This window comes from Cerasicoccus arenae, from assembly GCF_014651635.1.
GTDB lineage: Bacteria > Verrucomicrobiota > Verrucomicrobiia > Opitutales > Cerasicoccaceae > Cerasicoccus > Cerasicoccus arenae.
On the sequence record NZ_BMXG01000010.1, the window covers coordinates 1 to 101,940 of the forward strand.

At 52.9% G+C, this 101,940-nt stretch carries 103 protein-coding genes and 1 tRNA gene; 66 read left to right on the top strand and 38 right to left on the bottom strand.

Annotated elements, in window-relative coordinates; translation table 11 throughout:
- The 3 genes from IE065_RS09160 to IE065_RS09170 form a co-directional block, all read right to left on the bottom strand.
- Positions 1-2,512, bottom strand: a 2,512-nt coding sequence (locus tag IE065_RS09160) for a UvrD-helicase domain-containing protein (RefSeq protein ID WP_189514252.1), incomplete at its 3' end; no start/stop codon positions are given.
- A gap of 17 nt (positions 2,513-2,529) precedes the next feature.
- Positions 2,530-3,381, bottom strand: coding sequence for a CDP-diacylglycerol--serine O-phosphatidyltransferase (gene pssA, locus IE065_RS09165; RefSeq protein WP_189514254.1), 852 nt, complete (start codon positions 3,379-3,381; stop codon positions 2,530-2,532).
- Entirely contained in the window at positions 3,374-3,856 is a 483-nt protein-coding gene (locus tag IE065_RS09170; protein ID WP_229792082.1) for a type II toxin-antitoxin system RelE family toxin, read from the bottom strand. Before IE065_RS09170 ends, pssA begins: the two co-directional genes overlap by 8 nt.
- A 67-nt stretch (positions 3,857-3,923) precedes the next feature.
- Here IE065_RS09170 and IE065_RS09175 point away from each other — a divergent pair, with 67 nt between their 5' ends.
- The 5 genes from IE065_RS09175 (at position 3,924) to IE065_RS09195 (ending at position 8,496) form a co-directional block, all read left to right on the top strand.
- The gene (locus tag IE065_RS09175; RefSeq protein WP_189514256.1) at positions 3,924-4,514 is read left to right on the top strand and encodes an EF-hand domain-containing protein; all 591 of its coding nucleotides are present in this window, start codon (positions 3,924-3,926) and stop codon (positions 4,512-4,514) included.
- Between the two features lie 226 nt (positions 4,515-4,740).
- Positions 4,741-5,952: a tyrosine-type recombinase/integrase gene (locus IE065_RS09180; RefSeq protein WP_189514258.1), complete on the top strand. Its 1,212-nt coding sequence runs from the start codon at positions 4,741-4,743 to the stop codon at positions 5,950-5,952.
- 147 nt (positions 5,953-6,099) lie between these two features.
- Positions 6,100-6,564 (top strand): hypothetical protein, encoded by a 465-nt coding sequence (locus IE065_RS09185; RefSeq protein WP_189514260.1) that lies wholly within the window; start codon positions 6,100-6,102, stop codon positions 6,562-6,564.
- 164 nt (positions 6,565-6,728) lie between these two features.
- Entirely contained in the window at positions 6,729-7,040 is a 312-nt protein-coding gene (locus tag IE065_RS09190; RefSeq protein WP_189514262.1) for a hypothetical protein, read from the top strand.
- Between the two features lie 100 nt (positions 7,041-7,140).
- Positions 7,141-8,496 (top strand): KAP family P-loop NTPase fold protein, encoded by a 1,356-nt coding sequence (locus tag IE065_RS09195; RefSeq protein ID WP_189514264.1) that lies wholly within the window; start codon positions 7,141-7,143, stop codon positions 8,494-8,496.
- Between the two features lie 18 nt (positions 8,497-8,514).
- Here the strand turns inward: IE065_RS09195 and bamE are convergent, their stop codons facing one another.
- Together bamE and IE065_RS09205 are read right to left on the bottom strand one after the other, a co-directional pair.
- Positions 8,515-8,853 (bottom strand): outer membrane protein assembly factor BamE domain-containing protein, encoded by a 339-nt coding sequence (bamE, locus tag IE065_RS09200; RefSeq protein WP_189514266.1) that lies wholly within the window; start codon positions 8,851-8,853, stop codon positions 8,515-8,517.
- A 58-nt stretch (positions 8,854-8,911) separates the two neighbouring features.
- Positions 8,912-9,358, bottom strand: coding sequence for a hypothetical protein (locus tag IE065_RS09205; RefSeq protein ID WP_189514268.1), 447 nt, complete (start codon positions 9,356-9,358; stop codon positions 8,912-8,914).
- Positions 9,359-9,434: 76 nt separating this feature from the next.
- Here IE065_RS09205 and IE065_RS09210 point away from each other — a divergent pair, with 76 nt between their 5' ends.
- From IE065_RS09210 to IE065_RS09255, 10 genes are all read left to right on the top strand, one after another.
- A complete protein-coding gene (locus IE065_RS09210; protein WP_189514270.1) occupies positions 9,435-9,698 on the top strand; it encodes a hypothetical protein in 264 nt (87 codons plus the stop codon).
- Positions 9,695-10,078, top strand: a complete 384-nt coding sequence (locus IE065_RS09215) for a hypothetical protein (RefSeq protein WP_189514272.1) — start codon at positions 9,695-9,697, stop codon at positions 10,076-10,078. The genes IE065_RS09210 and IE065_RS09215 overlap by 4 nt, the downstream gene beginning before the upstream one ends.
- Before the next feature lie 23 nt (positions 10,079-10,101).
- A tRNA-Met gene (locus tag IE065_RS09220) sits at positions 10,102-10,180 on the top strand.
- Between the two features lie 8 nt (positions 10,181-10,188).
- The gene (locus IE065_RS09225; protein WP_189514274.1) at positions 10,189-10,569 is read left to right on the top strand and encodes a hypothetical protein; all 381 of its coding nucleotides are present in this window, start codon (positions 10,189-10,191) and stop codon (positions 10,567-10,569) included.
- Positions 10,570-10,583: 14 nt separating this feature from the next.
- Positions 10,584-10,853 (top strand): hypothetical protein, encoded by a 270-nt coding sequence (locus tag IE065_RS09230; RefSeq protein ID WP_189514276.1) that lies wholly within the window; start codon positions 10,584-10,586, stop codon positions 10,851-10,853.
- Positions 10,837-11,181: a hypothetical protein gene (locus tag IE065_RS09235; RefSeq protein WP_189514278.1), complete on the top strand. Its 345-nt coding sequence runs from the start codon at positions 10,837-10,839 to the stop codon at positions 11,179-11,181. Before IE065_RS09230 ends, IE065_RS09235 begins: the two co-directional genes overlap by 17 nt.
- The gene (locus IE065_RS09240) at positions 11,182-11,385 is read left to right on the top strand and encodes a hypothetical protein (protein WP_189514280.1); all 204 of its coding nucleotides are present in this window, start codon (positions 11,182-11,184) and stop codon (positions 11,383-11,385) included. It begins immediately after the preceding gene.
- A complete protein-coding gene (locus tag IE065_RS09245; protein WP_189514281.1) occupies positions 11,382-11,645 on the top strand; it encodes a hypothetical protein in 264 nt (87 codons plus the stop codon). The genes IE065_RS09240 and IE065_RS09245 overlap by 4 nt, the downstream gene beginning before the upstream one ends.
- Positions 11,632-11,922 carry a hypothetical protein gene (locus tag IE065_RS09250; RefSeq protein ID WP_189514284.1) on the top strand — a complete coding sequence of 97 codons (291 nt, stop codon included), beginning with the start codon at positions 11,632-11,634 and terminating at the stop codon, positions 11,920-11,922. The genes IE065_RS09245 and IE065_RS09250 overlap by 14 nt, the downstream gene beginning before the upstream one ends.
- Positions 11,903-12,247 carry a hypothetical protein gene (locus tag IE065_RS09255; RefSeq protein ID WP_189514286.1) on the top strand — a complete coding sequence of 115 codons (345 nt, stop codon included), beginning with the start codon at positions 11,903-11,905 and terminating at the stop codon, positions 12,245-12,247. The genes IE065_RS09250 and IE065_RS09255 overlap by 20 nt, the downstream gene beginning before the upstream one ends.
- 41 nt (positions 12,248-12,288) lie before the next feature.
- Here the strand turns inward: IE065_RS09255 and IE065_RS09260 are convergent, their stop codons facing one another.
- From IE065_RS09260 to IE065_RS09270, 3 genes are all read right to left on the bottom strand, one after another.
- A complete protein-coding gene (locus IE065_RS09260) occupies positions 12,289-12,510 on the bottom strand; it encodes a hypothetical protein (RefSeq protein ID WP_189514287.1) in 222 nt (73 codons plus the stop codon).
- A gap of 63 nt (positions 12,511-12,573) precedes the next feature.
- Positions 12,574-13,098: a hypothetical protein gene (locus IE065_RS09265; protein ID WP_189514289.1), complete on the bottom strand. Its 525-nt coding sequence runs from the start codon at positions 13,096-13,098 to the stop codon at positions 12,574-12,576.
- Positions 13,099-13,100: 2 nt separating this feature from the next.
- On the bottom strand, positions 13,101-13,931 hold the full coding sequence (locus tag IE065_RS09270; RefSeq protein ID WP_189514291.1) for a pentapeptide repeat-containing protein: 831 nt from the start codon (positions 13,929-13,931) through the stop codon (positions 13,101-13,103).
- 635 nt (positions 13,932-14,566) lie between these two features.
- On the opposite strand from IE065_RS09270, the gene IE065_RS09275 reads away from it, so the two are divergent.
- From IE065_RS09275 to IE065_RS09500, 46 genes are all read left to right on the top strand, one after another.
- Positions 14,567-16,762 carry a bifunctional DNA primase/polymerase gene (locus tag IE065_RS09275; RefSeq protein ID WP_189514293.1) on the top strand — a complete coding sequence of 732 codons (2,196 nt, stop codon included), beginning with the start codon at positions 14,567-14,569 and terminating at the stop codon, positions 16,760-16,762.
- Positions 16,763-16,784: 22 nt separating this feature from the next.
- Complete coding sequence (locus IE065_RS09280) at positions 16,785-17,435, top strand: hypothetical protein (protein WP_194500022.1); 651 nt, start codon at positions 16,785-16,787, stop codon at positions 17,433-17,435.
- A 72-nt stretch (positions 17,436-17,507) separates the two neighbouring features.
- Complete coding sequence (locus IE065_RS09285) at positions 17,508-19,139, top strand: hypothetical protein (RefSeq protein ID WP_189514297.1); 1,632 nt, start codon at positions 17,508-17,510, stop codon at positions 19,137-19,139.
- An 81-nt stretch (positions 19,140-19,220) separates the two neighbouring features.
- The gene (locus IE065_RS09290; protein WP_189514299.1) at positions 19,221-20,264 is read left to right on the top strand and encodes a hypothetical protein; all 1,044 of its coding nucleotides are present in this window, start codon (positions 19,221-19,223) and stop codon (positions 20,262-20,264) included.
- On the top strand, positions 20,261-20,803 hold the full coding sequence (locus tag IE065_RS09295; RefSeq protein WP_189514301.1) for a hypothetical protein: 543 nt from the start codon (positions 20,261-20,263) through the stop codon (positions 20,801-20,803). Before IE065_RS09290 ends, IE065_RS09295 begins: the two co-directional genes overlap by 4 nt.
- 102 nt (positions 20,804-20,905) lie before the next feature.
- A complete protein-coding gene (locus IE065_RS09300; protein WP_189514303.1) occupies positions 20,906-21,670 on the top strand; it encodes a hypothetical protein in 765 nt (254 codons plus the stop codon).
- Positions 21,643-23,520: a terminase gpA endonuclease subunit gene (locus IE065_RS09305; RefSeq protein ID WP_189514305.1), complete on the top strand. Its 1,878-nt coding sequence runs from the start codon at positions 21,643-21,645 to the stop codon at positions 23,518-23,520. Before IE065_RS09300 ends, IE065_RS09305 begins: the two co-directional genes overlap by 28 nt.
- Before the next feature lie 27 nt (positions 23,521-23,547).
- Positions 23,548-23,814, top strand: a complete 267-nt coding sequence (locus IE065_RS09310; RefSeq protein ID WP_189514307.1) for a hypothetical protein — start codon at positions 23,548-23,550, stop codon at positions 23,812-23,814.
- Positions 23,814-25,397 carry a phage portal protein gene (locus tag IE065_RS09315; RefSeq protein WP_189514309.1) on the top strand — a complete coding sequence of 528 codons (1,584 nt, stop codon included), beginning with the start codon at positions 23,814-23,816 and terminating at the stop codon, positions 25,395-25,397. The genes IE065_RS09310 and IE065_RS09315 overlap by 1 nt, the downstream gene beginning before the upstream one ends.
- On the top strand, positions 25,366-27,519 hold the full coding sequence (locus IE065_RS09320) for a hypothetical protein (protein ID WP_189514311.1): 2,154 nt from the start codon (positions 25,366-25,368) through the stop codon (positions 27,517-27,519). Before IE065_RS09315 ends, IE065_RS09320 begins: the two co-directional genes overlap by 32 nt.
- A 118-nt stretch (positions 27,520-27,637) precedes the next feature.
- Positions 27,638-27,979: a DUF4349 domain-containing protein gene (locus IE065_RS09325; protein ID WP_189514313.1), complete on the top strand. Its 342-nt coding sequence runs from the start codon at positions 27,638-27,640 to the stop codon at positions 27,977-27,979.
- A gap of 6 nt (positions 27,980-27,985) precedes the next feature.
- Positions 27,986-28,309 carry a hypothetical protein gene (locus IE065_RS09330; RefSeq protein ID WP_189514315.1) on the top strand — a complete coding sequence of 108 codons (324 nt, stop codon included), beginning with the start codon at positions 27,986-27,988 and terminating at the stop codon, positions 28,307-28,309.
- A complete protein-coding gene (locus IE065_RS09335) occupies positions 28,306-29,166 on the top strand; it encodes a hypothetical protein (RefSeq protein WP_189514317.1) in 861 nt (286 codons plus the stop codon). Before IE065_RS09330 ends, IE065_RS09335 begins: the two co-directional genes overlap by 4 nt.
- Positions 29,163-29,654 (top strand): hypothetical protein, encoded by a 492-nt coding sequence (locus IE065_RS09340; protein WP_189514319.1) that lies wholly within the window; start codon positions 29,163-29,165, stop codon positions 29,652-29,654. The genes IE065_RS09335 and IE065_RS09340 overlap by 4 nt, the downstream gene beginning before the upstream one ends.
- 20 nt (positions 29,655-29,674) lie before the next feature.
- Positions 29,675-30,211 carry a hypothetical protein gene (locus tag IE065_RS09345; RefSeq protein WP_189514321.1) on the top strand — a complete coding sequence of 179 codons (537 nt, stop codon included), beginning with the start codon at positions 29,675-29,677 and terminating at the stop codon, positions 30,209-30,211.
- A gap of 23 nt (positions 30,212-30,234) precedes the next feature.
- Positions 30,235-31,302, top strand: a complete 1,068-nt coding sequence (locus IE065_RS09350) for a hypothetical protein (protein ID WP_189514323.1) — start codon at positions 30,235-30,237, stop codon at positions 31,300-31,302.
- 15 nt (positions 31,303-31,317) lie between these two features.
- Positions 31,318-31,662 carry a hypothetical protein gene (locus tag IE065_RS09355; RefSeq protein WP_189514325.1) on the top strand — a complete coding sequence of 115 codons (345 nt, stop codon included), beginning with the start codon at positions 31,318-31,320 and terminating at the stop codon, positions 31,660-31,662.
- A 30-nt stretch (positions 31,663-31,692) separates the two neighbouring features.
- The gene (locus IE065_RS09360) at positions 31,693-33,657 is read left to right on the top strand and encodes a hypothetical protein (protein WP_189514326.1); all 1,965 of its coding nucleotides are present in this window, start codon (positions 31,693-31,695) and stop codon (positions 33,655-33,657) included.
- 12 nt (positions 33,658-33,669) lie between these two features.
- Positions 33,670-33,948, top strand: coding sequence for a hypothetical protein (locus IE065_RS09365; protein ID WP_189514328.1), 279 nt, complete (start codon positions 33,670-33,672; stop codon positions 33,946-33,948).
- Complete coding sequence (locus IE065_RS09370; RefSeq protein ID WP_189514330.1) at positions 33,945-34,394, top strand: hypothetical protein; 450 nt, start codon at positions 33,945-33,947, stop codon at positions 34,392-34,394. The genes IE065_RS09365 and IE065_RS09370 overlap by 4 nt, the downstream gene beginning before the upstream one ends.
- Positions 34,395-34,398: 4 nt before the next feature.
- Positions 34,399-34,653 (top strand): hypothetical protein, encoded by a 255-nt coding sequence (locus IE065_RS09375; RefSeq protein WP_189514332.1) that lies wholly within the window; start codon positions 34,399-34,401, stop codon positions 34,651-34,653.
- Complete coding sequence (locus IE065_RS09380; protein WP_189514334.1) at positions 34,653-35,531, top strand: C1 family peptidase; 879 nt, start codon at positions 34,653-34,655, stop codon at positions 35,529-35,531. The genes IE065_RS09375 and IE065_RS09380 overlap by 1 nt, the downstream gene beginning before the upstream one ends.
- Before the next feature lie 129 nt (positions 35,532-35,660).
- Complete coding sequence (locus tag IE065_RS09385) at positions 35,661-36,068, top strand: hypothetical protein (protein ID WP_189514336.1); 408 nt, start codon at positions 35,661-35,663, stop codon at positions 36,066-36,068.
- Between the two features lie 6 nt (positions 36,069-36,074).
- Positions 36,075-36,563: a hypothetical protein gene (locus tag IE065_RS09390; protein WP_189514338.1), complete on the top strand. Its 489-nt coding sequence runs from the start codon at positions 36,075-36,077 to the stop codon at positions 36,561-36,563.
- 155 nt (positions 36,564-36,718) lie between these two features.
- Complete coding sequence (locus tag IE065_RS09395) at positions 36,719-39,292, top strand: coiled-coil domain-containing protein (RefSeq protein WP_189514340.1); 2,574 nt, start codon at positions 36,719-36,721, stop codon at positions 39,290-39,292.
- Positions 39,289-39,921, top strand: coding sequence for a hypothetical protein (locus tag IE065_RS09400; RefSeq protein WP_189514342.1), 633 nt, complete (start codon positions 39,289-39,291; stop codon positions 39,919-39,921). The genes IE065_RS09395 and IE065_RS09400 overlap by 4 nt, the downstream gene beginning before the upstream one ends.
- Before the next feature lie 2 nt (positions 39,922-39,923).
- The gene (locus IE065_RS09405) at positions 39,924-40,553 is read left to right on the top strand and encodes a hypothetical protein (RefSeq protein WP_189514344.1); all 630 of its coding nucleotides are present in this window, start codon (positions 39,924-39,926) and stop codon (positions 40,551-40,553) included.
- Between the two features lie 3 nt (positions 40,554-40,556).
- Positions 40,557-42,497, top strand: a complete 1,941-nt coding sequence (locus IE065_RS09410) for a phage tail protein (protein ID WP_189514346.1) — start codon at positions 40,557-40,559, stop codon at positions 42,495-42,497.
- Between the two features lie 18 nt (positions 42,498-42,515).
- Positions 42,516-42,803, top strand: coding sequence for a hypothetical protein (locus IE065_RS09415; RefSeq protein ID WP_189514348.1), 288 nt, complete (start codon positions 42,516-42,518; stop codon positions 42,801-42,803).
- Positions 42,804-43,106: 303 nt separating this feature from the next.
- A complete protein-coding gene (locus IE065_RS09420) occupies positions 43,107-43,703 on the top strand; it encodes a hypothetical protein (protein WP_189514350.1) in 597 nt (198 codons plus the stop codon).
- Positions 43,704-43,919: 216 nt separating this feature from the next.
- The gene (locus IE065_RS09425; protein WP_189514353.1) at positions 43,920-44,462 is read left to right on the top strand and encodes a hypothetical protein; all 543 of its coding nucleotides are present in this window, start codon (positions 43,920-43,922) and stop codon (positions 44,460-44,462) included.
- A 656-nt stretch (positions 44,463-45,118) separates the two neighbouring features.
- Positions 45,119-45,880, top strand: coding sequence for a DUF3450 family protein (locus tag IE065_RS09430; RefSeq protein ID WP_189514355.1), 762 nt, complete (start codon positions 45,119-45,121; stop codon positions 45,878-45,880).
- A 21-nt stretch (positions 45,881-45,901) separates the two neighbouring features.
- Positions 45,902-47,311 carry a MotA/TolQ/ExbB proton channel family protein gene (locus tag IE065_RS09435; protein ID WP_189514357.1) on the top strand — a complete coding sequence of 470 codons (1,410 nt, stop codon included), beginning with the start codon at positions 45,902-45,904 and terminating at the stop codon, positions 47,309-47,311.
- A gap of 8 nt (positions 47,312-47,319) precedes the next feature.
- On the top strand, positions 47,320-47,916 hold the full coding sequence (locus tag IE065_RS09440; protein ID WP_189514359.1) for a MotA/TolQ/ExbB proton channel family protein: 597 nt from the start codon (positions 47,320-47,322) through the stop codon (positions 47,914-47,916).
- Positions 47,917-47,920: 4 nt separating this feature from the next.
- On the top strand, positions 47,921-48,328 hold the full coding sequence (locus tag IE065_RS09445; protein ID WP_189514361.1) for an ExbD/TolR family protein: 408 nt from the start codon (positions 47,921-47,923) through the stop codon (positions 48,326-48,328).
- A 28-nt stretch (positions 48,329-48,356) separates the two neighbouring features.
- Positions 48,357-48,743: an ExbD/TolR family protein gene (locus IE065_RS09450; RefSeq protein WP_229792083.1), complete on the top strand. Its 387-nt coding sequence runs from the start codon at positions 48,357-48,359 to the stop codon at positions 48,741-48,743.
- Between the two features lies 1 nt (position 48,744).
- Positions 48,745-49,422 (top strand): energy transducer TonB, encoded by a 678-nt coding sequence (locus IE065_RS09455; protein ID WP_189514365.1) that lies wholly within the window; start codon positions 48,745-48,747, stop codon positions 49,420-49,422.
- A gap of 6 nt (positions 49,423-49,428) precedes the next feature.
- Positions 49,429-50,817, top strand: coding sequence for a tetratricopeptide repeat protein (locus IE065_RS09460; protein ID WP_189514367.1), 1,389 nt, complete (start codon positions 49,429-49,431; stop codon positions 50,815-50,817).
- Positions 50,818-50,832: 15 nt separating this feature from the next.
- Positions 50,833-51,552, top strand: a complete 720-nt coding sequence (locus IE065_RS09465) for a hypothetical protein (protein WP_189514369.1) — start codon at positions 50,833-50,835, stop codon at positions 51,550-51,552.
- On the top strand, positions 51,549-52,307 hold the full coding sequence (locus IE065_RS09470; RefSeq protein WP_189514371.1) for a hypothetical protein: 759 nt from the start codon (positions 51,549-51,551) through the stop codon (positions 52,305-52,307). Before IE065_RS09465 ends, IE065_RS09470 begins: the two co-directional genes overlap by 4 nt.
- Positions 52,308-52,330: 23 nt before the next feature.
- Positions 52,331-55,582: a TonB-dependent receptor gene (locus tag IE065_RS09475; protein WP_189514373.1), complete on the top strand. Its 3,252-nt coding sequence runs from the start codon at positions 52,331-52,333 to the stop codon at positions 55,580-55,582.
- 111 nt (positions 55,583-55,693) lie between these two features.
- Positions 55,694-57,247, top strand: coding sequence for a hypothetical protein (locus tag IE065_RS09480; RefSeq protein WP_189514375.1), 1,554 nt, complete (start codon positions 55,694-55,696; stop codon positions 57,245-57,247).
- A 93-nt stretch (positions 57,248-57,340) separates the two neighbouring features.
- Complete coding sequence (locus IE065_RS09485; RefSeq protein ID WP_189514377.1) at positions 57,341-58,114, top strand: hypothetical protein; 774 nt, start codon at positions 57,341-57,343, stop codon at positions 58,112-58,114.
- A 99-nt stretch (positions 58,115-58,213) separates the two neighbouring features.
- Positions 58,214-58,873 carry a hypothetical protein gene (locus tag IE065_RS09490; RefSeq protein ID WP_189514379.1) on the top strand — a complete coding sequence of 220 codons (660 nt, stop codon included), beginning with the start codon at positions 58,214-58,216 and terminating at the stop codon, positions 58,871-58,873.
- A gap of 80 nt (positions 58,874-58,953) precedes the next feature.
- On the top strand, positions 58,954-60,573 hold the full coding sequence (locus tag IE065_RS09495; protein WP_189514381.1) for a carbon starvation CstA family protein: 1,620 nt from the start codon (positions 58,954-58,956) through the stop codon (positions 60,571-60,573).
- Positions 60,574-60,774: 201 nt separating this feature from the next.
- Positions 60,775-61,815 carry an aldose epimerase family protein gene (locus tag IE065_RS09500; RefSeq protein WP_189514383.1) on the top strand — a complete coding sequence of 347 codons (1,041 nt, stop codon included), beginning with the start codon at positions 60,775-60,777 and terminating at the stop codon, positions 61,813-61,815.
- A 1-nt stretch (position 61,816) separates the two neighbouring features.
- Here the strand turns inward: IE065_RS09500 and thiE are convergent, their stop codons facing one another.
- The 5 genes from thiE to accB all read right to left on the bottom strand — a co-directional run bounded on the left by thiE (position 61,817) and on the right by accB (position 65,754).
- Positions 61,817-62,458: a thiamine phosphate synthase gene (gene thiE, locus IE065_RS09505; RefSeq protein ID WP_189514385.1), complete on the bottom strand. Its 642-nt coding sequence runs from the start codon at positions 62,456-62,458 to the stop codon at positions 61,817-61,819.
- A gap of 8 nt (positions 62,459-62,466) precedes the next feature.
- Positions 62,467-63,267 carry a hypothetical protein gene (locus tag IE065_RS09510; protein WP_189514387.1) on the bottom strand — a complete coding sequence of 267 codons (801 nt, stop codon included), beginning with the start codon at positions 63,265-63,267 and terminating at the stop codon, positions 62,467-62,469.
- Between the two features lie 18 nt (positions 63,268-63,285).
- The gene (locus IE065_RS09515; RefSeq protein ID WP_189514389.1) at positions 63,286-63,744 is read right to left on the bottom strand and encodes an Asp23/Gls24 family envelope stress response protein; all 459 of its coding nucleotides are present in this window, start codon (positions 63,742-63,744) and stop codon (positions 63,286-63,288) included.
- A gap of 104 nt (positions 63,745-63,848) precedes the next feature.
- Entirely contained in the window at positions 63,849-65,228 is a 1,380-nt protein-coding gene (gene accC, locus IE065_RS09520; RefSeq protein WP_189514391.1) for an acetyl-CoA carboxylase biotin carboxylase subunit, read from the bottom strand.
- 61 nt (positions 65,229-65,289) lie between these two features.
- Entirely contained in the window at positions 65,290-65,754 is a 465-nt protein-coding gene (accB, locus tag IE065_RS09525; protein ID WP_189514393.1) for an acetyl-CoA carboxylase biotin carboxyl carrier protein, read from the bottom strand.
- Between the two features lie 254 nt (positions 65,755-66,008).
- Here accB and IE065_RS09530 point away from each other — a divergent pair, with 254 nt between their 5' ends.
- The gene (locus IE065_RS09530; RefSeq protein ID WP_189514395.1) at positions 66,009-66,398 is read left to right on the top strand and encodes a hypothetical protein; all 390 of its coding nucleotides are present in this window, start codon (positions 66,009-66,011) and stop codon (positions 66,396-66,398) included.
- Here the strand turns inward: IE065_RS09530 and IE065_RS09535 are convergent.
- From IE065_RS09535 to hemN, 6 genes are all read right to left on the bottom strand, one after another.
- Complete coding sequence (locus IE065_RS09535; RefSeq protein WP_189514397.1) at positions 66,368-69,232, bottom strand: hypothetical protein; 2,865 nt, start codon at positions 69,230-69,232, stop codon at positions 66,368-66,370. The genes IE065_RS09530 and IE065_RS09535 overlap by 31 nt on opposite strands.
- A 54-nt stretch (positions 69,233-69,286) precedes the next feature.
- The gene (locus IE065_RS09540; RefSeq protein WP_189514399.1) at positions 69,287-71,290 is read right to left on the bottom strand and encodes a DUF4340 domain-containing protein; all 2,004 of its coding nucleotides are present in this window, start codon (positions 71,288-71,290) and stop codon (positions 69,287-69,289) included.
- 4 nt (positions 71,291-71,294) lie between these two features.
- Complete coding sequence (locus IE065_RS09545) at positions 71,295-72,773, bottom strand: GldG family protein (RefSeq protein ID WP_189514401.1); 1,479 nt, start codon at positions 72,771-72,773, stop codon at positions 71,295-71,297.
- Positions 72,770-73,534: an ABC transporter permease gene (locus tag IE065_RS09550; RefSeq protein WP_189514403.1), complete on the bottom strand. Its 765-nt coding sequence runs from the start codon at positions 73,532-73,534 to the stop codon at positions 72,770-72,772. Before IE065_RS09550 ends, IE065_RS09545 begins: the two co-directional genes overlap by 4 nt.
- Before the next feature lie 3 nt (positions 73,535-73,537).
- The gene (locus IE065_RS09555) at positions 73,538-74,575 is read right to left on the bottom strand and encodes an ABC transporter ATP-binding protein (protein ID WP_200163292.1); all 1,038 of its coding nucleotides are present in this window, start codon (positions 74,573-74,575) and stop codon (positions 73,538-73,540) included.
- 191 nt (positions 74,576-74,766) lie between these two features.
- On the bottom strand, positions 74,767-76,128 hold the full coding sequence (hemN, locus tag IE065_RS09560) for an oxygen-independent coproporphyrinogen III oxidase (RefSeq protein WP_189514405.1): 1,362 nt from the start codon (positions 76,126-76,128) through the stop codon (positions 74,767-74,769).
- A 227-nt stretch (positions 76,129-76,355) separates the two neighbouring features.
- On the opposite strand from hemN, the gene IE065_RS09565 reads away from it, so the two are divergent.
- Both IE065_RS09565 and IE065_RS09570 read left to right on the top strand, forming a co-directional pair.
- The gene (locus IE065_RS09565; RefSeq protein ID WP_189514547.1) at positions 76,356-78,542 is read left to right on the top strand and encodes a ribonucleoside triphosphate reductase; all 2,187 of its coding nucleotides are present in this window, start codon (positions 76,356-76,358) and stop codon (positions 78,540-78,542) included.
- A complete protein-coding gene (locus IE065_RS09570) occupies positions 78,539-79,225 on the top strand; it encodes an anaerobic ribonucleoside-triphosphate reductase activating protein (protein ID WP_189514407.1) in 687 nt (228 codons plus the stop codon). Before IE065_RS09565 ends, IE065_RS09570 begins: the two co-directional genes overlap by 4 nt.
- 44 nt (positions 79,226-79,269) lie before the next feature.
- Here IE065_RS09570 and IE065_RS09575 read toward each other — a convergent pair whose 3' ends face one another.
- The 11 genes from IE065_RS09575 to IE065_RS09620 form a co-directional block, all read right to left on the bottom strand.
- Positions 79,270-80,019, bottom strand: a complete 750-nt coding sequence (locus IE065_RS09575; RefSeq protein ID WP_189514409.1) for a type III pantothenate kinase — start codon at positions 80,017-80,019, stop codon at positions 79,270-79,272.
- 2 nt (positions 80,020-80,021) lie between these two features.
- On the bottom strand, positions 80,022-81,032 hold the full coding sequence (locus IE065_RS09580) for a biotin--[acetyl-CoA-carboxylase] ligase (protein ID WP_189514411.1): 1,011 nt from the start codon (positions 81,030-81,032) through the stop codon (positions 80,022-80,024).
- Positions 81,029-81,763 (bottom strand): carboxylating nicotinate-nucleotide diphosphorylase, encoded by a 735-nt coding sequence (gene nadC / locus IE065_RS09585; protein WP_229792084.1) that lies wholly within the window; start codon positions 81,761-81,763, stop codon positions 81,029-81,031. Before nadC ends, IE065_RS09580 begins: the two co-directional genes overlap by 4 nt.
- Complete coding sequence (locus IE065_RS18015; protein ID WP_229792085.1) at positions 81,763-81,960, bottom strand: hypothetical protein; 198 nt, start codon at positions 81,958-81,960, stop codon at positions 81,763-81,765. Before IE065_RS18015 ends, nadC begins: the two co-directional genes overlap by 1 nt.
- A 61-nt stretch (positions 81,961-82,021) precedes the next feature.
- Positions 82,022-82,636, bottom strand: a complete 615-nt coding sequence (locus IE065_RS09590; RefSeq protein WP_200163295.1) for a hypothetical protein — start codon at positions 82,634-82,636, stop codon at positions 82,022-82,024.
- A 186-nt stretch (positions 82,637-82,822) separates the two neighbouring features.
- Positions 82,823-84,223, bottom strand: a complete 1,401-nt coding sequence (dnaA, locus tag IE065_RS09595; protein ID WP_189514413.1) for a chromosomal replication initiator protein DnaA — start codon at positions 84,221-84,223, stop codon at positions 82,823-82,825.
- Positions 84,224-84,780: 557 nt separating this feature from the next.
- Positions 84,781-85,764 (bottom strand): HPr(Ser) kinase/phosphatase, encoded by a 984-nt coding sequence (gene hprK / locus IE065_RS09600; protein WP_189514415.1) that lies wholly within the window; start codon positions 85,762-85,764, stop codon positions 84,781-84,783.
- Between the two features lie 124 nt (positions 85,765-85,888).
- Positions 85,889-86,656 (bottom strand): LPS export ABC transporter ATP-binding protein, encoded by a 768-nt coding sequence (lptB, locus tag IE065_RS09605; RefSeq protein ID WP_189514417.1) that lies wholly within the window; start codon positions 86,654-86,656, stop codon positions 85,889-85,891.
- Positions 86,635-87,252, bottom strand: a complete 618-nt coding sequence (locus IE065_RS09610) for an LptA/OstA family protein (protein ID WP_189514419.1) — start codon at positions 87,250-87,252, stop codon at positions 86,635-86,637. Before IE065_RS09610 ends, lptB begins: the two co-directional genes overlap by 22 nt.
- Positions 87,249-87,689, bottom strand: a complete 441-nt coding sequence (locus IE065_RS09615; RefSeq protein ID WP_194500024.1) for an LptA/OstA family protein — start codon at positions 87,687-87,689, stop codon at positions 87,249-87,251. The genes IE065_RS09610 and IE065_RS09615 overlap by 4 nt, the downstream gene beginning before the upstream one ends.
- A 94-nt stretch (positions 87,690-87,783) precedes the next feature.
- On the bottom strand, positions 87,784-89,073 hold the full coding sequence (locus IE065_RS09620; RefSeq protein WP_189514423.1) for a bifunctional folylpolyglutamate synthase/dihydrofolate synthase: 1,290 nt from the start codon (positions 89,071-89,073) through the stop codon (positions 87,784-87,786).
- 115 nt (positions 89,074-89,188) lie between these two features.
- On the opposite strand from IE065_RS09620, the gene IE065_RS09625 reads away from it, so the two are divergent.
- Positions 89,189-90,154, top strand: coding sequence for a DUF4886 domain-containing protein (locus tag IE065_RS09625; protein ID WP_189514425.1), 966 nt, complete (start codon positions 89,189-89,191; stop codon positions 90,152-90,154).
- A gap of 81 nt (positions 90,155-90,235) precedes the next feature.
- Here IE065_RS09625 and IE065_RS09630 read toward each other — a convergent pair whose 3' ends face one another.
- The 6 genes from IE065_RS09630 to IE065_RS09655 all read right to left on the bottom strand — a co-directional run bounded on the left by IE065_RS09630 (position 90,236) and on the right by IE065_RS09655 (position 99,805).
- The gene (locus IE065_RS09630) at positions 90,236-92,461 is read right to left on the bottom strand and encodes an NADP-dependent isocitrate dehydrogenase (protein ID WP_189514427.1); all 2,226 of its coding nucleotides are present in this window, start codon (positions 92,459-92,461) and stop codon (positions 90,236-90,238) included.
- 217 nt (positions 92,462-92,678) lie between these two features.
- Entirely contained in the window at positions 92,679-93,167 is a 489-nt protein-coding gene (locus IE065_RS09635) for a hypothetical protein (RefSeq protein WP_189514429.1), read from the bottom strand.
- Positions 93,168-93,232: 65 nt separating this feature from the next.
- Positions 93,233-96,421 carry an efflux RND transporter permease subunit gene (locus IE065_RS09640; RefSeq protein WP_189514431.1) on the bottom strand — a complete coding sequence of 1,063 codons (3,189 nt, stop codon included), beginning with the start codon at positions 96,419-96,421 and terminating at the stop codon, positions 93,233-93,235.
- Positions 96,418-97,638: an efflux RND transporter periplasmic adaptor subunit gene (locus IE065_RS09645; protein WP_189514433.1), complete on the bottom strand. Its 1,221-nt coding sequence runs from the start codon at positions 97,636-97,638 to the stop codon at positions 96,418-96,420. The genes IE065_RS09640 and IE065_RS09645 overlap by 4 nt, the downstream gene beginning before the upstream one ends.
- A 5-nt stretch (positions 97,639-97,643) precedes the next feature.
- Complete coding sequence (locus IE065_RS09650) at positions 97,644-99,173, bottom strand: efflux transporter outer membrane subunit (protein WP_189514436.1); 1,530 nt, start codon at positions 99,171-99,173, stop codon at positions 97,644-97,646.
- Positions 99,170-99,805: a TetR/AcrR family transcriptional regulator gene (locus IE065_RS09655; RefSeq protein ID WP_189514438.1), complete on the bottom strand. Its 636-nt coding sequence runs from the start codon at positions 99,803-99,805 to the stop codon at positions 99,170-99,172. Before IE065_RS09655 ends, IE065_RS09650 begins: the two co-directional genes overlap by 4 nt.
- Positions 99,806-99,847: 42 nt before the next feature.
- Between IE065_RS09655 and IE065_RS09660 the strand changes: the two genes are divergently transcribed.
- Positions 99,848-100,315: a hypothetical protein gene (locus IE065_RS09660; RefSeq protein ID WP_189514440.1), complete on the top strand. Its 468-nt coding sequence runs from the start codon at positions 99,848-99,850 to the stop codon at positions 100,313-100,315.
- A gap of 23 nt (positions 100,316-100,338) precedes the next feature.
- Here IE065_RS09660 and IE065_RS09665 read toward each other — a convergent pair whose 3' ends face one another.
- Both IE065_RS09665 and IE065_RS09670 read right to left on the bottom strand, forming a co-directional pair.
- Positions 100,339-101,607: a S1C family serine protease gene (locus IE065_RS09665; protein WP_189514442.1), complete on the bottom strand. Its 1,269-nt coding sequence runs from the start codon at positions 101,605-101,607 to the stop codon at positions 100,339-100,341.
- A gap of 51 nt (positions 101,608-101,658) precedes the next feature.
- On the bottom strand, positions 101,659-101,940 hold a 282-nt coding region (locus IE065_RS09670), incomplete at its 5' end, for a hypothetical protein (protein ID WP_189514444.1).

The following is a 101,940-nucleotide window of genomic DNA, read 5'->3' on the forward strand; positions in this document are numbered from 1 at the left end:
GGGGGGGGGGAGCGGGTTGAGAAGGGGGGGGGAAGAGAGGGGGGAGGGGTTCTGGTGTCGAAATGTCTCTTTTTGGTGACTTGATTTCAGGGAGGATTAATTCTTCGGCTTGGAAATCGGGTAAATTGGCCCAGGCTTGGGCGTTTGCACCGTTGTTGGCGGCGGCCCAGAGCGCGATCCAGTTGCCCTTGGCTTTATCAGTCTTATAATAGGCTTGGCCATCGACCAAGATCAGGCGTTGACGGGCACGCGTCCAGCTAACGTAGGCGAGGCGCTCCAGTTCCTGAGCTTCCAATTGTTGTTTATGCTGCCCACGTTTGGTGCCGCATTGCTTGTCAAAGGCAACCATGGCAGGCTCATCCACCGTTGCACGATAGAGTCGGGGGTAGTTTTGGGGCGCAAAAGTCACTTCTCGGTGAATAAATGGCACGATGACAACGACCCACTGTAATCCCTTGGCTTTGTGGCAGGAGAGGAGCTGGATAAAGCCGGGTTTGGGGTCGTCGCTTTCCTGATTACTTTCGCGGGCCAGGATGAGTTCGCGGGACCACTCGGCGAGGTCCGATCCTTGCTCCTCGGCGCAGAGGGCATTGGCCTGCAAACGCTTTAATCCGGTATCAATGCTGGCGGGGTCCAACTCTGGCAGGGCGGCAAAGCGGTCACGGAGCTTCAAACGCTCTGTTATGAGGCGAAAAGCGTCGCCCAAGGCGAGATCTTGAACCTCTTGACGGAGACAATTGAGCGTATTGAGTGCTTCGCTGATCGTGGACCCGTCGGCTATGTCACTAGGTAGAGATAATGCATGGACGCCAGCGGATGCTTCCGGTGTCCGTTGCTTGACATAGCGTGCAATGACGTCATCAGGCAGGGCGAAGACCTCGCGTAAGACGCCCGCAATTTCAAAGGCGTCTTCGGGAAAGGCTAATACGCGGACTAGCGCGGAAATCCAGGCCCAGAGCGGATCACTGGCTCGGCTTTCGCTGCGGGAATGGGTTTGAACGGGCAAATTTTCGCGTTCCAGAGCATTGGTGAGGGTCTCAATCCAGGCATTGCGCGGGGCAAGGATGCTGATGTCGCTCCAGTCACTGGCTCCAATGCCTTCGCATCCGGTCTCCCGCATCCAGCGCGCGAGGGCACGAGCCTCGGCCTCGGCCCGGTCATCCGAACTTGGCTTTTCGGGCAAGCTTGAATCTGGGGGCAAGTGCAGGCGATCGACTTTGCCGGGGCCGGCAGTGGGGCGGGCGTGCAGGGGGACGAATTCCGCCTGATCGCCTTCTTGGCCTGGCGGACGTAAGATGTTGGGGTAGAACTGATTAACGGCGCTTACGATGGCTTCGTCACAACGCATGGTCACGGTGAAGCTCAGGGCTTCGGCGGCATTCAGAGCAACCAGACTCTCATGGACTTCGCGGTAGGTGGCGAGGTCAGCGCGGCTTCCATAAATGGCTTGTTGTGGGTCGCCCACTTGGCAGAAATGGCCGGCTGGCGGTCCGTTGGCGGCATGAAGCGGCTGATCAGGAGTCCACTGGGCACCAGCGACATTCATTAAAACGACAAATTGTAGACGGTCGGTGTCTTGCGCTTCGTCCAGAATGACGAGCCGATTCTGTTCGCGAATGGCGGGGCCGACTACAGGGTGCTCCAGCAACTGGGCGGCGAGGGCGACCATGTCGTCGTAGTTGATTTGCCCTCGGGACACGCGGAAGTCCCGAAATTCGCGCGCGAGGTTGGCGGCGAGGTAGAGGTAAGCCTCGCCAAGCCATTCTTTGAGCGGCATCCAGGTCTCGGCCCAGAGCAATTTGAAGTCCGCGCTGCCGCCGCCAAAATCCGGCAAGGCGCAGGGGCCATCGTTGTCGTATTCGCTCAGCCACTGGTTCGCAAGGAGTTGCCCTTTTTCGATTCCTTTCAGGCCAACTTTGTTCTTGGGCTTGAAATTAAGGATTGGAGAGACATCCACCGCTGGCGCTGGGCCAAGGGCAGTTGGCTCGGGGATCTGGGCCCCAAATTCTTTGACGAGGCCATAGACTTTGCTGAGGGCCGCATGGCGGGCAAAGCTTTCGCGGGCGTCTTCGGGTAAGGATTGGAGCAGGCTGTCGCTGCCGCGAAGGAATTCCCACCAGATCGCGTCTTCGTTGTTAATCTGCTCGAATTGTGGGGAAAGGCCCGCCAGCGGTCCAAACATACGGAGTAGTTCCAGACAAAAGCTATGGATGGTCCCGAAGAAGGCTTGATGAAAGCGGGCGAAAATCTCTGGCCCAGCGCCAACTTTCTGGAGTTCTTGCGCGGTGCGGCGGCGCATTTCATCGGCGGCCTTCCGCGTATAAGTGACCACTGAGAGACGTGGGAGTGCTGGGTCGGCGCGATTTTGGTCGGACTTTGCTAGTGCAACCACGCGGCTGACGATGGCCGTGGTTTTTCCGACACCTGCTGGTGCCGTGACCGAGAAATTGCGGTCCAGTTCTTGCGTAAAGCGATTGCGATCGGGCTGGTCAGCCAGGGGCGGTCGTGGCATGGACATGAAGCGGTATGCTATGCTTTTTCCGCGGCGGCTTTAGCTTTCTTTTGTTTGCGCAGGTGGCGGCCCACGCCGAAAAAGAGATACGCCATAAAGAGGAGGGCAAAAGAGAACTGCCAAAAGAAGACTAGTAAGGCCACGCCGATGATCAGAGCAATGAAGTGCTGCGTGCGTAGATGGCTCTGCCAGCCAAGATGCTTGAAGCTTGGGTAGCGGACATTGCTGACCATCATCCAGGCAATCAGGAGCATGAGGGGCGGCAGCAGCAGGTAGAACTCCCGGCGGAATTCGAAGTTGATCAAGACCAGAACGATCGAGGAGACCATGCCAGCAGCGGCGGGCGCGGGAAGACCTTGGAAATCCGATGCCCCCTTTTCGCTGCCCGGTATGAATGGGTTGGTGATGACGTTAAATCGCGCCAGACGCACCCCAGCGCAGAGTAAGTAAACAAAGCCAATCAGCCAGCCGATCTTACGGAAAAACTCTAGCCCCTCAGTGGGGTTTAGGATGAGGAAAAACATCATCAGGCAAGGGGCCAGGCCGAAGCTTACCATGTCCGCGATGGAGTCGAACTCCTTGCCAAAGAGCGATTCCCGGCCGCCAAGTCGGGCGACGCGGCCATCGAGCATGTCACACAGGCCAGCCCCGAGGATGAAAAACACCGCCTCGGTGAAGTAGCTGGCGATCTGTGCTTCGGTTGCGTCGTAGCGCCCACGAATGCACCAGATGATGGCCAGGAAGCCAAAAAAGAGATTACCCGCGGTGAATAGATTGGGCAGTATATAGATGCGGGCCGCCTCGTTGACATCGCGGTAGGGCAGGTGCGATGGGGTATCGGGCTTTTTATCGGGCAAATTTTTAGACATGTCCGTTTGGGTCTTGGTGTTCGTCAGGCAGGCGATCAGTCTGAGGCTGGCGGGCGAGGCTTTCGACGTATTGCCAGAAGGACTGATTTTGCTCCACCAGGGTTTCTTCGCGGTATGGGAGTTTGAAGCGAAAGATAAAATCCGCCATGGTGTGCTTGTGCAGGATGTAGTGGCTGAAGAGGCGATTATCGCTGAAAATCTCAAAGTAGATGCGGAAGTCGCCTGCCCGCAAGCGGTAATAAGTCTTACCTCCACGCTCGAACTTGCCCAGCTCATCCGCACCCGTCTTGAGATCCTGATTGGTGAGCCCGCTGAAGCGCTCAATAATCGGCATCTGGACGGTGATGTCTAGGCGGTTGAGCATGGCCATGCTCTGATCGCTAAAGGTGACTTCAAACATCTGGTTGGTATTCAATCGGGGGATAGGCTTCTCTTCAATCTTCGTCTGCGGTGAATTTTCCGCGCAACTTTTCATAGACGGACAGGTTTCCTTCATTAGCTCGGTCGACTAACCGGACCGAATGTTTAACTCAATTAACACCATGAAATCCATTCAATATCTGTTTCTCAGCTTCTTGCTTACCACAGGTCTGGCCTACGCCGAATCCGCCGCTATGGGCGATGGCGAAGGAGACACCAATCAGCAAACTGATGGTCAACGCCCACCGAACGCGGAGGGCCACCGCGCTAAAGGCCCGCCCGCTGATGGCCAACGCCCTAAGGGACCACGGCCCGATAATCGCCCAAGCAAGGAAGAAATCTTGGCCAAATTTGACGTCGATGGCGACGGAAAGCTCAACGAAAGTGAAAAGAAAGCCGCCAAGGAAGCACGCCAAGAGCAGATGGTCCTGCGTCGCTTTGATGCCGATGGAGACGGGCAACTGTCCTCCGAAGAGCGAGCACAAGCTGACGCGTTTCGCGCTGAACGTGAGGCGAAGATGCTCGCCAAGTTTGACACTGATGGCGACGGGATCTTGAGCGATGAAGAACGCCAAGCTGCCCGTCAGAAGATGAGCCGGAAGGTGAAAGATGGTCAAGCCGAACGCCAAGGCCCGAATGATCGCCGCCAAGGTCCACCTCGCAGTGATGAATTGCCAGCAGGCGCACCACCACCACCGCCTCCCGGAGAATAATTTAGTTAGCAGCTAAAGTCAGAAGCAAATCATTGGAAACCCCGGTTAGGAGAGCCGGGGTTTCTTCGTGTCGTGTTTACGGCATGGAGTAGTTGTATTCATGCGGAATTCCTGATGAATAAAGGGGTATAGCGTATCGTTGTAATGGCTTTAATCTTTAGCGTTGATAAGCGCTATGGAGTGTCATTGAGTGCTTTTGGACACAAATTCGGACAACTTTTTTCTCGTGAGTAGATCAAAAGTATCACTTTCAATAAAACCAGTCAGCGGAAAGAACAAGTCGGCTTTTCTTGTAACTGGACGCTGTCATGATGCCGATGCTCAAAAGCGATTTGGTTTCAAAACGGATAAGGTCCGGGTTCGGAAAAACAGCGAATCCGAGGCGATGCAGCTCATTGCTGAAATCGAAAACTTCGTCCTTGCCCGTGAGGTCCGATCACGGTTGCGCTCGACGAGTCTCGATGAGGCGCAACTGCGTGATGCGGAAGTTGCCCTTCAGTTATTGCCCAAGGGGATTAGTCTCACTCAAATTGCGCGAAAGTTCGTGGTCTCTGATCGGGGTGATTTCGATGAGGATCCCATTAACAAATGGATCGATGCCTTTCGCACTGAAAAAGAAGAAATTGAACAGCGTCGCCCTAAAACCGTGAGCAATTTGCTATGGCGCATTAATCAGTTCATCAACTATTCTAACGTTGAAACCTTGGGTGATTTTTCCCGCGAATCAGCCGCTCGATTTTTAACCCGAAGTCATGCAAAAACCGGAAAAAAGCTTAGTGCTCAGACGATGCAAAATGATTGGCTCGCACTACATTCTTTCGGTGGATATTTAGTTAAGGTCAAAGCAGTTGCCAATAATCCGCTGCAAGAGATTGGCCGAGCTCAGGTTGAGTGGAAACCGCCCGCGATTCACAATGCCAGCGAAGTCGCGGCCTTGCTCAAAGCTTCTCTTCAGGATGTATATAGCGCTGGGAAATATACCCCGTATTTCGTTATTTGCTGCTTCTGTGGGGTGCGTCCGGAAGCCGAGGCTCCCTATCTACGGATGAAGGACGTCACTCTGGCCAAGAGTTTAAGCCTGTCTGAATTGCGAGTCACTCGGCAAAAAGTGACGACTGCCAAGCAGCGATCGGTCCCGCTAAATGCAGCTGCCTGGCGCTGGCTTCAGTATTGCCAAAAACAAGAGTGGGAAATCGCGGTTCCAACGAAAAATGCCTATATCCGCATCCGTCTCGCCGCTGGCCTGCTTGGTTCCTGGTCGGGGGACATCATGCGTCACACCTACGCCACGATGACGCTCGCCAACGGCGCCAATAAGCGAGATCTCGCTGAGTGGATGGGGAATAGCCCGCGCCAAATTGAAAACAGCTACATGAACCTTGCGAAATATGAAAAATCAGCCGCCAGGAAGTGGCTCAATATCAAGCCTCCGCAGTAAATAAGTGTTTTGCGAAAACTTTTTCTTGCACGATAGGTGCTTTAGTGTTCACCTGTATATTCATCCTGAAAACGGCATCTAGCTGAAGGGTCACTTTCCCAAGCGATCTGGAAACTAGGTGCGAGTGAGGGCAGGGAGGATGGCTGCTTGCTCACTCTGGGCGCATCAACGGTCGGCGCTAATTTGACCGAGGTTAAATACGGGAAACCCGCCAAGGTTCTTGGCACTTTGTCGTTAGTCAATATGTCCGTCCATCTGTCCAATGCATCCGCCGATGTTATTCGTCGGTTCTCTTTTCGCGCTTGGTATGTGCGCCAAGCCGTGCGCCAAGCCAAAACGCTCGAAGCGCTCCGCAACGTCATTCACGCCGGTTTGCGGGAAATTCGTTGCCTACTCCGCTTCGGTTACGATTGCGGTCTTCCGCAGCGCAATGATCTCGTGCCTATCGGGTTCACTTCCCGGGTCTCGGATCGCGCCAAAAACAACGCCACGCCTCGCGATGTCCTCATGCGCGAAGCCCGCGCCGTCGTCCATTTCTTGGAAAAGGTCGAGTCCTGGCTATTCGAGGAAGAACTCGAACCGCCGATCTTCGCTGTCGGTGGCCTCGTGTAAAACGGTCATCATCAGTTTGGCAAAAAGCGGGATAATGAATTGCCATTATCATGTATTGTTATAATGTGCCTTGACGGTGGGAAGGTGCGGGTGTATCACGATAAGCATTGATAGCTTGATTTGCTATAATCTACGTTGTTAAATAAATACAAATTAATAAAATTATGAGTGAATTCAATCTGGCTCTGAATGCCATCATTAATAAGAAAGAACAGCCAAATCACCTTTATGTCCATGGCTCCGTTATGGTTTTTACCGAGGAGAGTACTGCTAAGTTGACTAAGGCCGAACCCCAAGGGATTAATCCTAATGTTCTGATATTAAATCTGACGATAATTGCCAACCCGGGTAAAATGAAGGGAGTTGCTTACCCTTTGAAATATGATGATAGCGGTGATCATGTTAATGAGTATGAGCAAGTTCAAGTTGTTACAGATCAGGCCGCATATTTATATGACATCGAAATTTTAGGATGATTCATGATATTGGGTGATGAGTTCGTTAGTCCGTAACTGGCTTGCTCAATGCAAAGCGTTTTTCACTTGTAGTAATATCTCGTCCTGCAAATCATATGCCATGGAAGCAGCCCAGTCTCTTTTAAGCTCAATTGAGGATCCACTTTCAGGGCTTAATCCCAAGATTCCTTTTCATGATGATGTAAGTAAGGATACGAAGGGTGATCGACTCCATTTAGCCAATTTTTTAAAGGGGTATTTTCATAATGAGAATGAGCCGTCTGTCATCGCCCTTGAGGGCACTTGGGGATCAGGGAAATCTTGGTTTTTGGAACGGTTCAATTACTTCGGTAATTTGCCAGAGGAATCGGTAAACACCGTTATTCTTCGAGCATGGAACCATGACTTCTGCACCGAACCATTTGAGCCCCTTTTCAGCGAGATCTATAATACCCTAAAGGATAAAGAAACCCACTTGGAAAATTTCCAAAGAGAAGGTGGGGCAATACTTGAATACCTGCTGTTTAAAGCGATCGAAATCAAAACGCTGGGTATTCTGAAATTCGATGAGATTCGCAAGAAAGCGAATGATACAGTACCACTAGCTAAGAAAATTGCCTCGGATCACCAAGCTTACATTGATGCGGTTAAGAATTTCAAGTTAGCCTTAAAATCTGTCGTTGATGAAACGGGTAACCATCTGGTGATCATTGTCGATGAACTGGATCGCTGTGAGCCACACTTTGCGCTAACGATGCTTGAGAGAATAAAGCACCTCTTCGGTATTCCAGGTGTCCACTTCTTGATCGGAGTCGCTACTGAAAGCTTGGCTAGCCTCATTAGCGGTAGATACGGTCCAGATGTGGATACGGATGAATATTTAGATAAATTTATTACGCACCGAGTTGAACTGTATCCTATATCTCAGAGGCGCTTTACCGCGAAAGATACATTCTTGGGAAATCTGACGAAAAAAATTAATAAGCAGATTGGTGACATTTCAGAGGAGCTGAATATTACTCCGCGAAGGATTCAGCGTCTTTTACATGCTATGCAGCTATGTTTCCGTAGTGGTTACTTTTATCCTGATGATGAACTGGTGCCGATCATGTATCTTCTTCTCTATACGAAGATGCGAAGTCCGCAGTTATACGAGCGAGTTCAAGTAACAAGGAAGAAAGTTCAAATTCACCCAAAGCATACTATTGAGCTTCTGTTATTTCTTATTTTGAAAGGGCTGAGCACCGAGTCTCAAAATGCCTATTTCCCAAAGATCCTAAACTGCTTTCAGTCGTCTTGCAATTCCAGCTCAGTTATTAATTCTCTTAATGAATCCGAGTATCATGATTACATAGGGTACTTCAGCGGTAAGGTTGCAGTTTGGGATGGTGGCCGTAGTATTTCAGATCATAAAGTTAGCCACCCAGATGTGTTGCGCATGTTTGAAGTTATGCGGCACGCAAATCTTAAGCTGTGATGAGCAAACGATATTTCCCTACTGTGCGATCCCCGCTCTAGTCGTGTTGGTCGAGTCGTTGTAGTTGAAATCCTTAACCGTTCCATCCGGGTTAAATATCACAATGAGCATTTGCTGCTGAAGGTTCATCCTTGAATCAAATGCACCATAGATCGGGATAAAATTCCGTCCATCGCTTTCAGCGCGGGTATAAACCCATGTCGCCGTCTTGTTACCGTCAGCATCAAAGCCCACAGACATTGGGTTTCCTAGCATGGCATTGAGTTCGGCCTGTTTTGTAACTCCCTTTTCTATATTAGAAATTTGGTTGCTATCCATCTTAGTGCCAGAGCTTGCGCAGCCAGTTAGGAGTAGCATGGAAATCAGTAACAGCCATTTTGTCATAATCCGTAGAATTACACTTTTTAGTAATATTTCAAGCCCGCTTCCGCTTATCCGCTGCCTTCTTGCGCTTCGCCTTCTCCGCTGTCACGCCGCTAAGCTCTGCTTCGTATTGGTTTACTGCGTCGAGCTCGCTTGAATCCTCGTCCATGCCTGCTGCATCGCGTGCGCTCATGACGACCAGGGGGAGTGAAATCTCATTGTGCTGGGTGAGATAAGTGGCCAAGCCCTTTGCTGCGCTCGCAAGGAGTGCCGAGGGGGGGATTCCGAAATGCTCTGCCCGCTCTGCTATGACTGCGCGGGTTTTTTCGTCGATCGCGCTCAGAGATAGTGAGCCTTCCAAATCTGCATCGATCAGCCGCTCCACGTAGTTGCTGAACTTCAAGCCCGCTGTTTCAGCTTTGGCCTTCGCGCCCTGGTAGATTTTTCCATCTATGGAAATCGTTGTCCGTTCGATGGTTGTAGATTTTTCACCCGCCATAATGTGAAAAGTAATACTTTTATGCTTGCGCGGGCGAGGAAAACGGAGATTACTCAAGCATACTCGTAATACTATTATGCAAGATACGATCGAACGAACCACCATCTCCCTCGAAGGCCCGCTTTATGCCGCCGCCAAGGGTTACGGTCGCCAACGCAACTTGAAGTTCTCTCAAGTCGTTGCGGAAGCTCTGGAAGTTCGCCTTCGCGCCGAGGGTTACTTGCCCAATAGCCAGGAGGAGTCGAACGATCTCACCCTTTGCCGTGAGCTTCGCCAACAGGGGATCGATCCGCAGCCCGCGCTCACCCAACTCATGGAAGAAAGGATCCTGTCCGCATGAGCGCCCCTCAACAGATTGAGCTTTGGTCGCAGCCGGAAACCGCGCTTGCCAAGTTTGAGGCGCGCTTGCGGGAAATTCGTCAACCGGGGCTCATGCTGTGGACTGGTGTTCTGCGCCGGATCGTTGCTCGGATCCTCGAGCGCCGTGAATCCGTATATACGCAGTGCATGCTCCTGGAGTCGGAGGTCGAGGCCGGTGCCGATTCCATCGTCATTCTGGAGCGCATTGGTCGCATTAAGGGTCTCGTCGCCGCCATGTTGCTCGCGCTCTGTATCTATCAGTGCGTGGAGGGATCCGCGCTCATGCGTCCCCGTGAAGCTCGCCCTGTCAAAACCGCCCGCGTCCGTAAAGGTCGCGAACTCGAGGATTACCTCGCCTAGCCATGGAACCTCCCATTTCAGATCGCAGTAGGGTAGAGCAGTCGGAAGCTCGCCAGGTTCATTCCCTGGAAGTCGCGGGTTCGAGTCCCGCCCCTGCGCCCAATTCCGCCATGCTCACTGCGCTGTTGTCCGCTATGCAGCGCATGGGTGCCCGCCGTTTGCGGGGAACCTTCGATGCCGCCACGGGTGCGTTCGATGTGGAAGCCGTGCCCGCCGGTCCACCGGAATTAGGGTGCAGTGCTGCCGAGCTCGCCGCGCTATTGGGTCATGGGGTCAGCCCGTTCCTCGTCAACGATTGGGCGAAGAAGCGCAAGCTCTCGTCAGTCAAAGAGGGGAAAACCCGCTTCTTTCTGCTGCCCGTGGTCGCGCACGATCTCGCGTATCAACTCGATCTCGCCGATGTCACCGCCGGTCGTCCGGAAGTCGAGCGCCTGCTCATCGATTGGGTGCTCCGCCGCGCCCCGATCACGCCCTCCTGGGAAGCCGCTTAAGAGAGAGATAAATTATGCCTGAACCCACATCCCATTCAAACCCTTCCGGCGCCCTGGTAAGCGCCGGTCATAGCACAAGTCCTAGCTGGAAAAACGCGGAGGCCGGAAAGGAGAATCCGGTCTCCGCACCCCCTTCGCCTGCGCAATTAGTGGAAGTGCTGAAAATCGCTGAAAAATACATCGAAAATTACGCCATCGATTACAGCCCGCATGGCGCTGCCACCCGCCTCCAAATTCGCAATGCCATCGCCGCTGGAGAACAATTTTATGTCACTCAAAACTAAGAAAACATTCCGTAGCGCCACTCGTCAAACCGGGTGCTTGCCTGCCGGTGAACTACTTCGGGGAAATGTTGCCCCTGCCTTCGCGCCGCAATCCACCGTGCGCAACGCCAAGCCTACCCGTCGCCACTTCGAGCCGGTCGATATGGAAGCCTTCGCGGGGATTCGCGGATGGATTGCCCAAGGGAACGGGTCCGTGTCCGAGATCCGTGAAGATGGAACCACCGTCGCCGCCGCCGTCGATCTCGCCTTCCTGGAGGGGATGAAGCGCCGCAAGGTCATTCGCGAAACCCGCCAAAACTGGAACGCCAAGCCGAAGGTCGCCCGCTGAATGTCTGCGTCCGCGCCAGTCTATGCGAGCGAAGCCGATCTACTGCATACGCAACGGATCGTCGAGAACTTGCTGCACTCCATCGAGCGCCTTTCCCGCGCTCCGGGGATGAAGCAAGCCGCCCGCCTGATGCGCGAACGCATGCCCGATGCCCACACCTTAGCCGAAGAGTTCACCGCTCCGCCGGGAAAGGAGGTCGCATGAACGCTTACCAGATCAACGATACTCATTACGGAGTCGAAATACAGACGCCCGATGGTTTGCGCCTGCCATGCACGAACCGCGCCCTTGCGGAAACCTGCGTTGCTTTTTGGACCGGTCATTCTGCCAATGCGTCGGTCATGGTCCCCAGGGAAGCCGAAACGGAAGAGCCCGCCTTGCCACCCGTTGTGATCGCAACCTACGAACGCCGCTATATGCAACCCTCCATCAAGGAAAGGAGCCTGCAACATGTCGCGGGGTAATCTGAGTGATCCGCATTTGCGCGATGCCTACCGTATGCTGCATGCCCGGGGGGTAACCTCGTCCACCCTTGCCGCGCAGCTTGGAACGAGTCGCGCCTATGTCTCGCGCATGCTTGCAGGGGAACAACGTCGGGGAGGCCGCTGGGTCGAGCTCCGCCGCCTGCTCACCGCCCGCGAACTCGAATTGCTGGATAAGGTCCGCTTCACCGGTCGTCGGTGGAGCTTCGATAACCTGCGCGGTTCTCGCCGCCCTCGCCATGAAACGGAGAAATCTTAGCTATGCCACGAACCACCCCTATTTTATCCGTGCGCAGGAATACGCCCGGGAACACGACCGCCCCCTCAGTTGGTCCTTCTGGGATCTCCAACTCTACCGCCCGTACCGCGCTCGCGATGGGGTGGAGCTTTTGCCGCCGATCGATCCGCAATCTTGCATTCCTGGTCACGAGTTTCAACCGGTGGAGATGCCTCCAACGCCCGAAGGGTGGAAGCGCGTTTTCCCCTGCCGAGGTCGCGCCGTGGATACACCGTTGCGCGCCGCTGCCAGTGCCGCTCGCGCCACGGTCCCGCCCGAAGGGGATGTCCAGGAAGAGCTTTTTTAGCTTAATCCTCTTCTGGAGGCCAGAAGCCGTCTGCTCGAAAATTACTCAATATTCTGGAAAATGGTAATGAACCCGTTTTCTTGCTTCTCGTCGATATATGCGGCTGCCCAGATGTGCCAGCCGTCTCGCAAAGCAGTGACAACCGATATCTTATCATCGGGGATTTCGAAGGTTTGGTAACGTCGCTTCTTCTGTCCCTCTTTTATATGCTCAAGCTTCTCAAGAATGTAATCTATGCCACCTTTAAAAGTTTCATTGTCCATAGTATTAAATGATTTATTGGGTTACGGATGCATGTAAGGGAATTATCAGAAAACAAAATGAATTTAAGAGAAAACTTTTAAAAAAGTGACCGTGATAGTTGTCCCGCCTCCAATTATCGCCAGAGCAATTTTGCCTGAATTCTTCCCAAAACTCTCCCCTGCATTGGGACAGAACTTTTCCAAAAATGAATGAATGTGAAATGCACTGCTGTAGCGAAGATACTCTCGAACTGAAGCCCACTCTTGCCTTTCGTCATCATCAACGATCTCGGGGGATTCCGGCTGAGTCACCGGTGCCTTCGGGTCATATGGAACCGGGGGAGGTGGCTTTGCATTGTCCTTTGCAATGGATTCAGAAGCCAAAATTCTCAAATCGGGATCACTCTCAGTTTCTTCGGAGTACTCAACTTCTTCAGCTTCGCAAGGATCGATGTAAACATCGTCAGTTGATATTCCGTTATCTTCTGCAATCTGCTTTAGCTGCTTCGCGATTTCAGGGCCGAAGCCATCAAGCAAAAACTCCAGTTGCTCCTGATCCTCTGGAGAATCAAGCAAGCTCGAGATACGGATTACTTTCTGGCGCTTCATATTTACGCCATTGCAAGAGTTTTAGCAGGAACAGATGTGCCCGCATCGAAGATTTTAATTCCCTGTCCCCCCATCTGCCGATGTGCTTCGTTGATCTTGCGGAGTATGCCCGCGACGTATTCCCGAGCATCTTCATCGCTTATGCCGTCAGGGATGTTGAAGCGAAGTTCGTGGGTGGGAGCTTTAGTTTCTTCCGGGTCGTTCAAAACATTCAGTTGGAACTTTTCTGCCCAGGGAAATTTAGATTTAGGTTTCTCTATTGTCATCCTGATAAGCTCGCTTTTGTAGAAGATAGCCCTGTGAAAAGTAGAACCGAGAGTAGCGGTATAATCAAAAGATATTATAGCCCGCCTAAAATCAGATTCATCAAATTGGCAATGGGAACAACTAGCATTTGTGAAATCGGCAGAATTGAAATTTACGCCAGTACATTCAGTTTGATGCATCTCAACTCCCCGGAAACTGGTGCAATTCGCAGAGGCTTTCCGAAATGCGCCTTGGTCGATATCCGCCCCATCAAATCTAGCGCCGTAGAGATTGCTTTTTATGAACGTGGTTTCGCTCAAGGATGCGCAAATGAAACTGGCATTATCGAGTATTGCACCCGTAAATCGCGTGCTGTGGAGCTTAGAATTATCAAAGTTGCTCCCAGCCAGGTAGGTTCTACTAAAATTTGCTCCAATTATAGTGACGTTAGTGAAATTTGTGCCCGAAAGGTCGAGTCTGAGATCATCCCCGCCTCTTTCCAGAAAGTTGTGTTTCGCTTCGTTAAATTCACTAACATCGGTTTTCAGCAATTCGACCCAGCCCTGTTTCTCAAAAGGAATATGCATAGTAGAGACAGTCGATATAGCGTAGATCACCATCAAGCAAGTATAGATATTTTTAGTGAAGCCTATGAACATGATATCAAGAGTGGGTATCTAGGTCGAACGGTCAAAAATATTTTGTTAGTAGTTGTGCACATCTTGATGAGAATAGCTGAAGTTTCTGTTTTTCAGTGCATTAGGAATGGGTTGTGTTGTGAATTGTTGCTAATTTCGAAGTCTGTCCACCAGGTCGTCAGAAGATGTTTTCAAAAAGCCCAGCTAAGAAATTCCACAGTCCAGTTATTTTGGCTGCTAAAGCATAAGCGAGAGCTTTGGACAGATTCAGCCAGAAAGACTCCCAGCAACGAGCTCCCAGTCCGGGGTTCTCCGGAGTTGGTCCTCGTAGTCGTTTTGCTTTCATTTTGGCGCGCATATAATCGCTTGGGTTGTGTCAAACGGGTGGGAGGTGTTTTTGTCTTATATTTTCCATTATATCATGGGGATGTCTTGCCTGCTAAAAATGAGGAAAATCCCGAAAGCCTGATCAGCATTGGCATTCTCTCGCTGCGGGTTTTTAAATATTTTCGATTCATAGTTCCCAGCATAGGGAGTGTGATGCTTCGTCAACACCCCGCGAACCATCGAGATATTGCTGTCCTATGAGCTCTGAATTAATCAGCCAGCTCTACGCTATATTCGGGGAAACCGCTGTCTTGCTGCCGATCAAGCCAGGGGAGAAGAAGCCCGTGCATGCGGGTTGGGAGAAGACGACTTGGGAAGCCTCGCAAGCGCCCGATTATCAGCTGACCTTGCAGGGTGGTTCCATTGGGATCCTGATGGGGGTGGAGCGCCTAGTTGCGATCGACATCGATCACGATGAAGATGTGGAGCCGTTTCTCCGCCTTAATCCAGGATTGCGCCAAACGGTGATCTCGCGGGGATCACGGGGAGTGAAGCTGTTTATCCGCCTCAAGGTCGATAAAGAGCTGGAAGCTCGCGGGTTTCCGAGCTGGCCGCTAGGAATTCGCCCGGGTCAACCCGATCAGAAGGTGTACAACATTCTCAAGCCTCCCGCCGCCGATGCGAAAAAGGGGGAACATTGGGGAGAGCTACGGATGCGGGGTTGCCAGTGTGTGATTTGGGGGAAGCATCCTTCGGGGAATGATTACCAGCTCGTTGCCGCCAAACCGTCCGCCGATGGCTCGCTGAACCTGGTCGACGTTGGTCTTGAGCCGGCGTATCCCGTGAAGGAAGTTTACTTCGATGAAATCGCGTGGCCTGCCCAGGTGAATTGCAGTTGGCGCGTGGAAGAGTGGGACACCCTTACGCGCCTCTATGGTAGACCGTGGACCTGCATGGCTCCCGCCGAAGGAGAGGAAGACGCCGGATGCACCATTGCCGCTATTAGTGAGCACTTTTGGGCCGGTTGGTTTTCGCGCCAACACCACATCATGTTTGAGCCGATCGAAGTGCGCTTCTATCGCTACAACCCGCACAATGGAGCTTGGCAGATTCGCGAGGATGCCGAGATCCGCAAAATGATTTCCGATGACCTACTGCGGATCAGCCGTTGCGAGGAGCTCCAACACATTTGCTACACCGTGGGTCAACAGCCTGCCGGGTGGGACCGCTTGAAAAAAGGATCGCTGTCCAAGCTTGAGGGTCCAGGGGTCCGAAGTCAGGATCGTATTGGGAGCATCCTCGGATTTCTAAAGGGGGAGGTCACCAAACGAGAAGTCTTCAAAACGGGGGAGGGGGTCATTCACTTGCAAAACGGAATGATCGACCTGCGCGAGGGTCGCGCCAATCAGCTCACGCTTAAGCCGTTTTCGCCCAAGTTCTATAGTCGCAACCCGATCCCCGTCGCGTTCAATCCCGAAGCCCGTGCCTCCCGCTTCATGAATGATCTGCTGAAACGTGCGCTCCCCATCAAGGAAGACTGCGATCTGTTCCTGCGTTGGGGTGGTCAAGTGGTCCTGGGTCGCAACGATTCGCAGAAGGTCATGATTATGACCGGGACCGCCGGAGGGGGGAAGTCTACCGTGATGAAAATTCTGCAACTGCTCATCGGTCGCCCCAATGTCGCCCAGCTGCGCACGGAGAATCTGGAGGGACGCTTCGAGCTGTTTGCCTACGTGGGGAAAACGCTGCTTTCCGGGGTTGATGTCCCTGGTAATTTCCTGATGCAAAAGGGGGCCTACATCATCAAGGGGCTCACTGGTGGGGACTGGATGGATGCTGAAGTCAAGGGAGGGAAGGAATTCCTGCCGATCACGGGGGACTACAATTGCGGGGTCACCTGTAACTCCCGCCTGAAGGTCAAAATGCACGGGGATCACGAAGCCTGGAGGCGCCGCCTGATCGAGCTCCCCTTTACCGCGCCTCCCATCGAAGAGGATAAGAAAATGGATCACTTCGCGGAATGGCTCGTGGAGCATGAGGGCAGTGGGATCCTCAACCAGCTCATTCGCGGTGCGCAACGGGTCTTGAAAGCACGGGGCCGTATTGAGATGACCGAGGGTCAACAAAAACGGGTCAACGACCTGCTCGATGAATCGGATTCCGTTCGCGTCTTCCTGCGCGCCTGTGTCGAGCCCTCCAAGGGGGATCACATCCTGACCGATGACTTGTGCATCGAATACGCAAACTTCTGCGAAAACAACGGATGGGAAGCTGAAAACGAACGTGGTATCCAACGCCAGATCAAGGGGCTCATGCTCGAAATGTTTCGCTGCAAATCCAGCAACTCCCTCAAAGGAGACGATGGGAAAGCCAAAGTCGGCTATCGCGGAGTCCGCTTCAAACCCGAACCCGATGCCGTCGAGGATCCCGAAGATGGAGATTTGCCGCTATGAGGGGGGAAAGGTAACGAAGATAATGCCGAGTGAAGAAACATTCCTATTCGATGATCCTGCGCATCGTCCTGCGGCGCTGGAGAAGTGCACGGTGAGTAATGCGGCCACTACGTCGCAGTTTGAGCAGATTGAGGACCGCCTGTTGCGTCAGGATGCGGTGAGACGCACTGCGGTGATCAAGCGCATTGACGAGCTGGGTCTCCCCGAACCGGGGGAACAATATCGCCTGGTCACGATGCGGACATTTTCCGCCGTGGAGTTCATTGACTACATTGCGAACCGGGAACCCGTGCTCGAGTGCGCGATTGTCCTGTATTCGATCAGCCGCCTCAATGCCGCGAAAATCCGGAGTTTGCTCCGCCGCCGCCGGATCCAACGCGCCATGATCCTGGTCAGTAGCCTGCGCAACACCGCTGCCCAGGAAAAGGAGGATGTCGCGATGACCGTCCTCAAGGGAACGCCCGGGGTAGATATGTTCTTCGCCAGCTCCCACGCCAAAATCTTCACCTGCGAGACCGCCGAGGGAAATTTCTACTCACTAGAAGGCAGTGGCAACCTCGCCAACAACAGTCGCATCGAACAATACTGCCTCGACAACTCCGAACCCCTCTACCACTTCCACCGCGAATGGCTAGAGGAAGTGAAGGGAGTGAGTGAAGGTAGGGGATTGTAATATCAGAATTTGATTATTTTTTGAGAATTTAGGATTGTATAACATTATTAATCCGATTACTTAAATAGAAATATGAGTCAAGATGCCGATGATAACAAAATCGATAAAGCCGTGACGGGTAGAACTGTGCCAGATGCAGTTGTTGAAATTACCTTGTCCATAATAAAAGCTCTGGGACCCGCTGCCTACATTGTAATTATTGGAGTGATATTGTTTGCGGCATACTACTACGGTAATCAACAAAGCCAGAGGGAGTTAGATACAGCTAAGAAGAGTTTGAACGAGCAGGCACAACAGTTTGAATCGGTCCGGAGTCAGTTCTTTGCTGGACTTGGAGAAATTGGCACTAGTCAGATTGATTCAATTAGGCAGACTATGGCTCTAGGAGAGCAGATCAATGCAAGAGAAAAGGCGATTTCAATTGAAGCGAATAATGTTGCACAAATAAACAGCATGAATTCGAAGCTCGAATCGGATCGGATTGCTTTTTTAGCAAAAATAAAAGAGCAATCCGAAGATATTATTAACATGAATTCACTGATTGATGAATTAAAGAAATCGCTTGATTCAGAAAGGAAATTACGAGAAGAATACTATGAGCAATTGGTAGACTTGGCAAATTCATACAATGAGCAACCCGATGATGATTTGAATGGTTATTTCAAATTGCAACCTACAGATAAAAATATTTTGCTTAGTTACCTAGCGCCCAGCGAAAGTGAAGCAATTTCGATTATAAATGGCATACTCAAATCAGACGATTCAGATGGGTTAATCAGATTACGCGAACTTCGGGGCCTTGGTTACGATGTCTTAGTAAAAGCTATCGAGGCGACGCCGGATAACTTAGAATGGGGTGTTGCTAAGATAAATAAATACAAGCCCGAAAAGGTTTTTTTTATTGGGGAATCAGATAGCCATAGTATTAAAAATATTGGTATATTTGATTTGCTGGGTAACACTATTTCTGAGGTTAGGTTTATTGATGAAATACGGATTATGCATGTCGCGTCTGGATCGGACACTTTTTATCTAGAAGAAATTGTAGTATTGTTCGAAGATGATGATGCTATAGCTATGAATTTTTACTCGGCAACGGATAATTCTAGTTTATCAATAACTGAAATTATTCGGACTGTTTTAGAAACTGGTTCTGAAACCTTTACGATTAAATCGATTGATGGATCGAATTCGATTTATTTATCAAAAATAATTAATTTTTCTTCACCTGAAGAAATTAAAGAAATCATTAATGAAAGAAAATATAAGCAGGATTTTTATTTGCTTAATTATTTTGAAATAGACCTAAAAATGATGAACTTGATTTATAAATATTCGAACCCAGTGCCACCGAATTCAGAGGACGCAGTTAGGTTTTTGGAGGAGTTGTTTAACGCATGCGGTAGAGGCGATACTGATGCGTTTATAAATCTAACATATTATCAACCAAATAGAGCATGGGGGGAGTTTGGGTATGCAATCGCCTATGACACTATCAAGAACGAATTGACGCAGTTTACTGAGGTAATGGTTGGCAATGGTCAGCTTGAGGTGTATATGTTTCAGGCTAAATATTCGACTAAATATGATAATGAGTTTATTAGGTTTTACATATATAGAAAAAAGCTCTCTTCAGATAAATTTAAAATATCCGATCCAAGCCAAGTCTATGATTTAAGTCTGGATAATCCATTTGAGTTATAGTTTTGAACCTAGTTGGTTGTGATATACAAGCAAGATAAACGTAATAGCTGCGTCCCTATCCTTGAGAGGGCTCGCCGGTATATGAAGCGGTTGCCGGGTGCGGTGAGTGGGAGTGGTGGTCACAATGCGACCTTTCATTGTGCTTGCGTGCTGGTGATTGATTTTGCGTTTGCGGAGGCCGATGCCTGGACACTGCTCCAGGAATATAATGTCTCCCAATGCTCCCCTGGGTGGAGCGAGAAGGAACTGCGTCGGAAACTTGAACAAGCCTTTCAGAAACGTGACCGTTTAGCCTCGAGCGAGATAGGTCGGTTGATCCGCGATCAGCGCGCCGGGAGAGGCCGCTCTTTCACGCGCCAGCAGTCTCAATCCCGAAGCTCCCGGAAGTCGGTTCAACCCTTGGATGATTTTTCGCCGATCGCCACGGTCGGGAAGGTTGGGGAATCGGATAGATTGACCGGGGTAGGAGCCGAAATTTCCGTCGAATTCGGAGACGATATTGACGATTTGGATGCCATTTTCGCCGATTCTTCGCCCGATAACGAGGATTCCGCGCCGGATTTTTCTACGGAAACGGAAGATTTGCCGTCGGAAAACTTAGAATTGGTCGCAAAAAGTGAGATCGCTGCGAATGATTTTGCGGGTTTGGAACGAGTTTTCGGGTCGAAACGTGCGTTTTGGGAACGGTATTGCGCTGGAATTCGTTCGTTTTTGCAGAAATTTGGAAGGTATCCCACGGTGCTTTTGGTGGAGCGAGACGCCGCTGCCTGCCTGCCGGTTCTTTTCCCGAAGGATCACCCCGAAGTACGCATTGAAGCCAGTGACGATGCAGGGTTCATGACCTTTGCCTATTGTGCTGGAGTCATGGAGCATGACCCATCTACCCGGGAAATGCGTTGGTTGACTGGACCGATTGCGGGAGGGATAGGAGGGATTATGGAAACTCCTATGTGTATGCGCGTTAGCGCCCGCGTACACCCACACTCACGCGAGTGTCGGGAAATACCATCCCAAGCGTCCCGTGAGGAAACGGGGGGTGATCGTTCCACGGAGAACATTGTTCCACGCAGGGGTAGGGAGGGGCAGGGGGATATGTTTGCGCAAACACGGGGGCAGCTGCAATGAGCCAGGGTGCAGTTGATTCCAACATTTGGCATCGTGCCGTGCGTCTCGATGCGGACATTGCCAGCCTGGAGCGAGTCGTTGAGGTCGATGCGCTTCCCGTCGAGTGCACGCCGCCGAGCCCATTAGCGGTGTTCCTTGGTGAGTTCATGGATGAAGTGTTGCCGGAATGCGGTCTCACCGGTCAGGCCAGCATCGTTGACTTGAGCCGCCTGCTTGCCACGGTCGCCATTTACTCGCCCGAAGCGCTGCCTCATTGGAACCTGGAAGGGGAGCCCATTAGCGGTGAGCTCCATGATAGCATTGCCCGCGCCGTGCTGGGAATCGTCTTGCCCGCGAAGGGATTACGCAGCGAGCGCAACTTGCGCGCAGCCTTCGCCCGCCTGCTCGCCCTGGTGTTGGCCGTTTGCCCAGAGCTTTTACCAGGTGCCACGCCCAAGCTCTGCGCGCACTGGCTCGGTGTCAGCTGGGATACCTTCCGCAAGCAGACGCGCCAAGTCAGCGATGAGCTGTATCAAAAAAACGGGTCCTTCTGCCTCTAACCACTTTTGCAGGTTCCGCGAAAGGTGGAATTCAACTTATGAGTCAATTTTCACAACTTTGGTTAATAGTAGGGTTAATTTTCATAAAACCATTCAATTTCCATGCCGTTGCCAAAGAAACCGATAGCCAAAAAGTTCCTCGCGAAGTACTGGGACTGCTCCGCTGCGAATCTATCGAAGGGCAAATACAAGAACATGCCGAAGTTCATGACCTTCGACGAGGCCGATGTATGGAAGTACGACAACATCACGAACTCGCCCGCTCGCCAGGCAGCTGCTAAAGAGTCCGCTGCTCTACGGTTTGGCAATGGGCCGGGAGAGATTCCGCATCCGTCAGGAGATCGCCCGATCGTCCATCAGTCGAAATTCGACACGGGGCAAAACGTCGCGGTATTGTTGCAACGGCTTCAATCGGACAGCGAACGGGAACCTCGGGATGGCTGGGACTTTGACGAGAGAATGCTGGTGCAAGCGGAGGGTGTTGTTGAGCTAGCCTATGCGTTGTACCAAGATGCGATTCGCAAAGGGAACCCAGCTCATGTTGCCATGCAGTTGAAGAACTGGAGCGAAGCCTCCAAACAAGCCGCCGCGATCCGTGCATCATTTCTTGATTTGGTGACTCGCCGGGGTGGTATCGCTGAAATTGACGGTGTGATTGATATTGTCAGCGGTGTATTGGGCGATTTGCGAAGTCGTCTGGACAAGCTAGGAGATCGGTGTGCAATTGAAGCGAATCCAAGTGATCCTGTTCTGGCTAAGAACGTGATCGATTTAGCGATTAACGCGATTTTTGAAGAATTTGACCGGGCGCAAGAACGAATCGAGGAAGACCTGCGCCAATGTCCCGATCTAAGTCAAGTAGCGTAGTCACGCCAGCATCGCGCAAGCGCGTTCGTGGATTCTGTCGCTCGATTTTTAAACCGCGTGATCGCCTCACCCCTTCGGAGTGGTGTAGTCGCTTGGTGCTGCCGCCTGCTCAGAATGAGTCTGAGCCGGGTCCCGTCCGCTGGGAAACACGTCCTTATTTGCGCCAACCTCTGGACTCGCTCGAGGAGCCCGGGATTACCGATGTCATTTTTGTCGCGCCTACGCGTTCGGGTAAAACCTTCCTGCTGCGAATGGGCATGTCTTGCTCGATCGCCAAGGATCCCGCCCCGGCGCTGTTTGTCGATTCAACAATGGATAAGGGCAGGGGGTTTATTCGCAAGGAATTCAAACCTCTGGTCGAATACAACCGCATCCTGCGTGATCAAAAGCCGCTCAATCGTCACTACTTTGCTGATGGAATGATGCTTTTTCCCGGTGCTGCTCTCACGGTTTTTGGAGCAAATTCCGATGCCCAGGTATCTGGCGAAACAGTCAAACGCATTTTCGGGAATGAGGTCGATAAATGGCGTGGTTCCACCGATCAGGAAGCTTCAATCCTCGATCAAACTCGGCACAGAACTGAGTCTTTTGAAGATGAACGGATCCATTACTATTCGAGCACGCCAACCCTCGAAAGCGGACTGATTTGGCAAGAATTCCTAAAAGGTGATCAACGCAAGTGGTTCGTTCCTTGTCCCTGTTGCGGTCACATGCAGGATTTAGTTTGGCCGCAAGTGGATTGGGCCTGGCACCCAGAAACTCGCAATGAAGATGGATCCTGGGATATGGAAAAGGTGCGCGAGTTGGTCCGCTATCGTTGCCGCAATTCTGATTGTAAAGGTGAGCCATGGACTCAGGAACAACTTTGGGCAGCCGTAAGGGATCCCCGTTCCGATTGGATCGCCACTGCGGTCGGGCGATTCGGTCATCGCTCCTATCATATCAACGGTCTGTATGGTCCGCTGAAGGTAAACACCATGGCCGCGCTGGCCTCTGATTTCATCTATGCGCGCAAGACTGCTTTTTTCACGGATCGTCAGGATTTCTGGAACGGTCGCATGGGGATGCCTTGGGTCGATGATGTCAATTCGCTGTCGGCCTCGAAGTTCGCTGATTTTGAAGGTGATTACTTGCGGGGCACTTTACCTGAAAGCGTTGGCAAAGCAGATCTCATCATCGTTGGGTTCGATGTGCAAACCTATGGGTTGCCGTTCCTGGTTCTTGGGTTCACCTGGGATGGGCATTGCTACACTATCGATCACGGTCTTGCCGCAACATTCAGCGACTTAGATGAAGTGCAGGGTGATTACGCGCACCTGGGAAAACTCTCCTACGTGATTGGCGACATAAACTTTGAAGATCGCGCCGCCGAAACCCGTGAAGCCATATACTTGCGCCGTGAACGTGGATGGATGGCCGCCGAGGGTTTCGAGGTCATGCGCGAGCCAGTCAAGTTTGAGCGCGCCAATGCTTTCATTGGTGGTCGCCACCAAAAGCGGGGAGCCCGGTTCCCCAAGCTCATGATCTCGCTCTACATGTTCAAAATTGAGCTGGAGAAACGACTCGCCGGAGAAATTCGTAAATGGAGCACCTATGGTCTTTCGCTCGTTGCCAGTGACTCGGAAGTGAAGGAGCAAGCCGAATATTACGCGCAGCTGCTCGATGAACGTCGCGTTCCCCGTAAACGGAAGCTCATGGGTAAGCCGCCATTCGAGTTTAAATCTCGTAACGGTAATAATCACTTTTGGGACTGCTATGTTTATGCGCTGGGTCTGTTCTATTTCCTTTCGCGCAGTAAATCTGCCAAGAAAAAGGGAAAGCGTAGCACTGCCACGGTCGAGCAAAAGTGATTTTCACAACTTCCCCCTAATGGTAAGATGCCCACTACCGTTGGAGGTGAAACCATTAGCGAACGCTTGACCCGTCTACGGGTCTCACTCGCCAACGTACGCGAAACGATTCGCCGTGCGGAAGTTAATGGAGCGTCCTTCAACATTGGAGGCACTCAAGTTTCGCAGATCGCCTATGAGCGCGCAACGCGCCGAGAAAAAGAGCTCCAGGGGGAAATCAAGAAACTGGAAAACCGTCTTTCCGGGAATCGCCGCGATAGCGGTATGTCTACCACCGTAACCAGGTTCAACTGATGGTCGCACCGAACAACAGATTGATTGCCGAACTTACGGGAGTTGCCCCTAAGGAGAAGCGTAGCGCCGTGATCCAAATGGCTCCCGGTTATTACGATGCTTCCAATACGAACCGCGAACGTGATTGGGGTCCTGTTTCTTCCGGTGGAGTATTCGAAGATCACCATTTTACCGATGCCACTCGTTCGATTACTTTGGCTCGATTGCGTAAAGAAATTCGCAACAACCCGTATCTCGCCGGGCTCGTCAACAAGTTCCCCGAAGCCGTGGGATACTCAAATTTGCGCTCGCGCACACCGGTTCGTGAATACAACGAAGCCAAGGAGCTCTTTTGGTTTCGCTGGTCAAAATCGGTAACGGTTGCCGGGGATTCCCTTCGCACCCTTGAGGAAATTATTTTGCGCGAGCTGCTGATCGCCGGTGAAGTGTTTCTAGTGTTGCTCAACTCTGGAAAGGTCCAAGTGGTTCCCTCCGAGTTTTGCGGTTCCCCTTGGCTCAATGGAGCCAGTGCCGATTCCAATGAAATCAACGGAATTCGCTATAACGCTGTCGGGCGCCCCCAGTCTTACCGTTTCGGCCAATCGACAATTTTTGGAACGGTTGATTTCTCCGATCGAGCATCGACTGTGGTTCAAGCGCGCAACGTGCTCCATGTTTATCATAAGGATCGCGTCTTGATGGGGCGCGGTTTGCCTTGGTTACTGCCCAGCCTCGCCACGGCTCGCGATCTTTACGAGATCACCCGTGCGAAAACCAAGCAGATCAAGGATGTCACCTCCCTGATTGGTTACCTCAAAAAGAGCATCGATTCCGAAGGTATCGAAAAGTTCATGCGCGGTTACGACCCCGAAGAGGAAGCGGAGCCTACCGCTGCCACCGCTGATGACGCTGCTGACGAAGCGCCCGCCACCGGTCGAAAAATAGTGCTGGCCCCTGGTAGCTTTCCGGAGCTTGAGGAAGGTGAATCCATCGAGCTGCTCAATAGCGAATACCAAGCCCAGGATTACAAGGAACTGATCATGCTCATGCTGCATGCGATCAGCTCTCCCGTGGGACTCCCGGTCGAGTTGTGGTTTAGCGGATTGGGTGATGTCAATTACTCTGGTTTCAAAGGTCTTGGGACTCAGTGGAATGCCCGTCGCAAGTATATCCTCAACCTGCTTGAAGGTAACTACCTCGACCGCCTGCATTTTTGGCGTATCAACAAAGCCGCCAACGAAGGGGAGTTGCCGCCTAATCCGGTCAACGATGATGACCTTATCGAATGGGCCTGGAAGCGCACTGCCGTCCTTGATGACGAGAAGCACGCCAAGAGCGTTACGCTCCGCCTGAAATCCGGGGAGCGCATCCTCGCTGACTTTTGGGAAGAGGATGGGCTCTACGAAGAAGAGGTCCTCGAGCGCCGTCGCCAGTTTTATATTAAGGCGATGATCGCCGCCGGTGAGCTCGCCGCTGATGTCGATCCCACAACCGTCAAGGTGCCTCTCACTTTCCTTCTCAAAAACGAGATTCCCGGTTCCGCCCCGGATAAACCCGAAAACGTCAAAGAAGATGCCTCCGAAAATCAAGATCGCGCAGCCTGAGTCGAAACGCCTTTCGCTCCAGGGTTCCAAGCCCGCTCAGTTTGCCGTTAATGCCGAGACCGGTACGCTCAACAATATCTTGCTCATGGAAGTTGGTGAAGCTCGCGGTCATGGTATCTACATCGATTCCGTTACCTTGGAAACCGCTCTCCAAGCAGCAAAGGATCAATACGATGGTCAACTTCGCGCCTATTGGACGCACGATCATCGCGGTGCCGGTGCCGGATGGATGGCACAATGGTTAGAGGAATCCGGAAGCGAGCTTTCGATTCCTGGTTTCTTTTCCGGTCTCCAGGTCAAAGGTGAGCAATTTATCGCCGGTTCCTTTGAGTTCTATGATTTCTTCCGCGAAGCCCAGCCCGAAATCGTTGCGCAAGTGCTGGAAATGGCTGCGAAAACGCCGCGCCTAATCGCTCAGAGCGTCGAAATTTGGGGTTACGCCGTCTACGTCGACACCGCCGGAAACGAATACATGGAGCGCCCTGAAGATACCGATCTTGAATACGAGGGAATGCCTGCGCTCCGCGTTACGCAAATCTTCGCCAGTGCCTTTGTTGCCGATGGAGCTGCCACCGGTGGGTTATTCGCCAACTTCCGCGCCGCACTTTCGAGCCAATCCAAGCCTGATTTCAAATCAATGCTTCGCGAAGCCGTCATTGAATGCCTCCCCGAATTTCAAAAGCACCTTTCGTCACAGACAACCCAAACCAATCCAACAATGAAAAAACTGATCGAGGCCCTTATGGCCAAATACGCCAATGATCAAGCCCGCTTGGGCCGGGCCTTGACCATTGCTCATTCCACGCCGGAAGCGGAACAATCTTCCCTTACTGCGGAAGTCGTTGACGCCAAATTACAAGCCGAAGATGACGCTGCCGAACTCAAGCGCCTGAAAGCGGAAGAAGAAAACTTCAAGAAAGCCGTCACTGAGCGCGACCAGCTCAAGCAGCAGTTGACCTCTCGTCAAAACGACGGTCATAGCAGTGAGCTCAACCTAGGCGCTGGCTCGGAAGGTGGTCCCGCAACACCTGGTATTCAATACACCGGTATCACGCTCAACTTCGCGAAGAAGCAAGCCGCTGAAGGTCGCCAACTCGCAATCACGCAGATCGCCGATCTCTGGACGCCTACCGTCTGGCTGCCTGGCATGCCGGAAATGATCCTCAAGCAAAGTAATTTGCTGAACACTGCTGTCGTTGTCCGCAACGAAGTGCTCAACAACATCGCCACGGGTGGTGGAGTTGCCGGGAATATCCCGAATTTCCGCGAACCGGATCATGCCGATGAAATTCAGGTCGAAGACACCGCGCCGTCGATCAATAAGATTACGAGCGGTCTCCAGGTCGCCCCGATCCTCAACCGCGTAAGTGCGGTGCAAGCCACCTCGCTTGCCGGTGCGGTTTCCAATAGCGATCCGATGGGTTTCGCAATGGCGATCACTGCTGGCCTGCGTTTGCGCCAACGCGAAACCACGCTGCTCAATATGCTCCGGGGTCTCTTCACCAATACCGCTGCGGGTGATGCCGCCTTCACCGCTTTGGTTATGGCGAGCTTCGTGGAAACAACCGGTAGCCAAACCTCCGCGCACTTCATCGATACCGATCTCATGTTCGACGCTCTGGGTAAAGCTGGGGAAGGAAAACAACGGTTCTCGCTCGGTGGTATCGTCTGGATGCACTCGGTTATTGAAACCGCGCTCTCGAAGCAGGATCAGATTACTACGGTTCGCGATAGCCAAGGAAACATCATCCTTCGCGAATGGAAGGGGATGCAGGTCTTCATCAACGATAACCTGAGCCGTGCTGGAACCACGTCTGGAACCGTTTACGAAACTTACTTCTTCACGCCGGGTTCGTTGGCAACCGGTGATCGCCCGCAAGTCAGTTACGCGGGTGAGCCCGAATCGGTTGCCTCGCTCGTGCGTGAAGTCAGCGAGTCGAAGAACAACTCGATCATCTACGACCGCACCCGCTTCCTCCTGCATCCCTCCGGCGCCAAGTGGGTTGGCACGCCTGCCGGTCAGTCGGCCACCAATGTCGAACTCGCAACGAAAGCCAACTGGGCGCTGTCCTACAGCAACGCCAAGAATGTCGGGATCGTTCAACTCCTTACCAACGGTTAATCCCCGTTTCCGCGCCGCGCGCGCGTTCACTCTTAGCTCATTCGCATCGCAACACCGCTAAACACACCAACGAGCGCCCGGTTCCTGCCCGGGCCGGGCGCTCCAATTTTTCAAAGTCATGCCAACCAAAAAAAAACAACCCGACCCGGAATATGTCGCTGATACGCCTGCTCGCGAAGCACTCGAAGCCAAGCTAGCTGCCGAAGATGTACCGGAAGAGTCGGGGCCTAATCCGAATCACACGCCGCGCCATGAGCCGTCGTTGGAAGAACAGGAACGCATTTCGAAAATCCAAACACGCAAAGCCCGCGAAGTGCGTCTTCGCCAGATGCGCCGCCTAGATAAAGCGCTCGATGTGCACCTCAAGAATTTGGAAGAGGTGATCACCGAACAAGCCGCCAAGATCAGCGAGCAACAAGCCACCATTGCTCAACTCGAAGCCCAACTCGCCGCAAAGTAATCAATCATGGATCGCACCGCCATCAACACGCAGCTCGTCAGCATCCTCACCGATGATGGCATTGCCTACGTGTTGACGCGCCAGGACGCCTCCACGATCGACTTCAACGCGATGCCCGATGAAAGCGGTCTCCCGCCGGAACAGATCGAAGGCTATTCGCCCGTGAACGCCAATGCTGGTCTGCTCTCTGCCGTTGCCACTACTTTCGGAGGAAACAATCCGAAGCCGAACGAAAAGATCACCGGCGATGGGAAATCATACAAGGTCGCCTATTCCCATCAACCGCCTGGTGACCCCGTTATGCGCATCATCGTGGAGCCCATGTCATGATCACCGCAAGCGTACAGACAAATCTCGGAGACCTGAACACGGCCCTGCTTGGCTATGAGCGTCACTCCAAGAAAGCGCCAGAGCAGATACTGCGGCAGAAAGGCACGCAGATCATTCTCGGCAATTCCAATCCCAAGTATGGGGCAACCTTCAAGGGTCTTTACGATCGGCTCGAAGAACGTGCCCCGAAAGAGGGAACCATTTCACAAGATCGCCAACGGGCACTTGATTCCGCGAATCGTGGCAGCAGGCGTCCAGTCAAGGTTCGCCCGCGTGCGCTTGCCCGTGCCGATGAACTGCTCGAGGGCCAGCCATCTGGCGTCTTTGATATCATCGACTTTGGCCGCGGTGGTGCTCGCAAGCGTGTGGTGCCTATCCGCGTCTTCACCAAGGGCAAGCGCCAAGGTGTGCGGTCGACCTCTCGCCGCCGCGCTAAGAGCGCCCAGCTTCTATCTGGCACATCCTTCCTTGCCCGCGAACGGGGAACCATCCTCAACCGCAAGAATCTCTCGATCCTCATCGAGCTGAATCAACGCGAAGCTGGTCGACACTACACCGCAGCCGCCTTCCTGCCCAAGCGCTTCCGTCGAATGCGCGATGAGAATGGCACTGTCAAGCGCTCGCTCGCAAAGAACAAGACGGGGGCAACGCTCGGCTCGGCAACGCTGCATGTGAAAGTCGATGGCGCATCACTGCACATCGAAGGCTTCACGCCAGCCCTCGCTAAGCCTTGGGCGCAGCAAGCCCTCTCCGGCGTCCTAGCGGCTGTGGCCAAGGACACCGCTGCCTATAGCGAACGTAAGGAAGCTGAAGCCCTACAACGCGAACTCACAACCCATTTGCGCAAAGCCCGATGACTCTCACCGAAGCATACAACGCGCTCAAAGCGACCTACACCAACTCTGCTTGGGTCACTAGCAAGGGGGCAAATGTCGTGCTCATTGATGGCGTTCAGGCCAATGCGGATGTCGACGCTCTCAACGAGCTTTACAATGCAACCTTTCAGGCCACGCCGTGGACACTGATTTTCGAGACGCCCGCCGTATTACTCGCCGATACTGCCACAAAGCAAAACCACGGTCGCGCTTTGTTCACGGTAAATGTCTGCGAAAACCCGCAACTAGCCCGCACTGGTGACGACCCAACCGCCACGCTCGATGCCCTGCAATCGCTGCTCGCCGTGCCGCTCAATCTGCCTGCCGCGAACCGCACAGCAGGCCGCAATCTCTTTCAACTGGCACCCTCGCCAAACCGTATTCTCAGTTTTGAAGGGGTGCGCTCCGGCATCCTCTTTCACCGGCTAACCTTTACCATTCTGGTGCATGTGGCGCCGGAATCAACCTAACCGCATAAATATCATATACAATGGACACCTTACCTATTGTCGTTGGTTCCCACGCCTTTTTCATCGCCGATGGGACATCATTCACCTCGCCCGAAGCCGGCACCGTAGCCCGTGAGGCTAAGCCCGATGAAGACGAAACTAACTGGGCAACGCTCGGCATTATCGCTGTTGATGGCGGCTCTGAAATTGAGCCCGAAGAAGAGTATCGCGATGTCATGAAGTACATGCCTGGCCGCGCTGTGCTGTATGACAAGATTCTGAAGTCCAGCAAGCTTAAGGGCACATTGGAAATGGAGGACTTCTCCGCGTTGGCGAACCAACTTTGGCTCGGCGGCCTAGCCGTTACAACTGGCCAGTTCAACCCGCTCGAACGCGCCGCCGCTGTCAAGGGCTGGCTCAAGCTTCAGGTCTATGACTCGCTCAACAACGAGGTCGTTGTTCTTGACCTCTACGTCTGCATTCGTCTTTCGGGCGCTCTTACCCTTTCCGGCGAGGTCAAGCCGTCCTATGAGTGGGAGCTCCTGCACTCGACCCTCAACACCGGAACCCTGAGCTAACGCTCTGCACCGCAAAGTAAGTCATGCCGACTGATTGGGACAACACTGCACCGGGTTCGATAAGCGGCCCTTCGGCTTCGTGGGATAACACGGGGCCGGGGGCGGTTTCCGGCATCGCACCAGCGCATGAAAACACCGCGCCGCCTGCCATCGCTGGGCCAGCGCCATCGTTTAACAACACTGCGCCTGGTGACATCGAACCGAGTGACGCCTTTCCCTCTGCGAAGCAAAGCTTCACGCTGACAGGTGGGGGAGAAACCGCGATCAATGGCCTGTATGTTTACGCTGGCGCATCATTGAACGGGAAGCCCGCTTTCATGCAGTCCGGCCATGACCGGAACAGCTATGGCACGCCTAACGGCACGGTCTTTTTCTGGACTGAGTCCAACTGGCGCTTGAATTGGGTGTCCAGTGGTGGAGGCAGTTCACACGAAAGCCTGACCACGGATGGCGGCGATCACCCAATCATCGATGCGACAATCAGCAATGGCGGCTCTGGCACATTGCCGGTTCCAGTCGGTGCGCTGGTTGCACCGTACTTGGATGTCAGCAGCACGCATGACAACACCGCACCGGGGGCATTGTCCGCACCGTCACAGGGGCACGATAACACTGCGCCTGCAAGCTTGTCGGCACCGACGCAAGGCCACGATAACACGGCGCCCGTTAGCCTCACTGCACCAGCTCAGGGCCATGACAACACCGCACCGGGCAGTTTAACCGCACCCACCCAGAATCACGATAACACCGGTGCCGGAAGCATTACCGCGCCAACGCAAAACCATAGCAACACAGGACCGGCCAGCCTCACCGCACCGACACAGGGGCATGCGAATGATGCGCCCGGCTCGCTTGCCTCGCCATCGCAAGGCCACAGCAATGCCGCACCGGGCAACCTCTCGACGGGTGCTGATTGGGATAACACGGCCAGCTTGCCGAATCCCGCTGCCGTCTCGCTCTGCCCGGTCGTTGATGAAAACGGCGAACGTATTTACGGCAGTGATCAGACCGAGCCGATCCTCGATATTTGCCCGCTTCAAACTTCCCCCTTCTGGACATCCAACCCGCCCGGCGCCATCGCCGTCGCCTAACCTATTTGAAAAGCCATGCCGCGAATCACTGACAAAGCAACGACTGACACGATCGCCGATACCGAGGTCATCCCATTCGACGGTTCAGGCGGCCTAAAGGCGCGGACCTTCGCTCAGGTAAAAGCCGAAATTGGCATTATCGCAGCGCTCGCCGTGACGAATGAGGCACAGCTTACGGCCTATGTCACCGCAGGCATTCCACGGCCCGCTATCCTTGTCACCCGCATTGCTGACAACGCATCACTCTGGCTCATCCGCGATGAAGTCGGCAGCGAGTCAACCGATTACAGCGCCGGTAAGGTTAAGCCAACGGACTACGATGGCAGCACCAACGCGGCCATGATCGAAGCCTATCTCTAACCCAACTTTCTAACGCAAAGTAACATTCACATGAAAAGCAAATCCCTCTCATTCCTTCTCTTCGCCCTCACGCTCATGCTGGCGTCTCCGCTGTTTGCGGGCCCTACTAGCGCAATTCGTGTAGACCCTGAAACGGGCGAGATGCTGATCCCAGCAGGCTCTACGATTTTCGGTAATTCCGATAATGCGCAAGCCGCTGCCGCTGGGATTGCCGCTGACGCCACGGCCACGGAAACGCTAGGGGATGCGCTCATTGCAAGCGACCCGCTGCAAGCCTACACTGGCTGGGTAGTGCCCGGGCAGACCCAGAAGTATCAGCAGAAGATCGCGCAAATAGCATCGGGCGAGAGTGAACAGCTCAATGTTCTGATGATGGGCGATTCGCTTGCCTTCCAAGTCTCTCAGTATTGGGCGGGCCTTTTCAAGTCCACGTCGACACCTTACGGCTTAGATGGCTATTATGGCGTGCAGGGATATTCAAGCCTGACGACTCGTTTTGCAGGTGGGCAGTCAATGGGAACGCTCACAGTGGCCGTCATGGAAACCGCTGGCAGCACATTCAATAGCGCACAGACTACGCTTGCGGGCTACATCTCGAACGAATGGGCGGGCGATTCTCCCAGCACTGGAGATGTTGTTAGAATCGTTTATGAAAGTTCCAATCGTTATTACTACGAATTGACATCTGAAGACGGCGATGAAGAAGACGACTGGACGCTGCGTGTCACATACTACAACTATTCTGACGAGACTTTTGGCGGGCCAACTTTCGACATCCACGCGGGTGGTAATGTTACTTGGGATTTGAATACTTCCGCAGCGCCTACATGGGAAACGTTGACCGTTTATTACCTTGAGCAAAGCGGCGGCGGGACATTTGACATTCAGCTTGATGCGAACAACAACAGCTTTGCAAAGGACGGCTCAACAGTGGACACTAGCGGCGCGAGTGATGCCCTTGGAACTGCTACCCGCACGCAAACACTCGCCAGTAAGAGGCTGAGGATTGTTGGCAACACCGGCACGGTTCGCATTCCAGTATCACCAAGCTTTTTCCTTTCATCTACTGGTGGCTTAAATCTCTCCACCCTATCGCGTGGCAGTCACGACCTAAGCCGGGTGAGCGGCTATGATTCGACGATCAACATTGCCCTGATTGAATCCATCGCCCCCGACGTTATCACCTATCACTGCGATGATGGCCTGACGAGTTGGACAACAGCCGTTGCCTGGTTTGAAACATTATTCGCAGGACTAAGCTACTTGCCCGATTTTGTAATCATTGGTCAGGCTCCCCATACTTCTTATACAGATACCGAAGTTCGCACGCTCAACAACTATTTACGGGCTAAGTGCATTGAAAACAATTGGTCATTCGTTGACCCAATGCAATACGCCGTATCGACAGCGGTGCTAGAGAGCAACATCACGATTGTGGATGGCATCCACTTGGACGAGGTATTTTGGTCTGGCATCGCCAATCGCGCATGGTTCAGCCTCGGATTCAATAACGGTTTCATTGGGTATAATTCCAATCCGTCAGCTTTCTATTCTTCATCGATCCCAGTCGCTCGCGGGTATTCTATAGAAATTGGTAAGAGTCAAAGTGAAATATCTGCAATATTGCGTGCTTACGATTCGACGCCTGCACGCACAGAGCTACTGCTAACCCGCGAGCTAGTGGGCATGCGGGGCAGCACTGATTTTTGGTGCCTTTCTACTAATGAGGCCGTCACTCATTCATATGTTCCAGCACTCGCTTTTGGTGGAGCAAATGGCCCTCGCCTTGATGACAACGGCGCGGACCTAGAGCTTGATGGCGAGCGGATTCTGGATGAGTCAGATCTCGCTGCAACCGTGGCACAATGGGTTTCTGTCCCAGCTTCGGCAGGCGCAACCGGCACTGCTGGTCAAGCGGCCTATGATGGCAGTTACCTTTATATTTGCACAGCAACCGATACCTGGCTCCGCGTGGCAATCGCTACGTGGCCCTAATCCACATATACCATGAAATCACCAAAGACCAACATCGGAGCCATCGCCTGCATACTCGGCGGGCTCGCCGCACTTGTCTCAGCTTTTGAAGACGGTTTCGACATCGAGAAGTTCATTGGTGGCTTAACTGCGATGGGCATGGCTTACGGCTTTTACAAGGCCCGCGATGTGGACCGAACCGACGCTGAGGCCGGTGCCACTGATGCCGCCGAGAAACGAATCGAAAAGGCAGAGGCCAAGCAGGCTGAAGCCGCAACTAAGAAACCAACACGAACCGGATTCCGCAAATGAAGACACTGACCATTATAACTCTCTTTGCCGTGGTCACGGCATTCACCGCCTGCACTTGGGTCGACGATACCTTTGGCGCTGGCACCAGTAAGAAGGCCGCGAATGTGGCTGGCGAAATTGCGCTGAACATCGGCAAGGCCGCTGCCCTGCATTTCATCAATCAAGGCCTCGACAAGTGGCGGGAGTCCGATCCGCGCAACGCTGATTTGATCGACACCTTTGAGGTGAGCATCGAACACAGCTTGCAGTTCAGCAATGGCTACATGGCTGGCGTAGGAATCAATCAGTCCATCACCGAGCTTCCTGCCGAGCTTCAACCAACGGCCCGCGAAATCATTGTAACCAGCTTGGAGGATGGTGCGAAGTCTCAACCTCTCGGCAGTTCTGGTGATGATCCCCCTGACAACTTCGGCGGGGAAATCTACGCGGTTCTTACCAGCGAGTAATTCAATGCGCCCCTTCACTCAAATCTTGCTTCTAGCGCTGGCGTTGATCGCTGGTGCGTGCAAGACGGTCCACGTTGAGCCTGCCCCGTTAGTCGCTGGGCAGGTCAGTCAGGCCCAGCAGATCGACCTAGCGGAAAACCTGCATCTGGCGCTCGTGGATAATCCGAACGTGGACCCTGATACTATCTTACCCGCTGGCCTCGATCTCGAGCAGCGGGCAACCATCATCCGCATTGCGCGAAAAAACGCAGGATTGTAATGACCTTTCGCCGTCAGATGCGCCGTGGCGCACGTAAACTCTGGAAGCGTGTTGGCCCTCGGCCTCACCCGTCGCAGATGCTTGGCCTCAAGCCTGAGTCGACCGGGTTGCGCCAAGGTGGCCCCTTGACCTTGCCTGAATACCAATGGCAAGGCTCTGATGCTTACTCGTTCACACGGGATCTCAGCCGTAACATTCTCGACCTGATCGATTACCAGTGGCGAACCAATGCCTGCACCGGCTTTTCTGGGCGCAAGGCGTTGCAGATACTAGGTGCTCAATACATCGAGGGCGCACCGCCCAAATGGAGCGCCTATCAACCTTACTGGCTTGGCCGTGCTGAATGGGGATTGGAGAGTGCAGACGGCGGGGCCTTCGTTGCTGACATTCCCCGCGTCTTGGCCCGCGATGGCGCAATCCCTGTAAGGTTCATGGATGATGACTACGGCCCCCACGACCCGCCACCCCCAGTGCCCGATTCTGAGCGCTGGTTTGTCGATGGGCATTTTGGCTTTCCGCTGGGTAATTCGATTGAACGTGAGCGCTCGATTCGCGGGATATGGGACGCTCTCGATCATGGCCTGCCCGTGCTTTGCGGTATTCAAACCGCACATGCATCCAGCCTGCCAAGCGTCCGATCGACGGGCAAGTTCCCGATGGTCAATCCTGCTCGCGGAACACAGCCCGACCATGCTATTTGCTTAGTGCAAGGCCTCACCCTCAACGGGGAACGCTGGTTCAAGTTTGCCAATTCATGGGGCGATGCTTGGGGCGATCGCGGCTTTGGCTATTTCCCCGCCGAGTATTTCAATCACCCAGAACTTGGCTGTGACCCACAGACCTTTTCGCTAAAGCATAAAACCAGCTCATTCAAATGACACATGCACCCGCTCGCCCAGATCGTTCGGCATTTGCTCTGCATTGCAAAGCATCTGATGCGTGCGTCTCAAGGCAAGAAATCTGAACTCACACGAATCGACTTTCACCTTCAAGGAATCTACCGCGCTATGCCCATCAAACAACAGTTCAAGGATATTAACTGGCTTCAGGTGCTAGTCCATCTTGCCGCAGTCATTGCCGCGACTTGGGCAGTGATTGCACTCGTTGGAGATGGGCGCTGGGCTAATCGAACGGCCACTGAGCAGGCAATTGGAACGCTCAATACAGCAATCCAAGTCAACAACGTCTTGGATCAAAAGCACTATGATGACGTGAGCTTGCACATGCCAGAGCAGGTAAAGCGTGCTGAGTTCGTTTCCCGTGGCGAGTGGAACGCCGTGAACAATCAACATGCCAAAGACATCGCCACCGTTCAGGAGGATGTCTCTGAAGTAAAGTCCGATCAACGCGAGTTCTTCGCCGAGCAGCGCCGCGTAAATCGCGAAGTTCTCGATCGCTTACCCAAACAACCTTAATCACCCATGACACCAGAAACCGAAAATGCCGCGCTCTTTGGTGGAGCTGAAATCGCCATTGAGCACAATGACGGAACACAGGCCCGCGTGAAAGTCCGTGCCTTGCCATTGCGCCTGATACCGCGCTACCTGGAGTTGCAACTCGCCGATGCCGAGCAGGCGCTTGCCGAACTGTTCCTTGGCTGGGAAGCTGATCAAGCTGATTGCCTAACTGATGAATCCATCCTCGCCGTGCTCTTGGAGGGGGAGCGCATAAATTTTCCTCGTGCGGGGGCCTACGTGGAGCGCAAGAAAGCGCGGATCGAAAAGGTGCTCCCGATGGTTCGGCAAATCGAAGAGATCATTCTCCGCAACGTAGTGGAGCGAGTCGCACCCGAAATCAAAAAGGAAGTACTAGCGGAACTGAAAGCCTCGGAGCCTTCGCCGCCAGAGCGGCCATTGCCATCGGGGAGAGTGACGCCCGCATCCTTGCCGAGCAATCCCTCCCCTGGCTAGTCATGCTGCTCAAGCATCACGACTCCGCTGCCGCTCGTGCTGCCCTACAAGAATTTCAGAACCTTTCCGCAGCCGTTGGACTGTTCTCAAAATCCGGCGCCAAGTCCGCTCGAAAGCATCAAATCGCACTCATCAAACGCGCTACCAAGTAACCCATGGCCAACCGAAAATCGACAGTCGATGTTCTCATGCGGATGCGCATGGACCTCAAAGAGTTTCGCAAAGGAAATGAAGCCATCCAGAATACAAATCGGGAACTCAAGAACCTGTCGAACTTCGCCAAGAAGGGTTTGGGCTTTGCGGGTGCAGTCACTGGGATTGGGCTGACAACTGGCGGCATAATCAACCTTGCAAAGGAGTCGATCAACCTTGGCTCGACCTTGGATGACACCAGCAAGAAGCTTGGCGTCTCCACTGAGTTCTTGCAAGGGTTTGCCTTCGCCGGTCGCGAAACTGGTACCGCCACCAAAGCCGCCGAGCTGGGCCTACAGCGCTTCACCCGCCGCCTCGCAGAAGCATCTAAGGGCAAGGGCGAACTCTTACCGATCCTTGAGGAATACAACGTCGCGATTACTGATGGCGCTGGCCGCAATCGCCAAGCAACGGACGTTATGCGCGATCTTGCCGATGTTATCCAAGCGACCGAAGACCCCGCCGAGCGCTTGCGTATCGCATTCAAGGCCTTCGACTCTGAAGGTGCCGGTTTGGTCAACGTGCTCAAGGATGGTTCAGCCGGTCTTGATGCATGGATGGAGAAAGCAATTGAAGTTGGTCAGGTCATGGACCGCGACACAATCAAGCGCTTAGGTGCGGCTGAGAATGCATTTGAGCAACTTTATCAGAAAGTGGTCATCCTGACGGGCGAAGGCTTAGTCGATCTTCAAGAGCGCTGGGAAGCGATGGGACCGCGTATATTTACCGGCCCCGGTGGTATGTCTGCCGCGCTTGCTGAGCTTGCTTCTCGCTTAGATGGAACAAATGACCTGATCGAGGCTACAGGCCGCGCCGCCGATGCCTCCGAGGATCGGCTTGCAAAGATGCGCCGTGAAATCTCTGGCACTGCCGATGATGCGGCCATGGCCACAGAAGAGTTGAAAAAGCTTGAGCAGGCCCAGAAGTCTTTAAGGGCCCAGATGGATAAGAGCCTTGAGGTTTCCCGCTTTGGCAACGAGTCCGCAGGTGCCACCGCTGATCGCCTCGCTTCGGAGATTCTTGCATTGCAGGACAAGGCTGCGACTATCGGGGGCGATGTATTCAGCGATCCTAAGCAGATCGCCATAATGGTTGAAATCCTGAAGAAGGAAGAGCAGCTCAACATCATTAAGAATCGCCAGCTTGAGGAAGCCGTTCGCCTTTACCGCGAAGAACAGCAAGCCGCCATCGATGCCTTGCCGCCCAAAGAGCGACAGCTCGCCATTGAGCAAGAGATTGCGGCCATGCGTGCCGTCATCAACAGCGATGGCACAGGGTTTTTCATCGAAGAACAGCGACTTGCCGCGCAGGAAAATCTACTTCGTCTTGAGAAGGAACTGAAAGAGGTCAAGGGCGACATCCTCACCGCCGATCGTGAGCAGTTGGCACAGACTGCCGAAATCACCGAGCAGCTTATTGCCCAGCTTCGCAGCGAGAAACAGATTGCCGCCGCCCGTGGCGATCAACAGACACTCGAGCGCCTGACAGAACGCGAAATCGAATTGCTCAAGAAGCTGCAAGCTGAATACGAAAAGCTTGCCGCCTCAGCCCGTGGAAACGACCCCGCCAAAGCAGCCGGCTTCGACACCCGTGCAACCGCCATCGGTGCAGAAATCAGCACGCTACAAACACCAGGCCTTTCCGCTGGCCAGAACTTTGCCCAAAGTGCGCAAGGTCGATTCAACGCTTTCCAAGGTGGCCAAGGCGATTTCGGAGTTGGCGCGATCGATGGCGCCCGCGCTGCCCTGCAAGACTACGTGACCGATGTGGGCAATCTGGGGCAACAGTTTGGCCGTGTCACTGGTCAGATCGCCTCTGGCATGGAAGGCGCGATTCAACCTGCGCTTGAGGGTTTGATCATGGGAACGCTGACGTGGGACCAAGCTTTGCAGCAAGTTGGCATGTCGATGCTCACAACGCTCGTTCAGGCCTTCACTACGATGCTTGCGCAAATGGTCGTGCAATACATCGCTAGCGAATTGCTGATGGCCTCCACCTCTGCCGCGACACAGTCCGCAACAATGGCAGGACTTGCCGCTGCCGCGGCTGGGCTGAATGCCGCTTGGGCACCCGCAGCAACATCAGCAAGCATTGCCTCCTATGGCGCTGCCGCTGGCATCGGTAGTGCTGCCTACCTCGCCGCGCTTGGAGGTTCAACCGCTGCCGCGATCAGCATGCAAAGCACAAGCAGCCTTAGCTCTGCCGCATTGGGTGGAGGGTCACTGTTTGGCGGTTTCTTCGCCGATGGTGGACGCCCGCCCGTTGGCATTCCTTCGATCGTTGGCGAGCGCGGGCCAGAAGTCTTCGTGCCGAATGCCGCAGGCCGCATCGTGCCATCGATTCCTGATTACCTCTCCGAAGTCTCACCACCCGACTTTGGCGAAGGTGGAGCCATAGGGATGATCGTCAACATTTCGCCCGGTCTCAATGGAGCGATTCGCGCCGAGCTGATGAACACCTTGCCGCAGTTCAAGCGCGAGGTCGCCCGCTTCGTGGCCGAAGATTCCCGTAAACGTCCTACCGCCCGTCGCAAATGATCACCTTACCCACAGAACCGAGCCCGGAAAGCTTGCGCCTGAACGCCCGCCATGCCGTGGCGATCACGCAGAGCCCTTACACCGGCCACAGCCAAGCGCACGCGCACCCGGGTCGCTGGTGGGAACTGGAAATCAGCTTGGGCGAGATGCACCGCGATTGGGCCGAGGCTTGGATTGCCGCCTTCATCCAGCTTGCCGCAGGTGAAACCTTTGTCTGGGGTCCGCGTGCTGTGACCGATGTCGACTTTGCACCGCCTCGCGGGAGCATTACCGCTGTGACGATCAGCGCGGACACACCCACGAATGCCGGGGTTCTCTACATCGACGATGGCGATTTCTCGCCGGATGGCTCAAGTGGTGGCGGTATCAGCAACTGGGCAATCGGTGACTATCTGGGAATTGGTGGCACGCTGCAAAAGGTCTTGGGCCCGCCAACGTGGAACGGCTCCGAAAGCCGCTACGAGCTGCCGGTCTTCCCTGGTCTTCGCACCGCTCTCTCTGTCGACACCGCCGCCGAGCTTGACAACCCAACGGCAACCTTTCGCCTGACCGCGCCCGCCATCGACTTCTTTCATCATCACTACTACGGCCAAGACCCAATCACCATGGCCGCAGTGGAAGCATTCTAACCATGCCCCGCGAACTCGATAGCGCCTTTCTTGCTGCTCTGGAATCCACTGGGGGAGCTGCCTTGCGCCCGGTGCTGTTCGTACGCCTGAACATCGAATCACTTAGCGGCGATAGTCTAGTTGCTGATCCGATACTGCTCTGGAATGGCTACGGGGATTTCACGCCCGCCACGGCTAGCGATGCCGCCTTTGATGGCGAGACCTTCCTCGGCAACGGCTGGCTGCAATCCATTGGCGAGATCGAGGAAACGCTTGCCGTGGAGGTCAGCGAAGTCTCGCTCGCGTTCACTGGGCTGGCCGATGATCTCGTAACCGCGCTGATGACCAAGCGCTACAAGAACCGCCCGGCCTATGTCTGGCTTGGGCTGCTGAACGACGTTGGCGAGCTCGCCGCACCGCCCGCCCGCATCTTCACCGGTCGCATGGACACCTTCTCGCTGCCAGATTCGCCGAGTGAGTCCAGCATCGAGCTGACACTCGTTGGCCATCTGGTTGACCCGCAACGCCCGAAGGCTGTGCGCTACACACACACCGAGCAACAACGCCTCTTCCCCGGCGATCTTGGCCTGATCTACGTGACCAATGTTCAGGACAAGGAAGAGTTTTGGGGCAAAGCTGATCCCGAAGTTTAAGCCATGGCCGATTCAAAAGTTCAGATTCCTTGGGAGAAATTCTACGAGCGCCGGCAGCGCAATTTTCGTGAGCCTGCCGCACATCGCCGCATCGTCTATGGCGAGCAAAAGCTTTCCGGCCCGATCCTCTTCTTTGAAACGCGAGGCTCAACCAATGACGATGCGTGGCTTTGGGTGGCGCTGGCAGGCCATGAGGTTGCCGAGATTGGCGATGTCTGGCTAGATGATGAAGTCGTTAGCCTGACCGTCAACGGAAGCGATCCGAACCGCTACAGTTCGCAGAGCGGCCGCTTCTCTGGATTGGTCGAGTTGCAGAAATTCCTGGGCACCGATGATCAAACCGTGCCCGCGTGGATCACATCCGAGCTTTCCGGCCAATGGGTGAACTATCCGCAACTTGGATTGACGGAAGATGTCCGCGTGCGTGCGCTGACTTCCGACCCGTGGACGGTGTGGGACGTTGGCCCGCCGCCTGCCTCGCCATCTGGTGATTACCGGGTCTATATGTTCCAAGTCTCGGCCTACTATGAAGAGTGGAGATACAATTATCCGTTCACCGTAACGACTGAGCCGAGCCCAAGCTCTAGGACTTTCACGCCAAGTGCGCCAACGGGTGTTGATGACCCGCAATGGAGCTTTTTCCCAGACCGTCCGGGTAGTCAGACCTACGAGATGCGTCTTGCTGGTGCTGGCCATTTTGAGCGCTGGCAAATCAGCTATGGCCTTTGGGGCACCTACGCGGATTTCAACAGCGCCGGGGTGATCATCGGCAGTTGGAGCGCACCGCAATTTCTCATGGGCCAATCCAACACCGGCTCGAAGGTGCAGTTCGAGATCAGCCAAGTCTGGACCGACAAGCACCGCCTTCGCGGCATCGCTGGGATCATGATCAAGATCGATTACGACGCCGATCAGTTCGACGGCAACTCTGTGCCCGAAGTCAAAGCTCTGGTTCGCGGCAAGAAGGTCCGCGATTTCTCAATCAGCACGGTCGACCCGCCAATCGTATCGTCACGCAACCCGGCTAACTGCCTTGCGGATTACCTCTGTGATCCAGTCTTTGGGCAGGGTGCCAACTGGGAGACGGATTTCGATCTCACCGCCCTTCAGGAAGCCGCACAAGCGTGCAATGACCCCGTGAATGGCACATCGGATGCCTCTCGCTTTCGCTGCGATGGGGCTTTTGAGTCCGACGAAGAGCCGGGCAAGATCATCCAGGCGCTGACATCCTGCATGGCTGGCCGCTCGATATTCACGGCGGGGCAATGGATAATACATGCCGGTGTCTGGCGCGAGCCAGTGCTTGAGCTGAGTGAGCAAGACCTTGTTTCCGGTGTCACGCTGTCCACACTCTCGCAACGCGACCTCGCCAACGGTGTGAAGGGCACCTACCTCTCGCCAGAAAACGACTGGACGCCCTACGACTTTCCCGCATTCACCGATTCTGCCGCGCTCCGTGATGACAACAACGAGCGCAACTGGATGGAGCGCGAATACGATTTCACGACTGACGAAGCTGTTGCCCGCCGCTTAGCAATGATCGACCTGCGTACGCTCCGCGCCGCTGACCATGCCTTTGAAGCAGAGTTCAGCCTCAAGGCTCTGCAACTTCGCCCAGGCGACAACATCACCTTCACGTATGACCGCTTCGGCTGGGATGCGAAGTCGTTCGAGGTGCAGGCATGGCGACTGATCCCGCCCGAAGACGAAACCGGCTGGCGCGTAGGTCTCGCCCTCGTGGCCACCGAGCAGCACGTTTACGGCGAGGATGGATTCCTGATCATGGAAGATGGTTCCGGCCTACTCACCGAAGACGGCGGACACCTAGCACTTGAGGATGGTTATCTCTACGCCGAAGGCTACTTCCTTACCGAAGCTGGTGAAACCCTGCTAACGGAAGACAACACGCCACTCACCTTAGAATTCACCAACACCGACCTTTAATCACCAACACATCACGACATGAGCAAGAAAATCTCACAACTCGCCGCCGCAACCACGATCCCAGAGAACGCGCAGATTCTGATCTATGATCCAGACGAAGCCAATGACGCCGACAAGCTCAAGCGCTACACGGGCAAGCTTTGCACCAATGATGCCTATACGGTCGCTGGTGTGCCTACCGCCGCCGATTACACCGGTGTGATGATCTACGTCTCCAACGGTGCCGCTGGCTCGCCTGTCATGGCCTTCAGTAACGGCACCAACTGGCTTCGCTGCGATACCCGCGCCGCGATCGCGGCGAGCTAACTTCGCTTCGTTCTGAGAGACCAGAAGGCAGAGTTTTCAAATTCTTGAACGCTCTAGACTTTTAATTGAGACATGATCTCGCATGTTAGGATTGCTCGTTTTGATATACTGCAATCCTCAATCGCTCTGTAGCCCTGTGTATTGCGAGGTTTTCGGCCAAAAGCTGCCTCATCACCACAATCACCCTCAAGCGCAACTGAATTGGTCACCTCGTACCGCAAATTGATATTGATAAGGCACTTCCACAATGATTGAATCAGCCACAATGAACGCGACACCAACCAGTGACAAAAACAGCAAAACGTGCAAGCTGCGCGTATACTAACCTATTCTAGTAAAAAACAAATGAACCCAGATTTATCAAAACGATTCCAAATGTGGTTTTCAGACCCATTTGAGTGGCTCCGACACAAAAAGAATCTACCTGAAGAAAGGCAGGTAAGCTTCGATGGGGGATTTGTCGCGATGTCGATGGGCTGCATGTTGTGTGAGCGATATTTTAGAGCCAAAACTAATACAGAAAAACCTCTAGAAAGAGGTGAATCTAAGAAAAAAAAGAATAAGGGGTATAACGAAAGGTTTAAGCGTGAAGCGGCAAAAGAATTAGGGATATCTAAAAGTAAGTTTGATATATTTTGGGCGGTCTATCGACATGGAATCCAGCACCAAGGAATGCCAAGAAAAGTTTATAGAAAATACGCTGGCAGAACTATCACCTATCGATCTTTAATGAGTGAAAATAATACTCATACTCCAGAGCAAGAAATAGACGGAGATATAATTTGGATTAAGATAAGTCCTTGGAAATTCACTAAACGGATGATCGAACTTTTTGAGAGGGACTCTGCTGCTTTAGAGTCTGGATTTCATCATGCATTTGCGGATATCTTTCAGAAATAAGTTTCCAGAATGATTTTTCCATTTCTTTGTGATGATATGATTCAGAGCTTCCATCTTCATCCATATAGGCCATTAATCTAGCTTCTGGTCGAATGAATGAATATCGAAAGTCTGGACAAGCCATCACACCCAACAAATCAAGCAAACTAGAACCAGTCGATTGTGGACAACTGCGTTCGTTCCTCACTTGTGCCACATCTTGACGTTCCAGAAGAAATGAATAAGCAATTCGCACGACTCCGCATTCCGGTTCACGATGATCTCCTCGTTTCGGAGTTCACGAGCATTCTCACAGAATACGCGATAGCATATACTTCGGTTCGCTTCTTTATGACAGCAGGGCCAGAGCACGAAGACCGGATGATTGCATTGAGGTTTTCATATGAGCCATTCCTACCGCATGAAGAAGAGCCGCGACTTGGAAGAGTTATGATTAACTCTCCTGGCTTTTGGGAGATAATTGGAGATTGGAACCCAATGAAGCTTATTGCGGACTATCTCAAGCATCGTGACCAACTTAAGCATGAGCGCAGATTCGACGGTGCCACGCGGCGCGGAATGGATCTAGATAACTTGCTCAAAGAAAACGAGGTGATTCGGGAACGCATTGAGATTCTCCAATCAGTGGGATTCTCAAAAGCCAAAATTCGGGATTCAATTAGCCAATACTTGGAGCAACCGCTTGAACGAACTAGCGATATTTCGCACCGTATGAATGTTGGAACGCCAGAGCTAATCAACGAGAAAGGAAAAGGCTAACAAGCCGCGTCATGCAACCACTACCAGCTGCCCTGTTTCGATGATTTTCTCTAATTACAATGCTAACCCCTTTATCGCCGCCCGCCCCCGCTGATAGTGTTGCGTGCTCTTTGACGTTCGCTAGAAAATCAAAAGGATCATCTTCCCCATAACCATGTCAGATGCCTCCCACTTCTTCGTCAGCTAGAAAATCATCGCCAGCTTGAGCAAGCTTCATGTGCGATTGGAAATCGTTATGACAATTCGCCCTCTATCTTAAAGGCCTACAAAGCCTTAGGTTTTGCATGAAAAGCGTCTGATTATGTCCAAGGAAATGGATATCTTGGACTAATATCTTGAGAGCCTTATTACTGTTGGCATGTGGCCGGTTAGGAGAGCCGGGGTTTCTTCGTGCCTGGTAAGATCAAGCTGCGGGTGAATCGATTTTACGAGAAAATCGTTTGGCAAAAGTGGGGATTCATAATCGGGCTGGTGGCCTTGGTTTGTTGAAGATCGGTGTCGAATTTGCACCAAAACGGTAAATTTGAGGCATTTATGTCGGTGGGGTTACGAGTCCGTAACCTGTTCGTAATATGTGACACAAGTTTAACAAGCTACCGCTAGTCAAGCTGCGTCATTTCTGTTCTACGTTTTGCCCTATCGTGAATTTATCAGTTATGAACATTCGGTTTATCGCACTTTCTGGCCTCACTTGCTGCTTGGCCTGGTCGTCTCTTTTCGGCCAGAGCGACGCAGCAGACTCCAAGGCCAAATTAGCCAAGTGGGTGGAAACACGCCAGATTATCTCCAAGGAAGCCAATGAATGGGCGATTGATAAGGAGTTTTTGATTTCGACCCGCGATTTACTCGAGGAACAAGCGGAATCGCTCGATGCTAAAATCACCGAGCTGAAGGATTCCTCAACTGAAGCAGATAACGCGCGCCGGGCATTGCTCTTGGAACGTGGTGAATTGCAACGAGCAGATGAAGACCTTGTGAAACAGATTTCGGCCATGGAGGCTCAGGTCAAGGAGCTGATCAAGCTGTTTCCTGAGCCACTAACCGGAAAGCTGGATAAGCTCATTGTGCGTATCCCTGATTCGCCAGAAGAAACCAATTTATCGCTTGGGCAGCGGCTGATCACTGTTTTGGGCATTCTCGGCCAAGCAGAAAAATTTAACAGCTCGGCTCACTTTTTTGGTGAAACGCGCGATGTCGGCGGCAAGAAGATTCAGGTACTCACACTGTACTGGGGTTTTGCTTTTGCAGTCTACGTAGATGCAAAAGGCACGATGGCTGGTATTGGCGAGCCAGGCCCCGATGGTTGGGTCTGGGTGGAACATAACGAAATCGCGAGCGGGGCGAAGCGTTTCATGGACATGTATGAAGGCAACGTTGATGTCATCGAGTTCGTTGAATTGCCCATTAAGATTAAATAACCGTTTACTATTATTTTAACCATGAAACGGATACACGCATTTACTGTTACGTTTGGTCTAGTGGGCTTGCTTAGCGCTCCACTCATTGCGCAAGATATCAATGTGGATGAGCGTCTCGAAGACGCACTGAAGCAACTTGATGTCGTTAACCAAGAAATTCGCAACGAGAAGATTCCTCTTTCCAAGGCTGTCAGTGAGATTGAAACTAAAGTGGTTCGGCTTGAGCGTGAGTATGATAACTTACTCAAGCAGCGTGACAGCCGAACGATCGACCTAAATTCGCTTGAACGCCAAGTCAAGCAGATGAAAGACCAAGCCGATTTTGTTCAAAATCGCTTGAATGAATTCATCTCTGAATTTGAAGGCCGTATTAACATCAGCGAGTTGCCTGCTTATGCGGAATTGATTTCGGCTGCCGAACTCGCGCCGACGAATGTTAATTTGAGCCCCGAACAAAAGCGCGCCCTGCAGTTTGACGTTATTGAAGCGGCGATGACGCGGGTAGAGAATTTAATTGGTGGCTATGCTTACGAGGGGGCTGCACTGAGTCCCGACATGGAGTTGGTCGATGGCAAATTCGCGTTCATGGGCCCATCGGTCTTTTTCTCTAGTAATGACGGCCAGGTTTATGGCCTAGTGGAAACGCAGCTTAATGCGGCTGATCCGGTCGTGGTTGATTTGCCTGATTCGGTTGATCAGGGCATCTCCAAAGCCATTCAAACGGGCGCTGGCAATATGCCGTTCGACTCGACGCTTGGTAAAGCAATCAAAGTCGCTAAAGCCGAGAAGCACCTGATGGCTTACGTGGAAGACGGTGGCGAGGTTGGCTATGTGATTATTGGTCTTGGTTTCATTGCATGCTTTTTGGCATTATTTAAATGCGCGGAAATCTTCAGCTTTAAAGTGGCGATGCCCAAGCATATTGACGCTATTCTGGACGACGTCGACAAGGGCGACATGAAAGCCGCGCAAGATAAAGCCAATAGTATTGGCGGTGCCGCTGGGGAAATGCTGGCCGCCGGAGTTGTTAACTCTGAGGAGAAGCGTGGCATTCTAGAGGAGATGATGTTTGAGCGGATTTTAAAGGCACGTCCATATTTGGAGCGCTTCTTGCCATTCCTCGCAATCACGGCCGCCGCTGCTCCGCTATTGGGTCTCTTGGGCACCGTTATCGGTATGATTAAGACGTTCCAGCTCATAACGATTTTTGGAACAGGCGACGCGAAGAGCCTCTCCACCGGTATTTCCGAGGCGCTGGTAACGACGGCCTTGGGCCTGATCGTAGCGATTCCTGTTTTGATTTTACACGGTATGCTTTCACGTATGGCAAAGCGTAAGCTCGGTCTGCTCGAGCAAGGTGCTGTTGCTTTTGTTAATGGTGTGATGAGTCGTCGTCATGACAATAAGGGCGGATCCGAATCGACGCATTAAGGTAAGCCATGGAAGGTGTAACTTTTGAAAAAATTATCGAGGTTTGGTCCAGTGGCGGTACGGTTATGTACCCGCTGTTCTTCCTTGCTTGTTTGCTCTATGTCCAAGCTTTCCAGCTAATGCTTTATGTTAGGCGTTCCAGCTTACAGAAGCGTAACGAGTTTCTATGGGGAGAATGGGTTTTGTTTCCGGAAAGAGCAAAAGGGCGTGTTGCGGAAATTATTCGCTATACGCAGACTGACATCTCTTCAGCCAAGCAAATTCGCAATCGCTTTGATGAAGTTCGGATGGCTCTTTTAAATCTGGTTGATCGCCGTGTGCGGTTTATCAATACTCTGGTGGCCACTGCGCCGCTGCTCGGTCTGCTTGGCACTGTGATCGGCATGCTTCAGACTTTTCTTGGCCTTGCCACGAGTGCCGGCGGGGAAACTGCGGGTGTCGTGGCATCGGGTATTTCCGAAGCGCTGTTAACGACACTCACGGGACTGATTATTGCGCTGCCGGGTCTCTTCATTGTGATGATCATTCAGCGCCAGAAGCACAGCTTGGAAGCGAATATTATGCGATTGGAGTGTCTAACGCTCAGCGAACTTAAAATCGATTAACCCAATGGCACGTCGCAGTTTACTATCTGAGCATGAGGAGACAACAGAGATCAATCTGTCGTCGATGATCGACTGTATCTTCATCCTCCTGATCTTCTTTATCGTTACGACAGTGTTCGTTGAAGAAACTGGCTTGGAAGTTAACAAGCCTGATGCTGGCAGCCCTTCGGATAACGATGAGGAAAACGAAGTCGTCATGCTTGAGATAACTTCCTCCAATAAGGTTCTAATCAATGGTGAAGAAATTCCGATTTCGCAGGTTAAAACCAAAGTGAAGGAGGGGATGAAAAATTCCGAAACTCCAGTAAGCATTCGCGCCCATGAGGGTTCGCGCCATGGCGTGCTGATTTCAGTTTGGGATGAGGCAACCTTGGGCGGTGCACAGCAATTAAGCTTCACCACGACAAACTAGGATCACGAGCATGGCCGGACGCAGTATAATGAATGAACCCGATGAGGAAACAGCGATCGATCTGTCGTCGATGATCGACTGTATCTTCATTTTGCTGATCTTCTTTATTGTAACCACCGTTTTCGTGGAAGAGCCGGGTGTCGAAATTTCCAAACCTGATGCGATCTCCGATGTAGATCTTGAAAAGAACAGCATAATCATCGCGATTACAGCGGACAATCGGGTTGTTTACGGAGGCAAGGAAATCGGTATCTCTGGCGTGTCATCACAAGTGAAACAGCAGATAAAGCAAAGCGATATTCCAGTGATCATACAAGCTGACCTGAACGCTGACCATGGCGTCTTCTCTAAAGTTTGGACGGAAGTGAAAAACGCGGGTGCCAAAAAAATCAGTGTCTCGACATTTAAGGATTAGTATGGCCAGCAATTCACCAAAGAGCTTCCAAATACCCGCCGCGCGATCTGACTTGCCGCTGGGGATTGTCTGTGGCGTGGCGTTCTCTTTCGGCTTGTTCATCCTTATGGGCATTGCCCCGCTAGTGGGTGATATTAAGGCTCCAAAAGACGAGCTTCAGACTCGCCAAATCGCAATGAATCCTCCTGAAGTTGAGGATATTGAGATCGAGCCCGAGCCACCCGAAGAAGAGGAGCCGCCCCCACCTGAGATGGAAATGACTCCGCCAGATATCTCTCTGGATCAACTAGCGATCGCCATTAATCCTGGACAAGGCGGAGGCATTGGCGGGGACTTTTCACTGCCGGATGTTACTTCTACAGTCGGGCAGTTGAGCTCGGACGATTTATTTAATTTTTCTGATTTGGACGAGCCGCCAAAATTGCTGGACCGGAGTGAGTTTAACTTTCCCCTGAGCCTCAAAATGAAGCCAGTTAAGGGGCAGATAGTCGTCTATGTGGAATTGGATGAGCGAGGATCGGTAACGCTTGCTCGTGTTGCCAACTCGAATTTGCCGGCGTTCAACGAGTATGTGCTTCGTGAAATTCGTGGCCGTAAGTTTTCTGCGCCAACAGTGCAGGGGAAGCCTGTTCGAGCGAAGGCCAATTTGCCCATTCCAATTGTTATTAATAAAAGCTAAATCATAATGAAGGAAAAACTAATACTTTTAATGTTGCTTGGAGTCGTCGCCGTAACCGCGAATGGGCAAACATCTTCGGGTGCTAAATTGCCAGGCGAGCCATCCGCGCCATCGGTACTCGATGACCCTGAATGGCAGAAGCGTTTTCTGGGTAGTTATGGATTTCGATCGACTCTGGAGCCCAAGGTTTCTGCGGAAGAGGTTGAGGTGTTGCGTGAGTTAATTGATTTAATGAAGGCTGACCCAAAGGCTGCTGCTGCTCAGTTGGAAGCTGGCACGAATGAAAATAGCAGTGCGGCTCTAAATTTCATCCTCGCAAATTTATACTTTCAAACTGGTGACACTGACAGCGCAAAGAAGTATTACTTAATCGCAGTCGAGAAGCACCCAGATTATATGCGTGCCCACAAAAATCTGGGCCTTTTGTTGATGCAAGAGCAAGACATGAAGGGCGCGTTGAAGCACCTTAGCCGCACGACTGAGCTGGGTGAGATGGATGGCCGTACGCAAGGATTGATGGGTTACGGCTACCTTAGCGAAGGTGATTTTATTGCTGCCGAGGAATGCTATCGAGACGCAATACAAATGGAGCCCGATGTTATTGATTGGAAGTTAGGAGTGGGCCGAGTTCTCATTGAAACTGGGCGTAATGGCGAATCGATTGCTCTGTTTAACAGCCTGATCAAGGAGAATCCTAGCGATTCAAAATTGTGGCTCCTTCAAGCGAATGCATATCTCGCGGAAAATCAGCCGGAATCAGCTGCGGTTAATTTGGAAATGGTGCGTAGCATGAATGAAGCCGATACTGAAAGTCTTCGGCTTCTGGGAGATATCTACCTGAACATGAAAATTGCTGACCTTGCCCTAGACGCATACGTAGAGGCGATGCACAAAAGTGGCAATCAAGGGGGTGTAAAGTTGGCAATCCGCTCTGCGAAATTGCTTAATCAGACTGGGTCGCCCGAGAAGGCAAAGGAACTTTTAGAACAAACATTGGCTACGTATGAAGGAGAAATTTCCAATGATCAGAATTTGGAAATATTAATTCTTCAGGCGTCTCTGGCTCGTTCTTTGGGCAATGCAAACGAGGCGATCAATGTGTTGGAGGACATTGTTAAGCAAGACGGGATGCAGGGGGAAGCTCTTATCGAACTCGCCACGATTTATAGTGAGCGCGGCCAAGAGAATGATCAGGAGCAGGCCTATCTGTTACTTAAGCGTGCTCAGAAAATTAGTGGCTTTGAATACGATTCGATGGTTAAGCACGCTCAGATGCTCGTGAGAGAACGAAAGTATAAAGAAGCCGCTCAATTACTCGAAGGGGCCTTGCAGATAAAGGAAGATGCCCGAACTCGTGATTTTCTGATCCGTGTAAGACGCGCAATGCGCGCCTAAAGTTAGTCATTCAAAATGAGAGCCCTCACGTTATTGATTCATTTTGCTTGCTGTCAGGTTCTGACAGTTGCTGCTGTCTCGTCGGCTCTTGCGGGCGAGGCCAAGGACACTCAATTGAGCAGGGAATATGCCGTGGTTGGCGTACTGAAAATGGATGATGAGCTATGGCTGACGCTGAAGCATGAAAACGGGCAAATGTATTTTGCTTCTAGTGGAAAAAATCGTGCGCTTACTGCAGTTGATTTTGATTGGGAATCGGGTATCGCTACGATTCGCACGAGGCATGGCGAATTGCTTCATTTGCAGTTGCCCGATTCCGTTGACTACGGAGCAGATCCAGCTTTCGCAAGAATGGGTAAGGATAACACATTAGTGGCGGGGGACGATTTATCTGGGCTGACTTACTCCGAGATTGTCAGTCTCAGCGAGGCTTCACCTGAGACTTTGAATGTTCGGAAGGTGCTTACTGATGTAAACGCTAGGCCGCCTCGAATGAAAATACATCCAGTAGCGGTCGTTGGTAGATTCGGTTCAGGGTTTTCACCCAATCGAACCACTGAGATTTCTGACGTTCGTTCTTCGAGCGGCAAGGCTCAGGGAGTTGCAGTTGTCGGCGATGCCCAATTGAGTTCCCTGAAAAAAGATGGGTTGGTAAAGAAGGCTGTTGTTAAGCGAGGCGGTGTAATTACCGAGCAAAACGATGTTATTTTCCCTGATCTGAAGGAGGAAGGATGAGATATTTTTTAATCTTGATGGCCGTATTTTCGGCGCAATCGCATGTCTGGGCAAGTGACTCTACTGATGATTATATAAATCGCGCAGCAGAGGACTCGTCCTTGTGGCCAGTCAGAGTTGGTTTGGTGGAAAGTGCTGAATCTAAAGGCCGCACACTCGATCCGGGTCTGCCAGGAGTTCTGATTCGAGTTGAAGACGGCCAGGTATTGATCGACATGGGGCGTCGTGGCGTGCATTGGGTTGCGCTGGATAAGACCGATTTTTACCAACGCTCAAAGGATAAGCTCAATGAAGGGAGCGCACCAATTGGTAATTATTTTCTAATGTTCGGTGGTGCAATTTCGCTTATTGATACGGACAAACTTGTTCGCCCCCCATCGAAGTGGCAAGAAGGCGTGGATCAGCTATTATTTGTATATGCTCAGCCCGAAAATTTCACACTGGGTTTCGCCGATAAATTACGTGCAAGTGATCTTCTCGGACAGAAGAGTAGTCCCCGCTACCGAGTAATTTTAATGCCGCAAACTGACGTGCTATCAGATCCGGAAATATATAGTCGGCTGACTGGCCTTCTGGTTATGTCGCCAGCATATAGCTCAGCACTCACTAAATCCTTTGACCATTTCGAGAGCCCGGTAGCAACTCCAGCGATCATCTTGGTAGATGCCAACGGAAAAATTATTGAACGCCCGAATATCGACTTAATGTATTCGGAAATCGGCAATGCGGAATCCGGTGACTTGGTCTCGCCATAACGTCTTTGCCCCGCTGAATCAACATGTACAAAAGATACATCCTTATTTTAAGCCTGCTTTTTTCGAGCAATATTGTGTTCGCTCAGACTGAGCAATCTGATTCCGAAGAGAGTCAACCTACGAGAGCAGAAGCTGGATCAACGGTCGCGCAAACCGGGTCCAATAGTGCAGCAGAACCGGGTCCAATGGGTGGCATTTCTGGTTTAGTGATTGATGAAGGTAATGGTGCATTCCTTTCGGGTGTTAGCATCACTCTGCTCTTTCCAGGAGCGGAAGCTCAGATTTTCGGCGATGAGTCTCCCCAAGAATCATCGGTGGTGACCGATGGCAAAGGCCGCTATCGCATTCGTGATGTGCCAACTGGTATTTATAAATTGCAGTTTTTTAAGGATGGTTACGCGCCACGGATCGTGAGTGATGTTGAAGTTCTGCCGAATGATGTGACCAAGATAGATGTGCCACTGGCTGTTGGGTCAGAAAAGACAAGTCAGGATGTATTCGAGATGGAAGAGTTCGAAGTGTCTAGCCAAGCATTGGGTCAGCAGGGTGTTGCGTTAGAAGCTTTACGCAAGCAATCCCCCGCATCGGTTGATTTTCTGACTTCAACGGAAATTTCAAAATACGGTGCATCTGATGTTGCTGAGGCAATTACGCGTATACCAGGAGTTAATTTGGTTGAGGGACAATTTGCAGTGATTCGAGGTTTGAATGACCGTTACGTAAATACATTGGTAAACGGAGTTCCCGTTCCTAGCACCGACCCTACGCGTCAAGGCGTTCAACTTGATTTGTTTCCATCGGGTTTCGTGAATAACCTAGTTGTGGAAAAGACTTTTCTGCCATATCTCCCCGGTAATAGTGGTGGCGGATCGATCAATATAATCACCAAGGAATTTCCGGATGAGTTCCAGTCATCCTTCAAAGGTGGTGTTAAATTCAACTCCAACGCCCAAAAGAACTATCTTCGTTATCCTACAAATTCGAATCGTTATCTTTTTGGAACGGCCAAGAGTGATTTCGCGCCCGTTCCTTCGACAAAGCAAAACCTGACAACACCACTTCCCTATGCGCCTTTTGCGGCCACGTCGGATAGCCCACCGGTTGGAGCAACGTTTTCGGGTAGCATTGGTGATTCCTTTGAAGTGTTTGATAGAAAGCTTGGCTACTACTTCGGTGGTAGCTATAATTCATCTTACACAACAATCACTGGCAATACACAGAATCGATTCGGTTCGACGAACCCTCCTACGCCTTCTCCTTCTAGTCCGACTATTCCGCCAGGCTACAACCCCGCCCGCCCGAATGGTGGCCCTCTTTTTACCCCTGGTTCTTTGTCGACTGGGACTTTGCCACGATCTACAGGTTACTTCGATCTGGTTCAGTCGACCGGCGATGTGCTTATTGGCGGTTTAGGTACAGTGGGGATGGACTTGGACAAGGAGGGATTAAATGCTATACGTGCAGTTGGATTCATTAGTCAAAATGGCACCACCATTTCCCAACGGAAATCCAATGGCTATATCCCTGCTGGACAATCGGCGCAGAATGATTCGCTAACTAATATTGGAATGATCGGTGCGGGAGGTAATAACAGTACGACTTTGAATCAGGACATCCTTTATTACCGAGAGCGCCAGTTGATTTCTGCACAGCTCATTGGCAACCATGTGATTTCTGAACTGAATGACCTAAAAATTGATTGGGCGATTAACTACGCGAAAGCCTCGCAGGATGAGCCGGACCAGCGAGTTTATAGCTATATGTATAATGTTAATACTGGCCTTTATCAGAATAGCAATGGAGCAGATTTTAGTAACCAGCTTCGCCGCACTTGGCGCAGTATCGATGAAGACCAACGTTTTGCTCGGGCGGATTTAGAATATGATTTCAAGTTCGAGAATGGTTTTGACGGTAAGTTGCAGAGTGGATTCTTCTACGAGAATTCTGAACGCACGACTGATCAGGAGGATCGATTTTATAATGCGCCGAATTCTCCGATAACGGGATCTACGCCTGAGGAGCTCTCAGCTGTATTTTTCGACGAGCGTGTCGCACTGAATCAGGGCCTTGGTTTCGCGCAGCCCTCGGAGTCCGAAACTAGTAGAAAAATTAAAGCTTATTATGGAATGTTTACAGTTCCTTTTGGCATTGAGGAACTCAAAGTAACGATGGGTGCTCGCTTCGAATCGACCGATATGCATTCACAAGGTATTGGTAATTATGGCACGACTGACGCCGCTTCGTTTTGGGCTCAACCGACGTCAAGTGGTTCAACCATTACCAATGGCGACATTCTAGGCGTGCCGGCGGGAGCTGGTAGGCAGCCTGGAATTATTGACGACAATCGTATCCTTCCAGGTCTATCTATTGTCTATCAGCCGACTGAAAATATCGTGTTGCGCGCCGCCTATTCTAAGACTGTTGCCCGGCCATCTTTTCGCGAATTAAGCCCATATTTCTCAACGGATTTTGTGACGGGTGATGTTGTTTTGGGTAACCCATTCCTCTATTTATCCGAGGTTGAGAGCTGGGATTTTCGCGCTGAATATATCTGGGATAACGGTGATATCGTTGCAGTCAGTTTGTTTTACAAGGATGTGATGAACCCCATTGAGAAGATTCTGCTACAGGACTCCAACACACGTTCAACAATCACTTCATATTTCAATAATCCTGATCGGGCTATTGTTAAGGGCTTCGAGGTGGAAGTACGCAAAAACTTGGGCTTCTGGGATGAGTCGTTGGAAGACTTCAGCATAGGTGCAAATTTCACCATGGTGAATGCGTCTGTAGGCGTGCCAGCTGACGTCAATTCGACTTACTTGATTAACACTTACAATAATCCCTTTGATCCATCGCGAAGAATTCCTCAGGGGTATTACGTGGATAGCGCGGGTAATGTGTTGAGTCCTCCAAGTGAACGCCAACTTTTTGATCAGCCGGAGTATATTATCAATGCTGATTTCACTTACAGAAATCCAGATATGGGCACTACTTTTACAATTGCTCTTTATGCCCAGAGTCAGGTGCTGTCGGCGGCAGGTACTGGGGGCAATATTGGTGTGCCTGACCAATACAACGACGCCTATTATCAATTGGACATCATCTACTCACAGATGATTACGCAAAACCTCCAATTTAAGTTGGCCTTGAAGAACGTTACCGATACTCCGCGTGGCGTTAGCTACGACCAAAATATTATTGTCCCTACTGTTCAACGAGTCAGCTACCGGAAGGGCATGGATGTCACTATGTCGATGGAATACACGTTTTAGGGGGATCCGATTCAAGAAATCAAATCGATTAACGAAAACGTAACATCAACGACGTTAGTCTGACGCAGAGATAATAGATAATGCGGCCTTCATTTGATTTACTCTACACATATGAAACATAAATCCCAATTAATCCTCGCCGCGTTATGCGCGGCGCCCTTCGCTTCCGGCATTACCTATCTCGACGAGACGGTAGCTGGTATTAACAAGCTAAATAATGGCGTTGGCCAAGCTCCCTCCTATGAGATTGATACCAATCTTAATTTGGGCACTGCTTTCCCAGGAGAGACTGAATTCGTCCTTCCCGCGGTTGTTTTCGTTAATAATGGCGCTACGCTGACCATTCCAGCAGGCACCATTATGCGTGGCCAGCCACGTATTGTTGCAGGCACTTCGGACGCTCCTGGTGCATTGATCGTTACAGAAGACGGCATGATTGACGCAGTCGGCACGGCTACTGCCCCAATTATTTGGACAACTGCTGCGACTGGAACGATTGGTTCCTTTGCGAAATACGTAAAAGGAAATCAATCTCCAGTCTGGCTCGACCCAAGCCCGCTTCTTTCACCGCTCGCTCCTCAGATCTCTGGTACGAATACAACCAAGCTCTGGGGTGGTGTTGCACTTCTTGGTAAAGCTCCCAATAACCTAGCAGGCACTCGTCCTCCAGGTCTTGTTGGTCGTGGCACTTTGGAAGGCCTCCCTGCTAGCGCTGGTGCCAATGCATACTATGGTGGTTCAAACCCCAATGACAGCTCTGGCCGGATAATCTACAACTCCATCCGTCACAATGGTGATATTTTGGCTGATGGTGATGAAATTCAGGGTTTAACCTTGGGTTCTGCTGGTTACGGCACCGAACTTAAGTATATTGAAATCTACTGCTCTGCGGATGATGGTATCGAAATTTTCGGTGGCACCAGCTTCATGGATCACATTCTGATTTCCTTCGTCGAAGACGATGGTCTGGACCTTGACCAAGGCTATTCCGGTGCCATTCAGTATCTGGTATCGATTATGGCCAACAACACCACATACCCAAGTTTCGGTGGCGGTAATGCAGGTGAATGGGACGGCGACGACTATTCCAGCAGCTTTGACTCGACTGGCCTCCCGCTGACTTACCCGACCTTCTACAATATGACCTTTGTTGGTGCGTCGGACAATGGCAATAAGGGCTTGAATGCTGATACGGGCTGGGGTGGAAACCTCTACAATTCCATCGTCTACAACTTCCCAACTGAAGGTTTTGCATTCGGCAATGGCGGTTTCCCAGGAACAAACTCCTCGGATCGTATCGCGAATGATACCATCGACTTCTCGGGTGTTGTATTCTTCAACTCACCTAGCACAACTGCGAATGCAGGCACGGTGATCTCCAGCGGATTCAATAACACGACTGCCATTACACTTCTGGGTAATAGCCAAGTCGTAGGCACGAACGGCCTGATTCCTGTGCCAACAGGTAGCGCTACTGAATATGCAGTATTCCCTTCATTCGGTTTGGGCGTTGGCTACACTGGCAACTACTTCACACCTGCTAGCTATAAGGGTGCTTTTGACCCAGACACAACTGCTACTATTTGGACGACCGGTTGGACGGCCCTTAACCATCTGGACATGATCCCTGACCGTGCAGATGGTCTCGATGTTGACGGACTTTAATAAATTCATTGATCGTCAATCTTCTAGTTCATAATCACAATCTAATCGCTACGTCGGAGTTTTATCCTCCGGCGTAGCACCAATCAAATTTATATGAAACTCATTACTATACTCGGATCAGCGGCTTTGATTACCGCCAATCTTTCCGCCGCATCGCTCATCACTGGATGGGATTTTAGTAACTACATCCTTAGTGGTCAGTCTTACACCATTCAAGGTGGTTTCGGCGTCGATTCTAATAGCATTGTTTCGCTATATAGCGATATCACAGGTGATGGTGCTAACAATTCGAATGGCACGCTTACTTATCTTGATGGTGCGGCAGGAACTACGGTTTCCAGCCAATCGAATAACTTGACGTCAGGTCTTTCTATTATTTCGCGTCCACTTGGACCTAATTTTGGAAGCAGTCCTGTTGGTTCTTCTGCCAATCAGTTTGCTATGCGCGTTAGCAATCCAGGAACGTTATTGTTTGTCACTGACACGAATGGAGAATCATTCAACTTCCTCGATGCCGGTTCGTTAGTTCAATATGCTGCTTCTACGCAGGGTGCTGTAGATGCAACGATAAGCTGGGATTACAGTTTTAATGGGGTAGATTTCTTTTCTACTGGTGATGTACACGTCATTGATAACAGCTTGGGCACTGGCGGTGACCTCTTCACCATCGATCTGGATGGTTTCGGTGGTAACTATTCCGGTGATATCTATCTTCGCGGTGTTGTTACTGGTGTGACTGCTGGTAGCGAGCTTGTGATGGATAATTTCCAAGTTCAGGGTGGAGCGATTCCAGAGCCATCAGTCTATGCACTGATTACTGGGTTTGCTGTTATTGGTCTAGCCTATGTGCGTCGCCGTAAGGCATAGTTCAATTATTGTTAATAATTCCATTTTTTACAAATTTCCCGGCGAAAGTCGGGAAATTTTTTTAAACTCCCAAATACATTTCTACAGCGTATCCGGAAAATGAAATACGTCGCTCTATTCGCCATCTGCATTGTTCTGTTCTCAGTGAGTAATTATGCGCAAAGCATTGTTAATGAATCGAATCAGGTTTATTTTGACATGGATGCGACAAAGGAGGGGCTCGATTACCTGAATTACTCAGATGATAATTTACGGAGTAGTAAAACAACTTCAGCGGGCGAAATTGCTGGTGTGGGTTCATTTAAAGCAGTTGAGGTTGAAGACCGCGCTGCAGAGATACCGCTTTTGCTGCGCCCATTATTTGTCCCGGTATTTCTGCTGAGAGATTTGGCGAGACCGGCTTTTTCAACAGTTGCTCTCCCTATTAGTGTTATTACAAGTTCGACGGATCCTGCGCATCATAACGAGAAGTTCATTACGAATCATCCTATCGGCCGACCTGGAGATGCCAGCGAAGGAAATAACCGCGAATACTTACGTCGCACGGTAGAAAAATTCGATAAATCAGAGCAAAAAACGTTAGCTGAGATGTTTAAAAGTAACGATTCGCTTACTGCATCAGTATTTAAGAAACCGGAATACGTCGCCTACGAAACGAATTTTTCGGACAAGCAAAACGCTAATCGTCCAATTGGTCGCACGGGCCGGGGTCGGGGTAATTCCCGTCAGTTGTATCCGGCGCATCCTGACTCCCCGTAAGCGGCGACAATTTTTTTTCTGGTGAGTTGCTGCCAATTTGATCAAGCTGCCCGGTTTTATTTAGGTAGGTTGGTCAGACTATGTTGGTAACGATTCTGTTGGTTTCAATGTTAGTGCTTGCGGTGGGCTATCGCTTCTTCGGGCGCTTTCTATGTCGCCGCTGTGAAGTGGATGATACCCGGAAGACGCCAGCGGTTGTTCAAAACGATGGGGTTGATTTTGTGCCCACCCGTGCGTCCTTGGTCTTCGGACATCATTTTTCTTCCATTGCTGGGGCTGGTCCGATCGTTGGGCCTATCTTGGCGGCTCAGTATTTTGGTTGGGGTCCGACTTGGATATGGATTCTTGTGGGTGCGTTGTTTATTGGAGGTGTGCATGATTTCGGTAGTATGCTCATGTCTCTGCGAAACCGTGGGCGCACAATATCGGAAATTACCCGGCTATTGGTTGGTTTACGCACCGCAAAGTTTTTTCGCACATTTCTGCTGTTGGCGCTGGTCTATGTCATCATCGTTTTCCTCGATTTGACCGCAACGACATTTGCTGGCACCCCTGAAGTTGCAACATCGTCTGGATGGTTTATTTTCTGTGCCGTTGCCTTCGGCCTTGTGTTGCGGCTGAAGGGCTTGCCTTGGGGCGTCACACTCGCGTTATTCATCCCGCTAACTTTTGCTGGCTTGGCGCTGGGGCATTATTTTCCAGCTGAAGGTATCTCTAAGAATGTTTGGCTTACTCTCATACTAGGCTATTGCTTTGTGGCTGCAGTGATGCCGGTGAATTTGCTGTTACAGCCGCGAGATTTCCTCAGCTCACTTTTTCTCTACGCGATGATGATCTTGGGAATAGTTGGCCTGTTTTTCTGCGGTCATCCCATCCAGGCACCGGTGTTCCATGGATTTACGACGGATTTAGCGAATCCGGGTTATTTGTTTCCAGTGCTGTTCGTGACGGTGGCTTGTGGGGCTTGCAGTGGGTTTCATAGCTTGGTGGCGAGTGGCACGAGCTCCAAACAAATTGAACGCGAGCGTGATGTGCGTCCAGTTGCCTATGGCGCGATGCTAGTGGAGGCTCTCTTGGCGGTGTTTGCACTGGCGTCAATTGCGGTGCTTAGTGGTGCCGATATCGAGGGTAAGAGTCCGGTTGCAATATTCTCTACGGGAGCTGCGGTATTTATGAACACTTTGGGCATTCCTCAAGAACTTGGGCGCGAATTTACCGCCCTTACGGTGAGTACCTTTTTGCTGACTACGCTGGATACTTGTACACGGCTATCTCGCTTTCTGCTACAAGAAATGCTCAATTGGGAGGGGAAGAGCGCCCGCTATTTGGGCACTTTGGCAGTGGTGTTGATTCCTGGTGTTTTCGCCTACCAGACTTTCGACGGAAAACCAGCTTGGGCAGTTTTATGGCCGTTGTTTGGTGCCACGAATCAAATGATGGCGGGTCTCGCTTTGATTACATTCGTGGTCTATCTGAAGGACCGGAAAATCGCCTACAAATTCGCATTGATACCCGCATTGCTCATGATGCTTACGCCGTTGACCGCGCTTGGCTTTATGGCATTTGACCATGAGATTGGGACGTTTCTTCAAGTGATTTGCGTTAGCATGTTTTTGCTGGGGCTAATTGTTGCAGGGATGTCTTTGAACTTTGTTTTCAGGTCTCAGGCTCAGTCTTCGGTTTCGCCTCAGGCAGGTTAGTCATCCAATCGTCAGTATTTTTGTCCGAAAGGACTAGTGGCTTTTCTCAACTCGCGAGGCTTATCGATCGGGCATCGTCACCTCTGAGTAAAAGCCGTCGAGGCTGCGTGCAGAATCGCGTGGAGCGAAGTAATAGACCCAGCTAGGTTTGTTAAAATTGGTCTAGCCGCCGGAACTGATGATGGCCAGAATGATCTAGATATGACGATTACTTCAAGACCTTATGGTGCCCTGCCAAGTGGCGAACCAGTAAAACTATTCACGCTCACCAATGAACGAGGCATGACCGTGAGCATTACGGACTTTGGGGGCATTGTTGTGTCCATTGAGGTTCCTGACCGTAATGGTATCTTGGCCGATGTAGTACTTGGTAAGCCCGATTTTGCCGGCTATTTTGCAGGACACCCTCACATGGGAGCGATCGCGGGGCGAGTCGCGGGGCGGCTTACTGGTGGACGTTTCACACTTGATGGAGTGGACTACCAACTCGCTTTGAACAATGGGGCGAATCATCTCCATGGTGGACTTAAGGGATTTGACAAAGAGCTTTGGCTGTCGTCTGTCATTACCGAGGATGGTCAGGAAAAGCTTCGTTTGCGGCATCGTGATCTAGATGGGGCCAATGGCTACCCAGGGAATGTTGATTGCCAGGTGGATTATGCCGTTACCTCCGATAACGAGCTGCGGATCGATTATCAATTTGTGACGGACAAGGCTACTCCGCTGGTTGTCACAAATCACAGCTATTTTAATCTAAAAGGGCAGGGAGAAGGCCAAATCTTAGACCACGAAGTTCAGATATTTGCGCATGAATGTGCGCTGGCTGATGACGAGATGACGCTACTAAGCAAAAAAGTTCTCGTGGACGGCACCGCTAGTGATTTTCGGGAACCTGCGGTGATTGGCGATCGTGTGGATCGGCTGCATCAAGGGCATGGTGACGGGTATTTCCTGCCGGATGGTCGCACGATTGAGCCACGCTTGGTAGCGCGCGTGCGCGAGGCCCATACGGGACGAGTGCTGGAGACTTTAACGACGGAGCCCTATATCCAGTTCTACACTGGTTCTCAGATGGAAGAAGGCGAGCCTGGCAAGACGGGTTCCTACGGAAAACACAGTGCCTTTTGTCTTGAGGCACAGGAGTACCCTGATGCGGTCAATGCGCCGGATTTAGGTGTTGGTGTTCTTCGTCCGGGAGAAGATTTTCGCTCGACGACAATCTACCGCTTTAGCGCGGAATAGTTTAAGCAAACGCAAAACGTAGCTCACGAGTGGCAGCAGCTGTGTCCTTGGCCAGAAGTAGGTCTGAAACAGCGACTAGTGCCTTGGCACCCTCAGCAATCACTTCGTGTGCATTTGTTCGTTTGACTCCACCAATGCAGAACCAGGGCAAGGGGGGGGGGGGGAGGCTGGCGACATAGCGCACGAGCTCAAGGCCAACTGGAGTGTAGTCGGGCTTGGTTGGAGTGGCGAAGACCGGGCCGACGGCAAAGTAAGTCAGCAAGCGGGCTTGCGCGATGGCAGCATCCACTTGGTGGGGGGAGTGTGTTGAGAGGCCGATTACGCGATCTGGGCCAAGTGCAGCCCGGACTTCGGTAATGGGTGTGTCATCTTGTCCCACATGGGTGCCAACTAATTCATATTCAGCAGCGAGTTCCCAATCGTCGTTGAGCACGAGAGGTACAGGTGACAGGGCGAAGAGTGGGAGGACGGCTTCCAGCAAGCGTCGTCGTTCGTCGCGGGTTGTCCCTTTTGCGCGAAGTTGGACAATGTCTGCGTCACCGTCAAGGAGGGCTTGGCATTTGGCCACCCAGTTTTCACGATTGGTGTAGCCAGTATCTAGTATGCCATAGACGCGTGGTGGCGTCGGCCAAAGAGTATTCATTGCCGCGACTAGATTTTATCGTCGCGCTTTTTTTCCGAATCTTCGTCGTTTTCGGACAAAAGTGCGGAAAATTCGTCATCGGCCAGCAAGTCTTCCTGCTTAGACTCTTCAATAATTTCGGGCTCGCTTTTTTTACCGCCAAAACCGCCAAACAGTCCGGTTTTTTTGTTCTTCTGCTCTTCAATTTCTGGTTCTGGCTTGGATTCTTCCTTGATCGGCTTGAGCCCCTCTGGCTCTTTGGGAGTGGACCAACCAAAGGCCGATTTTTTCTCGGGTTCTGGCTCTTTCAGAGGCTCAACGGGAACGATTTGCTCTGGCGTAGGCTTTTCGGAAACAGGCTCGGGTAGTGGCGTGACCTCCGGCATGTGGTTGCTCTTTTTGAAGCCAGTGGCGGTGAAGCTCACATCACCAATGAGGATGCCGTGAGTGTCCTGGAAAATCTGGGTAACGCGGCGGCGCATCTGGTCCCGCACTTCGCCAAGACGCTGCCCTTGGTAGAGCTTGGCACGGATCTGAACATTGATGCGGCCATGCTTTTTCTTGAAATCAATCCGGGGTTTGCTGGCGGTTTCTACACCGTCACAGGCAATGCGGACGAGGTCGCGAAGGGCGGCGTTGGTTGTTTCGGCTACACCGCTTTCATCGCGAAAGACACGGAAGTTACGTCGGGAGCGCTTGATGCGCCACATGATGATGAGCACCAAGATGATGCCAGCAGCGCCAAGCCACCAATAATACCATTGAGGATTGGCAAACGAAAACGTTGCTTCGTATATGCTGCGTAGCCACTCCTTGAGTTTTTCTTCCATAAATTAAAACGGTCCTGACTAGTCGGTGTGTGGTGGATTCCAAGTATCCTTGGGCTCTTCGGTTTTGGTTACCTCCCGCACGCCGTCAATAAATACGTCTACCTTGCTGACGTTCTTGCCAGTCATGGTTTGGACTTGGTCACGGACATGCTGTTGGATGATCTTGGCAGTCTCAGCCAATTTCACGCCAAATAGCAGCTCCACGTGAATCTTGATCATGTATTCGCTGGCCTCGTTCTCAATGACTTCGACACCCTTTTCGCTTTTGCGACCACCAAAGGTTTCCCAGATGCCGTCGGCACCGTCCTTGACGGAATACACGCCTTCAACCTCCATCGTGGACATTTTCACGATGTTGGCGACGACCTGAAAGGTGATCTTAATCTCGTCCTCCGAATCACTTTCTTCGGTTGGGACTGGAATCGTATGTGGGTCCGGCTCGTCAATTGGAGCGTCAACTTTCTTTTTAGCTGGCATGATAATTGTGATTTATATCCAAATGTTTACGGCATATACCGCTTTAAATCAATCTCTCTCTTAACGAAAAAACCTGCGCACTGAAACACAATTTTTGATGAGTGCTACATTGAGTCGTCAATGGTGAAGACATCTCGTGGTGTTCGGCTGAGGAATTCTTCGATATATTTCGTTGTGTAGTTTCCGCCACGGAACACGGGGTCCTTCATCACGGCAGCGCAGAATGGGATGGTGGTCTTGATGCCACGGATCATGTATTCATTGAGCGCACGATACATGCGGTCCATCGCGATTTCGCGGGTGCGGCCGTAGACCATGAGTTTGGCGACCATACTGTCGTAATACGGAGGCACTACGTAGCCTTGATAGACATGGGAGTCCACGCGCACGCCGTGACCGCCGGGCGTGTAATAGAAGGTTACTTCGCCGGGGCAGGGCGCAAAATTACGGGTTGGGTCCTCTGCGTTGATACGGCATTCAATGCAGTGGCGAAGGATTTTGATATCCTTTTGGTCCAGCTCCATGGCTTCACCGCCTGCGATACGGATCTGGCGTTTAACCAAATCCAAGCCAGTGACTTCTTCCGTTACGCCGTGTTCCACCTGAATGCGGGCGTTCATCTCGATGAAGAAGAAATCGCCGTTTTTATCGACGAGAAATTCGACGGTGCCAGCATTCTGGTAACCGCATTCCTGAGCAATGCGAACCGCGGCGGCACCCATCTTTTGGCGAAGCTTATCATCGAGGAAAGGCGAAGGTGCCTCTTCGATCAGCTTTTGGTAGCGACGTTGCACTGAGCAATCGCGCTCGCCGAGGTGGATTACCTTGCCGTGTTCGTCGGCGAGAATCTGAAACTCAATGTGGCGCGGCTCTTCGATGTATTTTTCGATGTAGACATCGCCATTGCCAAAGGCTTTCTCGGCCTCGATGCGAGCGGTTTGGAATTCCTTGGCAAAAGCCATGGCATTGTGAGCCAAGCGCATGCCTTTGCCGCCGCCGCCAGCGACTGCCTTAATGATGACTGGGAAACCAATTTCCTTGGCGACCTTAACGGCATCTTTCTCGTCTGAGATGGGGCCGTCGCTGCCAGGGATGATCGGTGCTTTTGCGCGCTTGGCGATTTCCTTGGCCATCGACTTGTCTCCCATCAGGCGGATGGTTTCCGACTTCGGGCCGATGAACTTAATGTTGCAGCTTTCGCACTGTTCGGCGAATTCTGCGTTCTCAGAGAGGAAACCGAAGCCGGGGTGAATCGCATCCACGTCGCCGATTTCGGCGGCGCTGATGATGCGATCAGCTTTCAGGTAGCTTTCGGAGGAGGCCGCAGGCCCGATGCAGATGGCTTCGTCGGCCAGTTGCACGTGCAAGCTCTGCTCGTCCGCCTCGGAATAGACCGCCATAGTGCGGATGCCGAGTTCGCGACAGGCGCGTACGATGCGCAGGGCGATTTCGCCCCGGTTGGCAATAAGTATCTTTTGGATCATGGGATTACGCTGGCGCCCTTCCGGTAATTAACCGGCGGTGGCGCTTTCCGTGAAAAAACGATTAGGCCTTAACCTTGAACAGAGCTTGTCCGTATTCGACGGCCTGGCCATTCTCCACGAGAATTTCGACCACTGTGCCCGAAACTTCGGAGTTGATTTCATTCATCACTTTCATGGCCTCAATGATGCAGACAACGCTGTCTGGCTTCACTTTGGAACCCACGTCAATGAACGCTTTGCTGTCCGGAGTGGGGGAGCGATAGAAGCTACCCACCATAGGGGACTTAATTAAGATAACGCCTGGTTCATCCTTAGCGGCGACTGGGGCTGCTGGAGCTGCCAGTGATTCGACTGCTGGAGCCGGGCTGAGCGGTGCGCCAACTGATACCGGAGCGACAGTGAAGCCGCCATTGGCTCCGCCATTGCGACAGATTCGTAGCTTGAGTTCTTTTTCCTCAAGCTCGAACTCAGTCAGGTCCGAACGTTTCATTAGATCGACGATCTGTTTGATCTCCTTAATATCCATACGCAAAATAGAGGTGTGCGAGCAGGTCGCGGCTTTTACCGTGAAGTGAAAACGAAGAAGTTAGGCACGCCATGTCGGATGGCGCAATGCCTATTTTTAACTGAAAAAAGGCCTTATTCCCGCGTTTAAGGAAAAAAATGCCCTGAAACTGGGAATATCAGTGATTGTGGCATTCCGGATGTAATATGCAGGGAAACAATGCCCATGGCAGAAAAAATGGAATTTTTGTCGTAATTAAATGTCTAAACTTGGTTATGGTAGATAAGCATTTTCTGATCACGAGCAATCTGGAGAAGAAATACATTCTCTTGTCGATTTGGGATCAGCTCAACGAGCAGACGATCCGGCATATTCGTGAGGATATTGTTCCCTTACTCGAATTGTTCGATGAGCCGGTCAGCCTGATCATTGACTTGCGCGAAACATACGGTAGCCAGCTTGACGCGATTGACGCATTGCGTGAGCTGTGGTCACAATACGAAAAGACCACGATCAGGCAGATAATACGGATTTTCGCCAACCAAATGGACGATCATGGGACGAAAATTACAGATATTTTTCACCTGAAGGGAGTGCGCAAACACAGCGTTACTCGAATGAAAGACGCGATTCGCTACTGCGAGGATTTGTCTGTCGTCGCCTGATTCGGTTTTTTTTTCAGAGGCGGGATGACATCTGCATTGAGATTTTCCACCTTGGCCTGTCCGAAAAAGACACCCATCGGTTTTACGGAAACTTCATAGTCCGGCTTGGTCAACGTGCCGGTTAATTGGACTTCAATGGAGTTGGCGAGGGGGCTGAAAATGGAGAAGATTTCGTCGAAGATCGGTGTCTCCATATTGCCAAAGGGGTGGAGCGATATTAAGAAATCCAAGCTTTCCTGATCGATGTTGAAGTTGCCGTTGGTCACGATTTCTCCGGTTGCGCCTGAGACTTGGCCATTGGGGAAATTCAGGTTGCTCCGGGCCAGTGTGAAATCCGTTTGGGCATTGGTAAAGTTGAGCGTGCCCAGATGGAGGCCAATTGAATATAGGAAGCTGGAGAGGCCGCCGAGCAAGTGAAGCTGGCCGAGATTGGCATCGGTTAGCACCAGCGTTCCGCTGCCGGAGAAGGTGTTCAAGTCAGGCAATTGACCATGCGTGTCGAAGAAAAGTTTTACATCACCAGCATACCGTTCTTCAAAAGTGCGTGGTGCTTTGTCGTCATCATCATCGTCGTCATTGTCTTTGTCGCTACGGGCTTTCTTGGCGGCCTTGATTCTCTCCAATGCTTCTTGTTTGGCTCGGGCGACGCGCAGAAATGGGATCGCTTCGTAGAGTCCATAGAGCTTGGCGTCGATGATGCTGATTTTTGCGTTTTCCACGTAGAGTCCGCCATTGGGTTGGCGCTGGACAACCGTATAGAGAGCGGTTTTCCCGCCACCGAGGCCAAGGCGTCCTTGGCTGACCTTAATTTGTTCGGGCGTTAGTTCAAAGAGGAAACTACCATTGTCGAAGCGCACATCCTCAAATTCAAAAGGTCCGGGGAAAAAGACGCTTCCCTTGACGTAAAGATCGTCGGCGTGGATCGAGTGCTCACCGTAAACGATGCCCGCTAAATCCAGATAAGGAATCTCGTCACTGGGGAACTTTTTTGCGATGGGAACGACGGATGGGCCTGCCATGTTGGCTCCTTGGAGCAGCGGTAGATGCGTGCGCGCCAAGAAGGAAATGTAGTCATTCTCGCCATTGGGTAAATACTCCCAATGCAGCTCGACGGCTGCTCGGCCATCCTTGGTTTCGACATTGAAGTCAAATAAGTCGAGGTGTTGAACATTCTGCCAGATGCGCGAACGTGCCATATCAATGGGGTCGTCTTTGTATTTTACATCGCGCAGCTTTGCCGATCCGTAGATTTTATTTTTTGCACCGTTGGCACCATATTGACCGGACATGTCGATCTCGGCCTCGGGCGGCGTTTGGTTGAAGGTGAAGTCTGCCCAGAGATCTTTCCACCACTGATCAGGGATGAAGATATTCAGATCGCTCGGCCAGACCGTCCCTTTGGCCTGGAAGCGGTAATTGCCCGTCGAAAATTGCTGCTGGTAGTTGCCTTTGACCGCGTAGTCCCTGGCGTAGAGGTCCACGGAATATAGCTCAATTTCGTCTTCGGTTATGCGCCCCTTCACGCGCGCCGCTTCCAGATGAAGCTGATGATAGTTCAGTTGGTTAAAGCGCACGTCGAATTGGGAATTCCTGGGTTTCAGGCCAGGCAGGAAATCGACGGAGGCTTTCCAATAAGGGCGACCTGCAATGGAGATGTCGGTTGGGATGTCTTCAGCGGGGATTTCGGTGCTTTGCAGGAAAAAGGTAGGGTTCCAGCGGGCTCGAATATTGAGGCTTCCGCTCTCGTCTTTCGGATGAAAGGGACCATCGACCGCGAGCCAATTTAGCCCGCTTTTGAGGATGATGTGGCCCTTGATTGTTCCAGTGCTTTTTAGGTCGCGGAGATTCAGGCTACCAAAGGCACCATCAAACGGCAGGCCCCACGCCTTGATGTTGTAGCTGTAGATTTCTGCCGCCAATGGCATGCTGGTAAAGCCATCCAGTCCATTGTCCAGCCTGACGTGCGCTTCGCTAAAACCTGTCTCAACATCGTCTTGCCATTGTAGGCTGTTGAGGGAGACCTGCCCGAGGCCATCCGGCCGCAAAATCCCGTCCACCCCAAGTTTTGCGCGTAAGCGACTGCTGCCGGCCCCAAGTTTGACTTTGGTGGCTTCGTCGAAAAATCCGCTCATGTAGACTTGAGCGAGGATCTCCAAGGGAGCCTTGCGCTCACCACTTAACTCGATCCGTAAAATGAGGTCTTCAATTTTTGAAAATGGCTCCTGTAGTTCAATGAGACTTCGGCAGATTTCCATGTAGAGTCCGTCGATATTCAGCTTTTTGTCATGGGATTTGGATTCCATCCCTGGCAATGGAGTAAAGACATTACCGTTGATGTGCACCCGGGCCCCCAGCATTTGCAGGATGAAGGTGTCGAGCAACCAGTCTTGCCCCTGGCGTCGGGCATTAATGTAGAGGTTGTGGACCATGGGCTCCCTCTGTCCGCTGGGGGAGATCACTGCTGGGCAATAAAGTGCAGCATCTGCCAATGATATTTCAGAGGGTGTAAATTCTCCGACGAGCAAACGGATGATGCTGAACTTCACCAGCATCAGATCGGACTCAAAGAGCGGGTCGGTGTTGCCTTCAGCGAATATCTGCGTGCTGTGGGCAAAAATGATTCCCCGCAGATCCAGTTGCAGGCGGTCAAACTCAACACGGAATCCTTGATCCGCCAGTTCCTCGTCTAGCGTATCAACAAGAAAGGAGGGGATGGGGACTTCGCCGTCGCGAAGCAGGATAACGACTAGGAAGAGCATTCCGCCAAGGAACAGAGCCAGGAACGTGTTGACCACGTAATGAACTCCGATGCCGATGAATCGAATGATGCTCATCGCTCGATCTAGTGCAGATTGAACCCCAGTAAAGTGCGGGGCATGCGGATTGCGCTACTTGGCCTCATTTGGGGGAAGGGCTTGGTCTGGGGCGCGCCGCGGAGCACCGGAGTCCAAAGGTGCCTCGAGCACTTCTTTGGGGCTTTTGGGCGTATTGGGCGGCAGCTTTTCCAGAGTGAGTGGGAAGAGTGCATCGATTAGTGGCTGGGCGAGGAGAAACGTCACGTTTTGCCGTGGTGAGCCGCCCACTTGGCGTATGCCATCGCGGATGGTGAAATAATAGGAGCGTTTTTCGCTGCTGCCGTCGCCGCCAGGTAAGATGATGTCTGCGTCAAGACGGTATCGCCAAGGAAGGTTTGGTAGTTCCTTGAATTCGGGCAAAAGGTATTCCTTGACCTTAAAGTCCTTCAGCGAGTCAACTAAAGTCAGGATCTCCGACCGATCGATATCATCTTCGGTGAGGACGGTGGGCCACGTTTCGGATTCCGGTTTGATGCGTTTTTCCAGCAAGACCTTGTTTGCGGACAGGTCCGTGATAGTCAATGACTGGACGCGGGCGTCTTTGGGCAGGCTGGTGAGTGTACGGTTGCGATAGGCCAGCGAATCTGCACGCAGTGCTCCAAGGATGGAGAGGTCAACTGCATAGACAGATGCCTTGCCGGATGTTTTCGCGTAGAGGTTACGCGGGTTGGCCCAGGGGGGGGGGCTTGTTTGACCTTCAGGGCTAATGTTGTTGCCCAAAAGAAGCGTCCAATCTCTGGCTCCGCGGATGGTTACTTGGGCGACAGGATCACTCAGCCCCCAGGAGACCAAGTCGCTTGGTGCTGGTGCGTCGCTGACAAAGGCAATGACCTCCATCTGGTTGAGTTGCTGGATCAACTGCTCGACGAGTGGTGTGGCGGCGGTTTCGGTTTTAACTTCTCCTCCGCTGGATGCAGCGGCGACGCTTTGCCAGGCGGGTGGCTCATCAGCGGAACGCGGTTCAAGGCGTTGAAGCGTCAGGGTCTTGCCGGCGCGGTTGATTTCCAACGATGAGACCTTGGTGGGATCGAAGCGCAGGATGCGTCGTTCGCGTAATTCCTCTTGAGCGCGAGTCAGCCATTCAAAGGGGCTCTTCTGTACTGTGAAGATGGTGGTGTCCTCGCCGCCGTTTTCGAGGCGTGCGTATAGCTGAGGAGGAGTGTTTTCAGGAAGGCCAGTTACGGGGCCGCCCAGCAAGAGGGTCTGGCGACGGTTGTTGCCGCCGAGGGTGATGCGGAGCGTAGGCGTGGTGAGGCCAGCAAGCTCTGGGCTGATCTCACCCGTTGGGATAAGGCGCTCCACGCGTTGCCCCACGATGAGTGCCAAGGCATTCTGGACCAGTTGGTCATCGGCCTTGGCGGGCACCGGCGTTTCAAAAGACCAACCGTCGCTGCTCTTTACCAAGCGAATACGTTGCGCAGTGGTCTGCACAGTCAAGCTCTCCAGCTCAAACACGGGGATGTCGAAAATTCGCTGGCTACGTAGCTCGGCTAGTGGCACAGCAATGGAGCCGAGGAGCTCGTCACCAACTACGAGGACTTCTTTGCCGCCAGGGGCCATGACGTAGAGCCGGTTGCCCATGCCAGTGGTCGAGCCAATTTCCAAACGCGTCTCCTTGCCCTTGGCTGAAGAATCGTCGAGTGACGTGAGCACCAGTTCAAATTGTGCGGGGTCTAAGCCGAAGTCCGATAGTTTCTGGCCAGATTTTTCAATATCCGACAGGGGAAAATTTGCCTCTTTTTCGAGGAACTCAAGCTGCGCCAAAATCTTCTGAACGGCGTTTTCGTTGGCGGGCCACTTGACGGGGCTAGTCAATTGCCATCCGCGGCGGGTTTTTTCGAGGACGCGGGTCCGGGCTTGTCCGTCTTGGCTTCGCGCGGTTAAGGTGATACCAGTGATGTCGCCCGCTTGGGGCAGCACCAGCGCGCTCATATCCTTGATGACTTCGCGGGGGTCTTCCCGGTTTTCCAGATAATACAGGTAGTAAAAAGCCGCGACGTTGAGCAGCAAGAGCAAGAATGTGAGTTTCCAGCGCATAGGACTATCGACGGCGTAACATTAAAATCATGAGGCCGAGCACCGCCACGCCTCCGGGCAGCAGCAGCAGGCGCAAGTAAATACTCAGTGCTTCTTCGCGGCTAATCAAGAGCTGATGCTTCTCAATGACGCGGGGCGGGATATTCGCCATTTCCTCACGGTCGAGCATCCAGTTGAGCACGTTATGAAAGAAAATCGGGTTTGCGCCCGAGTAAAACTTGGAGTTGCCGACCCAGGCAGCGTTGCCAAAGACCGCGACACGGCCACCTTGTAAATCAAGACCCAAGTCGGATCCGGTCACGCGCTCCGAGGCTACGGCGAGGCTGACTGGGCCAGTCAGATCACTGGCTTGATTGAATTGATGAGGCTCCGTGCGGTAGTTGCGTTCGCCCCAGCTCATGGGCGAGGAGCCAATCAGCTCGACGACTTTCAGGCGATCATCCAGGGGGGAGCCGGGGTCGATGCGCACGGGGCGACTCAGGCCAAACAAGCTCTTGAGCGAGTGTTTGAGCATGAATTCTGTGGTTGGATGCTCGGCATATTTGGCTACCAGCATGTCGCCGCCAGTTGCGCGGAAACCGTCCGAGGCCTCCATCACCACCATGTCGTCGGCGAGCACGCCCCAATCGTAGAAAAGGTCATCCAAGCCATGGGGGCGGGCAGGGTCCAATAGAACAATGAGACGCCCGTCCCGATCATCCAAAAAGCGGCGGAGCTTTTCTTGTTCTTCAGGGAGAAAGGCCATTTGTGGTGCGGCAATCACGAGGATGGAAGCGTCTTCGGGAATGTCGTCGACTACGGTCAGATCCAATTCCTTGGCTTGGTAATTGCGTCGGCGAAGGAAGGTCGCCATCTGCGAAAGTCCCCGCCGTGGCGTTACGTCTTCCAGACTCATTTCACTGTGCCCGATGGTGAAGTAGAGCATTGTCTTGTCCGGGCTCATGACATCCAGCATTGCGGTCGTGAAGGCCTGCTCACCGTTGAAGACTTTTTCCTGTATGCTGTCGCTGGAATAGAGTTCGGTGGGGAACACCTCATGGTATTCGTCACCACAGATCACGACAATGGCGTTGTCCGCCTCGGGCTTAACATTATATTTGCGAACCAGTTCTTCGGCCACGGCGCTGTTCTTGTAGATATTGACGTATTCTACGGAGACGCCGACTTTGCCGTTGATGCGGGACTCATACTCAAACTCACGTAGCAAGTTCTGAATATCTTCAAAAATTTCCTCGGACTCCTGCGGGGCATTGTCCGATGGCTCAGTGACGATGATGCGGATCGGCTCCTTGATTTGCTGCAGATAGGCCAAGGTCTCTGGCGCGAGCGAATAGCGGTGCGTGCGGGTGATGTCCTCCCGCAGAAAGTGCTTGGCGGCGATCACGTTTAGCGCGACGGCCAAAGTCAATGCCAGTGTAATCTGGATGAAGCGGTTCATCCGTTTAACCCAACGGGCCACGCGAAAGTCGTCTAGTGCACTCATGCCTTACTTTCGACGACTAGGGTGGTGATACCGAGCAGCAGCATTGTCAGGCTGCCATAGAGGAACAAGGGACGACTATCGAGCACGCCCCGGCTAAAGTCCTCCAAGTGCTCGAATGAATTAAAATAATCCACGAGATCCCGCGAGTGGTTGATCCACTCAACGTCAATCAGTGGAAACTCCAGCATGAGTCGGCCACTCAGGATAATAACAAACAGCATGCAGAAGCTTAGCATCCCGGCCACGAGCTGATTACGTGTCAGGCTGCTCGCAAAAATACCGATGGCGACATAGAGCAGGCCACTGATGGCGATGAAAATGAAGCCGCCAATCATTGAGGCTGGGTCAAATAAGCGTTCCAGGGGGACGCTCTCGCCAGCGTAGGCATTGACGATATAGGGGAACGGTGCCGTTAACGCCCACAAAAGCATATAGAAGAGATAAGCGCTGAGGAACTTGCTCAAGACGATTTGCAGCGCGGTCGCGGGCGTAGTCATCAGGGTTTCCAGGGTGCCCATTCGCCGCTCTTCGGCGATGCTCTTCATTGTCAACAGTGGGACCATGAACCATACAGGTACCCAGAAGGTTTGGAAAAACCAGACCGAGGGCGTCATTTCCTGAGGAGCTTCCGCCGCTTTGCTCAACGCTAGATAATACATGGACGCCATGAGCAGCAGATAGAGCACAGCGGCAATATAGCTGGCCGGCGCAATGATCAGCATGCGCAGTTCGTGGGCTAACAGGGTGAAAAAATGACGCATGGCTTAGTGTTTCGGCATCGGCATGGCCGGACGGGTGTGCCCCTTAAACGGCGCGGCGGTTTCATCCCAGCTGCGGCGTGTGGCGGCCATGAAGATGTCTTCCAGATTGGGTTGGAGCCGGGCGATCTCGCGTATACGTGCATCGATCCGCTGGAGGGCTTCCAGAATCGGCTCGGTTAAAAACAATTCCGACGGTGCCAGCAAACGGTGCTCCCAGAAGCCGTCTTCGCGCTCTTCCGCGCTCTGGAACGTCAAATCCGGGCCTACATCGGCTAAGGCCTTTTTCAGCGCCATTTGGGTAAGGTTTACCCGGACGCGATAGGTCGTTTGTGGGAGGAACTCCTTGCGCAGACTGCTTGAATTGCCGTTGGCTACGATGCGGCCTTGATTGATGATGATGACACGGTCGCAGGATTTTTCGATTTCCGGCAAAATATGGCTGGAGATAATCACGCTCATCCGCCCGCGCAGGCTGTCAATCAGGTTGCGGATGCTCAGAATCTGGTGTGGGTCCAAGCCGATGGTTGGTTCGTCCATCACGATGACTTCCGGCTCGGCGACAATAGTGTCGGCAATGCCGACGCGCTGGCGGTAGCCCTTGGATAGTGAGCCGATGACCTTGCGTCGTGCTTTTCGCTGGAGATCGCAAATTTCCATGGCCTCATCGACCCGAGCCTTGACCTTGCGCATGGGCACTTCTTTGAGACGCGCCCGGTAGCGTAGATATTCTACCACGCGCATGTCTTCGGGGAGCGGATTGTGCTCGGGCATGTAGCCGACGTGGCGTTTGCTCTCGTAGGGGTTGCTGGCTACCGGAATACCGCAGATTTTTGCTATGCCAGAGCTCGCTGGCAGCAGACCGCAAAGAATGCGCATTGTGGTGCTCTTGCCCGCCCCGTTGGGCCCGAGGAAGCCCACCACCTGGCCTGGCTCTACGCGAAATGATACCCCGTCAATGGCCTTTACGCGCCCAAAGCGTTTGGTCAGACCGACGACTTCGATCGCCGGTGGTGGGGTTGCTGGTGATGACTCTTTAGGCACGATTGGAAATAAGACAGCTCAAGTATGGATTCCGTTCGATCGAAATTCCACTTTGGCCAATATTCTAAACCGGCAGAGCAAAGGCCATGTTCCCCGAAGAATCAAGTATCAATCCAGCGGGCTTTTTAGGATTCAGGCAGGTAATGCCCTTATCTAGGTTTACGAAACGATCAGCTCTGCGAATTGATCCTTTATACCGTTGAAGAGTATCGGCCCTGCTTCTGCGTCAAATATGCATCGAATAGCATCGCCAAATTCCGGATGAATAGTCGGCCTAACGATGTGACTTTAAGCCCTTGGCTCGTCAAGGAGATCAACCCATCGGCAGCCAATTCATCCAACTGAGAAATTGCGTCAGCGAAATGCTCCTGGAAGTTGATGCCCCACTTCGCGCCAATGTCGTCGAAATCTAGCGATAGATCACACATCAGTTTCATGATGACCGCGCCGCGGAGGCGGTCTTCTTGTGTCAGGCAGTAGCCTCTCGTAATTGGCAGGCAACCGTTTTCCAAGGCGGCACGATAAGCATCCAATTCTTTTTCATTTTGCCGAAAGGCCCCGGCCGATTGCGAAATCGATGAAACGCCAAACCCGCAAATCTCAACTCTCGCCCGCGTGCTGTATCCTTGAAAATTGCGCTGCAAGCTCTTGTTTTTTTGAGCGACCACCAACTCGTCGCTTGGCAAAGCAAAGTGATCCAGGCCAATGTATTCGTAGCCAGCTGTGGTTAACGTTTCGATGCAGAGTTTCAGCAAGCCGAGTTTCTCCGCCGCGCTGGGCAAACCGTGGCGCTCCAGATTTTTCTGGGCAGGCTTTACCCACGGGATATGAGCGTAATTGAAAATTGCAAAGCGCTCGGGGGAGAGTTCCAGCACTGCTTGCAAGGTCCGCTCAAAACTACTGATGCTTTGCCGTGGCAGGCCGTAGATTAAGTCAATGTTGATTGACGTGAAACCATGCGCCCGCAGCAAGTCCATCGCCGCGAAATTTTGTTCCTGCGGTTGAACCCGATGGATCGCCTGTTGGACTTCAGGATCACAATCCTGCACGCCGAAGGATGCCCGGGTGGCACCCATTCGGGCAAAGGCAGCCACATGCTCTTCGTTTAAACGACGTGGATCGAGCTCCACCGAGATTTCCGCATCATCGGAAAATTGAAAGCGCTTCTTGATGATGCTGCCCAGACGGTTGATCTGCTCTCCGGTGAGAAAATTGGGTGTCCCGCCACCAAAATGCATCTGCACTACGGATCGCCCGGGGAGTAGGATTTGGCTGAACAGCTCTACTTCTTTCTCAAGTAAGTTGAGGTAATCGTCTGCCCGATCACGCTTGATCGTGGTGATCGTGTGGCATCCGCAAAACCAACATAATGTTTCACAGAATGGCAGATGGAAATACAGTGATAAAGGAGCTTTCGAAGTCTTGGTTGCAGCGAGCAAATCAGTCGGATCATCAATTTCTTGAAAATGATTGGCGGGCGGATAGCTCGTATAGCGTGGGCCAGGTCGCTGGTATTTTTCGATCAAGGCAATGTCGTTATCGCTGAGTTCCATTCGGAATTGATTTAGCTTTCTAATGCAAAGCATTAAGGTTCGTTTTGCTTAAAATAAGCGCGCGTTTCCGTGTCATTTTCTGGCGCTTATATAATCATGGTTTTAACGTTTTTGCACGGACAAATGCAAGAATTCAGCCATGTTGAAAACACCAACTAAATCAAACAACAAGGATGGAAAAATTGACTGAAGTGCCTGACGAAATGCTTTTATTTGATCGGCCAGAGATGGCCTTGACCAGTGAGACCGACCTGCTCTTAAACACCGCTGGTATTCGCTGGATTCGTAAACGTGATGGGCAACGAGTCCCCTTTGATCCTCAACGCATTATCAACGCACTTTTCCGCGCGGGCGAAGCCACGGGGGAGTTCGATCGCGATCAGGCAGTTGCCATGGCCATCGAGGTCGTTAACCGGTTTCAGGCGACCAAACATTGTCGTGCGCCCAGCGTAGAATTAATTCAGGACATCGCCGAAGACGTGCTTATTACCTCGGTGTATCGCCGCACCGCCAAAGCGTTTATTATCTATCGTGATCAACATGCTCGCCGACGCTCAATCCGCCATCAGGCTAAGACTGAGCTGGTGGAGCAATACCTCAGCAAGCTCGACTGGCAGGTGCGTGAAAACAGCAATATGGCGTATTCTCTCCAGGGATTAAATAATTATATCGCCTCGGGCATCAGCGAGAACTTCTGGATGAACGAAGTCTATCCGCCCTCAATTGAGCAGGCGCACAAGCATGGTGATTTCCATATCCACGACACGAATCAACTGAGCGTTTATTGTGTTGGGTGGGACCTTTTTCAACTTTTGATGGAGGGCTTTCGCGGCGTGCCTGGGAAGGTAGAATCAGCGCCCGCACGGCATCTGCGTAGCGCAATGGGCCAGGTCGTTAACTTCTTCTACACCCTGCAGGGCGAGGCGGCTGGCGCACAGGCATTTTCGAGCTTTGACACCTTGCTTGCGCCCTTCATCCGCTACGACAAGCTGGATTACGCGGCGGTTCGTCAGATCATTCAGGAGTTTATTTTCAATATCAATGTCCCCACTCGCGTAGGCTTCCAATGTCCGTTCACGAATATCACACTCGACCTGCAATGCCCCGGCCATTACCGCGAACAGCCCGTGCTTTGCGGTGGGAAATTGATGGATGATGTTTACGGCGATTTTCAGGAAGAGATGGACACCTTCAATCGCGCCTTCTTCGAAATCATGACCGAGGGAGACGCTAGCGGTCGGCTATTTTCGTTTCCGATTCCGACCATTAATTTGACGCAGGATTTTAATTGGGAGAACCCCAACCTTGACGGGCTTTGGGCCATGACTGGAAAATTTGGGATTCCCTATTTTTCGAACTTCATCAACTCAGACATGAGTCCGGATGACGCTCGTTCCATGTGCTGCCGACTGCGGATTGATAACACCCAGTTGGAGCGGCGGGGTGGTGGACTTTTTGGCGCACACCCGCTCACGGGCAGCATTGGCGTGGTGACAATCAACTTGCCTCGTTTGGGGTATCAAACGCGCGATAAACGATCGTTTTTAAATCACCTGAGGAAGCTCATGGACCTTGCGCGCGACAGCCTGGAGACCAAGCGTAAGTTCTTGGAGGAGTTAACCGAAGCCGGCCTGTATCCCTACACCAAGCACTACCTGCGCGATATGAAGGAGCGGCACGGCGTGTTCTGGAAAAACCATTTTTCGACGATCGGATTGGTCGGCATGAATGAGGCCTGCCTGAACCTCTTCGGCGCGAACATCGCCTCTGACCGCGGGCGTAACTTTGCCGCCGAGGTGCTGCAATTCATGCGCGAACGCTTGATTCAATATCAGCAGGAGACCGGGAATCATTACAATCTGGAGGCCTCGCCCGCTGAGGGCACATCAATGCGCCTCGCACTTAAGGATCAAGAACGCTGCCCCGGCATCATCTGCGCAAACGCCTCCGAAGTGCTTCGTGGCAGTGCGCCGTACTACACCAACAGCACGCACCTGCCAGTCGATTTTTCGGAAGATCCATTTGAGATTCTCTCCCTGCAAGAAGAAACCCAGGTCCTTTACACCGGCGGCACCGTGATCCATCTATTCCTCGGTGAGCGCGTTACGGATCTTGTCGCAGTCCGCGAATTCGTGAAAACCGTCGCGTCAAATTTCACGCTGCCGTACTTCTCGTTGACGCCGACGTTCAGCGTCTGCCCGCAGCATGGCTATCTTTCCGGCGAGCATATCAACTGCCCCCAATGCGGCGAAGAGAGCGAAGTTTACTCACGCATCGTTGGTTACTTACGGCCAGTCTCACAATGGAATGATGGCAAGCAAGCGGAGTTTCGGCGACGAAGTCGGCTGAGCGTGGCAACCGACGGGCACCCCAAATTACGTCATCAACGCCTTAAACAATCCGAGATGCTTTGAACATTGGTGGACTCATTCGCAATTCACTGATTGATTTTCCTGGCCGACCCACGGTCGTGGTCTTCACCCAAGGCTGTAACTGGCGTTGCCCATACTGCCACAATGCAGCATTAATACCGCTTCATGGAGTGAATCAAATTGCGCCCGACGCGGTCTTTGCGGTGCTCGACCAGCGTCCGGCTACAGCGCGTAGCCTCGTTGTCACTGGCGGCGAACCAACGCTCCAGCCGGGACTGATCTCATTTCTACAAGAGGCGAAGAGGCGGTGTGTGACGGTTAAACTCGACAGCAACGGCAGTCGACCAATGACCCTTCGAGAAATTATTCAGGCCGAACTGGTGGATTACATCGCGCTGGATGTCAAAGGCCCGCTAGCGCGATACCCTAAGTATTGTGGTAAACGTGTAACGCTCGCCGCGCTCCGGGAATCGATTCACTTGGTTATGCTAAGTGGTGTGGATTATGAATTTCGCACAACGGTCGTTCCGGCTTTGCATTCCGTAGACGACATTGCGGCAGTTGGCCATGAACTCGCTGGTGGGCGTCATCTGTACCTGCAACCCTTTCGGTCCGAGCAAACGCTTCGCCCGAAGCTGCTCGGGTCTGACGAGCCATCCCGCGCATTTCTGGAAAGCTGCGCTGAGCGGGCACGTCGCTGGATCCCGACAACGATCAGAATATAGCCAACGTTAATCCAACAGATGAAAGCGAACTGTTCGCCTGCCAATTAGTTTCGCCGACGTTGTGCTTCCGCCAGACCCAGCAAGGTCAAATCCGGCTCAGCCCGGTATTCACTCAGTGCCTCGCGTAAAAAGCCCCGCGCCGCGCCGCCGGTTAGTAAGACCGTAGGGTCACGCTCACCGAGGGCCGCATATTCCTCCCTTACCCCCACAAGCAGGGCACGGATCATGCCGGGATAGCCCCGGGCGCAACCCACGTTCATGGCCTCGACAGTGCTGCGGCCAATGCGTGGTGCCAAGTCGAGGTCCGTCGTGTCTAGACGTGGGAGTAGGGCGGTTTTCTCGTGCAAATATTCGGTCATTGTGGCGATGCCAGGGGCAATAATTCCGCCAATGTAGCCTTGTTGCTCAGTCACGAGGTCAAAAGTCGTTGCGGTGCCCATATCGATCACCACTGCGGGTGCGTCGACCAGCAGTTGCGCGCCAATCGCGTTGGCTAGGCGGTCCTGTCCGATTTGTTCGGGGTGGGGATAGCTGATAGGAAGGCCGGGAGTGTCGTCACAAGTCAGTTGCCAAGCGGGGCGGATGGCCGTTGATAATGCCTTGGCGAGCGCCTCGCCCGCGGCTGGCACAACACTGCACCAACTGACTGGGCCACTGGTCGTAGCAAGTAAATCCGGCAGGGCGGCTAGCAGCTCTGTCCGCGGCACATCGCCTCGATTCGCCAGTGTGTTGCCCTTTGCGACGGCCCAGTGGACCGAAGTGTTGCCGATGTCAATGACCAGAATTTCGTCCATGATTACTCAGCGGAATAGCTATCGTGCAGGGAGACATCTCCAGCGGCAAAAGTGCGGACTTCTCCGTTCGCTAACCGCAGTTGAAGAGCGCTGGAGGCGTCCATGCCAACCACTTCACCTGAAATGTCACCTCCATGCGTGGAAATTGTCACCTTATGGTGATTAATGGCTGAGTATTGTGCCCAAAGCTCATTCATCTCGGCCTCGATATTTCGCTCGATATAGTCGTGATAGGCGTTGGCGAGCTCGGAGATCACCAATGCAGCCACAGCACTCATCGAAAAGGTTTTCCCCACCGCCTGCGACAGGCTCGTGGCAATGCTGCGGACCTCAACGGGCCAGGTCTCGACGGCGCTATTGACGTTTAGCCCAAGCCCAAGGATCAGCTCGCGCATCCGGTCGGCATCCAGTCGCGCCTCGGTCAGAATCCCCGCTAATTTTCGCCCATTAATCAGTAAGTCATTGGGCCATTTCGCCAAAACACTTGCCCCGCTGAGTGCGGATAGTTTTGCCGCGATCCGTAGACCAATCCAAACCGTAAAGCGTTGCATGAAAGCAGGTTGTCGATCGGGTCGAACACCGAAGCTAAGCATCAAGTTGCCAGAGTCGTCGCTGTGCCAGCGTCTGCCCAGTCGGCCGCGACCGGCGCTTTGCCGTCGTGTTATCACCACTAGGGGACTTTCTGTACCATCGGTCAGCCGCCGCATCGCCTCATCGTTCGTGCTGCCGCATTCATCCAGTAGAATCCAATTAATTTCCGTCTTTTGCGCCTGCAGTTCTAACGCGAGGAGCAGGGGGTGGAGTGTGGTTGGCTCGGAAACCAGCGCATAGCCTTGGCGGCGCACGGCATCGATTACGAATCCCTCTTCTTTGAGCCGGTCGAGGCGGCCCTTAATGCTAACTCGCGACACACCAAGCTGTTCGGCCAGCATTTCACCGGAGACATGACCGGGCTGAGCGTCTCGCAGGGTCTGCAACAGTGTCAAATCCGGGTCTTGGAGTGGGGTGTTCATTGCCAGTCCAATCCGATGTCCACCCAAGCGGCCTGATGGATCGTTGCTCCGGTGGAAATAAAGTCTAGCCCGAGGGTAGCGAGCGATGGTAGGCGCTCAATTGTGATCCCGCCACTGGCTTCAGTGAGTGACTTGTCACCGATCAGTGAAATTGCTACGGTAAGTTGATCATTGGTGAAATTATCGAGCATGATGACGTCCGCCCCGGCGTCCAACACGGGTGGAATCTGCGTCAGATCGTCGACTTCCACTTCGATGCCAAGGTCCGGACGCTTTGCACGTGCAGTGCTGACGGCTGCGGCGAGTCGCTCGCCCTTATTCGCTTGTTCAGCCGCCAAGTGGTTGTCCTTTAGCATGATGCGATCATAAAGGCCTAGGCGATGGTTCCATCCACCCCCGCAGGCCACCGCGTATTTTTCGAGCATCCGGTAGCCGGGCGTGGTTTTACGCGTATCAAGCAGGCGCGTCGTGGTGTCTCCGAGTGCTACGGTGTAGCGATGGGTTTCGGTGGCGATGCCGGTCAAGTGTTGAAGGAAATTGAGAATCACGCGCTCCGCTGTCAGGATCGTTGCCTTAGCGCCTGACAGCTCGCCGAGGCATTCGCCGGGCTTAAGCGTGGCGGCATCTGTCACTGCAGGCCTAAATGTCACCGATCCGAGACTTTTTCCGTAATAATCCAGTATCATCGCCACAATTGGGAGTCCCGCGACGGTCATTGGCTGGCGCGCCATCAACTTTGCCCCCCCCCCCCCCCCGGCAATATGACGGTTTGGGTGGTTGCATCCCCGGTGACAGAGGGGATATTTGCCAGCCCCCCCCCTTTGAGGTCTTCGAACGAGGCCATTTCGATGAGCCGTTCGATCCAGCTAGGGTCTAGGTCAGCCCAAGAAAGGCGGTGGCTGAAGTCATCAAGTGGTCGTTTGCCCATGCCACATCCTCAATTTCCCCAAGACATTCGCCAAGGCAAATTCTTCCTGATGAGAATTTTGCTACCAACCGACGGCATTACGTTCGCCCTGCTTGGTGATGTTCTTTTCGTCTTCCCAGACTGCGAGGCCGTTGTTGGTCTGGGTGAGGCTGAGCTGGAAAGTATAGGTGACTTGATTTGTGCGGCCAGCAGAAGCACGGTCTTCGAGTAGCTTCCCGGTCAGCGTAAAGTAGGGTAAAGGCATGGATTGGGTATCATTTTCCTGAAACTGCTTGATCTCCATGGTCTGTCGGGCGAGTTCGTCTTCGGCCGAATTACCCAGCCCATACGTGGTCGTGGTGACAACCTTGCCGCTCTGGTTCAGGGCGACACGAATTTTTTTGGTCAGGTAATCGGTATCAACGAGCTGTGTGGTCTTGTTGGTAATGCGGCCAATACCCAGCACCGCTGGCTGGCTGGGTGCTCGGTCCAGTACGCCTGAGAGGAGCATGCTTTGCACCATCTGATCAGCCGCAGAGGCCCAGTCCTGGATGTTGATCTTGTCCAAACTGATGATTGTCTGGGTGCCTTGGGAGTCCACGTAGCGCCCGTCACGCCCTGGTGTTCCAGAGGATTCACATCCGGTGAAAAGAATAGGCAGAGCAGCGAGACTGAGCAAGGCAAGGTGTGTTTTCATGATGGAAAGGATAGAAGGTTTGGCCGGAAATACGAATGGAATTTCACACAAAGACGCAGTTGCTAGCCCTGAAGTCGTTATTAAGAGCTGTCAAATGGAGTTTTGCACCATCGTTGCCATGATAATCTTAAAAAAAGCGAGGCCTCAGAAGGGGCCTCGCTTTTATAAAAACATTGCGAGAATGGCTTAACCGCGCCCTGAGGTGAGTTGCTTCTTCAAATACTCGACGGTGCGGGAGACATTCTCGTCCTGCTCCATGATGTTCTCGACTGTTTTGCAGGCGTGAATCACGGTGCCGTGGTCGCGCCCGCCAAAGGCGTCGCCGATTTCTTGGAGGGAATGACTGGTCAGTACGCGGCTAAGATACATGGCGATCTGCCTCGGGAAGGCGATGTTGGCTGGGCGTCGTTTGCTAACCATGTCGCTGAGGCGCAGCTTGTGGTAGTCAGACACCTTTTGCTGAATCTTTTCGACAGTGACCTGTGTCTGCGCTTCTTCGTGGAGAATGTCCTTGAGCAGAGTTTCCACGGTGTCGACATTCAGCTCGCTCTTCATCAGGGCGGCGTAGCCAGCCACGCGGGTCAACGCGCCTTCCATACGACGGACATTGCGTGAAACTCGCTCGGCCAAGAAGTCGAGGATGGCTTCAGGCAGGTCGAGATTCATGTTGTGCGCCTTCTTGCGGATGATGGCTAGGCGCGTTTCGTAGTCTGGCGGCTGGATATCCGCCATGAATCCCCATTGAAAACGGGAAACAAGGCGACTCTCAAGGCGGGCGATTTCACCCGCAGGCCGGTCACTGCTCAGTACGATCTGCTTCTGACGCTCGAAGAGCTCGTTGAAGGTATGGAAAAATTCTTCCTGGATTCGCTCTTTGCCCGAGAGGAAGTGAATATCGTCAATCAGGAGGACATCGACTTGGCGGTAACGCTGGCGAAAGCGCGTCACGCTGTTGGTTTGGATGGCCTCGATGTATTCGTTGGTAAACTTTTCTGTTGAGACGTAGGCGATGCGTGTGTCCGGGCGGCTTGTCAGGATGTGGTGCGCCACGGCGTGCATGAGGTGGGTCTTACCCAAACCAGTGTCGCCAAAAAGAAAGAGTGGATTGTAGGCCTTACCGGGGCTGGTGGCCACTGCGAAGCTTGCCGCTTGCGCCATTTGGTTACCCGATCCTATCACGAAATTTTCGAAATTATTCCGTGGGTTAAGGATCAAGTTGGGGCGATTCAACTCAGCAGCGGTACGGCTAGTAGGGGGGGGGGGGACGCCGGGGCGAGCTTCGCGCGCGGTTTCGATTTGGGCGCGTTCGAGGCGGTTGGCATCCTCAGTGACGGTGTCCACGATCACGCTCAGCGTCATTGAGCGGCCAGCGGCTTCCTGTAGACGGCGGGTAATGAGGTCCAGATAATTATCTTGGATCCAAATGACGGCAAAATCATTCGGGGCTCCTAGGGTGATACCTTCGTCGGTTTCTTCGAGGCATCGGAGTGGCTCGAACCAAGTTCGATACACGTCATCTGGAAAAAGGCCGGAAAAATCGCTTTTTACGGTGTCCCAGAGTTGAAAGTTTACAGTTTCGTTAAGCATTCCCGTCACAAATTCAGCAAGTTTTATTCACAGTAGGTAAAAGATCAAATTGGCGGCTTACTCGACGCGTCGCCCAGCGCTGAAGCGGCCAGTGGCGATTTTAGTAGGTGAATAGTCCGTCAATGAGCGGTGTTCCAAGTTTTTAGTTTCGCAAATAATTGGTTATCATTGTTTTACGATTTTTATTTTTTAAAGAAATCAGGGAAAGCAAGGCCCTCGCAACAGTGTGTTGTTAGGGGCATATCAAACCCAAAGTAGAACGAGGTGGACAAGTAAATTTGGCTTGTCGGAAATTGTCGAGTGGAAGTTGTTCGCATGTTATCCACAGAGCAAAAGTGTATAATCTGTCACCCAGCAGTTGCATGCTGTTCTGTAAAGCGGTTCCGTCGAAATAGCGGCGGATGAAGTAGTTACAGAAGCGTGTCATTAGTATCGATTGTGCAGCGGATTGGCTGAAGCATTTATTGTGGGCAAATTCCGCGGAAAATGTAACACAAAAAGTTTAGTAATTTTTAATATATTCGAGTGGAAAAAAGGTAAAATTTTCGCGTCATGCGTTAACTTTTGGTTACAGCGCTCGGTTTAGCGACTTTTTCCATGTGCGCAATGAGTTGATCATTAAATTCTTGGGCAGAGTCGTGGCCCATATTGCGTAAGGCTTGTACCATGGCTGCTGCTTCGGTGAGGCGTGCCATATCGCGCCCGGGTTTCACGGGAATCTCGATATGGGGGATTTTGGCCCCTAGGATTTCGTAGTAGGCGCGTTCTAATCCGGTGCGCTCCTCAGGCATGCCGGGTCGCCATTCTTCAAAGGTGATAACGAGGTCCACGCGCTTGTCCAGACGGACAGAGCGGATGCCAAACATGTCAGCGACATTAATGATGCCCAAGCCACGACACTCCATATAGCCACGGCCTAGCTCGGCAGCGGAGCCGATGATTTCCTGTTCTGAAACGAGGCGACAGTAGATGAGGTCGTCTGCGACCAAGCTGTGGCCACGCTCAATTAGGGCCAGTGCACATTCACTTTTGCCCACGCCACTACGACCGCGGAGGATTACGCCGATGCCCTTTACATCGAGCAGAGTGCCATGGCAGGTGGTTGTGGGCGCGAAACGGCCCTCCAGCAGCAGGGTGGCCTGGGCAATGAATTCCCGAGTCGACAACTTGGTGCGTAGGAGGGGGACGCGGTGCGCTTCGGCTTCGTCGCGGAGTGGCTTGGTGGGTGCCAGATTGCGACTGATGATTACACAGGGCACATGCTTGGCAAAGATGTCCTTGAGGACGGAAATTTGTTTGTCCGCCGGCATATCCCGGAGGAAGGCCATTTCGCCTGCGCCGAAGAGCTGGATGCGTTTGTTGGCGAAATAGCGGAAGTAACCGACCATGGCCAACGCTGGGCGGTTGATGCTGGCATCGCGGATAACTTTGTCTAAGCCTTTTTCGCCGGCAGTCAGCTCCAGACCAAGCTCCTCCTTGTAGGATTCGTAAAAATCTTTGACGGAGATGGTCTCTATGACTTTGGGGTCGTTACGGGGCATGGCAGAAACTTCGAATTAAAAGACCCGCCCTTTCCCAAGCAGGTTCATACAAGAATAGAAAAATTCCAGTGGTGGTGGCAATACTCGCGTTTTAAAAAACACGCCTGCCACCCGCGAAGCCTTACTATAACGTGAATCCGCGACCCAAATAATATTCGCGGCTCTTTTCGTCGTTGACCAGAAAATCGCTGGTTCCTTCTGAAAGCACCTTGCCTTCGTGAATTAAGTAGGCGCGGTCGACGATTTTCAGGGTTTCGCGGACATTGTGGTCGGTAATTAAGATGCCGATGTCCTTGCTTTTCAGGCCTAGAATAATGTCCTGCACCTCATCAACGCTTTTGGGATCCACTCCGCTAAATGGCTCGTCGAGCAGCATAAAGCGTGGACGTGCGACCATGGCGCGGGTGATTTCCAGGCGGCGTCGTTCACCGCCGCTCAGGGTGTAGGCTTTTTGCTTGGCGAGGTGGTCGAGTTTGAGCTCTTCCAAGTGCATCATCACGAAGTCATGACGCTCCTTGCGGGGCACGGGGAGGGTCTGCACAACGGCCAGAATGTTATCGTAAACGGTCAGCTTGCGGAAAACTGATGCCTCTTGTGGCAGATAGCCCAAGCCGAGGCGCGCTCTACGGTACATTGGCAGCTTGGTCATGTCACGGTCGTCGAGGAATACGGCACCTCTGGTGGCGGGAACTAGCCCTACGATCATGTAAAACGTCGTCGTCTTACCCGCACCATTGGGGCCGAGCAGGCCAACAATTTCCCCGGCGTTCACGCGCAAATCCACGCCGCAAACGACTTCGCGCCGTCCGTAGCTCTTAACCAGACCTTGAGTCTGGATCGCACCGCCTTCAACGGCGGCAGTTGGCTGGCTTATGGGTTCGGGGTCTTCCATTGTGAAGTTTCTTTTTTCTCGTCTTCGGTGTCCGGGCTACGGTCTTTGCTTTTATCGTCAAAGCCTAGGTCTTTGAAGCCGGGCAGCGTGACTCGACTACGTCCTCCGCTAGCGCTACTGGGATCACCATAGACCTTCACTTTGCGCTCACCTTTGAGCAGTTCCATCTTCCAGCCGGTTACGGTGCCTTGGCTGTCCTCAACCTTGGGGTTTTCGGTCAGCACGACTTTGTCTTCGTTGGGCAAAATCTCCGCTTTGCCCGCCGTGGCGACGCGTCCAGCTTGTTCAATGACGACGTTGCCAATCATCAGGATATTCTGAATTGCGCCCATCTCGCCCACGGTTTTCTCAGTCGGTCCGGAACGAGTGGAGAGGACCTCCATCTTGTCGCAGGTGGCGACGAGGTTCGTGCCAGTTATCTTCACGTTGCCAGTGAAATAAAAGGTATTCGCTGCGTCGCCGCCGACTAGCTCCAGCTCGTCACTGGTGATCACGGTATTATCGGCAGGTTTTTCCACCTTGGCTGGTTGAGTATCAGCGGCCTGAAGCGCGGACGCTATCAGGGCAAAAAAGAGGATGCGAAAGAGTGTCTTCATTCCAAAATACTCCCTAAGGCTTGTTTAAAGGTCACACGGGCTTCTGAGCCGATGAGGATTTTGCCCTCGTCGCCGAGCCATTGCCATTCGCGGCCTACGATTGCGTAGCTGCCGTTAGTCGCTTGGAGGAAAAGATAGCCGTTGCCAGCAGCGCGGTTTTCTTCGGGAAAAATCCGAGCCTGCGGGCTCTCGATAAGCATCTCGGGTGTTTTCGGTTGGCCGGGGGGGAAGGTGCGTAAAGTCATACGCTCAACATCGAGCACGCCATCATCGCCGTAGATGCCTTGCTTGCCCTGTAAATCCCAGATCCGGTTGCCGTCTTCACCAAACACTGGCAGGCGGAAGTTCTCAATCGGCGCGCCGATTTCGGTGCGCGACTGCGATTGCCCGCATAGCGCGAGGGGCATGATTGCCAAGATGAGCCAACGATGCTTCACACGTTAATTAAAGGGGCATCCGGGCAGGCGGGTCGAGAGCAAATCATCTTCTGACTAAGACTCGGTGTATGCGCTGAATGTTCCACTGAACCCGCTAGAGCTTGTCCTGTAAATCGGTTTCGCCGCTTGTCGTTTCAAGTCGCGTGAGGATCTCTCCAAGTAAGTAGATTGAGCCCGTGGCGACGAGGATGTCGTCCGCTTCACCTGCTTCGCAGATGCTTGGTGCTGGGAATAGCTCGTCAACGCTGTCATCGTAAACCTTGCCCGTGAACTTTCCGGCCAGAAAGGCGCGTAGTATGATGTGCGGGCAGGCACGTGGCTGATCAGGGACGAGTAAATGGATGGCCGAAGCATGCTTGGCAGTGACGGCCATAAGCGCCTTGGCGCGCGGTTCGCCCAGTGTACCGCACAGGATGACGGGCTTGCGGCCTGTTTCTTCGACCAACCGCTCTAGGTTTGCGTCGAGCGCTTCGGAACCTTCGGGGTTATGTGCAGCGTCTAGAATGAGCGTGCGGCCGTCACGCAGGGTGATTTTCTGCCAGCGGCCTGCCCAGGAGACGTCCATCAGTGCTTCGCGAGCGACAGCGTCTGGCACGGCAAGGTCGGCCCCAGCGTGGCACATGGCGAGCATTGCAGTGGCGGCGTTGATACGCTGGTGATCGCCGATAAGATTCGTTGTCGGGTAGGCGTCGAAGTTGTTTTCAAATACTTCGCGCACGCTTGTGGCCCCACAATGGCGGTCCTTGGCGACGCGGCGGATTTCCGTCTCGGCCTGTTTGGGTAGGTGCCCCAAAACTACAGAGACATTGGGTTTGATGATGCCCGCTTTCTCGCTGGCAATCTTGGTCAAGGTGTCGCCGAGCTGTTCCATGTGATCGTAACTCACAGAGGTGATTACACTGACGCGTGGGGTGATGACATTGGTGGAGTCAAGCCGTCCACCAAGGCCGGTTTCGATGATCGCGACGTCGATTTTTTCCTCAGCAAAGTGCATGAATGCCATTGCGGTCATGAACTCAAAGAAAGTTGGGTGCGCCTCGGGATTATACATTGCAAGCGTTTCAGCAGTGGTACGGAGCCGTGCCGTCCAGGCAATGATTTGGTCTTCGTTGAGTGGGGTGCGGTTGACTTGCACGCGCTCGCCAAGTCGGATCAGGTGGGGGGAGGTGAAGAGGCCGGTTTTGAGCCCCTGACGGCGATAAATGGCCTCAAGCATTGCACAGACTGAGCCTTTGCCGTTTGTCCCGGCCACATGAATGATTGGAAACTGCCGATCTGGCTGCCCCAATGCCTCATTAAACGCGGCCATTCGCTCTACGCCGAGCTTTGCCCCACGATTGCGTAGCGCATAAAGATAGTCTAGAGTCTCAGCATAAGTGGCCATTGGCTAAACGTTAAACGCCGCCCAGTCGGTGGCTAGCAAGCTTGGTTTTAAAGGAGACGCCATTTTTAAAGCCTTTCTTGCATTTTCGAAGTAATAGTGGCACGAATGATTTTATATGAAAACCCTTAAAGATTTTCGTTTCCATTGCCTCATACTGATTATTGCAACGAGCTTGTCGGCCGCAACTGACAAGGTAAAGATCCTCGGCGTTGGCAATAGCTTTACCCAAAATTCCGCGAAATACTTGGACGATATTTATGCCTCCGATCCGAATGTAGATGCCGACATAGGTATGGCCATTATTGGAGGGTGCTCGCTGGAGCGTCACGTGAAGCACGCTAAGGAGCACACTGCCGATCCTGAGACGGGCAATGCCTATGCTTACTATCTAAATTCCAAGAGACTGAAGGGCAATACGTCGCTTCAGGAGATTCTGGAAGCCGAAGACTGGGACTTCGTTACGATCCAGCAGGTGAGTACGCAAAGCTACAAGGAGGAAAGCTTCTATCCTTACACCCAGCAACTCATTGAATATATCCGTCAGTTTCGTCCCGCTGCCGAGATCATCGTGCACGAAACTTGGTCGCACAGCGTCAACAGCTACCGCTCTAAGGACTGGAAGCTCGATCCCGACGACATGTATGGGAAGCTCCACGCTAACTACGCCAAGATCGCCGATGAGTTCGATTTGCGTATTATTCCGGTCGGCACTGCCTTCCAGAATGCCCGTGCGCTCACAATGTGGGATTTGGAGGTCAATGACTTCGATCCGAAAAACCACGCTCTCACCTATCCAAAGGATAAAAATAATCTCCCGGACATGACCAAGAGTCTTAATAAAGACTACATTTGGAAGCAAAACAAGGAAGGCGAGTGGACTCTGCGCACTGATGGCTTCCACGCCAACGTCAAAGGCGAATACCTCGGCGCACTGCTATGGTTCGAGTTCTTCTCCGGCCAGGATGCGCTGAATGTCACCTACAAGCCCAAAGGTTTAACCGACGAGCAGGCCGAGTCGCTGCGCGAAGTCGCGCATGCAACGCTGGTGGCGGAAAAACAATTGGCGGTGATGGCAGAGTAGCTGAGGACTGCGTTACTTTTTTTATGTTAAAAAAAGGCGTCCCGTTTGGGACGCCTTTTTGTTTTTAAAAGTGACCGTTTCTTAGATCTTGCCCAGAATCGTATTCAGCGTGGCACTGGGGCGCATGGCGGAGAAGGCCAAGGCGTCGTTGGGCTGGTAGTAGCCACCGATTTCGACGGGCTTACCTTGGACCGCGTTTAGCTCCTCGACGATGACCTTCTCGTTGGCGGCGAGTTCTTGGGCGATGGGGCCAAAGACACGTTTGATTTCGGCGTTGTCATCTTGTGCGGCGAGTTCTTGCGCCCAGTAGAGGGCGAGGTAGAAATGGCTGCCACGGTTGTCGATGCCACCTAGGCGGCGTGTCGGCGACTTGTCATTTTCCAAGAAGGTACTGGTCGCGGAGTCGAGGGCCTTACCGAGGATTTTTGCCTGCGGGTTGTTGAAGGTCTCGCCAAGGTGCTCGAGGGAGACGGCGAGCGCGAGAAACTCGCCGAGCGAATCCCAGCGCAGGTAATTTTCCTCTACGAACTGTTGAACGTGCTTCGGAGCAGAGCCGCCGGCACCCGTTTCGAACAGGCCGCCACCATTCATCAGAGGAACGATGGAGAGCATCTTCGCACTCGTTCCGACTTCAAGAATCGGGAAGAGGTCGGTTAGGTAGTCGCGGAGGACGTTGCCAGTGACGGAGATCGTGTCTTTGCCTTCCTTGATGCGTTCTAAGCTGAAAATACAGGCGTCAAAAGGCGTCATGATGCGCAGGTCCAAGCCGTTAGTGTCGTGATCCTTCAGGTATTCGTTGACCTTCTTAATGATCTGGGCGTCATGTGCACGGGCCGAGTCGAGCCAGAAGACTGCGGGATCGCCAGTGGCGCGGGCGCGGTTGACAGCCAATTTTACCCAGTCGCGGATCGGGGCGTCCTTAGTCTGGCAAGCGCGCCAGATATCACCTGCGTCCACAGCATGCTCAATGAGCACTTTGCCGTCGGCGTCGATGATTTTCACCGTGCCTTTGGAGGCGATTTCAAAGGTTTTGTCGTGTGAACCGTATTCTTCGGCCTTCTGAGCCATCAGGCCGACGTTGGGTACCGAGCCCATTGTGGCTGGGTTCAGCGCACCGTGCTCCTTACAGAAATCGATGACTGCCTGATAGACGCCAGCGTAGCAGCTATCTGGAATGACGGCGAGTGTGTCGCGGGTCTTGCCTTCGGTGTCCCACATTTTGCCACCCACGCGGATCATGGCGGGCATAGAGGCGTCGACAATCACGTCACTCGGGACGTGCAGGTTCGTAATGCCTTTGTCGGAGTTGACCATGGCCAGATCAGGGCCTTCGGCGTAGGCATTTTGAAGATCAGATTCGATCTCGGCCTGTTTGTCATCGGGCAGAGACTTCATTTTGGCGATGAGGTCGCCGAGGCCATTTTTAAAATCAACTCCCAGCTCGGCGATGACGTCCGCGTGCTTGGCGAACACTTCCTTGAAGTAGACCTTCACGGCGTGGCCGAAAATGATTGGGTCGGAGACCTTCATCATGGTGGCCTTCATGTGAAGCGAGAAGAGCACATTGTCCACCTTGGCGGCGGCGATTTGGGACTCTAGGAAGGCTTCCAACGCAGAGGCTTTCATGCAAGTGCCGTCAATGATTTCCCCTGCCTTGAGCTTGAGGCCGTCTTTGAGGATTGTCGTGCTGCCGTCAGCGCTAGTGAATTCAATCTTTACGGTGGTCGCATCGGCAACGATCACGGATTTTTCATTAGAGAAAAAATCGTTTGCGCCCATTGTGCCCACACGAGTCTTAGAATCTTTTGCCCAAGCACCCATTGAGTGAGGATGCTTCTTAGCATAGTCCTTAACGGCCTTCGGCGCACGGCGGTCGGAGTTACCCTCGCGCAGAACGGGATTTACGGCGCTCCCCTTGATCTTGTCGTAACGGGCCTTGACGCTCTTTTGCTCGTCAGTGGCTGGCGCGGCGGGGTAGTCTGGAAGCTTGTAGCCTTTGGCCTGTAGCTCCTTGATTGCGGAGACCAATTGTGGCTCCGAAGCGGAGACATTTGGCAGCTTGATGATGTTTGCCTCAGGCTTTAGTGTGAGTGCGCCCAGCTCGGCCAAGTGGTCGCCAATGCGTTGTTCCTCGGTTAAAAACTCGGGAAATACTGCGAGAATGCGGCCAGCGAGAGAGATGTCGCGGGTCTCAAAATTAACGCCAGCGGGCTTCGCGTAGGCTTCAATAATAGGCAAGAACGAGTAGGTCGCCAAGGCTGGCGCTTCGTCGGTCTTCGTGTAAATGATCGTTGGTGCAGCGGACATGATGTCGTGTAATCGTTTAATATGTTAAGAGCACGCCAACTAAGAAGCCTCTACGAGGTGGGTCAACCGCAAAGGAGCAGAACGCTCGACCAGTATCGCTCACATCGCGCGAAATGTGTGGGGGGCACGGAATGAACCTTTAGTGCTGGGGTGGGTGTATTCTCGATTGCACAGAGGAACGTTAGCAAGTCATGGCTGCCGTTTTAATGACCTGCTTTCAGGTGTTGGTTTGGCTCGTTGAAATCACTCTTTGCCACGCATCAAGCTCACCGGGCGCGCCGTGGGTCCGTAAGCCAATAGCGATTTCTGCTAACGTTGGTTCGACGACGGCATGCTTGGTGTCTGGCGGGAGTTCTGGAGCGACTTGCCTGACGACCGCCCAAGCGGCCCATGCACGCCATTTTTTTTGATCAGCGCGTTCTCCGCGAACGCGATCAGCCAAGTGCTGATAATGAACGCGAGGGTTGCCGATAAACTGGTCAGCGGGGTTATTCGCCACTAGCCAGCCAATGGTCTCATAGGGCCAGGGCCATTCCTCAAGAACGGCTTCATCGCCGTGTAGGTTGGCGTAGAGTGCGCGATCGACCGCGAGTAGGGCGCGGGCGCTCAGGCCTTGCTCCCAAAGATATTGTCCGTAAGCGAGAGCCGTCCGGTAAAAATCCTCACCAGGGTTTTTTCGCCAGCGGGCAAGATCCCGCCAATCCATTGACTCATGGGCTGGTGGTAGGAGCGGGCATGTCGTGAGTGGCTTCATCAATGGCCAAAATGCGCTCAGTTGGCGGGGTTAACAGGGGTTGCTTTGGTTTCCTGAGGGTGGCCCATCATCCAGTGCATGGTAGTCGTCCAGATATGTTTAATGTCCTCCAGAATCAAATACACTGCGGGCACCAGTAGCAGCGTAATGAAGGTTGCGAAGAGAATGCCGAAGCTCAGTGAGATCGCCATTGGGATGAGAAACTGCGCCTGCAAGCTGCGTTCAAAGAGAATCGGCAGGAGGCCGCAGAAGGTGGTCAACGAAGTCAACAAGATGGGCCGGAATCGCGCGGCCCCTGACTCCCATACGGCCTCCAGCAGCGGCACATTGAGTTTTCGCTGGCCGTTGATGTAGTCCACTAGCACGAGGCTGTCGTTGACCACTACGCCTGCCAGCGCGATAATGCCAAAGTTCGACAATTGGCTGATGGGATGGCCCATGATCACGTGACCCCACACCGCCCCAACCAAACCAAAGGGGATGACAAACATAACAATCGCTGGCTGGAGGTAGCTTTTAAACGGAATGGCCAAAAGCGCATACATCACGAAAAGGACCAGCAGCATGCTGCTAAGCATGGACTCATTGCCTTCCTTAACTTCTTTGGCCTCCCCCTTGAACACGTAGCCTACGCCTTCGTAGTTTGCAATAATCCCTGGCAGGACCTCTTTATCCAGTTTGCTTTTAACGGCTTCGAGATCGATTTGCTCCTTATCCGCATCAGCGTAGACATTGACTATGCGCTGGCGGTTTTCCCGGTTGATCGCAGCGTAGCCTAGGCCAACTTTGGCTTCGGCAACCTCGGTAAATGGCACTTCGCGTCCATCTGCAGTACGAATACGCATTTGTTCTAAATTGCCGACAGATTCGCGGTCTTCGCGGGGGTAGCGGACCATGACGCGGATGTCGTCTCGGCCTCGCTGGACGCGTTGCGCCTCCTCGCCAAAGAAGGCGGCGCGCACCTGTTGGCCGAGTTGAGCCTGCGTCAAACCAAGGGCTTCAGCGCTGGGCTTTATCTTCAGTTGGATTTCCTTTTGGCCATCAGCAAGATTGTCCCGGATGTCGAAAACGCCGTCAAAGTTCCGCAGGGCTTCTTTTACTTCGTTGGCAACTATTCGCAGTTGCTCAAGGGACTGCCCCGTGAGCTGGATGTCAATGGGTTCGCCTGCGCCACCTGCGGCAGTGGCTTCAAAAGTGATGTCCTTGATTCCAGGGATTTGGCCCAGTTGGTCCCGCCAGCGATTGGCCAGTAAGACGGCGGAATCTTCGTCCTGCCGTAGCTCTGATTTGGCTAGCTCGACTACGACTTGGCCAAGATGGCTCTGGACATCGGTTGACATCGTGCCACCTGGTCCGCCACCAAAGGCTTGGATGCCCAGCACGCTTTGGATTTTATCCACTGGGTTTGGCCGACCAGCGGCTTCACTTTGGGCGATGACCTCATCCAGCGCCGTAGTAATACGGTTAATGCCATCTGTCGTGATGCTGGCTGGCGTGCCATCGGGGTATTTGAAGACTACGCCAATGTAGTCGCTGGGCACCGCGGGGAAGGGCACACGTTTCACCCAACCACCCATAATTAGGGTAACTGTGAGCAACAGAATGCCCACGAAGAACGCCATTGTTGCATAGCGATGATGCAGTGAAAAGGCCAAGACTGGCCGATATTGTTTGTCAACAAAACGCTCCAGCCCATCGGCAACTTTTCGCTGAAAGCGTTGGAAGATATTGAGTTTCTGCCGCTTATGATCGCCTACTTTACACAAGGACAAATGATAGGGCAGGATGAGTTTAGACTCAATCAGCGAGAAGAGGAGGGTCGGGATGACCACCATCGGGATCGCTTTCAGAAATTTGCCTTGGAAGCCGGGCAACATCAACAGCGGCATAAAGGCGACGGCAGTCGTCAGGACAGCGAAGGTCACTGGTGTGGCGACGGCCTTCGTGCCTCTTACCGATGAATCCACGCCCGGGCCACTACGCTGGAATTCTGAAAACACGCTTTCGCCGACTACGATTGCGTCGTCGACCACTATGCCTAGCACGAGGATGAAGCCAAACAGCGAGATCAGGTTCACGGAGGTGTCGATCCACGGCATCACCAGAAAAGTGCCCAGGAAGGAAATGGGGATGCCCATTGTGACCCAGAAGGCCAGAGAGGGACGTAGGAAAATGGTTAGCACTACTAGAACCAGAAGGAGACCGATCGCACCGTTTTCCAGCAGCATATTCAGACGGCCCCAGAGGTAGTAGGAGGTGTCGCGCCAAGTGCTGATCGTCACCCCTGGTGGTAGATCAGATTGCTTGTCCTTTACGTATTCTTTGACTTGAGCAGAAATGCCCAGCGGGTTCTGGCTCCCTACTTCGTAAACGACTAGGTCCACGCCGGGTTGGCCATCAGTCCTCATCACGAGTGGTTCATCGGTGAAGCCGTCATTAATCTTGGCCACCTCTCCCAAAAGAATACGGGAACCGTCTTCGCGCGAAATTAAGACGATGTCAGCGAACTGCTGGCGCTCATAGGCTTGGCCTTTAGTTCGGAGGAGGATTTCTCCGCCGTCGCTTTTGATGGCACCACCTGGTACGTCAACCGAAGTCGAGCGAACAGCTTGAACGACGTCATTAAAAGATAATCCGTGGCGGCGAAGCGTGTCCTCAGTCACCTCAATACTGATCTCGTAGTCGCGCACACCGATAATCTCAATTTGGCTGACTTTTCCAGTCGCGAGCAGTTCCTCGCGGACTTCCTCGGCCAAGCGCTTGAGGGTTCTTTCATCGGTGTCTCCGCGTAGCGAAATTGCGAGCACTTCGCGGCGGATTAAGTTTTCCTGAATAATGGGGCGTTCGGCGTCTGGGGGGAAGGAGTCAATCGAGTCCACCCGCGATTTGATGTCGTCGAGTAGCTTGCGGACGTCGTACCCTTTCTCGACCAGCACTGTCACTGTGCCAAAGCCTTCGATGGCAGTGGCGTTCAATTCTTTGATTCCGTCGAGGTCCTGGACTTTTTCTTCGATCAAGGAGACAATCTGCCGTTCGACTTCCTCTGGAGCGGCACCGCGGAAGGGTACACGTACGCTGATTGTGTCGAAGGAGAACTGCGGAAACAACTCTACCTTGATGTTTATCAACGAGACCAGACCACCGATCACGATGACCATCATCAGCAGGTTGGCGGCTACGCCATTGCGAGCAAACCAGTTAATCATGGCTCAATGACTTTCAATTCCATGCCTTCAACCACATATTCGACCGGACTAGTGATGACGCGCTCGCCTGGGCTCAAGCCTTTGCTGATAACGACAGTGTCTGTGTTGGCTTGGGTGACCATCACTGGGCGTTGGGTCAGTGTATTGTCCGGTTGGGCGATGAGGATCGTATCGCCCGCTTGCAAGGCGCTGCGTGGGACGACGTAGCTGTCTGGGACGAGTCGACCTTCAATTTTTGCGCGGACATACATGCCGGGCTTGAGCGCTGGGCGGCCAGGTTGTTCGGAGTCCTTGGCCAGCGGGTTTTCTATTTCGACCACGGCGTCGAGCATTCGACTCCGCTGGTCAAAGGTGGCACCGGTCCGGACAACATGACCCTGCCATGTATAATCGCGTCCACCGAAAGTCGCGCTGATAACCGCCTTGGGGCCATCAATCTCCTCTTGGTCGAGGTCGGAGGGCAAATCCAGCCGTGCGAGTTCGGCATCGGACAGCGGCAAAAAGACTTCAACGACATCCGTCGCGTAGATCATACCCAAGGCACTGTTAGCTCCAGCAAACTGGCCGACATCGACCGACTGCTCTACCACACGTCCGTCATAAGGCGCGAGCAGCGTTGTGCGCTTCAAGTTGTGCTGGGCGCGTTTCAGGGCTGCTTCAGCGCTGGTGATCATAGCCTCGGCCTGTTCCAACTGTGGTTTGCGCAAGGCAAGATCGCTGGCGTCGCCACGTCCGAGGTCTTTCCAGTCTGATGTGGCTTGTTCGGCTAGCGCTTGCTCTTGGGCGAGGTTAAATTTGGCCTGCGCTAGATTCGCCTGCGCATTGGCTACGGCTGCCTCGTAGTCCACGGGATCAATCTGGATTAGCGCCTCGCCTTGGCGGATGAAGCCGCCCTCACGGAAATTCGACGACACTAACTCCACGCGGCCAGCGACTTCTGCGGTCAGTTTGGTTTGCACGCGTGGTCGCACGGTGCCTTGGGAGGTTACACTGAGGCGAACTGATTGGGGTTGGACCGAAATGACCTCCACCGCGAACTCGCGTTTGGGCGGCGTCTTCTTTTCTGGCTCGGGTTTGGAGTTGATGATAAAATAGCCCAACATGGCTGCTCCCGCCAAAATCAGCACTGGCAGGATGATTTTAATCGGGGTGATCGGCTGTGCGCTAGGTTGACTCGGATGCCGATCGGTTTCAGTCGGCTTTTCAAAGGTGTTCATGGTGGTTAAGATTCCTCCGCTTCGGTTGGGTCTTGCAGGGCTACTTTTGCGGGCATCGCCTCCTTTTGAGGCAGAGAAATAGGCTCTGGCCCTAATGGCGTTCTCACATCGATTTCCTCCTTGGAAGAGGCCTCATCGAAGTCGCCGCCAAGGGCGAGGTAAAGATTCACGCGGTTGACGAGGCGTCCCGTTCGGGCAGAGATCAACGCTGTGCTGGCTTCGAAGGTGCGGCGCTGTGAATCGAGCACGGTGATGATGTCTGTCAGTCCACGTTGATAACGCTCCCAAGCGGCATTTTCTGCAGCGATGGATTGCGTGGCGGACTCATTGAGGTTGGTGACGCGCTGGTCGAGGTAGCGTTCGGCTGCCAAGGCCGTTTCAACCTCGCGAAAGGCTTCCAGTGCGGTTTGTCCGTAGCTGGCTAGACGTTCCTGGGCGACGGCTCTTGCGCGGTCAACGGCGGCACTTAGGCGCATACCTTGGAAGATTGGTTGGAGGGCGTTACCAGCAAGGCTCCAGACTGAAAAGCTGTTGCCGAGCAGATCGCCGAGGGCGTCGCTGGAGTAGCCGTAGCTGCCCGTCAGGCTGATGCGTGGCAACATCGCTTTACGCGCTTCGCTGACGCGCTTGCCAGAGGCGGCAAGCTGGCGCTCGGCCACGATTAGGTCTGGGCGCCGCTCCAGCAGTTCTGATGGCAGGCCGATCGGCACCGCACGCACGATTTGTGGTTGTTCAGGGGCAATGGCTAGTTCTCTGGCAGGATAACGGCCCAGCAGTACCTCCAGTTCACGAATGGCGACATCTAAATCCCGTCCGCGCGCGTCCATAGCGGCCTTGGCGGCGGCGGTTTGAGCGAGGGACAAGCGCAAATCAAGTGCTGGGCTGACGCCGCGTTCGTAGCGCTGGCGAATGGCTTCGGTAGCGGTGTGAAAACTGTCGTAGGTGTTGGTGGCGAGCTCCAGTTGTTGGTGGGTCTCAATGGCGCGGAACCAAGCGTTGGCGGTGCGGGCAGCTAGGGAGAGGCGTGCACCGCGCAAGGTTGCCAGGGCGCTTTGTACGTCCGCCAGCGCTGCGCTTTGACGATCACGGAGGCGGCCCCAAACGTCGATTTCCCAGCTTGCGCCAACACCGAGCACGAACGATGTGAATTCACTGCTGCTTCCTCCAACGTTTTGGCGTTGGCGCCCGGCGTCGAATTCTCCGTTGATCTGTGGATAGCTGTCGGCCCCGGCAATGGTGGCGTCGGCCCCGACAATGCTCAAGTTAGCCGCTGTCGCCTGGAGATCGTAATTATGGGCAATGGCTTCGTTGATCAGGGGGCGAAGTTCAGGGGAATCAAAATCGCTGATCCAGCCGCTGCTTTGAGTATCGAGCGATTTATCACGCTCGGTTTCACTGGCTTCGGCGTCAGCAGTCCAGCCTGCTGGGTAGTTAGCGGGCATGTCCGCGACCTGGCTAGGGGGGGGGGAGGCGCAGCCAGCGAACACCAGAGCGGTGCCGAGCAAGCCTAGTTGCTGCCTAAGAAGGCGATTCAATTTGCGTCTCCTTGGGGCCCGCGAAAACCGGCGCAAATGAAATCACGGAGGCGTTCGCAAGTGGCGTCCATATCGCTACCATCAATATGCACGCAACCTCGGTTCATGGAATGATGGGTTACTAGTGCACCGAGCATGGTGGCAATGGATAAGTGAAATCGCCAAGCCAGTTCATTGGGGGGGAGGTTAGGCATTACGCTGGCGAGGGCTTCCAGGAAGCGGCGGGACAGGTCGACAAAAAATTCCTCGTGCAGTTGTTGCCAAAACTCCTCGGACTCTGAAAACACGCGTCCAATCATTCGTAGGAAGATGGCGTTGGCACCATCAGGCCCTTTAGCGGCTTCAAACATGGGCTGGAGTAGTGCATCGAAAATGTCCTCTAGTTGAGGTTTCTCAGGACGAGCCAGTGCGGCGTTGAGCAGTTCCAGACGGGCATTGTTGAGTGGGACGATCTTAGCGCGGAACATTTCCCACATGAGCGCTTTTTTGGAGCCAAAGTGATAGTTGACGGCGGCGAGGTTTACGCCAGCGGCTTCTGTGAGGTTGCGCATGGATGTTCCTTCAAACCCACGTTCAGCGTAGAATCGTTCTGCGGCTTCTAAAATACGTTGTTGTGTGTCTAGTGGATCCATGCTCGGGTTCAAACGTTTGTTTAAAATGCCGTGTTTTGTCAAATGCACAGGCAAAAATTATTTCAGCAGGCATTTGACGAACAGGGGGCAAATGGTGACGATTTCGGGATGCTGTTGATTTACCTGGTGCCGTTCATTATGCTGATCGATATTGCGCAATTACTTGTGGCAGAGCGGTTCATCGGGATGAAGCAGATCCGCAGTGGCCAGCACCCATTGGAGAGTGACCGCCGCCCGCCTAATTGGGCTATTGCCATTTGGATTACTGGTTTGTGCATCTTGTGGCTATATATGATCTTACTGGTATTTGATCCGCGAGGAGCTTTGCAAGGTGGGTTGATGTTTTTCGTATCGCTGAGCGGCTTTGCCCTCCGGCGCATGGCTGGGTTGAAATGGGCGCTGGTGTTGATGACCATTGAGACTGCGATCCGGCTTGGCTTGTTGGCGAACATGCTAATGGTCGTTTTCTTCTTTGACGGGCGTCTGCTTCCAGCGAGTTATTATCAATAACAATGCCTTCTTGAGGCGTTGGTCTACTGAGCGGTGTCTTCGGCGGCTGACTCCACCACGGCAGATTCGGTTGCTGGCGACGCGGGTTGAAGGCTTGCGGTGGTCGGTTTCAGCGGTGAGGCCTCTTCCTCTACTTCAAGCGTGGCTTCGGTTTTTTCAGAATCCAAGGTCGGATTTTCTGCTGCCGCTGGGGGCGTTTTGGACGCGGGCTTGATATCCACAGGTGAGACATCTGCTGGGTTGGGGTCGGATGATTTTAGGCCTTCCAATGACAGATAAATTTCCTCCGGTGTTTTCTGGACGGGGGGCATCGCAGTGGGCGGGGCCTCGCGGATGCCAACTTTGATTGGTAATTCGATCAACTCGTCGCCGCGGCGGACCGTTATATTGACCAGTTCGTTTGGACGCGTGTAGAAAAAGGCCGTGCGCAGATTTTCGTCGGTGCGGATGTCGAAGTCGCCAACTTTGATCAAGATATCGCCTGCCGTGACGCCGCCTTTGCCTGCAGGGCCATCGGGGTCGACGACTTCGATCTCAATGTGCGGGCCTTTCTCGAGATTAGGTTTTTGCAAAGTGCTGAAGCCGAAATGCGCAAAAGTGACTTTGCCGGAAAACAGGATGTCGTCACGGATGCGTTGAACCGCGCGTGCTGGCAAGATGAATGAAGAGCGGATCTCGGGGAGGGCGACGATCACCATGCCAATGAGTGAGCCGTTGATATCGAATACAGGCGAGCCGCCCTCACCGCCGTCAAAGGGGATGTCGGAGCGCAAATAGACGGTGGGTAAAATTCGGTCGCCGTAGCGGGTGTTCCAGCCGTTGATGAGCCCCAGTGATGGGCCGGTTGCCATGCCGAGTTCGCTGGTTAGTGCGACCACAAAGCTGCCGATCTCAGGCGGGTTGGGTTTTTCGGCGAAGCGCAAAAACTGGAAATCGCCTGGTACAGCGAGCGCCTTAATGATGGCAACATTGGTGAGCGGGTCGCTGCCAATGACTTCAGCTAGATAGCCTACTCCGTCGCGTTCCACCCAGAGCCGGTCAGCACCAAAAATGGTGTTGGTATTGGTCATGATGTGCCCATCGCGACTGATGAAAAAGCCGGTGCCGACGAAAAGTGCGGGGCGGCCGGTATCCCCCTCGGGATTATGCGCCGCATACACGGTGACCACGGCGTTTCTGTTCGTCTGATAGATTTCGACGACACGCTTTTGCAGGCTCAGAGCGCCGCCATTGGCGTCACTTTGGGCTAGCAGGAGCCGTGGTGTGGCTAAAAAAAAACCGCGAGCAGGCAATGGACGAGCCTACCGCCAAAAGATGGGAGAGTGCGCAACACGTTAAGAGGCTTAATAAATCGAGCGGACAGGGCCGCCGGCCATCGCAAGGGTGGCATGCGAAGCCGAATCGATCGCGTTGTAGGCAAAGTGGACGCCATCCCGCTGACTGGTGGGCATATAATGGGTAGCGGCAACGGTGGTGAAGGTCGGGTCAGATGATTCAGTTGCTGAGAATGAGCCCACAACGAAATGCGGGTCAGCGGACTCAGGCATAGAGGCCTGTGCAACGACTGTCTCTAGCTGGGCGGCAGGGGGGGGGGTAACTGCCAATATTGTCGTGGGTGAGGGGGG

Excerpts from the sequence above, each read along its gene's own strand:
- pssA (WP_189514254.1), bottom strand. The coding sequence starts at position 3,381 with ATGTCTAAAAATTTGCCCGATAAAAAGCCCGATACCCCATCGCACCTG.
- IE065_RS09170 (WP_229792082.1), bottom strand. The coding sequence starts at position 3,856 with ATGAAAAGTTGCGCGGAAAATTCACCGCAGACGAAGATTGAAGAGAAG.
- IE065_RS09175 (WP_189514256.1), top strand. The coding sequence starts at position 3,924 with ATGAAATCCATTCAATATCTGTTTCTCAGCTTCTTGCTTACCACAGGT.
- IE065_RS09190 (WP_189514262.1), top strand. The coding sequence starts at position 6,729 with ATGAGTGAATTCAATCTGGCTCTGAATGCCATCATTAATAAGAAAGAA.
- IE065_RS09195 (WP_189514264.1), top strand. The coding sequence starts at position 7,141 with ATGGAAGCAGCCCAGTCTCTTTTAAGCTCAATTGAGGATCCACTTTCA.
- bamE (WP_189514266.1), bottom strand. The coding sequence starts at position 8,853 with ATGCTACTCCTAACTGGCTGCGCAAGCTCTGGCACTAAGATGGATAGC.
- IE065_RS09205 (WP_189514268.1), bottom strand. The coding sequence starts at position 9,358 with ATGGCGGGTGAAAAATCTACAACCATCGAACGGACAACGATTTCCATA.
- IE065_RS09210 (WP_189514270.1), top strand. The coding sequence starts at position 9,435 with ATGCAAGATACGATCGAACGAACCACCATCTCCCTCGAAGGCCCGCTT.
- IE065_RS09215 (WP_189514272.1), top strand. The coding sequence starts at position 9,695 with ATGAGCGCCCCTCAACAGATTGAGCTTTGGTCGCAGCCGGAAACCGCG.
- IE065_RS09225 (WP_189514274.1), top strand. The coding sequence starts at position 10,189 with ATGCTCACTGCGCTGTTGTCCGCTATGCAGCGCATGGGTGCCCGCCGT.
- IE065_RS09230 (WP_189514276.1), top strand. The coding sequence starts at position 10,584 with ATGCCTGAACCCACATCCCATTCAAACCCTTCCGGCGCCCTGGTAAGC.
- IE065_RS09235 (WP_189514278.1), top strand. The coding sequence starts at position 10,837 with ATGTCACTCAAAACTAAGAAAACATTCCGTAGCGCCACTCGTCAAACC.
- IE065_RS09240 (WP_189514280.1), top strand. The coding sequence starts at position 11,182 with ATGTCTGCGTCCGCGCCAGTCTATGCGAGCGAAGCCGATCTACTGCAT.
- IE065_RS09245 (WP_189514281.1), top strand. The coding sequence starts at position 11,382 with ATGAACGCTTACCAGATCAACGATACTCATTACGGAGTCGAAATACAG.
- IE065_RS09250 (WP_189514284.1), top strand. The coding sequence starts at position 11,632 with ATGTCGCGGGGTAATCTGAGTGATCCGCATTTGCGCGATGCCTACCGT.
- IE065_RS09255 (WP_189514286.1), top strand. The coding sequence starts at position 11,903 with ATGAAACGGAGAAATCTTAGCTATGCCACGAACCACCCCTATTTTATC.
- IE065_RS09260 (WP_189514287.1), bottom strand. The coding sequence starts at position 12,510 with ATGGACAATGAAACTTTTAAAGGTGGCATAGATTACATTCTTGAGAAG.
- IE065_RS09265 (WP_189514289.1), bottom strand. The coding sequence starts at position 13,098 with ATGAAGCGCCAGAAAGTAATCCGTATCTCGAGCTTGCTTGATTCTCCA.
- IE065_RS09270 (WP_189514291.1), bottom strand. The coding sequence starts at position 13,931 with ATGCATATTCCTTTTGAGAAACAGGGCTGGGTCGAATTGCTGAAAACC.
- IE065_RS09275 (WP_189514293.1), top strand. The coding sequence starts at position 14,567 with ATGAGCTCTGAATTAATCAGCCAGCTCTACGCTATATTCGGGGAAACC.
- IE065_RS09280 (WP_194500022.1), top strand. The coding sequence starts at position 16,785 with ATGCCGAGTGAAGAAACATTCCTATTCGATGATCCTGCGCATCGTCCT.
- IE065_RS09285 (WP_189514297.1), top strand. The coding sequence starts at position 17,508 with ATGAGTCAAGATGCCGATGATAACAAAATCGATAAAGCCGTGACGGGT.
- IE065_RS09290 (WP_189514299.1), top strand. The coding sequence starts at position 19,221 with ATGAAGCGGTTGCCGGGTGCGGTGAGTGGGAGTGGTGGTCACAATGCG.
- IE065_RS09295 (WP_189514301.1), top strand. The coding sequence starts at position 20,261 with ATGAGCCAGGGTGCAGTTGATTCCAACATTTGGCATCGTGCCGTGCGT.
- IE065_RS09300 (WP_189514303.1), top strand. The coding sequence starts at position 20,906 with ATGCCGTTGCCAAAGAAACCGATAGCCAAAAAGTTCCTCGCGAAGTAC.
- IE065_RS09305 (WP_189514305.1), top strand. The coding sequence starts at position 21,643 with ATGTCCCGATCTAAGTCAAGTAGCGTAGTCACGCCAGCATCGCGCAAG.
- IE065_RS09310 (WP_189514307.1), top strand. The coding sequence starts at position 23,548 with ATGCCCACTACCGTTGGAGGTGAAACCATTAGCGAACGCTTGACCCGT.
- IE065_RS09315 (WP_189514309.1), top strand. The coding sequence starts at position 23,814 with ATGGTCGCACCGAACAACAGATTGATTGCCGAACTTACGGGAGTTGCC.
- IE065_RS09320 (WP_189514311.1), top strand. The coding sequence starts at position 25,366 with ATGCCTCCGAAAATCAAGATCGCGCAGCCTGAGTCGAAACGCCTTTCG.
- IE065_RS09325 (WP_189514313.1), top strand. The coding sequence starts at position 27,638 with ATGCCAACCAAAAAAAAACAACCCGACCCGGAATATGTCGCTGATACG.
- IE065_RS09330 (WP_189514315.1), top strand. The coding sequence starts at position 27,986 with ATGGATCGCACCGCCATCAACACGCAGCTCGTCAGCATCCTCACCGAT.
- IE065_RS09335 (WP_189514317.1), top strand. The coding sequence starts at position 28,306 with ATGATCACCGCAAGCGTACAGACAAATCTCGGAGACCTGAACACGGCC.
- IE065_RS09340 (WP_189514319.1), top strand. The coding sequence starts at position 29,163 with ATGACTCTCACCGAAGCATACAACGCGCTCAAAGCGACCTACACCAAC.
- IE065_RS09345 (WP_189514321.1), top strand. The coding sequence starts at position 29,675 with ATGGACACCTTACCTATTGTCGTTGGTTCCCACGCCTTTTTCATCGCC.
- IE065_RS09350 (WP_189514323.1), top strand. The coding sequence starts at position 30,235 with ATGCCGACTGATTGGGACAACACTGCACCGGGTTCGATAAGCGGCCCT.
- IE065_RS09355 (WP_189514325.1), top strand. The coding sequence starts at position 31,318 with ATGCCGCGAATCACTGACAAAGCAACGACTGACACGATCGCCGATACC.
- IE065_RS09360 (WP_189514326.1), top strand. The coding sequence starts at position 31,693 with ATGAAAAGCAAATCCCTCTCATTCCTTCTCTTCGCCCTCACGCTCATG.
- IE065_RS09365 (WP_189514328.1), top strand. The coding sequence starts at position 33,670 with ATGAAATCACCAAAGACCAACATCGGAGCCATCGCCTGCATACTCGGC.
- IE065_RS09370 (WP_189514330.1), top strand. The coding sequence starts at position 33,945 with ATGAAGACACTGACCATTATAACTCTCTTTGCCGTGGTCACGGCATTC.
- IE065_RS09375 (WP_189514332.1), top strand. The coding sequence starts at position 34,399 with ATGCGCCCCTTCACTCAAATCTTGCTTCTAGCGCTGGCGTTGATCGCT.
- IE065_RS09380 (WP_189514334.1), top strand. The coding sequence starts at position 34,653 with ATGACCTTTCGCCGTCAGATGCGCCGTGGCGCACGTAAACTCTGGAAG.
- IE065_RS09385 (WP_189514336.1), top strand. The coding sequence starts at position 35,661 with ATGCCCATCAAACAACAGTTCAAGGATATTAACTGGCTTCAGGTGCTA.
- IE065_RS09390 (WP_189514338.1), top strand. The coding sequence starts at position 36,075 with ATGACACCAGAAACCGAAAATGCCGCGCTCTTTGGTGGAGCTGAAATC.
- IE065_RS09395 (WP_189514340.1), top strand. The coding sequence starts at position 36,719 with ATGGCCAACCGAAAATCGACAGTCGATGTTCTCATGCGGATGCGCATG.
- IE065_RS09400 (WP_189514342.1), top strand. The coding sequence starts at position 39,289 with ATGATCACCTTACCCACAGAACCGAGCCCGGAAAGCTTGCGCCTGAAC.
- IE065_RS09405 (WP_189514344.1), top strand. The coding sequence starts at position 39,924 with ATGCCCCGCGAACTCGATAGCGCCTTTCTTGCTGCTCTGGAATCCACT.
- IE065_RS09410 (WP_189514346.1), top strand. The coding sequence starts at position 40,557 with ATGGCCGATTCAAAAGTTCAGATTCCTTGGGAGAAATTCTACGAGCGC.
- IE065_RS09415 (WP_189514348.1), top strand. The coding sequence starts at position 42,516 with ATGAGCAAGAAAATCTCACAACTCGCCGCCGCAACCACGATCCCAGAG.
- IE065_RS09425 (WP_189514353.1), top strand. The coding sequence starts at position 43,920 with ATGAATAAGCAATTCGCACGACTCCGCATTCCGGTTCACGATGATCTC.
- IE065_RS09430 (WP_189514355.1), top strand. The coding sequence starts at position 45,119 with ATGAACATTCGGTTTATCGCACTTTCTGGCCTCACTTGCTGCTTGGCC.
- IE065_RS09435 (WP_189514357.1), top strand. The coding sequence starts at position 45,902 with ATGAAACGGATACACGCATTTACTGTTACGTTTGGTCTAGTGGGCTTG.
- IE065_RS09440 (WP_189514359.1), top strand. The coding sequence starts at position 47,320 with ATGGAAGGTGTAACTTTTGAAAAAATTATCGAGGTTTGGTCCAGTGGC.
- IE065_RS09445 (WP_189514361.1), top strand. The coding sequence starts at position 47,921 with ATGGCACGTCGCAGTTTACTATCTGAGCATGAGGAGACAACAGAGATC.
- IE065_RS09450 (WP_229792083.1), top strand. The coding sequence starts at position 48,357 with ATGAATGAACCCGATGAGGAAACAGCGATCGATCTGTCGTCGATGATC.
- IE065_RS09455 (WP_189514365.1), top strand. The coding sequence starts at position 48,745 with ATGGCCAGCAATTCACCAAAGAGCTTCCAAATACCCGCCGCGCGATCT.
- IE065_RS09460 (WP_189514367.1), top strand. The coding sequence starts at position 49,429 with ATGAAGGAAAAACTAATACTTTTAATGTTGCTTGGAGTCGTCGCCGTA.
- IE065_RS09465 (WP_189514369.1), top strand. The coding sequence starts at position 50,833 with ATGAGAGCCCTCACGTTATTGATTCATTTTGCTTGCTGTCAGGTTCTG.
- IE065_RS09470 (WP_189514371.1), top strand. The coding sequence starts at position 51,549 with ATGAGATATTTTTTAATCTTGATGGCCGTATTTTCGGCGCAATCGCAT.
- IE065_RS09475 (WP_189514373.1), top strand. The coding sequence starts at position 52,331 with ATGTACAAAAGATACATCCTTATTTTAAGCCTGCTTTTTTCGAGCAAT.
- IE065_RS09480 (WP_189514375.1), top strand. The coding sequence starts at position 55,694 with ATGAAACATAAATCCCAATTAATCCTCGCCGCGTTATGCGCGGCGCCC.
- IE065_RS09485 (WP_189514377.1), top strand. The coding sequence starts at position 57,341 with ATGAAACTCATTACTATACTCGGATCAGCGGCTTTGATTACCGCCAAT.
- IE065_RS09490 (WP_189514379.1), top strand. The coding sequence starts at position 58,214 with ATGAAATACGTCGCTCTATTCGCCATCTGCATTGTTCTGTTCTCAGTG.
- IE065_RS09495 (WP_189514381.1), top strand. The coding sequence starts at position 58,954 with ATGTTGGTAACGATTCTGTTGGTTTCAATGTTAGTGCTTGCGGTGGGC.
- IE065_RS09500 (WP_189514383.1), top strand. The coding sequence starts at position 60,775 with ATGACGATTACTTCAAGACCTTATGGTGCCCTGCCAAGTGGCGAACCA.
- thiE (WP_189514385.1), bottom strand. The coding sequence starts at position 62,458 with ATGAATACTCTTTGGCCGACGCCACCACGCGTCTATGGCATACTAGAT.
- IE065_RS09510 (WP_189514387.1), bottom strand. The coding sequence starts at position 63,267 with ATGGAAGAAAAACTCAAGGAGTGGCTACGCAGCATATACGAAGCAACG.
- IE065_RS09515 (WP_189514389.1), bottom strand. The coding sequence starts at position 63,744 with ATGCCAGCTAAAAAGAAAGTTGACGCTCCAATTGACGAGCCGGACCCA.
- accC (WP_189514391.1), bottom strand. The coding sequence starts at position 65,228 with ATGATCCAAAAGATACTTATTGCCAACCGGGGCGAAATCGCCCTGCGC.
- accB (WP_189514393.1), bottom strand. The coding sequence starts at position 65,754 with ATGGATATTAAGGAGATCAAACAGATCGTCGATCTAATGAAACGTTCG.
- IE065_RS09530 (WP_189514395.1), top strand. The coding sequence starts at position 66,009 with ATGGTAGATAAGCATTTTCTGATCACGAGCAATCTGGAGAAGAAATAC.
- IE065_RS09535 (WP_189514397.1), bottom strand. The coding sequence starts at position 69,232 with ATGAGCATCATTCGATTCATCGGCATCGGAGTTCATTACGTGGTCAAC.
- IE065_RS09540 (WP_189514399.1), bottom strand. The coding sequence starts at position 71,290 with ATGCGCTGGAAACTCACATTCTTGCTCTTGCTGCTCAACGTCGCGGCT.
- IE065_RS09545 (WP_189514401.1), bottom strand. The coding sequence starts at position 72,773 with ATGAGTGCACTAGACGACTTTCGCGTGGCCCGTTGGGTTAAACGGATG.
- IE065_RS09550 (WP_189514403.1), bottom strand. The coding sequence starts at position 73,534 with ATGCGTCATTTTTTCACCCTGTTAGCCCACGAACTGCGCATGCTGATC.
- hemN (WP_189514405.1), bottom strand. The coding sequence starts at position 76,128 with ATGGAACTCAGCGATAACGACATTGCCTTGATCGAAAAATACCAGCGA.
- IE065_RS09565 (WP_189514547.1), top strand. The coding sequence starts at position 76,356 with ATGGCCTTGACCAGTGAGACCGACCTGCTCTTAAACACCGCTGGTATT.
- IE065_RS09575 (WP_189514409.1), bottom strand. The coding sequence starts at position 80,019 with ATGGACGAAATTCTGGTCATTGACATCGGCAACACTTCGGTCCACTGG.
- IE065_RS09580 (WP_189514411.1), bottom strand. The coding sequence starts at position 81,032 with ATGAACACCCCACTCCAAGACCCGGATTTGACACTGTTGCAGACCCTG.
- nadC (WP_229792084.1), bottom strand. The coding sequence starts at position 81,763 with ATGGCGCGCCAGCCAATGACCGTCGCGGGACTCCCAATTGTGGCGATG.
- IE065_RS18015 (WP_229792085.1), bottom strand. The coding sequence starts at position 81,960 with ATGGGCAAACGACCACTTGATGACTTCAGCCACCGCCTTTCTTGGGCT.
- IE065_RS09590 (WP_200163295.1), bottom strand. The coding sequence starts at position 82,636 with ATGAAAACACACCTTGCCTTGCTCAGTCTCGCTGCTCTGCCTATTCTT.
- dnaA (WP_189514413.1), bottom strand. The coding sequence starts at position 84,223 with ATGCTTAACGAAACTGTAAACTTTCAACTCTGGGACACCGTAAAAAGC.
- hprK (WP_189514415.1), bottom strand. The coding sequence starts at position 85,764 with ATGCCCCGTAACGACCCCAAAGTCATAGAGACCATCTCCGTCAAAGAT.
- lptB (WP_189514417.1), bottom strand. The coding sequence starts at position 86,656 with ATGGAAGACCCCGAACCCATAAGCCAGCCAACTGCCGCCGTTGAAGGC.
- IE065_RS09610 (WP_189514419.1), bottom strand. The coding sequence starts at position 87,252 with ATGAAGACACTCTTTCGCATCCTCTTTTTTGCCCTGATAGCGTCCGCG.
- IE065_RS09620 (WP_189514423.1), bottom strand. The coding sequence starts at position 89,073 with ATGGCCACTTATGCTGAGACTCTAGACTATCTTTATGCGCTACGCAAT.
- IE065_RS09625 (WP_189514425.1), top strand. The coding sequence starts at position 89,189 with ATGAAAACCCTTAAAGATTTTCGTTTCCATTGCCTCATACTGATTATT.
- IE065_RS09630 (WP_189514427.1), bottom strand. The coding sequence starts at position 92,461 with ATGTCCGCTGCACCAACGATCATTTACACGAAGACCGACGAAGCGCCA.
- IE065_RS09635 (WP_189514429.1), bottom strand. The coding sequence starts at position 93,167 with ATGGATTGGCGGGATCTTGCCCGCTGGCGAAAAAACCCTGGTGAGGAT.
- IE065_RS09640 (WP_189514431.1), bottom strand. The coding sequence starts at position 96,421 with ATGATTAACTGGTTTGCTCGCAATGGCGTAGCCGCCAACCTGCTGATG.
- IE065_RS09645 (WP_189514433.1), bottom strand. The coding sequence starts at position 97,638 with ATGAACACCTTTGAAAAGCCGACTGAAACCGATCGGCATCCGAGTCAA.
- IE065_RS09655 (WP_189514438.1), bottom strand. The coding sequence starts at position 99,805 with ATGGATCCACTAGACACACAACAACGTATTTTAGAAGCCGCAGAACGA.
- IE065_RS09660 (WP_189514440.1), top strand. The coding sequence starts at position 99,848 with ATGCACAGGCAAAAATTATTTCAGCAGGCATTTGACGAACAGGGGGCA.